The 113,108-nt window shown below is 70.3% G+C and carries 103 protein-coding genes and 1 tRNA gene (2 of these 104 running past the window's edge); 43 read left to right on the forward strand and 61 right to left on the reverse strand.

All coding sequences use genetic code 11. The features are described 5' to 3' along the window. A protein-coding gene (locus AB0N82_RS08140) for a heavy-metal-associated domain-containing protein (protein ID WP_363390219.1) crosses the window boundary here: on the forward strand, window positions 1-17 show its final stretch. 313 nt of this gene lie to the left of the window's left edge; the window shows 17 of its 330 coding nt (coding positions 314-330); its start codon lies off the left edge, out of view; it ends in the stop codon at window positions 15-17. Between the two features lie 28 nt (window positions 18-45). On the opposite strand, the gene AB0N82_RS08145 is transcribed toward AB0N82_RS08140, so the two are convergent. Together AB0N82_RS08145 and AB0N82_RS08150 are read right to left on the reverse strand one after the other, a co-directional pair. Continuing rightward, window positions 46-336, reverse strand: a complete 291-nt coding sequence (locus tag AB0N82_RS08145) for a hypothetical protein (protein ID WP_363390222.1) — start codon at window positions 334-336, stop codon at window positions 46-48. Window positions 337-436: 100 nt separating this feature from the next. Beyond that, window positions 437-988: a helix-turn-helix transcriptional regulator gene (locus AB0N82_RS08150; RefSeq protein ID WP_315994977.1), complete on the reverse strand. Its 552-nt coding sequence runs from the start codon at window positions 986-988 to the stop codon at window positions 437-439. Between the two features lie 157 nt (window positions 989-1,145). On the opposite strand from AB0N82_RS08150, the gene AB0N82_RS08155 reads away from it, so the two are divergent. The 4 genes from AB0N82_RS08155 to cydC are packed head-to-tail and all read left to right on the forward strand — an operon-like array spanning window position 1,146 to window position 7,035. Continuing rightward, window positions 1,146-2,585 (forward strand): cytochrome ubiquinol oxidase subunit I, encoded by a 1,440-nt coding sequence (locus tag AB0N82_RS08155; protein ID WP_315994978.1) that lies wholly within the window; start codon window positions 1,146-1,148, stop codon window positions 2,583-2,585. A 17-nt stretch (window positions 2,586-2,602) separates the two neighbouring features. After that, window positions 2,603-3,628 (forward strand): cytochrome d ubiquinol oxidase subunit II, encoded by a 1,026-nt coding sequence (cydB, locus tag AB0N82_RS08160; RefSeq protein WP_315994979.1) that lies wholly within the window; start codon window positions 2,603-2,605, stop codon window positions 3,626-3,628. A 15-nt stretch (window positions 3,629-3,643) separates the two neighbouring features. Beyond that, window positions 3,644-5,353 (forward strand): thiol reductant ABC exporter subunit CydD, encoded by a 1,710-nt coding sequence (gene cydD, locus AB0N82_RS08165; RefSeq protein WP_363390227.1) that lies wholly within the window; start codon window positions 3,644-3,646, stop codon window positions 5,351-5,353. After that, the gene (cydC, locus tag AB0N82_RS08170) at window positions 5,350-7,035 is read left to right on the forward strand and encodes a thiol reductant ABC exporter subunit CydC (RefSeq protein ID WP_363390230.1); all 1,686 of its coding nucleotides are present in this window, start codon (window positions 5,350-5,352) and stop codon (window positions 7,033-7,035) included. Before cydD ends, cydC begins: the two co-directional genes overlap by 4 nt. Before the next feature lie 113 nt (window positions 7,036-7,148). On the opposite strand, the gene AB0N82_RS08175 is transcribed toward cydC, so the two are convergent. Genes AB0N82_RS08175 through modA form a run of 3 tightly spaced genes read right to left on the reverse strand, consistent with a single transcriptional unit; the run spans window position 7,149 to window position 9,840 of the window. Then, complete coding sequence (locus tag AB0N82_RS08175; RefSeq protein ID WP_363390233.1) at window positions 7,149-8,312, reverse strand: ATP-binding cassette domain-containing protein; 1,164 nt, start codon at window positions 8,310-8,312, stop codon at window positions 7,149-7,151. Then, window positions 8,309-9,085, reverse strand: a complete 777-nt coding sequence (modB, locus tag AB0N82_RS08180) for a molybdate ABC transporter permease subunit (RefSeq protein ID WP_363390236.1) — start codon at window positions 9,083-9,085, stop codon at window positions 8,309-8,311. Before modB ends, AB0N82_RS08175 begins: the two co-directional genes overlap by 4 nt. Then, window positions 9,082-9,840 (reverse strand): molybdate ABC transporter substrate-binding protein, encoded by a 759-nt coding sequence (gene modA / locus AB0N82_RS08185; RefSeq protein WP_315994984.1) that lies wholly within the window; start codon window positions 9,838-9,840, stop codon window positions 9,082-9,084. Before modA ends, modB begins: the two co-directional genes overlap by 4 nt. A 162-nt stretch (window positions 9,841-10,002) precedes the next feature. Between modA and AB0N82_RS08190 the strand changes: the two genes are divergently transcribed. Then, window positions 10,003-10,842: a helix-turn-helix transcriptional regulator gene (locus tag AB0N82_RS08190; protein ID WP_363390240.1), complete on the forward strand. Its 840-nt coding sequence runs from the start codon at window positions 10,003-10,005 to the stop codon at window positions 10,840-10,842. 173 nt (window positions 10,843-11,015) lie between these two features. Further along, window positions 11,016-11,930: an SDR family oxidoreductase gene (locus AB0N82_RS08195; RefSeq protein WP_363390243.1), complete on the forward strand. Its 915-nt coding sequence runs from the start codon at window positions 11,016-11,018 to the stop codon at window positions 11,928-11,930. An 18-nt stretch (window positions 11,931-11,948) separates the two neighbouring features. Here AB0N82_RS08195 and AB0N82_RS08200 read toward each other — a convergent pair whose 3' ends face one another. Continuing rightward, complete coding sequence (locus AB0N82_RS08200) at window positions 11,949-12,344, reverse strand: TOBE domain-containing protein (RefSeq protein WP_315994987.1); 396 nt, start codon at window positions 12,342-12,344, stop codon at window positions 11,949-11,951. A gap of 275 nt (window positions 12,345-12,619) precedes the next feature. Between AB0N82_RS08200 and moaA the strand changes: the two genes are divergently transcribed. The 5 genes from moaA to AB0N82_RS08225 are packed head-to-tail and all read left to right on the forward strand — an operon-like array spanning window position 12,620 to window position 16,581. Then, window positions 12,620-13,840: a GTP 3',8-cyclase MoaA gene (gene moaA, locus AB0N82_RS08205; RefSeq protein WP_315994988.1), complete on the forward strand. Its 1,221-nt coding sequence runs from the start codon at window positions 12,620-12,622 to the stop codon at window positions 13,838-13,840. Next, a complete protein-coding gene (locus AB0N82_RS08210) occupies window positions 13,837-14,619 on the forward strand; it encodes a HesA/MoeB/ThiF family protein (RefSeq protein WP_363390247.1) in 783 nt (260 codons plus the stop codon). Before moaA ends, AB0N82_RS08210 begins: the two co-directional genes overlap by 4 nt. Window positions 14,620-14,633: 14 nt before the next feature. Further along, window positions 14,634-15,857 carry a gephyrin-like molybdotransferase Glp gene (glp, locus tag AB0N82_RS08215; RefSeq protein WP_363390250.1) on the forward strand — a complete coding sequence of 408 codons (1,224 nt, stop codon included), beginning with the start codon at window positions 14,634-14,636 and terminating at the stop codon, window positions 15,855-15,857. Beyond that, complete coding sequence (gene moaC, locus AB0N82_RS08220; RefSeq protein ID WP_315994991.1) at window positions 15,854-16,348, forward strand: cyclic pyranopterin monophosphate synthase MoaC; 495 nt, start codon at window positions 15,854-15,856, stop codon at window positions 16,346-16,348. The genes glp and moaC overlap by 4 nt, the downstream gene beginning before the upstream one ends. Continuing rightward, window positions 16,345-16,581, forward strand: a complete 237-nt coding sequence (locus AB0N82_RS08225) for a MoaD/ThiS family protein (protein ID WP_315994992.1) — start codon at window positions 16,345-16,347, stop codon at window positions 16,579-16,581. Before moaC ends, AB0N82_RS08225 begins: the two co-directional genes overlap by 4 nt. A 58-nt stretch (window positions 16,582-16,639) precedes the next feature. On the opposite strand, the gene AB0N82_RS08230 is transcribed toward AB0N82_RS08225, so the two are convergent. From AB0N82_RS08230 to AB0N82_RS08240, 3 genes are all read right to left on the reverse strand, one after another. Further along, window positions 16,640-17,068, reverse strand: a complete 429-nt coding sequence (locus AB0N82_RS08230) for a molybdenum cofactor biosynthesis protein MoaE (protein WP_315994993.1) — start codon at window positions 17,066-17,068, stop codon at window positions 16,640-16,642. Next, a complete protein-coding gene (locus AB0N82_RS08235) occupies window positions 17,065-17,547 on the reverse strand; it encodes a MogA/MoaB family molybdenum cofactor biosynthesis protein (RefSeq protein WP_363390255.1) in 483 nt (160 codons plus the stop codon). Before AB0N82_RS08235 ends, AB0N82_RS08230 begins: the two co-directional genes overlap by 4 nt. 113 nt (window positions 17,548-17,660) lie before the next feature. Continuing rightward, window positions 17,661-19,274 carry an SDR family oxidoreductase gene (locus AB0N82_RS08240; RefSeq protein WP_363390258.1) on the reverse strand — a complete coding sequence of 538 codons (1,614 nt, stop codon included), beginning with the start codon at window positions 19,272-19,274 and terminating at the stop codon, window positions 17,661-17,663. A 143-nt stretch (window positions 19,275-19,417) separates the two neighbouring features. Here AB0N82_RS08240 and AB0N82_RS08245 point away from each other — a divergent pair, with 143 nt between their 5' ends. After that, entirely contained in the window at window positions 19,418-20,887 is a 1,470-nt protein-coding gene (locus AB0N82_RS08245) for an MFS transporter (protein ID WP_315994996.1), read from the forward strand. A 197-nt stretch (window positions 20,888-21,084) separates the two neighbouring features. On the opposite strand, the gene AB0N82_RS08250 is transcribed toward AB0N82_RS08245, so the two are convergent. From AB0N82_RS08250 to AB0N82_RS08260, 3 genes are all read right to left on the reverse strand, one after another. Next, window positions 21,085-22,995: a helicase HerA-like domain-containing protein gene (locus AB0N82_RS08250; RefSeq protein WP_363390262.1), complete on the reverse strand. Its 1,911-nt coding sequence runs from the start codon at window positions 22,993-22,995 to the stop codon at window positions 21,085-21,087. Window positions 22,996-23,005: 10 nt separating this feature from the next. Further along, window positions 23,006-23,704, reverse strand: coding sequence for a phosphatase PAP2 family protein (locus AB0N82_RS08255; protein WP_315994998.1), 699 nt, complete (start codon window positions 23,702-23,704; stop codon window positions 23,006-23,008). An 88-nt stretch (window positions 23,705-23,792) separates the two neighbouring features. Beyond that, window positions 23,793-25,130: a multidrug effflux MFS transporter gene (locus AB0N82_RS08260; RefSeq protein ID WP_315994999.1), complete on the reverse strand. Its 1,338-nt coding sequence runs from the start codon at window positions 25,128-25,130 to the stop codon at window positions 23,793-23,795. A gap of 232 nt (window positions 25,131-25,362) precedes the next feature. On the opposite strand from AB0N82_RS08260, the gene AB0N82_RS08265 reads away from it, so the two are divergent. Both AB0N82_RS08265 and AB0N82_RS08270 read left to right on the forward strand, forming a co-directional pair. Next, entirely contained in the window at window positions 25,363-26,070 is a 708-nt protein-coding gene (locus tag AB0N82_RS08265; protein WP_363390267.1) for a DUF3105 domain-containing protein, read from the forward strand. Between the two features lie 2 nt (window positions 26,071-26,072). After that, on the forward strand, window positions 26,073-26,744 hold the full coding sequence (locus AB0N82_RS08270) for a DUF305 domain-containing protein (protein WP_315995001.1): 672 nt from the start codon (window positions 26,073-26,075) through the stop codon (window positions 26,742-26,744). 394 nt (window positions 26,745-27,138) lie between these two features. Here the strand turns inward: AB0N82_RS08270 and AB0N82_RS08275 are convergent, their stop codons facing one another. The 3 genes from AB0N82_RS08275 to AB0N82_RS08285 all read right to left on the reverse strand — a co-directional run bounded on the left by AB0N82_RS08275 (window position 27,139) and on the right by AB0N82_RS08285 (window position 30,924). Then, window positions 27,139-28,116, reverse strand: a complete 978-nt coding sequence (locus tag AB0N82_RS08275; protein WP_298873750.1) for a carbohydrate ABC transporter permease — start codon at window positions 28,114-28,116, stop codon at window positions 27,139-27,141. Beyond that, window positions 28,113-29,309 (reverse strand): sugar ABC transporter permease, encoded by a 1,197-nt coding sequence (locus AB0N82_RS08280; RefSeq protein ID WP_315995271.1) that lies wholly within the window; start codon window positions 29,307-29,309, stop codon window positions 28,113-28,115. Before AB0N82_RS08280 ends, AB0N82_RS08275 begins: the two co-directional genes overlap by 4 nt. Before the next feature lie 283 nt (window positions 29,310-29,592). Further along, entirely contained in the window at window positions 29,593-30,924 is a 1,332-nt protein-coding gene (locus AB0N82_RS08285; protein ID WP_363390271.1) for a carbohydrate ABC transporter substrate-binding protein, read from the reverse strand. A 240-nt stretch (window positions 30,925-31,164) separates the two neighbouring features. Here AB0N82_RS08285 and AB0N82_RS08290 point away from each other — a divergent pair, with 240 nt between their 5' ends. After that, complete coding sequence (locus AB0N82_RS08290; RefSeq protein WP_315995003.1) at window positions 31,165-32,175, forward strand: LacI family DNA-binding transcriptional regulator; 1,011 nt, start codon at window positions 31,165-31,167, stop codon at window positions 32,173-32,175. A 58-nt stretch (window positions 32,176-32,233) separates the two neighbouring features. Here the strand turns inward: AB0N82_RS08290 and AB0N82_RS08295 are convergent, their stop codons facing one another. The 5 genes from AB0N82_RS08295 to AB0N82_RS08315 form a co-directional block, all read right to left on the reverse strand. Next, a complete protein-coding gene (locus tag AB0N82_RS08295; RefSeq protein WP_363390275.1) occupies window positions 32,234-36,856 on the reverse strand; it encodes an ExeM/NucH family extracellular endonuclease in 4,623 nt (1,540 codons plus the stop codon). A 310-nt stretch (window positions 36,857-37,166) separates the two neighbouring features. Next, the gene (gene rplL / locus AB0N82_RS08300; RefSeq protein WP_055956082.1) at window positions 37,167-37,553 is read right to left on the reverse strand and encodes a 50S ribosomal protein L7/L12; all 387 of its coding nucleotides are present in this window, start codon (window positions 37,551-37,553) and stop codon (window positions 37,167-37,169) included. Window positions 37,554-37,591: 38 nt separating this feature from the next. Continuing rightward, window positions 37,592-38,107, reverse strand: a complete 516-nt coding sequence (gene rplJ, locus AB0N82_RS08305) for a 50S ribosomal protein L10 (RefSeq protein ID WP_058232707.1) — start codon at window positions 38,105-38,107, stop codon at window positions 37,592-37,594. Between the two features lie 445 nt (window positions 38,108-38,552). After that, window positions 38,553-39,332 carry a hypothetical protein gene (locus AB0N82_RS08310; protein ID WP_363390280.1) on the reverse strand — a complete coding sequence of 260 codons (780 nt, stop codon included), beginning with the start codon at window positions 39,330-39,332 and terminating at the stop codon, window positions 38,553-38,555. A 455-nt stretch (window positions 39,333-39,787) separates the two neighbouring features. After that, window positions 39,788-40,189 carry a hypothetical protein gene (locus AB0N82_RS08315; protein WP_315995006.1) on the reverse strand — a complete coding sequence of 134 codons (402 nt, stop codon included), beginning with the start codon at window positions 40,187-40,189 and terminating at the stop codon, window positions 39,788-39,790. 101 nt (window positions 40,190-40,290) lie between these two features. Here AB0N82_RS08315 and AB0N82_RS08320 point away from each other — a divergent pair, with 101 nt between their 5' ends. From AB0N82_RS08320 to AB0N82_RS08335, 4 genes are all read left to right on the forward strand, one after another. Then, window positions 40,291-40,971, forward strand: coding sequence for a YqaJ viral recombinase family protein (locus AB0N82_RS08320; RefSeq protein ID WP_315995007.1), 681 nt, complete (start codon window positions 40,291-40,293; stop codon window positions 40,969-40,971). Between the two features lie 98 nt (window positions 40,972-41,069). Beyond that, the gene (locus tag AB0N82_RS08325; RefSeq protein ID WP_363390284.1) at window positions 41,070-42,764 is read left to right on the forward strand and encodes an MDR family MFS transporter; all 1,695 of its coding nucleotides are present in this window, start codon (window positions 41,070-41,072) and stop codon (window positions 42,762-42,764) included. 4 nt (window positions 42,765-42,768) lie between these two features. Further along, a complete protein-coding gene (locus AB0N82_RS08330; RefSeq protein ID WP_315995009.1) occupies window positions 42,769-43,230 on the forward strand; it encodes a MarR family transcriptional regulator in 462 nt (153 codons plus the stop codon). Window positions 43,231-43,385: 155 nt separating this feature from the next. After that, a complete protein-coding gene (locus tag AB0N82_RS08335; RefSeq protein WP_363390289.1) occupies window positions 43,386-44,405 on the forward strand; it encodes an NADP-dependent oxidoreductase in 1,020 nt (339 codons plus the stop codon). A 1-nt stretch (window position 44,406) separates the two neighbouring features. On the opposite strand, the gene AB0N82_RS08340 is transcribed toward AB0N82_RS08335, so the two are convergent. Then, on the reverse strand, window positions 44,407-45,294 hold the full coding sequence (locus AB0N82_RS08340; RefSeq protein ID WP_315995010.1) for a LysR family transcriptional regulator ArgP: 888 nt from the start codon (window positions 45,292-45,294) through the stop codon (window positions 44,407-44,409). 69 nt (window positions 45,295-45,363) lie between these two features. Between AB0N82_RS08340 and AB0N82_RS08345 the strand changes: the two genes are divergently transcribed. Together AB0N82_RS08345 and AB0N82_RS08350 are read left to right on the forward strand one after the other, a co-directional pair. Further along, window positions 45,364-46,014, forward strand: a complete 651-nt coding sequence (locus tag AB0N82_RS08345) for a LysE/ArgO family amino acid transporter (RefSeq protein ID WP_363390293.1) — start codon at window positions 45,364-45,366, stop codon at window positions 46,012-46,014. A gap of 169 nt (window positions 46,015-46,183) precedes the next feature. Next, window positions 46,184-46,465 (forward strand): acylphosphatase, encoded by a 282-nt coding sequence (locus AB0N82_RS08350; protein ID WP_315995012.1) that lies wholly within the window; start codon window positions 46,184-46,186, stop codon window positions 46,463-46,465. A 52-nt stretch (window positions 46,466-46,517) separates the two neighbouring features. Here the strand turns inward: AB0N82_RS08350 and AB0N82_RS08355 are convergent, their stop codons facing one another. The 6 genes from AB0N82_RS08355 to rplK all read right to left on the reverse strand — a co-directional run bounded on the left by AB0N82_RS08355 (window position 46,518) and on the right by rplK (window position 51,303). Then, the gene (locus AB0N82_RS08355; protein ID WP_363390297.1) at window positions 46,518-47,561 is read right to left on the reverse strand and encodes a nitronate monooxygenase; all 1,044 of its coding nucleotides are present in this window, start codon (window positions 47,559-47,561) and stop codon (window positions 46,518-46,520) included. A 53-nt stretch (window positions 47,562-47,614) separates the two neighbouring features. Continuing rightward, window positions 47,615-48,400, reverse strand: coding sequence for an amino acid ABC transporter ATP-binding protein (locus AB0N82_RS08360; RefSeq protein WP_363390300.1), 786 nt, complete (start codon window positions 48,398-48,400; stop codon window positions 47,615-47,617). Next, window positions 48,387-49,052, reverse strand: a complete 666-nt coding sequence (locus AB0N82_RS08365; RefSeq protein ID WP_363390303.1) for an amino acid ABC transporter permease — start codon at window positions 49,050-49,052, stop codon at window positions 48,387-48,389. The genes AB0N82_RS08360 and AB0N82_RS08365 overlap by 14 nt, the downstream gene beginning before the upstream one ends. 118 nt (window positions 49,053-49,170) lie before the next feature. Then, complete coding sequence (locus AB0N82_RS08370; RefSeq protein WP_315995016.1) at window positions 49,171-49,977, reverse strand: amino acid ABC transporter substrate-binding protein; 807 nt, start codon at window positions 49,975-49,977, stop codon at window positions 49,171-49,173. A 190-nt stretch (window positions 49,978-50,167) separates the two neighbouring features. Beyond that, the gene (rplA, locus tag AB0N82_RS08375; RefSeq protein WP_315995017.1) at window positions 50,168-50,860 is read right to left on the reverse strand and encodes a 50S ribosomal protein L1; all 693 of its coding nucleotides are present in this window, start codon (window positions 50,858-50,860) and stop codon (window positions 50,168-50,170) included. An 11-nt stretch (window positions 50,861-50,871) separates the two neighbouring features. Then, window positions 50,872-51,303, reverse strand: coding sequence for a 50S ribosomal protein L11 (gene rplK / locus AB0N82_RS08380; protein WP_013585556.1), 432 nt, complete (start codon window positions 51,301-51,303; stop codon window positions 50,872-50,874). Window positions 51,304-51,596: 293 nt separating this feature from the next. On the opposite strand from rplK, the gene AB0N82_RS08385 reads away from it, so the two are divergent. After that, complete coding sequence (locus AB0N82_RS08385; RefSeq protein ID WP_363390308.1) at window positions 51,597-52,556, forward strand: hypothetical protein; 960 nt, start codon at window positions 51,597-51,599, stop codon at window positions 52,554-52,556. Between the two features lie 334 nt (window positions 52,557-52,890). Here the strand turns inward: AB0N82_RS08385 and nusG are convergent, their stop codons facing one another. The 8 genes from nusG to gabT form a co-directional block, all read right to left on the reverse strand. Beyond that, window positions 52,891-54,021 carry a transcription termination/antitermination protein NusG gene (nusG, locus tag AB0N82_RS08390; protein WP_315995019.1) on the reverse strand — a complete coding sequence of 377 codons (1,131 nt, stop codon included), beginning with the start codon at window positions 54,019-54,021 and terminating at the stop codon, window positions 52,891-52,893. A gap of 60 nt (window positions 54,022-54,081) precedes the next feature. After that, window positions 54,082-54,357 carry a preprotein translocase subunit SecE gene (gene secE, locus AB0N82_RS08395; RefSeq protein WP_363390328.1) on the reverse strand — a complete coding sequence of 92 codons (276 nt, stop codon included), beginning with the start codon at window positions 54,355-54,357 and terminating at the stop codon, window positions 54,082-54,084. Window positions 54,358-54,399: 42 nt separating this feature from the next. Then, window positions 54,400-54,472 (reverse strand) — tRNA-Trp (locus tag AB0N82_RS08400). 307 nt (window positions 54,473-54,779) lie between these two features. Continuing rightward, a complete protein-coding gene (locus AB0N82_RS08405; RefSeq protein ID WP_363390337.1) occupies window positions 54,780-56,141 on the reverse strand; it encodes an NAD-dependent succinate-semialdehyde dehydrogenase in 1,362 nt (453 codons plus the stop codon). 51 nt (window positions 56,142-56,192) lie between these two features. Next, on the reverse strand, window positions 56,193-57,752 hold the full coding sequence (locus AB0N82_RS08410; RefSeq protein WP_315995021.1) for an APC family permease: 1,560 nt from the start codon (window positions 57,750-57,752) through the stop codon (window positions 56,193-56,195). After that, the gene (locus tag AB0N82_RS08415; protein WP_363390341.1) at window positions 57,752-58,630 is read right to left on the reverse strand and encodes a universal stress protein; all 879 of its coding nucleotides are present in this window, start codon (window positions 58,628-58,630) and stop codon (window positions 57,752-57,754) included. The genes AB0N82_RS08410 and AB0N82_RS08415 overlap by 1 nt, the downstream gene beginning before the upstream one ends. Then, a complete protein-coding gene (locus AB0N82_RS08420; protein ID WP_363390344.1) occupies window positions 58,627-60,087 on the reverse strand; it encodes an NAD(P)/FAD-dependent oxidoreductase in 1,461 nt (486 codons plus the stop codon). The genes AB0N82_RS08415 and AB0N82_RS08420 overlap by 4 nt, the downstream gene beginning before the upstream one ends. 90 nt (window positions 60,088-60,177) lie before the next feature. After that, window positions 60,178-61,527, reverse strand: coding sequence for a 4-aminobutyrate--2-oxoglutarate transaminase (gabT, locus tag AB0N82_RS08425; protein WP_363390347.1), 1,350 nt, complete (start codon window positions 61,525-61,527; stop codon window positions 60,178-60,180). Between the two features lie 92 nt (window positions 61,528-61,619). On the opposite strand from gabT, the gene AB0N82_RS08430 reads away from it, so the two are divergent. Continuing rightward, window positions 61,620-63,152, forward strand: coding sequence for a PucR family transcriptional regulator (locus tag AB0N82_RS08430; protein ID WP_363390350.1), 1,533 nt, complete (start codon window positions 61,620-61,622; stop codon window positions 63,150-63,152). Window positions 63,153-63,239: 87 nt separating this feature from the next. Here the strand turns inward: AB0N82_RS08430 and AB0N82_RS08435 are convergent, their stop codons facing one another. Continuing rightward, window positions 63,240-64,718, reverse strand: a complete 1,479-nt coding sequence (locus AB0N82_RS08435; protein WP_363390353.1) for a helix-turn-helix domain-containing protein — start codon at window positions 64,716-64,718, stop codon at window positions 63,240-63,242. 129 nt (window positions 64,719-64,847) lie between these two features. Between AB0N82_RS08435 and aceA the strand changes: the two genes are divergently transcribed. Together aceA and aceB are read left to right on the forward strand one after the other, a co-directional pair. Further along, window positions 64,848-66,164 (forward strand): isocitrate lyase, encoded by a 1,317-nt coding sequence (gene aceA, locus AB0N82_RS08440; protein WP_363390356.1) that lies wholly within the window; start codon window positions 64,848-64,850, stop codon window positions 66,162-66,164. Window positions 66,165-66,386: 222 nt separating this feature from the next. Continuing rightward, window positions 66,387-68,090, forward strand: a complete 1,704-nt coding sequence (gene aceB, locus AB0N82_RS08445) for a malate synthase A (RefSeq protein ID WP_363390359.1) — start codon at window positions 66,387-66,389, stop codon at window positions 68,088-68,090. Window positions 68,091-68,169: 79 nt separating this feature from the next. On the opposite strand, the gene AB0N82_RS08450 is transcribed toward aceB, so the two are convergent. Next, the gene (locus AB0N82_RS08450; protein ID WP_363390362.1) at window positions 68,170-69,465 is read right to left on the reverse strand and encodes a chloride channel protein; all 1,296 of its coding nucleotides are present in this window, start codon (window positions 69,463-69,465) and stop codon (window positions 68,170-68,172) included. Window positions 69,466-69,520: 55 nt separating this feature from the next. On the opposite strand from AB0N82_RS08450, the gene AB0N82_RS08455 reads away from it, so the two are divergent. From AB0N82_RS08455 to AB0N82_RS08465, 3 genes are all read left to right on the forward strand, one after another. Next, window positions 69,521-69,844 carry a hypothetical protein gene (locus tag AB0N82_RS08455; RefSeq protein ID WP_363390365.1) on the forward strand — a complete coding sequence of 108 codons (324 nt, stop codon included), beginning with the start codon at window positions 69,521-69,523 and terminating at the stop codon, window positions 69,842-69,844. A 39-nt stretch (window positions 69,845-69,883) separates the two neighbouring features. Further along, window positions 69,884-71,083 carry a pyridoxal phosphate-dependent aminotransferase gene (locus AB0N82_RS08460; protein ID WP_363390368.1) on the forward strand — a complete coding sequence of 400 codons (1,200 nt, stop codon included), beginning with the start codon at window positions 69,884-69,886 and terminating at the stop codon, window positions 71,081-71,083. 485 nt (window positions 71,084-71,568) lie between these two features. Continuing rightward, window positions 71,569-72,144: a DUF559 domain-containing protein gene (locus AB0N82_RS08465; protein WP_363390371.1), complete on the forward strand. Its 576-nt coding sequence runs from the start codon at window positions 71,569-71,571 to the stop codon at window positions 72,142-72,144. A gap of 97 nt (window positions 72,145-72,241) precedes the next feature. On the opposite strand, the gene AB0N82_RS08470 is transcribed toward AB0N82_RS08465, so the two are convergent. The 4 genes from AB0N82_RS08470 to AB0N82_RS08485 form a co-directional block, all read right to left on the reverse strand. Beyond that, window positions 72,242-73,378 (reverse strand): UDP-N-acetylmuramate dehydrogenase, encoded by a 1,137-nt coding sequence (locus AB0N82_RS08470; RefSeq protein ID WP_315995032.1) that lies wholly within the window; start codon window positions 73,376-73,378, stop codon window positions 72,242-72,244. Continuing rightward, a complete protein-coding gene (locus tag AB0N82_RS08475; protein WP_363390374.1) occupies window positions 73,378-73,782 on the reverse strand; it encodes a MaoC/PaaZ C-terminal domain-containing protein in 405 nt (134 codons plus the stop codon). The genes AB0N82_RS08470 and AB0N82_RS08475 overlap by 1 nt, the downstream gene beginning before the upstream one ends. Beyond that, window positions 73,779-74,228 (reverse strand): MaoC family dehydratase N-terminal domain-containing protein, encoded by a 450-nt coding sequence (locus tag AB0N82_RS08480; RefSeq protein ID WP_363390377.1) that lies wholly within the window; start codon window positions 74,226-74,228, stop codon window positions 73,779-73,781. The genes AB0N82_RS08475 and AB0N82_RS08480 overlap by 4 nt, the downstream gene beginning before the upstream one ends. Window positions 74,229-74,331: 103 nt before the next feature. Continuing rightward, window positions 74,332-75,129: a sulfite exporter TauE/SafE family protein gene (locus tag AB0N82_RS08485; RefSeq protein WP_363390380.1), complete on the reverse strand. Its 798-nt coding sequence runs from the start codon at window positions 75,127-75,129 to the stop codon at window positions 74,332-74,334. Window positions 75,130-75,495: 366 nt separating this feature from the next. Between AB0N82_RS08485 and AB0N82_RS08490 the strand changes: the two genes are divergently transcribed. Next, window positions 75,496-76,131 (forward strand): NAD(P)-binding domain-containing protein, encoded by a 636-nt coding sequence (locus AB0N82_RS08490; RefSeq protein WP_363390383.1) that lies wholly within the window; start codon window positions 75,496-75,498, stop codon window positions 76,129-76,131. A 136-nt stretch (window positions 76,132-76,267) separates the two neighbouring features. Here AB0N82_RS08490 and AB0N82_RS08495 read toward each other — a convergent pair whose 3' ends face one another. The 6 genes from AB0N82_RS08495 to AB0N82_RS08520 form a co-directional block, all read right to left on the reverse strand. Next, window positions 76,268-77,428 carry a cystathionine gamma-synthase gene (locus AB0N82_RS08495; protein ID WP_363390386.1) on the reverse strand — a complete coding sequence of 387 codons (1,161 nt, stop codon included), beginning with the start codon at window positions 77,426-77,428 and terminating at the stop codon, window positions 76,268-76,270. Next, entirely contained in the window at window positions 77,425-78,429 is a 1,005-nt protein-coding gene (locus AB0N82_RS08500; protein ID WP_315995038.1) for a pyridoxal-phosphate dependent enzyme, read from the reverse strand. Before AB0N82_RS08500 ends, AB0N82_RS08495 begins: the two co-directional genes overlap by 4 nt. Window positions 78,430-78,609: 180 nt before the next feature. Further along, window positions 78,610-79,458: an SDR family oxidoreductase gene (locus AB0N82_RS08505; RefSeq protein WP_363390389.1), complete on the reverse strand. Its 849-nt coding sequence runs from the start codon at window positions 79,456-79,458 to the stop codon at window positions 78,610-78,612. A 102-nt stretch (window positions 79,459-79,560) separates the two neighbouring features. Further along, window positions 79,561-79,881, reverse strand: a complete 321-nt coding sequence (locus AB0N82_RS08510; protein ID WP_315995040.1) for a hypothetical protein — start codon at window positions 79,879-79,881, stop codon at window positions 79,561-79,563. After that, window positions 79,878-80,450, reverse strand: a complete 573-nt coding sequence (locus AB0N82_RS08515; RefSeq protein WP_315995041.1) for a hypothetical protein — start codon at window positions 80,448-80,450, stop codon at window positions 79,878-79,880. Before AB0N82_RS08515 ends, AB0N82_RS08510 begins: the two co-directional genes overlap by 4 nt. Window positions 80,451-80,455: 5 nt before the next feature. Then, entirely contained in the window at window positions 80,456-80,998 is a 543-nt protein-coding gene (locus AB0N82_RS08520) for a sigma-70 family RNA polymerase sigma factor (RefSeq protein ID WP_136586844.1), read from the reverse strand. A gap of 121 nt (window positions 80,999-81,119) precedes the next feature. Here AB0N82_RS08520 and AB0N82_RS08525 point away from each other — a divergent pair, with 121 nt between their 5' ends. From AB0N82_RS08525 to AB0N82_RS08545, 5 genes are all read left to right on the forward strand, one after another. Further along, entirely contained in the window at window positions 81,120-81,533 is a 414-nt protein-coding gene (locus AB0N82_RS08525; protein ID WP_315995042.1) for an Asp23/Gls24 family envelope stress response protein, read from the forward strand. A gap of 150 nt (window positions 81,534-81,683) precedes the next feature. Next, the gene (locus tag AB0N82_RS08530) at window positions 81,684-82,523 is read left to right on the forward strand and encodes an NAD(P)-dependent oxidoreductase (protein ID WP_363390394.1); all 840 of its coding nucleotides are present in this window, start codon (window positions 81,684-81,686) and stop codon (window positions 82,521-82,523) included. Between the two features lie 34 nt (window positions 82,524-82,557). Beyond that, complete coding sequence (locus AB0N82_RS08535) at window positions 82,558-82,860, forward strand: hypothetical protein (protein WP_363390397.1); 303 nt, start codon at window positions 82,558-82,560, stop codon at window positions 82,858-82,860. Between the two features lie 74 nt (window positions 82,861-82,934). Next, entirely contained in the window at window positions 82,935-84,383 is a 1,449-nt protein-coding gene (locus AB0N82_RS08540) for an NAD(P)/FAD-dependent oxidoreductase (protein ID WP_363390400.1), read from the forward strand. 12 nt (window positions 84,384-84,395) lie between these two features. Further along, complete coding sequence (locus tag AB0N82_RS08545; protein WP_315995046.1) at window positions 84,396-85,019, forward strand: TetR/AcrR family transcriptional regulator; 624 nt, start codon at window positions 84,396-84,398, stop codon at window positions 85,017-85,019. Between the two features lie 87 nt (window positions 85,020-85,106). On the opposite strand, the gene AB0N82_RS08550 is transcribed toward AB0N82_RS08545, so the two are convergent. Continuing rightward, window positions 85,107-86,429, reverse strand: a complete 1,323-nt coding sequence (locus AB0N82_RS08550; protein ID WP_315995047.1) for an MFS transporter — start codon at window positions 86,427-86,429, stop codon at window positions 85,107-85,109. A 115-nt stretch (window positions 86,430-86,544) separates the two neighbouring features. On the opposite strand from AB0N82_RS08550, the gene AB0N82_RS08555 reads away from it, so the two are divergent. From AB0N82_RS08555 to AB0N82_RS08570, 4 genes are all read left to right on the forward strand, one after another. Further along, window positions 86,545-86,937: a PaaI family thioesterase gene (locus AB0N82_RS08555; protein ID WP_363390404.1), complete on the forward strand. Its 393-nt coding sequence runs from the start codon at window positions 86,545-86,547 to the stop codon at window positions 86,935-86,937. Window positions 86,938-87,343: 406 nt separating this feature from the next. After that, window positions 87,344-87,859: a sigma-70 family RNA polymerase sigma factor gene (locus AB0N82_RS08560; protein WP_363390407.1), complete on the forward strand. Its 516-nt coding sequence runs from the start codon at window positions 87,344-87,346 to the stop codon at window positions 87,857-87,859. Continuing rightward, window positions 87,846-88,844: a hypothetical protein gene (locus AB0N82_RS08565; protein ID WP_363390410.1), complete on the forward strand. Its 999-nt coding sequence runs from the start codon at window positions 87,846-87,848 to the stop codon at window positions 88,842-88,844. The genes AB0N82_RS08560 and AB0N82_RS08565 overlap by 14 nt, the downstream gene beginning before the upstream one ends. Beyond that, the gene (locus AB0N82_RS08570; RefSeq protein WP_363390413.1) at window positions 88,841-89,236 is read left to right on the forward strand and encodes a hypothetical protein; all 396 of its coding nucleotides are present in this window, start codon (window positions 88,841-88,843) and stop codon (window positions 89,234-89,236) included. The genes AB0N82_RS08565 and AB0N82_RS08570 overlap by 4 nt, the downstream gene beginning before the upstream one ends. A 10-nt stretch (window positions 89,237-89,246) precedes the next feature. Here the strand turns inward: AB0N82_RS08570 and AB0N82_RS08575 are convergent, their stop codons facing one another. Continuing rightward, window positions 89,247-90,176, reverse strand: coding sequence for an aldo/keto reductase (locus tag AB0N82_RS08575; protein ID WP_315995052.1), 930 nt, complete (start codon window positions 90,174-90,176; stop codon window positions 89,247-89,249). Window positions 90,177-90,286: 110 nt separating this feature from the next. On the opposite strand from AB0N82_RS08575, the gene AB0N82_RS08580 reads away from it, so the two are divergent. Beyond that, window positions 90,287-90,490 (forward strand): hypothetical protein, encoded by a 204-nt coding sequence (locus tag AB0N82_RS08580; RefSeq protein ID WP_315995053.1) that lies wholly within the window; start codon window positions 90,287-90,289, stop codon window positions 90,488-90,490. 3 nt (window positions 90,491-90,493) lie between these two features. Here AB0N82_RS08580 and AB0N82_RS08585 read toward each other — a convergent pair whose 3' ends face one another. From AB0N82_RS08585 to AB0N82_RS08610, 6 genes are all read right to left on the reverse strand, one after another. Next, window positions 90,494-91,954, reverse strand: coding sequence for an MFS transporter (locus tag AB0N82_RS08585; RefSeq protein ID WP_363390417.1), 1,461 nt, complete (start codon window positions 91,952-91,954; stop codon window positions 90,494-90,496). A 221-nt stretch (window positions 91,955-92,175) separates the two neighbouring features. After that, window positions 92,176-93,312 (reverse strand): hypothetical protein, encoded by a 1,137-nt coding sequence (locus AB0N82_RS08590; RefSeq protein ID WP_363390420.1) that lies wholly within the window; start codon window positions 93,310-93,312, stop codon window positions 92,176-92,178. 108 nt (window positions 93,313-93,420) lie between these two features. Further along, complete coding sequence (locus AB0N82_RS08595; RefSeq protein ID WP_363390423.1) at window positions 93,421-94,491, reverse strand: extracellular solute-binding protein; 1,071 nt, start codon at window positions 94,489-94,491, stop codon at window positions 93,421-93,423. 93 nt (window positions 94,492-94,584) lie between these two features. Continuing rightward, window positions 94,585-95,577 carry an ABC transporter ATP-binding protein gene (locus tag AB0N82_RS08600; RefSeq protein ID WP_315995057.1) on the reverse strand — a complete coding sequence of 331 codons (993 nt, stop codon included), beginning with the start codon at window positions 95,575-95,577 and terminating at the stop codon, window positions 94,585-94,587. Further along, entirely contained in the window at window positions 95,574-96,371 is a 798-nt protein-coding gene (locus AB0N82_RS08605) for an ABC transporter permease (protein WP_315995058.1), read from the reverse strand. Before AB0N82_RS08605 ends, AB0N82_RS08600 begins: the two co-directional genes overlap by 4 nt. Further along, on the reverse strand, window positions 96,368-97,189 hold the full coding sequence (locus AB0N82_RS08610) for an ABC transporter permease (protein WP_315995059.1): 822 nt from the start codon (window positions 97,187-97,189) through the stop codon (window positions 96,368-96,370). The genes AB0N82_RS08605 and AB0N82_RS08610 overlap by 4 nt, the downstream gene beginning before the upstream one ends. A gap of 187 nt (window positions 97,190-97,376) precedes the next feature. Here AB0N82_RS08610 and AB0N82_RS08615 point away from each other — a divergent pair, with 187 nt between their 5' ends. Beyond that, window positions 97,377-98,342: a LacI family DNA-binding transcriptional regulator gene (locus tag AB0N82_RS08615; protein ID WP_363390428.1), complete on the forward strand. Its 966-nt coding sequence runs from the start codon at window positions 97,377-97,379 to the stop codon at window positions 98,340-98,342. 55 nt (window positions 98,343-98,397) lie between these two features. Here the strand turns inward: AB0N82_RS08615 and AB0N82_RS08620 are convergent, their stop codons facing one another. Together AB0N82_RS08620 and AB0N82_RS08625 are read right to left on the reverse strand one after the other, a co-directional pair. Then, the gene (locus AB0N82_RS08620) at window positions 98,398-99,504 is read right to left on the reverse strand and encodes an acyl-CoA desaturase (protein WP_363390431.1); all 1,107 of its coding nucleotides are present in this window, start codon (window positions 99,502-99,504) and stop codon (window positions 98,398-98,400) included. Between the two features lie 195 nt (window positions 99,505-99,699). Next, window positions 99,700-100,788, reverse strand: coding sequence for a serine/threonine-protein kinase (locus tag AB0N82_RS08625; protein WP_363390434.1), 1,089 nt, complete (start codon window positions 100,786-100,788; stop codon window positions 99,700-99,702). A 195-nt stretch (window positions 100,789-100,983) separates the two neighbouring features. Between AB0N82_RS08625 and AB0N82_RS08630 the strand changes: the two genes are divergently transcribed. Next, window positions 100,984-101,646 (forward strand): ArsR family transcriptional regulator, encoded by a 663-nt coding sequence (locus AB0N82_RS08630; RefSeq protein ID WP_363390437.1) that lies wholly within the window; start codon window positions 100,984-100,986, stop codon window positions 101,644-101,646. 233 nt (window positions 101,647-101,879) lie between these two features. Further along, window positions 101,880-103,262: an aminotransferase class V-fold PLP-dependent enzyme gene (locus AB0N82_RS08635; protein WP_363390440.1), complete on the forward strand. Its 1,383-nt coding sequence runs from the start codon at window positions 101,880-101,882 to the stop codon at window positions 103,260-103,262. A 1,097-nt stretch (window positions 103,263-104,359) separates the two neighbouring features. Here AB0N82_RS08635 and AB0N82_RS08640 read toward each other — a convergent pair. From AB0N82_RS08640 to AB0N82_RS08655, 4 genes are all read right to left on the reverse strand, one after another. Then, window positions 104,360-108,535, reverse strand: coding sequence for a family 78 glycoside hydrolase catalytic domain (locus AB0N82_RS08640; RefSeq protein WP_363390443.1), 4,176 nt, complete (start codon window positions 108,533-108,535; stop codon window positions 104,360-104,362). Between the two features lie 317 nt (window positions 108,536-108,852). Beyond that, window positions 108,853-110,352 (reverse strand): ATP-binding protein, encoded by a 1,500-nt coding sequence (locus AB0N82_RS08645; protein ID WP_363390446.1) that lies wholly within the window; start codon window positions 110,350-110,352, stop codon window positions 108,853-108,855. 928 nt (window positions 110,353-111,280) lie between these two features. After that, entirely contained in the window at window positions 111,281-112,108 is an 828-nt protein-coding gene (locus AB0N82_RS08650) for an SDR family oxidoreductase (RefSeq protein WP_307213469.1), read from the reverse strand. Then, window positions 112,105-113,108, reverse strand: partial view of a family 1 glycosylhydrolase gene (locus AB0N82_RS08655; RefSeq protein ID WP_363390449.1) — the 3' portion only. 232 nt of this gene lie beyond the right edge of the window; the window shows 1,004 of its 1,236 coding nt (coding positions 233-1,236); its start codon lies off the right edge, out of view; it ends in the stop codon at window positions 112,105-112,107. The genes AB0N82_RS08650 and AB0N82_RS08655 overlap by 4 nt, the downstream gene beginning before the upstream one ends.

The following is a 113,108-nucleotide window of genomic DNA, read 5'->3' on the forward strand; positions in this document are numbered from 1 at the left end:
ACTCGCTAGCCCCCTGACGCCGCGAGCGCGAGAGACCGCCGAGGCTCAGAGCACGCGACGCACGAGGGCGTCGACGGCGGAGTGGAACGTGAGGTGCTGCGACACCTCGACCGCGCGGTCGTACCGTGCGCCGCCGAGGGCCACGAACACCGCACCGACGACCTCGACGTATCCGACGATGTAGCCGCCACGGGCGACCTCGTAGAGGTCGAGGTCGATTCGCGTCCAGGGGATCTCGGTAGGCGCCGGTGGGGCGACGACGGTGTCGATGGGGGCCGCCGCGCGCGCCGCGCCGATGAGCGGACCCCGGCGGCTGAGCGGTGCTTCCATGACCATGTGAGAACTCCTTGGCTCATCTGGGGTGCTCTCAGCGTGCACGCTCTCCCGATGCCTCGTGCCTCCCTTGACGAAACCCTCCGCCGGGGCTACGCGAGCCTTACACCGTAGAGCGGGCGGGCCGACCGCGACGCGGGCGCTCCTCGGACAGACCGAAGGGCACGGCTGCGGCGGTGAGGCGGGCGACCTCGTCGAGCCATCGCAGGTCGGCCTCGAGCCGCGCCTTCCGGGCCGCTCGAACGATCGCCGCGGGAACGGCATCCGCGTCGGCGACCTCTGCGTCGCTCGCGTCCAACGCCGCTCGGACCGCGGCACGCTGCACCGAGAGGATGGCATCGACGTCGGCACCCGGGAGGGTCACGGCGAGCGCGATCTTGAGGGCGACGTCGTCGCGGCCCTCTGCGAGGGAGGCGGTGGTCAGCCAGGCGCGCGCCTCGGCGCGGCCCGCGGCGGTGGGCCGCCACAGCACCCGCGCCTCGTCGTCGACGCCCGCCCCCTCGACGAGCCCGTCGCGCTCGAGTCGCTCGAGGGTCGTGTACACCTGGCCGACGTTCACGCTCGCCCCGGTGCGCCTCTCGTACTCGGCGCGCAGCTGGGAGCCGTAGCAGACGCCGCGATCGAGGATCGCGAGCAGGCTCTGACGCACCGACATGCGGCCTCCGGACCGGTTCGCAGGGAAAAGACTTTCCCGGTAAGTCTCAGCGTAGACCGACGAGGTGGTTCGACGCCGAATCATCGCCGGGCGGCGCGGGAGGGCCCGGCGTAGCATGTGGTCTGACCACATAATCCGGTTTGATCGGAGGCTCCCGATGGAGTGGCTCGACCCCCTGGCTCTCGCCCGCTGGCAGTTCGGGTTGACGACCCTGTACCACTTCCTCTTCGTTCCGCTTACGCTGGGGATGTCGCTGATCGTGGCGGTCTTCCAGACCGTCTGGTACCGCACCGGTGACGTGCGATGGCTGCACCTCACCCGCTTCTTCGGGAAGATCTTCCTCATCAACTTCGCCATGGGCGTGGTGACCGGCATCGTGCAGGAATTCCAGTTCGGCATGAACTGGTCGGCCTACTCCCGCTTCGTCGGCGACGTCTTCGGCGCCCCGCTCGCGTTCGAGGGCCTTCTCGCCTTCTTCCTCGAGGCGACGTTCATCGGCCTGTGGATCTTCGGGTGGGACAAGCTCCCCCGTCTCGCCCACCTCGCGAGCATCTGGATGGCCTCCATCGGCGCGACACTGTCGGCCTACTTCATCATCGCGGCGAATGCGTTCATGCAGAATCCCGTCGGGTATCAGATGTCGGCCGAGGGTCACCGCGCCGAGCTCGTCGACTTCTGGGCGCTGCTGACCAACCCCGTCGCCCTCGCCGCCTTCCCGCACACGATCTTCGCCGGCTGGATGTTCGCCGCCATGGTCGTGGTCGCGGTGTCGGCCTGGCACATGGCCCGCGGCCGCAACACCGACATGATGCGCAAGACCCTGCGGTTCGGCCTGTGGGCGACCGTGGTGTCGTTCGTGCTCGTCGCGATCGTCGGCGACCAGCTGAGCCTGGTCATGGTCGCGACCCAGCCGATGAAGATGGCCGCCGCCGAGGCGACGTTCAACACGGTCTGCGGACAGGACGCGTCGTTCTCGATCTTCACCCTCGGCACCCCCGACGGGACGAGCGAACTGTTCTCGATCCGCGTTCCGTTCCTGCTCAGCATCCTGTCGACGCACTCGCTCGACGGCTGCGTCGAGGGGATCAACGATCTGAACACGCTGTACAGCCAGGAGATGTTCCCGCAGTTCGCCGACCAGGTCGACGGCAACTTCGCCCCCGTGCTGTGGGTCACGTACTGGGCCTTCCGCTGGATGATCGCGCTCGGCGGCATCGCGGCGCTCGTCAGCGTCGTCGGCCTGTGGGTCACGCGCAAGAACGCGAAGCGCCCCGTCGCCGGCTGGATGTGGCGGATCGCGATCTGGACGGCTCCGCTGCCCATGCTCGCGAGCCTCGTGGGCTGGGTGTTCACCGAGATGGGCCGCCAGCCGTGGATCGTCTTCGGTCTCATGCTCACGCAGGACGGCGTCTCGCCCAGCGTCCCGGGGTGGAGCGTGCTCGTCTCGCTCGTCGCCTTCACGCTCGTCTACCTGAGCCTTGCGATCGTCGAGTTCGGTCTCATCGTGAAGTTCGCGCAGAAGGGCCCCGACCCCCTGCCCGACCCGGATGCCGAGCGCGACGACTCCGTCGAGAACACGCCGACCACGGTCTACTGAGAACGCAGGAGAACATCATGGACCTCGCACACCTCTGGTTCTGGATCGTCGCCTTCCTCTTCGTCGGCTACTTCGTGCTCGACGGGTTCGATTTCGGCGTCGGCATGTCGATCCCCTTCCTCGGCAAGGACGACATCGCCCGCCGCCAGATCATCAACACCATCGGGCCCGTGTGGGACCTCAACGAGACGTGGGTGATCGTCGCCGGCGCGGCGCTGTTCGCCTCGTTCCCCGAGTGGTACGCCACGCTCTTCAGCGGGTTCTACCTCCCGCTGCTGGTGATCCTGCTCGCGCTCATCGCTCGCGGGGTGTCGTTCGAGTACCGCCATCAGCGCGACTCGCTGCGGTGGAAGCGCTCGTTCGACCGCATGATCGTGGCAGGGTCCGCCCTCCCCGCGTTCCTGTGGGGCGTCGCCTTCGCGAACATCGTGCAGGGCGTGCCACTGGATGCCGACCACGAATACGCCGGCACCGTGCTGACGCTGCTGAACCCCTACGGCATCCTGGGCGGGCTCACGACCCTGCTGCTGTTCTTCACGCACGGCGTGTACTTCGTCGCTCTCAAGACCGACGGCCAGGTGCGCGCCGACGCCCGGCGCCTGGCGGGTCGGGCCGGTCTGGTCACGATCGCCCTCGCGGCCGTCTTCCTGGGGTGGACCGTCGCCCGGTCCACGCAGGCGCCCCTGTTCCTCGGCGTCGTGGCGCTGTCGGGTGTCGCCGCACTCGCCCTCATCGGCTCGTGGGTCGCCAACTCCCGCGACCGCGAGGGAACCGCGTTCGCCCTCGGGGCCGTGACGATCGTGTCGGCCGTGGCCGCGCTGTTCTTCGCGCTGTTCCCCAACGTGATGCCCTCGACCCTCGACGGGGGCGCGAGCCTCACGATCGACAACGCCTCGAGCACCGACTACACGCTCACCATCATGAGCTGGGCGGCGCTCATCTTCTTGCCGCTGATCCTGGCCTACCAGGGCTGGACGTACTGGGTGTTCCGCAAGCGCGTCACCCGCGCCCGGATCGAGAAGGCCGCGCTCGTCGCGCACTGATCCCCGGACCCACCCATGAAACCCGTCGACCCCCGCCTCCTGCGGTACGCGAGCGCCTCGCGCGGCTACTTCGTCGTCACCGCGGCGATCGTGCTCGCGCAGGCGGGCGTGATCGTCGGCTTCGCCGGGGCGCTCACGCACGCGCTGGTGGGGGCGATCGAGGGGCGGCCGCTCGCCGAGCTCTGGGGATACGTGGGCATCGCGGCATCCCTCGCCGCGCTCCGGGGGCTGCTGATCGCCGCCTCCGAGCGCACCTCGGCCCGCGGGGCGGCGGCGGCGTCGGCGCAGCTGCGCGAGGCGCTCATCGCCGCGGTGACGCGGCTCGGACCGCGCTGGCTCGGTGCGCGCAACACCGCCGCCCTCGCGGTGACGGCCGGACACGGTCTCGAGGCGCTCGACGCGTACTTCGGCCGCTACCTGCCTCAGCTGGTCGCCACCGCGATCACGATGCCGATCCTGATCGGTGCGATGACCCTCGCCGACCCGCTCTCCGGTCTGACCGTGGTGCTGACGATCCCGCTCATCCCGCTGTTCATGGTGCTGATCGGCCTGGCCACGCGCGGGGTGCAGCAGAAGCAGTACCGCACGCTGGGCCGGCTCGCGGCGCGCTTCGCCGACACCGTCGACGGACTCGGGACTCTGAAGGCCTTCGGTCGCCAGCACCGTGCCGCCGACTCCATCGAAGCGATGACGCGCGACTACAAGCGCGAGACGATGACCGTCCTGCGTGTGTCGTTCCTCTCGGGCTTCGCGCTGGAGTTCCTGGCATCCATCTCGGTCGCCATCATCGCCGTGACGATCGGGTTCCGCCTGCTCGCCGGCGACCTCTCGCTGCTGGTGGGGCTGTTCGTTCTCCTGCTCGCGCCGGAGGCGTACCTGCCGCTGCGGCAGGTGGGGGTGCAGTTCCACGCCGCGAGCGAGGGAGTCGCCGCGACGGAGGAGATCTTCGACGCCCTGGACGCTGCCCGCACGACCCCCGACGCGGATGCCGAGACCCCGGCGCGCGGATCCGTCCTCACGCTCGACCGCGTGCGCGTGCGGCGGGAGGGGCACGTGCTGCCGGAGGTGTCGCTGTCGGTCGAGCCGGGCGAGATCGTGCTGGTGACCGGCCCGAGCGGTGTCGGCAAGTCGTCGCTGATCGCGGCGGTGCTGGGTTTCGCGGAGTACGACGGCTCGGTGCGCATCGACGGCGCCCCAGTTTCGCACGCGCGCGGCGCGGTCGCCTGGGCGGGCCAGCGACCGGGGCTCGTGACCGGCTCGGTCGCCGACAACGTCGCTCTCGGCTGCGCGCCCGATCCCCGGCGCGTCACCGCGGCGCTGGCCGACGCGGGGGCGGCGGATCTCGACCCCGGAACGGTGCTCGGGGCCGCTGGCGCCGGGCTCTCGGGCGGCGAGGCCCAGCGCGTCGCCGTCGCCCGCGCCCTGTACCGGGTCCGCGTCACGGGGGCGCCGCTCCTCCTGCTCGACGAGCCGTCGAGCGCCCTGGATGCCACGACCGAGGCGCACCTGTGGACGACCCTCCGCCGCGAGGCCGACGCCGGCCGCGGCGTGCTGCTGGTGTCGCACCGTCTTTCCGCGCGGGCGATCGCGGACCGCGTGGTCGAGCTGCGGCGCGGGTCCGGAGGCTTCGACAGGCTCAGCCTCCTCCGTCCCGACCCCGCAACCGAGGTCCCTGAGCCTGTCGAAGGGACCGGGAGCTTCGTTCCCGAGAGGAGTCACCCGTGAACGGGCGCGTGCGCGGCATCCTGCGCTCGGCGATGCCGTCGCGGCGGCGGTTCGCCCCGGCGCTGCTCGCCGGCTTCGGTACGGCGGCCAGTGCCGTGGCTCTGCTCGCGGCGAGCGCGTGGCTCATCGCCCGCGCGGCGGAGCAGCCGCTGGTGATGTACCTGTCGGTCGCCGTGGTCGGGGTGCGAGCGTTCGCGCTGTCGCGCGGGGTGTTCCGTTACCTCGAACGTCTCAGCGGCCACGATGCGGCGCTGCATCAGCTCGCGGGGGTCCGCGCCGACCTGGTGCGCGACCTCGTGCCGCTGGCCCCCGACGGCCTCGCGCGCTCTCGCCGCGGCGGGCTGCTCTCAAGCGTCGTCGACGACGTCGAGGAGCTTCAGAACCTCCCGCTGCGCGTGGTGCTCCCGCTCGTGACGGCGGCGACCACCGCGCTGGCCGCCGTCGTGTTCACGGCGTTCGTCTCGTGGCCCGCCGCGCTCGCGATGCTGGTCTGCATGCTCGCGGCGTTCGCCGTATCGGTGGCGGTCGGCTGGGCCGCGGGCGCTCGCGCGGAGCGTTCGATCGCGCCGCTGCGCACCGCCGTCGCCGACGCCGTGCACGACCTGCTCACGAATCTCGACGTGCTGACCGCGTACGCAGCGGTGGATGCCGCCCGCGCTCGCGTCCGCTCCGCCGATGCCGCCCTGCGCCGGGCGCTGGTGCGCCGCGGAGGCGCCCAGGGACTGACCTCGGGCGCCGTCTCGGTGCTCGCCGGCGTCGCCTCTCTCGCGGCGCTGCTGGGCGCCGCCCCGGCCGTGACCGGGAACGACCTGACGGGTCCGGGGCTCGCCGTCGTCGTGCTGCTGCCGATGGCCGTGTTCGAGGTGTTCGGACCTGTCCCCCTCGCGCTCGCGTCCTGGCGGCAGGTGCGCGCCGCCGCAGAGCGGATCGCGGATGCCGTGCCCGAGCGCATTCCCGACGGCCTCCCCCGCGACGAGCCCGCACCGACGGGCCGGGCGCCCGCGCTCGGCGAGGGGATCGAGCTCCACGGTGTCGGGGCGCGGTGGCCGGCACGATCGGACTCCGACGCAGACGCCGGACGGCTGGAAGACGTCGACCTGCGGGTCGGCCCCGGCGAGCGCGTGCTCGTCACCGGCCCGAGCGGAGCGGGCAAGACGACGCTGGCGCACGTGCTGGTGCGCTTCCTCGACTACGAGGGATCGTTCCGCATCGGCGGCGTCGACGCGCGCGGACTCTCGGGAGACGACCTGCGCCGCACGATCGGTCTGATCGAGCAGTCGCCGTACCTGTTCGACGAATCGATCCGGCAGAACCTCCTCTTCGCCCGCGACACCGCCACCGACGCCGACCTGTGGGTGGTGCTGTCGCGCGTGGGCCTGGCCGATTGGGCCCGGGAGCGCGGTGGTCTCGACGCCCGCGTGGGCGATCGCGGCGGGCTCGTCTCCGGCGGGCAGGCCCAGCGCCTCGCCCTCGCCCGGGCGTTGCTGCGCGGCTTCCCCGTGCTCGTGCTCGACGAGCCCACGGCGGGCGTCGACCCCGCGGCATCCGATGCCCTGCTCGCCGATCTGCTGGGGGCCGTCCATCGCGATCAGGCGGTGGTGCTCGTGTCGCACGTCGACGTCCCCGCGGGGCTGGTCGATCGCGAGGTGCGGCTGGAGGGCGGGCGCGTCGTCGCGGACTGAGCCACCGCAGGCCCCCGCCTCGCGCCGCGATCGACCCGGCCGAGTGTCCCGGACACGCCGGGAAACGCGAAGTCCAGCGGCGCGTCCTGGACACTCGACGGAGAGAAACCCGCTCAGGATGCCGCGACGAAGCGCACGCGGTCCGGAGGAACGCTCCATCGCACCGTGTCGCCGGGGCGGAGCGCCGCGGCCTCGGCCGCCGGCACCTCGGCGACGCCGGAGTCCATCACGACGCGCACCCCCGTCGGCGTGGGCTCGAGGTGCGACACCGTCGCCGTGGCCCCCTCGCCGAGCCGCGCGTCGGCTGCGCGGAAGACCGCGGCCAGCGCACGCCCCTCGGTCGACGCGAGGGCGAGGGAGGCGGCATCCGTCGAGGTCAGCCGCAGCCCCTCCCGCACGAAGTCCCCGCGCTGCGCCGCGCCCACGAGCCGCTCCACACCCGCGATCTTCGCCGCGACCTCGGTCGCCGGGGCCGCGAGCACCTCGGGCACCGGCCCGTCCTGCGTCACCCGGCCCCGCTCGACGATGAGCAGCCGGTCGGCGAGGGCCGCGGCATCCACCGCGTCGTGCGTCACGGCGATCGTGGTCACCCCGGCCAGCCGATCGCGCAGCATCGAGCGGATCTCGGACGCCGTCACGGCGTCGAGCGCGACGAGCGGCTCGTCGAGCAGCACCACCCGCGGTTGCGCGGCGAGAGCCCGCGCCACGGCGACGCGCTGCTGCTCCCCGCCCGACAGCTGGGCGGGCCGACGCTCCCCCGTGTCGGGCAGCCCCACGCGGCGGAGCCAGTCGTCGGCATCCGCACGGGCCATGGATGCCGGCACCCCGGCGGAGCGCGGACCGAAGGCGACGTTCTCGCGCGCCGTGAGGTGCGGGAACAGTCGCGCGTCCTGACTCAGGAGCACGATGCCGCGGTGCATGGGGGCGGTGCGCAGACGCGGCGCACGATCGAGCACGCGCGCGTCGACGGCGATCTCACCCTCGTCCAGAGGAGTGAGTCCCGCGAGGGCGGTGAGCAGCGTCGACTTGCCCGCGCCGCTGCGGCCCATCACGGCGATGGTCTCCCCCGGGGTCGCATCGAGGGCGACGTCGACGGTGAAGTCGCGACGGCGCACGACGACGCGGGCGCGCAGGGCGGCGGCATCCGGCAGCGGCATGCGGCCGTCGCGCGACGCGGTGGTGCCGGCATCGCGCGGTCCGGGGCTCCCTCGGCGCCCACCCGCTTCGTCGGCGTCGCGCCGATCACGTCCGGGCTTGCCGGCATCCGGAGTCGTCATCGCCCCACCCCCGGGCGCCAGCCCCGCACCAGCAGCAGCACCGCGACGGCGGTCACCAGCAGCAGCAGCGACAGCGCGACAGCGGTGCCCTGCGAGACGCCCGCCCCGTTGAAGGCGGTGTAGATCGCGAGCGGCATGGTCTGCGTGACGCCGGGGCGGTTGCCCGCGAAGAGCGCCGTCGCTCCGAACTCCCCGATCGCGCGCGCGAAGCACAGCACGACTCCCGCGACGATGCCCGGCGCCGCCAGCGGCAGCGTGACGCGCCGCAGGATCGTCGCGCGCGACGCGCCCAGCGAGGCGGCCGTGCGCTCGAACTCCACGCCGGTGCTGCGCAGGGCGCCCTCGACCGCGAGCACGAGGAACGGCAGCGCCACGAACACCTGCGCCAGCACGACCGCCGCGGTGGTGAACGGCAGACCGAGGACGCCGAGCGCCCCGTTGCGCCCGAACAGGTAGAGCAGGGCCACGCCCCCCACCATCGGCGGGAGCACGAGGGGAACGGTCACGAGCGCGCGCAGCACCGCCGCGAGCCGCGCGGGGCTGCGGGCGATCACGAGGGCGAGGGGGATACCGACGACCGCGCACACCACGGTCGCCAGAGCGCCGGTGCTCAGCGACAGGCCGAGAGCCGACAGGGCCGCGGGAGACGTGACATCGCTCCAGAGCGTCCCCCACTCCACCCGGGCGACGAGCGCCGTCAGCGGAACGAGGAGGAAGAGGAGCCCCGCGACGGCCGGCACGACGAGCCAACGCGGGACGAAACCGCCCGTCACGGCGCTCGGAAACCCGCGTCGCCGAGGATCCTCTGCCCCTCGTCCGAGAGCACGAACGCGACGAAAGCGGCGGCGGCGTCAGGGTTCGGGGCCTCGGACAGTGCGGCGATCGGGTAGCGGTTGACCACGGCATCCGCCCCCGCGGGCACGATCGCCTCGACGTCGTCGCGACCGACCACGTCGGTGGCGTAGACCAGGCCCGCGTCGGCCTCGCCGGCGGCGACCTTCGTGAGCACGGCGGTGACGTTCTGCTCGGCGCTCGCGGGGGTCACGGCGACCCCGGCGTTCGACAGCAGCGTCTGCGAAGCAGCTCCGCACGGCACCTCGGGGGCGCAGAGCACCGTCGTGACCCGCGCGAGGTCGGCGAGGCCCTGCACGCTCCCGGGGTTGCCCGTCGGCACGGCGATGACGAGGGTGTTGCCCGCGAAGATCCGCGGATCGGGCGCCTGCGCGGCGACCTTCGCCATGTTCTTCTCGTCCGCCGAGGCGAAGACGTCGGCGGGCGCCCCCTCGCCGATCTGCGTGGCGAGCGTGCTCGAGCCGTCGTAGACCGGGGTGACCGTGATGCCGGGGTTCTGCTCCTCGAACGCCCGCGCGATCTCGTCGAATGACCGCTGCAGCGAGGCCGCGGCGTAGACCTCCACGGTTCCGGACGGGCCGTCGGCGGATGCCGCGGGGGCGGGCGACGTGCCCGCGCACCCGGCCAGGAGGGCGGCGACGGCGACGACGGTGAGCAGACGGAGGGGGCGGGACATGGCATCCTTTCGGCGACGCCGGCGGGCCGCCGCTCCAGTATTCCGTATAAGCGGACTCATGGCCGCGTGAATACCGAATGTGCGGATAAAGCGAGGGGTGGATCAGCGGGTCCTGGCATGGCGACCGCCCACCGGGTAGGAACGGGGGGTGCGAGGAACGACGTGAGCGACCTGACCAGCCTGGGCGATTTCCTGCAGCGCCGACGCGAAGCCCTTCAGCCGGAGGACGTGGGGCTCGCACGAGGCGTGCGCCGTCGTACGGCGGGGCTGCGCCGGGAGGAAGTCGCGCTGCTGAGCCACATGTCGACCGACTACTACGCGCGCCTCGAACGGGGCACCGGCCCCACCCCGTCGGAGCAGATGCTGACCGCTCTCGCCCAGGGGCTGCACCTGAGCCTCGCCGAACGCGATCACCTGTTCCACCTCGCGGGCCACCGGCCTCCCCTGCGCCACGCGGGCACCGAGCACATCAGTCCCGGCATGCTGCGCGTCCTCGACCGCCTCGACGACACCCCCGCCGAGATCGTCACGGAGCTGGGCGAGACCCTTCGCCAGAGCCGCCTGGGTGTCGCGCTGCTGGGGGATGCCACGCTGCGATCGGGGCCCGCCCGCAGCATCGGATACCGCTGGTTCACCGATTCGTCGGCGCGTGCCGCCTACCCGCCCGAGGAACAGGCGACGCTGTCGCGCGTCTACGCGGCGGGTCTCCGCGAGCTCGTCGCCGCTCGCGGACCCGACTCGCAGGTCGCCGCCCTGGCCGACGACCTGCGCGTGCGCAGCGACGAGTTCGCCGCTCTCTGGCTCGCTCACGAAGTCGGCGCGCGACCGCCCGCGATCAAGCGCTTCCTCCACCCCGAGGTCGGCCGCCTCGAGCTGTCATGCCAGACCCTGGTCGACCCCGACCATGCGCACCGCCTGCTCGTGTACACGGCGCAGCCGGGGAGCGAGAGCGCCGAGAAACTGCGGCTGCTCGCGGTGATCGGAGCCCCCGGCGGCCGCTGAGGGGTGGATCCCCGGCGGGCGAGCACCGCGGGCGGGCCGCGCAGACGGTGAGCCCGCTGCGCCCGGGCACCGCCGGTCGCCGAGGGGTGGATCGTCGATCAGCGGCTGAGCGGGCACTGGCCGCCCGGCACCCGGGGGCGCGAGCATCGAGGCACTCCACGAAAGGACCGCCCATGTCTCCCGATTCCCCCCGCCCCCTCCGCGGTCGGCTGGCCGTCGTCACCGGCGCCAGCGACGGCATCGGCACCGTCATCGCGACGCGGCTCGCCTCGCTCGGCGCCGAGGTGGTGCTGCCCGTCCGCTCCCCCGACAAGGGCCGCCGTGCGCTCGACGCCCTGCGCAGGGAGGTCCCGGATGCCGTCGCCTCGACGCGCGCGCTGGACCTCGCCAGCCTCGACTCGGTGGACGCTCTGGCCGCAGGCCTCCGCGAGGAAGGTCGCCCGATCCACCTGCTCGTCAACAATGCTGGCGTCATGACCCCTCCCCGCAGGCGGGAGACCGCCGAGGGGTTCGAGCTGCAGTGGGGCACGAACCACCTGGGTCACGCGGCGCTCACCCTCGCCCTGCTCCCGGTGCTGCGCGCGGGCACAGCGCGCGTGGTGCACCAGACGAGCATCGCCGCACGGCGCGGACGCTTCGACCCCGACGTCATCTCCGCCACCCCCTACGACGCCATGGCGTCGTACGTGCAGTCGAAGATCGCGATCGGACTCTTCGCCCGCGAGCTCCACGCGCGCAGCCGGGCCGAGGGCTGGGGGCTCACCAGCACGCTCGCTCACCCGGGCGTCTCGCCGACCAACCTCCTCGCGGCGCAGCCCGGCGTGGGCCGCGAGCGCGAACTCGGAGCGCGCCGTGTCATCCGGCTGTTGACCCACCTGCGCATCACCGGCACCGTGGCATCCGCCGCCGAACCCGCCGTGCTCGCGGCGACGGCGCCGCTTTCGGACGGCACGTTCTTCGGCCCGTCGCGCCTCATCGGCGGCCCCGCGCGGGCGAGCGAACCGTGGGAGCCCTTCCGCTCCGCCGACGACGCCCGGCGGGTGTGGGCACTGACGCACGAGGCCATCGGGCCGCGCTTCACACCGTGATGACCGGGGCGCCCGGTCTCAGCCCCGGGGCGCCTCCACCGTCACGACCGTCGCCTTGACCGAGGCGACCGCGAGCGAGCCGGGCTCCACCGCGAGGTCGCGCGCGGCCTCGGCCGACATGAGCGAGACCACCCGGTGCGGGCCGCACTGCAGATCGACCTGCGCCATGAGGCCGTCGATCTGCACGCGCGTGACGATGCCGGTGAAACGGTTCCGTGCGCTCGAGGAGACCCCCGTGGGGTCGTCCGGCTCGTCGGCGAGCGCGACCGCGCGTTCGGCGAGGGCGGCGCCGGGGATCTCGACCGGCGACGCCCCCGTCGTGGGCAGCGTCCCCTGATCGATCCAGCGCCGCACCGTGTCGTCGCTGACCCCGAGCAGACGGGCGGCGGTGGCGATACGGAAGGTGTTCGGCATGCGACGACCGTACCCGTCGGCGCCGAGCGCCGAGACAGCATCCTGCTGACAAGTCGGCGACACCCTGCAACCGAGTCGTCAGCAGCATGCCGTCTCACGGCGGCAGGCGTCACCGGCTCCGCACCGCCGGTGACGCCGGAACAGCGCTACGCGCCACCCGCGCCCGCGGCGGCACCCCGATGCAGGTCGCGGTCCCGGCGGCGTCCGCCCGCGGTGAGATCCGCACCCACGCGCCGGACCGCCCTCACCCCTCCGCGCTCGCCTAGGCTCGACCCATGGATGCCGAGGACGCGAGCACGACGCGACGACCGGTCGCCGTGCCCCTCGGCGCGACCGTGACCGCCTCGGGCGCGACGGCGCTGCCCGCCACCGGCGCCCCCGCAGGCCCGAGCGCGGGGCGCACGTCTCACGCGACCGCGCTCCCCGCCACCGGCACCCCGCGCGGAAAAGCCTCGCACGAAGGCGCCCCGCGCGAGGGCGGCCTGCTCGACCGCTTCGGCCGCGTCGCGACCGACCTGCGCGTCTCGGTCATCGACAAGTGCAACCTGCGCTGCACGTACTGCATGCCGGCCGACGGGATGCCGTGGCTCCCTCAGACGCAGCTCATGAGCGCCGACGAGATCCGCCGCATCGTGCGGGTCGCCGTCCGCTCGCTCGGCGCCGAGGAGCTGCGCATCACCGGCGGCGAGCCCCTCGTGCGCAAGGATCTCGAGCACATCATCGCCGGCATCCGCGCCGACGCCCCCGATCTGCCCATCTCGATGACCACGAACGCCGTCGGCCTCGACCGGCGCGCCCAGGCGCTCAAGGATGCGGGCCTGACCCGCCTGAACGTCTCGCTCGACACCCTCCACCCCGAGACGTTCGCCGAGCTCACCCGGCGCCCGCACCTCGACAAGGTGCTCGCGGGTCTGCAGGCCGCTCGCGCAGCAGGCCTCGGGCCGATCAAGATCAACGCGGTCCTGCTCGCGGGCGTCAACGACACCGAGATCGTGCCCCTCGTCGACTGGGCCGTGTCGAACGGCTTCGAGATGCGCTTCATCGAAGACATGCCCCTCGACGGCGACCGCTCGTGGAGCGCCACGAACGTCATCCCCGCTCGCGACATCCGCGCCGCCATCGAAGAGGCCTTCACGCTCACCGCCGACCCGCGCGGCCGCGGAGCCGCTCCCGCCGAGCGCTGGGAGGTCCGCCGCCCCGGCGAGACCGCCGTGGCCGGGCACGTCGGCATCATCTCCTCGGTCACCGAACCCTTCTGCGCCGCCTGCACGCGCACGCGCGTGACAGCCGACGGCAAGGTGCGCTCGTGCCTGTTCTCGCACGAGGAGACAGATCTGCTCACGGCCGTCCGCGACGGCGCCGACGACGAGGGCATCGCCCAGATCTGGCGGGATGCCATGTGGGCCAAGCCCCGTGCGCACGGCTCCGACCGCGTCGGTCTCGCGCGTGCCGACTTCGTCCAGCCCGAGCGCACCATGAGCGCGATCGGCGGATGAGGCCGCTCGTCGAGCCGGTGGCATCCCTCGCCCCGGAAGAGCTGATCCGCACCGCTCGCCATGCCGTCCTCGCGGCCATCGGCGAAGAGGGACAGCGGAGGATCGCGGCCGCCCGCATCGCCGTGATCGGCGCCGGCGGGCTCGGGTCCCCCGTGCTGCTCGCCCTCGCCGCCGCCGGGGTGGGCGAACTCGTGATCATCGACGACGACACGGTCGAGCGCACCAACCTGCAGCGGCAGCTCGCGCACCGCGTCGACGACATCGGCACCGCGAAGACCGCCTCCGCCGCGCGCGCCGTGCGTGATCTCTCGCCGCTGACCGTCGTCCATGAGCGAACGGTACGGCTGACCTCCGACAACGCCGTCGCGCTGCTCGACGGCGCTCACCTCGTGATCGACGGCAGCGACACCTTCGAAACGCGCGAGGCCGTCGCCGCCGCCGCCGAGCACCTCGGCATCCCCCTCGTCTGGGGTGCGGTACAGGAGTGGGCCGCGCAGGTGACGGTGTTCTGGTCGGCCCCGCCCGAGGGGCACTCCCCCGTCGTGCTCGGCGATCTGTTCCCGACGGGGTCCGCCGGCGAACCGCCGACGTGCGCCCAGGTGGGCGTGCTGGGATCGCTGTGCGTGCAGGTCGGCGGCCTGCTCGCCACCGAGGCGATCAAGCTCGTGACCGGCGCCGGAGAACCGCTGCTGGGCCGCCTCGTCGTGATCGACGCGCTGCGCGCCCGCCACGACGTGATCCCGCTCACCCCGGCCGCCCGCCCCGCGGCCGGATCCTGACCACGGAGGCCCCGATGACCGAGCTGCGCACCGTCGAACAGCACCGCGACCGCGTGCTCGCCGCCGTGTCGCTCCTGCCCGCCGAGAGGGTCGCCCTCGCCGACGCGGCCGGACGCACGCTCGCCGAACCCGTTCTCGCGGCGCACGATCTGCCCGGCTTCGACAACTCGTCGATGGACGGTTTCGCCGTGCGTTTCTCCGACGTCGCGGGAGCGGATGCCGACAACCCGGCGACCCTTCGAGTGGTCGCCGATCTGCCCGCCGGCACGACCGACGACCCCGCGCTCGCGCCCGGTGAGGCCGCCCGCATCATGACGGGAGCGCCGGTCCCCGCCATGTCCGACGCGATCGTGCCGTTCGAAGACACCGCGGGCGGCCTCGCCGACTCGCTGGGCACCGTGACCGTGCGTCGCTCCCCCGCCGGAGAGGGGGCGTTCATCCGCCGCCGGGGCGGCGACAGGCGCGCCGGTGACACGGTGCTCTCAGCCGGGGAGCGTCTCGGCCCCTTCGCCCTCGCCGCCGCGGCCGCCGCCGGGGTGGATGCCGTGAGCGTCACCCGCCGCCCGCGCGTCGCCGTGGTGTCGACCGGCAGCGAGCTCGTGGCGCCGGGCACCGCGCCCGGCAGAGGGCAGACCCCCGACTCCAACGCCACTCTGCTCGCGGCGCTCGTCGACGGCGCCGACGCCGACCTCGAATTCGTCGACCGCGTCGGCGACGATCCCGCCGGCATCGAGACCGTGCTCGACCGAGCGTCGCGCGCCGACGTCGTCGTGTTCACCGGCGGGGTCAGCGCCGGCGCCTACGAACCGGTACGCCTCGCCCTCAGCGACCGCATCGCGTTCGAGAAGGTGTCGATGCAGCCCGGCAAGCCGCAGGCGTTCGGGGCACTCCCCGACGGACGGCTGGTGTTCGGGCTGCCCGGCAACCCCGTGAGCGTCGCCGTCTCGTTCGAGGTCTTCGTCCGCCCGGCGCTGCTGGCGCTGCAGGGCCGCGCGGTCATCGATCGACGCCTCGCCCGGCTCACGGCATCCGAGACCTGGACGACACCGCCCGGCCGACGGCAGTACCTCCCCGCGGCGGTCGACCTCGTCGCGGGCACCGTCCGCCCGGCCACCGCCGGCGGCTCCGGCTCGCACCTCGCGGCCTCTCTCGCCCGTGCCGAGGCGTTCGCGATCGTCCCGGCCGAGGTGTCCACCGTGTCGGTGGGCGACGTCGTCGATGTCATGCTGATCCCATGACCTTCACCCACCTGGATGCCGCGGGCCACGCCCGCATGGTCGATGTCACGCAGAAACAGCCCACCGTCCGCACCGCCACCGCACGCGGGTTCGTGCGCTGCGCGCCCGAGGTCGTCGCGGCGCTCCGCGACGGCACCACCCCCAAGGGCGACGTGCTCGCCGTGGCGCGGATCTCCGGCATCCAGGCCGCCAAATCCACCCCCGCACTGCTCCCCCTCGCTCACGTCATCGGGGTGCACCGCGCCTCGGTCGACCTCCGGATCACCGACGCCGGCGTCGAGATCGAGGCCACCGTCGGCACGGCCGACCGCACCGGCGTCGAGATGGAGGCGCTCACGAGCGTCTCGGTGGCAGCCCTCGCGGTGGTCGACATGGTGAAGGGTCTGGACAAGGGCACCTCGATCGAGAACGTGCGCATCGTGTCGAAGACCGGCGGCAAATCGGGCGACTGGCATCGTCCCGGCGAGCCCGGCACGGCGGTGACCGCATGAGCGTGCGGGTGCGCTACTTCGCCGCGGCCGCCGACGCCGCGGGGACCGACGCCGAGGACCGCGCCGAGCCGACCCTCGCGGCACTGCGCTCCGGGGTCGTCGCGGATCACCCCGCTCTCGGCGGGATCCTCGACCGCTGCGCCGTGCTCGTCGACGGCACCCGTCATGACGACGACGCCGCGCTCGACGGCGTCACGCACGTCGACGTTCTGCCGCCCTTCGCCGGGGGCTGAGCCCGCCTCGCCTCACCTCGGCTCGAGGCGCGCAACCGGCCCCGGCGCCCGGCCGTCTCTAGCCGCCCAGGCCCTTCCACTCCGTCGTGCCGTCGGCCTCGACCTGCCGCTTCCACACGGGCAAGTCGGTCTTGATCGTCTCGATGACCGTGCGGCACACCTCGAACGCGGCAGCCCGGTGACCGGATGCCACGGCGATGACGACCGCGGCCTCGCCCACCTCGAGTCGCCCGACACGGTGACTGACGGCGACGATGGCGTCGGTGCCGGCGGCGGCGTCGGCGGCGATGCGGTGCAGGGTCTGCTCGGCGTCGGGGTGCGCGCTGTACTCCAGGGCGACGACGGCATCGGAGGCGTCGGGATCGGTGTCGCGCACGCGACCGACGAAGGTGGTCACGGCCCCCGACGAGGAGTCCTCGACGGCGTCGAGGTGCAGGTCGAGGTCGAGGGGCTGCTCCGACAGGCGGGCGATGCGGACGGCGCTCATGAGTGGTCTCCTCCGGCGAGCTGGTCGAGGATGTGCGGGGCGAGCTCCGAGACGACGGCTATCCCGGATGCCACGGCACGCGTCGATCCGGGGAGATTGACGACGAGGACACCGGGGTCGACGATCCCGGCCAGCCCGCGCGAGATCACCGACAGAGGGGTGTCGGCGAGTCCTCGACGGCGCAGCTCCTCGGCGATCCCGGGAAGCTCGCGGTCCAGGACGCGGCCGGTGCCCTCGGGCGTGCGGTCGGTCGGGGCGATCCCGGTGCCGCCGGTGGTGACGATGAGCCCCGGCCCCTGGTCGACGAGGTCGCGAAGAGCGGACTCGACGCTGTCGGCCCCGTCGGGCACGACGAGGGGCTCGTCGCAGGAGAAGCCGGCCTCCTGCAGCAACGACACCGCGAGCGGACCCCCGCGGTCTTCGCGCAGTCCCGCGGCGGAGCGATCGGAGACGGTCAGGACGCGGGCGTGATGAGGCACGTGGTTCAGCCTAGGCCGCCGTCGTGGGGATGGGCTCTCCGGCCGCGCCGCCCCGGCGGCTGCATCGCGCCCCCGTCGCGGCCTGACCGTCGTCCGCGCTCACGGGCCCCGCCTCACGCCGAGGGGGCCGCGGTGGTCTCGACCTCGGCGATCTCCGGGGCGATGCGTCCCGCTTTCGCCTTCGGCGCGAGGTCCTCCCGCTGCACGTGCTCGGCGGCCGCGGTGATGCGCCGCGCCATGCCGCTGAAGATCAGGCCGTGGAACGGCAGCACCGAGAGCCAGTAGAGGCGACCGGCGAGGCCCGTGGGGAAGAACAGTGCGCGCTGGTCGAAGCGAGCCCCCTCACCCTCCGGCGTGGCGCGCAGTTCGAGCCACGCTCCCCCGGGCACCTTCATCTCCGCCCGCAGACGCAGCAGGTGGCCCGGCTCGATGGCCTCGACCCGCCAGAAATCGAGCGCATCGCCGACGGTGACGACCGAGCGACTGCGCCGACCGCGGGCGAGGCCGACCCCGCCGACCAGCCGGTCCATCCAGCCGCGGATCGCCCACAGCAGTGGCGACGAGTACCACCCGTTCTCGCCGCCGATGCCCTCGATCACCGACCAGAGCTGCGCGGCGCTGGCCTTCGTGGTCATCGTGCGGACATCGGTGTAGACGAGCCGCCCCGCCCACTCGGGGTCGCTCGGCAGCGGGTCGCTCGGAGCGCCCGACACCTCGGCATCCTGCCAGCTGGTCTCGATGGCGTCGTCGTTCACGCGGCCGAGCGCCCGACGCACGGCCTCGCGATACGGCAGCAGGCCGCCCTCGGGGCGCGGGACGAGATCGTCGATCGCGCGGTCCTTCACGACGCAGTCGTTCTGCAGCGACTCCACCAGCGGGCGCGCGATCGACTTCGGAATCGGGGTGACGAGGTTGACCCAGTGCGAGGCCAGGCGCGGGGTGAGCACGGGAAGAGAGGCGATGGCCCGCTGCGGGAGACCGGCCTCCATGGCGTAGCCGTTCATCATCTGCCCGTACCGCAGAACGTCGGGCCCGCCGATGTCGACGGCGCGGTTGACGTTCGGCGCGACGCGGGCGGCTCCGAGCAGGTAGTGCAGCACGTCGCGCACCGCGATCGGCTGGATATGGTTGCGCACCCATTTGGGCGCCGGCATGTACGGCAGCACGTCGGTGAGGTGGCGCACCATCTCGAACGACGCCGAGCCCGACCCGATCACCACGCCGGCCTGCAGCACGAGGGTCGGCACCCCGCTGTGCAGCAGGATGTCGCCCACCTCCACCCGCGAACGCAGGTGCGCCGACAGGGTGGCGTCGTCGGGGTGCAGGCCGCCCAGGTAGATGATGCGCGACACGGATGCCGCGGCGGCGGCGGCGGCGACGGTCTGCGCGGCGACGCGGTCGGTCGCCTCGAAGTCGCGCGCGCTGCCCATCGAGTGGATGAGGTAGTAGAGCACATCGACGCCCTCTACGGCGGCGCGCACGGCCTCGCGGTCGGTGGCGTCACCGGCCGCGATCTCGACCTCATCGCCCCACGGGAACGCTTCGACACGGCGCGGATCCCGCGCGAGGACGCGCACGCGGTAGCCCGCCGACAGCAGTCGGGGAACGAGCCGTCCGCCCAAGTAGCCGGTCGCCCCCAGGACGAGGGCGCGGGGGGCCGACCCGTCGGGTCGGGGCTGCGCGACGAGGGCGGGTTCGCGGCCGGTGGGGGCGGAGAGCTCGGTCATGCCCGACACGGTACGCCGGGCCTCCGACATCTCCGGGGGCTTGACGAGAGGCACCGTGCGGTCGGCGGCCACGGCCGGTAGCACCACCCCTCGCGCAGCGCGCGGACTGGAAACGCGGACGCGATGGGGGTAACGGTAGAGGGATGAACGAGAAATCCCCCTCGGCATCCGGAGCACCCCGGCTCGAGGTCGACGACGTCATCGTCGTCGACAAGAAGCGTGTGCGCACCGCGATCGGCGGCACCGTCGTCGGCAACTTCATGGAGTGGTTCGACTTCGGCATCTACGGCTACCTGGCCGTGACGCTCACCGCTGTCTTCGCCTCCGACGTCCCCGCCCCGTGGGGTCTGCTGGTCACGCTCCTCGGCTTCGCGATCTCCTTCCTCGTCCGCCCCTTCGGCGGCTTCGTGCTCGGGCCCCTGGGCGACCGCATCGGCCGGCAGAAGGTGCTGTTCCTCACGATGGCGATGATGGCCACGGCCACCGCGCTCATCGGCATCCTGCCCACCTCCGCGCAGATCGGGCTGTGGGCGATCATCCCGCTGTACCTGTTGAAGATGGTGCAGGGCTTCTCCACCGGCGGAGAGTACGCCGGCGCCACGACGTACGTGTCGGAGTTCTCCCCCGACAAGCGCCGCGGCTTCTGGTCGTCGTGGCTCGACGTCGGCTCGTACGTCGGCTTCGCCGCGGGCGCGTCGGCGGTGGCGATCACGACCGCGATCACCACCTCCGTCTCGGGCGAGAACGCCATGACCGAGTACGGATGGCGCATCCCGTTCCTCCTCGCCGTCCCGCTCGGCATCGTCGCCATCTACTTCCGCCTCCGCATCCCCGAGACGCCCGCTTTCGAGCAGGCCGGGGCGGTCGAGGCCGACGCCGACGACCCGATGGCCCGGCAGGGGCTCGTGGGCATCGTGCGCCACCATTGGAAGGCGCTGCTCATCGGCATCGCCCTGGTGGCCGCGACGAACACCGCCGGCTACGCCCTCACGAGCTACATGCCGACCTACCTCGAGAAGGAGGTGGGCGTCTCCAACCTCTCCGCCGCGATCGCGACCGTGCCGGTCCTGCTGATCATGTCGGCCACACTCCCGCTCATCGGTCGCCTCAGCGACCGCATCGGCCGCAAGCCCGTGTACGCGATCGCCGCGGGGTCGGCCCTGGTCCTGCTCGTCCCGGCCTTCCTCATCATGCAGATCGGCGAGCTGTGGGCGGTCATCATCGCGCTGTTCATGGCGGCGGTCCCGGTGGCGTTCTACGTCGCCATCTCGGCATCCGCCCTGCCCGCCCTGTTCCCCACGGCGTCGCGCTTCGGCGCCATGGCCGTCGCCTACAACGTCGCCGTGTCGCTCTTCGGCGGGACCACCCCGCTGTTCAGCCAGGCGCTCATCGATCTCACCGGCAACACACTCATGCCCGCGTTCTACATCATGTTCTTCGCCGCTCTCGGACTCGTCGCGCTGCTGTCGATGCGCGAGACGGCGAAGCGCCCGCTCCTGGGTTCCGTGCCCACGGTCGAGACCCCCGCCGAGGCCGAGGCCCTGGTGGAGCGCCAGGACGACGACCCGCTCATCGACACCTCGACGATGCCGCTGGCGATCCGCCGCTCGTGACGTGACGCGGAGGGGGCGGATGCCGGGACCACCGGCCTCCGCCCCCTCCGCGTATCCCCTCGCCGTACTCCTCGCGCGCTTCTGCGCTCGGCGATCCGCCCACCCTCGGCCCGAGAGCCGCGAACCCCCCGGCCCTGCGCACCTCACCAGCTGAGCGTGCGCCGCAGCCACCGGGCCGACAGCCGACCCCGTCCCGCTCAGCGCCGACGGCTGTTGCCGAACAATCCGCGGATGACACCGTTCACGATGCTCTTCGTGGCCCCGCGCCCGAGCAGCCCGTCGAGGCCCGGGGTCGGCGCGCTCGAGCGGCTGCGAGGGGCGGCGGTGCTCTTGAGGATCCGCTCGTACTCGCGCTGCGCCTTCTTCTGCGCCTCGGCGTTGGCCTTGTCGATCGCCGCCTTCTGCTTCGCGTACTCGGCCTGGTCGGCCGCGGCCTTCTTCGCCCGCTCCTCGGCCTCGCGGGCGTCGGCGGCCGCCTGCATGCGGGCACCGAGGATCTCGCGCGCCGACTCCCGGTCGATCGGCGTCGCGTACATCGGGAACAGGGCGGATGCCGACACGGCCGAGGCCATGGCGTCCGCGGTGATCGGCGACATCGACGCCCGCGGCGCGAACAGGCGCGTCCACGCGACCGGGGTGGGGGCGCCGCGCTCACTCATCACGGTGATAACCGCCTCACCCGTGCCGAGCTCCTGCAGCACGCGCTCGAGGTCGTAGCCCGAGTCGGGGTAGGTGCGCACCGACGCGCGCAATGCCGTGGCGTCGTCGGGGGTGAAGGCCCGCAGGGCGTGCTGCACGCGCGAGCCGAGCTGGGCGAGCACGTCGCCGGGCACGTCCTTCGGCGTCTGAGTCACGAAGAACACCCCGACGCCCTTCGACCGGATGAGGCGCACGGTCTGCGTGATCGCCTCGAGGAAGGCCTTCGAGGCATCGCGGAAGAGCAGGTGCGCCTCGTCGAAGAAGAACACGAGCTTGGGCTTGTCGAGGTCACCCACCTCCGGGAGCACCTCGTACAGCTCGGCGAGCAGGTACATGAGGAACGTGGAGTACAGCTCCGGGCGCGCGGCGACGTTCGGCACCTCGAGCAGGCTCACGATGCCGGCGCCCTCCGCGCCCGTTCGCAGGAAGACCGACACGTCGAGCTCGGGCTCGCCGAAGAAGGTGTCGGCACCCGCGGCCGAGAACGCCACGAGTTCGCGCAGGATCACCCCCGCCGTCGCCGCAGACAGCCCGCCGATGCCCTTCAGCTCGGCCTTGCTCTCGTCCCCCGTGAGGTACGTCAGCACCGCTCGCAGGTCGGCAAGGTCGACCAGCGCCAGGCCCTTCTCGTCGGCGTAGTGGAACACCAGTCCCAGGCTCGACTCCTGCGTGGCGTTCAAGCCCAGCACGCGGCTGAGCAGGAGCGGCCCGAAGCCCGACACGGTGGCCCGCACCGGGATGCCGGAACCCACGTCGTCGCCGAGCGCGTAGAACTCGGTCGGGAAGGCCCGCGCCGACCACTGCTGTCCGAGCGCGGCGGTGCGGGCAGAGAGCTTGTCGCTCGGCGTGCCCGCGGCCGCCAGCCCGGAGAGGTCGCCCTTGATGTCGGCGGCGAACACCGGGACGCCGTTCTGCGAGAGCTGCTCGGCCAGCAGTTGCAGCGTGCGCGTCTTGCCCGTACCCGTCGCGCCCGCCACGAGCCCGTGCCGGTTCATCATCGCGAGGGGGATGCGCACCGGAACGGATGCCACCGGCCCGCCGTTCATGAGCACGCCCAGGTCCAGCGCCGCGCCGTCGGCCGCGTAGCCGGCGGCGATCTTCGCGACCTGCGCGTCGGTCAGCGGCGCGTCGGGTGTCGACGGTGCGGGCCCCGCCGGTGCGGGGACGGATGCCGACGCCCCGGGCGTCTCCGCAGCCGGTTCCGACGGCGCACCTCCCGCGGCCGTCGTCTCACCGCCTCCCGCGGCGCGGACCCGTGCCGCCGCGGCAGCGGCCTCCGCCGCGGCGAGGTCGGCGCGGGCACGGGCGAGTCGGAGCTCCGCTTCGGCCGCCTCGGCCTCCGCTCTGAGCCGCGCGACCTCGGCCTCGGCCGCGGCGGGGACGGAGGGCGCGTCGTCGGGCTCGCTCATGCGCGTCAGCCTACGACGACACCGCCGGTCCGGCATCCGTCTTGCGCAGGCGTCGGATCGTCAAGCGGTCCTCGTCGCGGGCACGCAGACGCGAGAACGCGGCGGCGAGGACGAAGGCGGCCCCCGCGCCCACGAGGGCCCCGCCGGCGGTGTCGGAGAGCCAATGGGCGTGGAGGTAGGTGCGGCTGAACGCCATCAGCACGACCCACGCCACACCGACGATGCGCACCCAGGCGCGCGGGAACAGCACGGCGGCCACGACGGCGATCGTCGCGGCGTTGGCGGTGTGACCGGAGGGGAAGGAGCCGTAGTCGCTCAGGATGAGGATGTCCTCGGGGCGCGCCCGCCCGAACGTGTGCTTGAGCACCTGCACGAGCAGCGCGCTGCCGACGGAGGCGCTCAGGAAGTACAGCGCCGACCACCGCCGTCGCGACAGGAACAAGGCGAGAGCGCCCAGCACCGGCACGATCAGCACCGCCGTCAGGTGTCCCCCGACGGTGTCCATGACCAGGGCGAAGACGTATACCGGCTGCGAGGGCGCGGCGGCGAACAGCTGGTTCCACCACACGTCGATCGCGAAGGGACTCGGCCCCCGGAAGAACACCCACGCCCCCAGCCCGCAGGCCAGGGCGATCAGCACCACCCCGACGACGGCGCGGAAACGCTGCGGACGCGTGTCGAGCACGTCCTCGATCGCGGTGGCATCCATCGACTCATGATGCCGCGTCGCGGGCGCGGGCGGAACGGTCGATGCGCAGACCGTCCGCCCTGCTACTGTTCGCGACTGCGCGCGGGTGTCACGGCGCGAGGCGCTCCACCGTCTTCGGGCGCACCAGCAGCCACAGAGCCAGCACCCCGATCACCGCGCACCCGACCATGACCGCGGCCATCGTCGTGGCGGTGATGCCCGAGCCCGTCGCGAGCAGGCCCACGACGGGGGAGATGATCCCCGCGACACCGAAGTTCGCCGCGCCGATGATCGACTGCGCGGTCCCGGCGGCCTTGCCGTGCCGGTCGAGCGCGAGCACCTGCGCGCAGGGGAAGGTGAACCCGCACGCGGTCATGAAGAAGAACAGCGGGATGACGGTCCCCCACAGCCCCAGGCCCAACTGATCGGTGAGCACGATGGCGCCGCCCGCGATCACCAGCACCGCCGTCGACACCGCCAGGACCCACTGCGGGCCGAAGCGCGCGGCGAGACGCGAGGCGATCTGCACGCCCACGACGACGCCCACGGAGTTGACCGCGAAGAGGACGCCGTACTGCTGCGGGTTGAAGCCGTAGGTCACCTGGAAGAGGAAGGAGGATGCCGACAGGTAGGAGAACAGTCCGCTGAACGCCATCGCGCCGATGATGAGCACGCCGATGAAGACGCGGTCGCGGAAGACGCTGCCGTAGCGCTGCCACACCGTGCTCGAGCCCGGTCCCCCGCGACGTGCCGGGGGCAGCGTCTCGGGGACGAAGAGAATCGCCGAGACGAGCATGACCGCGCCGTAGACGGCCAGCACGACGAAGATGCCGCGCCAGTTCATCACCAGCAGAAGGGCGGATCCGGCGAGAGGGGCGAGCACGGGCGCGACCCCCGAGACCATCGCCATGCGCGAGAGCATCACGACGAGCCGCTTGCCGCCGAACAGGTCGCGGATGATCGCGGCCGCCACCACGCCGCCCGCGGCCGCGCCGGCCCCCATGAGCACGCGCGCGATCGAGAGGGTGCCGAGGGTCGGGGCCAGGGCGGCGAAGATGCTCGCCGCCACGTGCAGCGCCGTCACCGACAGCAGCGGGATACGACGACCGACCTTGTCGCTGAGCGGTCCGACGATCAACTGCCCCAGGGCGAATCCGATCATCGTGCCGGTGAGGGTGAGCTGGATCGCAGCGGCGGTGGTCTGGAAGTCGGCCTCGAGCACCGGGAAGGCGGGCAGGTAGAGGTCGATCGTGAACGGGCCGAGAGCGGTCAGCGCGCCGAGGACGATGATGTACAGCACCCGGCGCGAGGCCGGGATCGAGTCGCCGGGGTGCAGCACGATGGGCGCGGTCGCGGGGTTCTTGCCCAGCGAGCGGATCGCGCCGGTGGTCGTCGGCACCGGGTGGGACGACGTCGGGATGACGGGGTGGGAGGCAGTATCGAGCACGCGTCTGGTTTCGTTTCGCAACACGGACAGCCCGGCGCGAGCCGGGCTGAGAAAAAGGGGGGATCGTCGAACCTCGAATCGATTCGACATCGTCATACTACCGTGACTCCCCCGTCGGCCACCATCCCGGCTCGGGGTTTCCTCCCAGGCCAACGGCCCATTCATCCGAATAGTCTGGACAGGTCGGCGGATGCCGATGTGTCCCGCCCCGAAGAGAGACTGAACACAGCGCATGACCTCCCCCTCCGACAAGCGAGCGAGCGGCAACCCCGCGAAGCAGGCCCAGATCGACCTCACCGTCAAGCAGCAGCGCGAGCAGAAGCGCCAGGAGAAGCTCGCCGAATACCAGAAGCAGGTCGCGAAGCGTAAGCGCGGCAAGCTCGTGTGGTGGGTCGTGGGCTCCACGGCGGCTCTCGCGGTGATCGGTCTGGTCGTGGCATCCTTCGCCTTCGCCCCGGCACCCCCCACCAGCTACCAGGCGGGCAACAGCACCGGGCGCGAGATCGACGGCGTGCAGACGTTCGAGAACCGCTCCGACCACGTGCAGGGCGCGGTCACCTACGAGCAGACGCCCCCCGCGGGCGGGCCCCACAACCCGTACTGGCTGAACTGCGGCGTCTACACCGAGCCTCAGCAGAACGAGAACGCCGTGCACTCCCTCGAGCACGGCGCCATCTGGATCACCTACAACCCGGACGAGATCGACGAGGCCGGCATCGACGCGCTGAAGGCCGTCATGCCCTCCAGCTACGCGCTGCTCTCGCCCTACCCCGGCCTCGACACGCCCGTCGCCGTGAGCGCGTGGAACCACCAGCTCAAGGTCGACGACCCCAGCGACCCGCGCATCTCCGAGTTCTTCACCGAGTACTGGCGCAGCCAGAACGCCCCCGAGCCGAACGCGTCGTGCTCCGGCGCGATCGACGGACCGGGCAAGGCCTGAACGTGAGCGACGACACCCCGGTCGCGCGTCCCGCGGTCCGGTGGGCCGTCGTCGCGCTGGTCGCCGTCGCCGTCATGGCCGTCGCCTTCGCGATCGGACGCTTCACGGCGTTCGGCGCGACGGCGGCGCCGGCCCACCCCTCCGACACCTCGGCCGAGGCCGGCTTCGCGCGCGACATGCAGGTGCATCACACGCAGGCGGTCCTCATGGCGATGGAGATCTACCGCAAGACCGCGGATGACGAGCTGCGCACCCTCTCGTACGACATCGCCACGACGCAGTCGGGCCAGCGCGGCGAGATGTTCGGCTGGCTCGTGGAGTGGGGACTCCCCCAGGCGTCGAGCCAGCCGCTCATGACGTGGATGGAGAAGTCCGACGCGCACAGCCACGGCGACACCGCCGCCAAGACGCAGGAGGAGCTGCTGTCCGAGATGGGAATGGCCACCGATGCCCAGCTCGACGAGCTGCGCAGCGCCCAGGGCCAGCCCGCGGACTGCCTCTTCCTCGAGCTGATGACCCGCCATCACGAGGGCGCGATCCCGATGGCCCAGGCCGTCATCGAGCTCGGCGACGATGCGCGCGTGAAAGAGGTCGCGGGCGCGATCGTCACCGGGCAGTCGGCCGAGCTCGACGCCATGCGCGACATCCAGTCCCGTCTGTCCTGCGCCGGCTGACCCGCGCCCGACCCGGTCCGCGCCCGCCCGCCTCCGCGCCTGTCCGGCCCTCGCCCGCCCGGTCCGCGCCCGCCCGGTCCGCGCCCGCCCGGTCCGCACTCGGCCCGCTCAGCCTCGCTCCGCGCCCGCCCGCCTCCCGCGTTGCGCCTTGCCGGTCCCTCCCCACGCATAAACGCCGTTCGTGCGCGAAAACGCGCCCTCGCACCGTTTCTCCGCAGGAATGCCGTTTACGCGCGTCCCGCCCCGCGCGCCCCGCCCGCGCCGCCGCGCGTCCCGCCCCGCGCCGCCGCGCGTCCCCGCCCGCGCCGCCCGCGTCGAGCAGCCGACGGCGTGCCGCGGACACGCAGAAGGGCACGGCATCCCGGATGCCGTGCCCTTCGCGTCGGGGCGGATCTCAGCCCTTCGTGGCACCTGCCAGCAGGCCGCGCACGAAGAAGCGCTGCAGCAGGAAGAACACGATCAGCGGCACGAGGATCGAGATGAACGTTCCCGCAGACTGCAGGAACCACTGGTCGCCCCACGTGCCCGACAGGGAGTTCAACGATTGCGTCAACGGCAACGATGACGACGGCGCGAAGATCGTCGCCACCAGCAGGTCGTTCCACACCCAGATGAACTCCAGCACCGCGAAGGATGCCAGGGCGGGAGCGGCGAGCGGAAGGATCAGGCGGAAGAAGATCTGCCCGTGTCCCGCGCCGTCGACGCGCGCCGCCTCGATGACCTCGGCGGGGATCTCGGCGATGAAGTTGTGCAGCAGGAAGATCGCCAGCGGCATCGCGAAGATCACGTGCGCGATCCACACGGTGGCGAAGCTGTGCTCCACCCCGCGCAGGTCGAAGCCCGGGAAGATCGTCACCTCGTTGATCGTCAGTCCGCGCGAGAACAGGCTCAGCAGGGGCACCAGGGCCATCTGCAGCGGCACGATCTGCAGCGCGAAGATGAAGATGAAGAAGAAGTTGCGACCCTTGAAGTCGATCCACGCGAACGCGTAGGCGATGAGCGAGGCGATCGCCAGCGCGAACAGCACCACCGGGATGGTGATGGCGAGCGAGTTGAGGAACGACTGCGCGAGCGTCAGGGCGGTGCCGCCCGACGTCAGGGCCAGACGGTAGTTCTCCAGCGTGAACGACGGGTCGGTGAAGACGGTCCACCACCCGGTCGACTGGGTGTCCGACCCCGGTCGGAACGAGGTGATGAACAGACCGAAGGTCGGGATCGTCCAGAAGAACGCGATGACGATCGCCGCGATCGTCGCCCCCTTCGAGGTCAGGCGCTTGCGCGCCATCGCCTCGTGCTTGCGGGTGTCGCGGGCGACCTGACGGGCCGAGCGGGTGTCGGTGGTGGGCTCGAGCACCACGGTGGAGGTGGTCATCGCACTTCCCTCTGCTTCCGGATCTGGCGCACGTTGAAGATGATCAGCGGCAGCACGAAGAGGAACAGCACCACGGCCAGCGCGGCGGAGTGGCCGTAGCTCTGGAAGCGCTGCTGCTGGTTGACCATCTCGAAGGCGAGGACGGTCGAGTCGTTCCGGCCACCGGTCATGACGGCGACGATGTCGTAGATCTTCAGGGCGCCGATCGCGATCGTGGTCAGCACCACGATGAGCGAGGAGCGGATGCCGGGCACGGTCACGTTGATGAACCGCTCCCACGCGCTCGCCCCGTCGAGCTCCGCCGCCTCGTTCTGCTCCGGCGGGACCGCCTTGATCGCGGCCGAGAGGATGACCATGGCCAGACCGGTCTGGCTCCAGATGAACACGACGACGAGCAGGAGGGTGTTGATCAGCGGAGAGGCCGACAGCCACGAGATCGGCTGACCGCCGAAAGCGGTCACGATCGCATTCAGGATGCCGAGCTGGTCGCCCTGGCGGAAGTCGTAGACGAACTTCCAGATGATGCCCGCACCCACGAACGAGATGGCGAACGGCATGAAGATGAGCACCTTGAGGTACTTCTCCCCCGCCGCGCGGTCGATGAAGACGGCGTAGGCGAGACCGATCGCGGTCGCGATCGTCGGGGCGAGCAGCACCCAGATGAGGGTGTTGATGACCGACCAGAAGCCCTCGGGGTTCGTGAAGGTCCAGATGTAGTTCTCGAACCCGACGAAGTTGTCGCCGGTCTTGTCGAAGAACGACTGGAAGAAGGTCGTGATGGCCGGGTAGACGAGGCCGATCAGCAGCAGGATCGCGGCGGGCGCGGCGAAGAGGATGAGCTGAAACAGGTACCCCGCGCCCTGGCGGGAGCGGTAATCGGCGTAGAAGAGGATCGCGCCGAGGAGCACCGCGATGCCGAGCACGTAGATGACCGCGTTCTGGTACGGACGCAGCAGCATGAAGGCGAGGATCGGCACGGCGAAGCACGCCGCGAGCCGCAGCCAGAAGTAGCCCTTGCCCGAGCGGGGCGCGTATTCGATGAGGAGCAGGAGCAGGCCCACGACCGCTCCGAAGACCACGAGGACGAGCGGGATCTGCACGATCGGGCTGAGCCCGCCGAGCCAGATGAAGAAGCTGTTGAGGGAGAAGCCGAGTGTGGTCGGCTTGGTGTCGGCGGGGGCGCGCGTCACCATGAAAAGGAAGAGCGCCACCACGAGGATGAGCCCCACGACGACCACGAGCAGCGTGGTGCGATTCGCGGCCGCGGAGCCGCGTGACGCGGCCTTGCCCCGGCCGGTCGGCGGGGGCGACGCCGCCGGCGTCGTCTCCGCGTTCTTGATATCGGTCATGACGTCCCTCCCGAACACGCCTTCGTGCTCATCGATGAGTGCCCGTGTGGTGCTTGGGGCGGAATATGAGTATGGACCGGATGGGCCGCCCGCGTCGCGGGCGGCCCATCCTTTTCGATCGGTTCGATCAGTTGTCGTAACCGGCCTGGATGTTGCTGAGCACCTCGTCGGTCGGGGTGCCGTCGATCCAGCTGACCATGCCCTTCCAGAACGACCCGGCGCCGACGGTGGCCGGCATGAGGTCGGAGGCGTCGAAGCGCAGGGTGGTGTTCGGGTCCTGCAGCGTCTTCATCGCCTCGGTGAGGAACTCGCTGGACGCGAGCGAGGGGTCGGCGCCCTTGTTGGCGGAGATCACACCGCCGAGCTTGACGCGGGCGTCGGCGAACTCGGGCGTCGACATGAACTCGACGACCTTCTGCACGCTCTCGTCCTCGGAGAAGGCGGCGACGAATTCGCCGCCACCCTCGACCGCCAGCTCGCCTTCCTTGACGCCCGGGAGCAGGAACGCGTACACGTCGCCGTCGGGGGCGATCGTGGGCGTCTGGCCCGCTGCGTTCGTCACGGTGAGGAAGTTCGCCGAGAGGAACGACGCCTGGTGCGTCATCGGGCAGCTGCCGTCGGCGACCTTGGCCGCGACATCGGCGAAGGCGGTGGAGTTGATGCTCTTGACGTCACCGAAGCCGGCGTTGACGTACGAGGGGTTGAGGAGGATCTCCCCCACGGAGTCGAAGGCCTGCTTGATCTGCGGGTCGGTGAACTTGACCTCGTTGGCGACCCACTGGTCGTACACGTCGGGGCCCGACTGGCGGAGGACCATGTCCTCGATCCAGTCCGTTCCCGGCCACCCGGATGCCGCGTCGGAGGCGAAGCCGGCGCACCACGGGGCCGCGCCGGTCTTCTGCTGGATGGTCTGGGTGAGCGTCATCAGCTCGTCGAAGGTCTTGGGGACCTCGACGCCCCACTCCTTGAACTTCGCCGGCGAGTACCAGACGTAGCCCTTGAGGTTGGCCAGCATCGGGGCGGCGTAGAAGGTGCCGTCGTCGGTGCCGTAGGACTTCCAGTCCTCGCCCCAGTACTCGTCGACGTTCGACGAGACGGCGTCGGACGCCTTCTGCACCTCGCCGGTGCCGATGAGCGTCTTGAGCAGACCCGGCTGCGGCACGATCGCGATGTCGGGGGCGTCGCCACCGGACACCTTCGTCACGATGTTGCCCTCGAAGCTCTTGTCGCCGGTGTACACGACCTTGATGCCGGTGTCCTGAGTGAACTGATCGAAGCTCTGGTTCAGCGCGTCGGCCTCGGTACCGGTGATGCCGCCGGCGATGCGCACGGTGGTCTCTCCGCTGCCCGATCCGCCCGATCCGCTGCTGTCACCCTCGGCGCAGCCCGCGAGAGCGATCGCTCCGACCGCCAGCAGCCCGACGGGAGCCAGCAGGCGATACCGCTGTGACATACCCATGTGGTCTCTCCTCTTTGAGTTCGGTGGTGCATCGGACCCTGTCGGGAACCGATTCCAGGCAACCGTAGAGGCAATCCACAAGACTTGCAACACGAGTCAGGTTACGAACCGATAACACGCGAAATGACGCGGAAGGATGGCATTTCACCCTGCCGGAACCGGTTCCAGATTCGTCGAATATCGGATACTCTTCTTCGACGTCGACACAGACGTCGACACGTCACGAGGAAGACCCTGCGCATGAGCGGAATCGCCGATGTGGCACGCCTGGCCGGCGTGTCGAAGTCGACGGCGAGCCGCGCTCTCACGGGCGGCGGCTACGTCTCCGACGGCACACGGCGGCGCGTCGCCGACGCCGCGGCATCCCTGGGGTACGTCCCCTCCACGAGCGCCGTGAGCCTGGCCACCGGGCGCACGCGGACCATCGCGCTCATCGTCCCGAAGGTCAACCGCTGGTACTTCGGCTCGATCGTCGAGGGCGTCGAGCGCACGCTCATCCCGCTCGGCTACGACGTCACGCTCTACGTCGCCGAGCCCGGCTCGCGCGACCGCGAGAGCCTGTACTCCACGTACCTCGCGCGAAAGCGCTTCGACGGCATCATCGCGGTCGCGCTCGAGCCCGACGACGCCGATCTCGAACGCCTCGCCAACATCGGCAAGCCCGTCGTCAGCATCGGCAACGCCCTCTCCGGCGTCCCGACCCTGGGCCTCGACAACATCGCCATCACCCGCATCATCACGCAGCACCTGATCGCCCTCGGGCACACCGACATCGCCTTCGTCGGCAGTACTCCCCCCACCGACGCCCCGGCCAAAGACGTCGACGAGCGCTCGATCGGCTACCGCAACGCGATGAACGACAACGGTCTCGCCGTGCGCATCCGCAACGTGCCGTCGACCCTCACCATCACCGATGCCTACGCTGCCGCCGCGTCGTTCCTCGCCGACGCCGCCTCGCGCCCCACCGGCGTCGTGGCCGCCTGCGACGAGGTCGCCATCGGCGTCATCATCGCCGCGCGGCGCATGGGCATCTCGGTACCGACCGAGCTCAGCGTCGTCGGCATCGACGGTCACGATTACGCCGAGATGTTCTCGCTCACCACGATCGAGCAGTTCCCCCAGGCCCAGGGCATCGAGGCCACCCGCATGCTCGTGCGCATGATCGAGGGCGCCGGCGAGGTGCCGCGGCGCACCGAGGCCGACACCCGTCTGGTCGTGCGCTCCACGACCGCTCCCCCGCGCTCCGCGTGAATGACGCGGACCCCGGATGCCAGGCGGTGGCATCCGGGGTCCGCGTCGTCGGTGCGGGTCAGTCGCTCTGGCGGGCCGCCCGTCGACGCGCGACGACACCGAGTCCGAGCAGCGCGAGAGCCGCGAGCACTCCGGCACCCATCCACCCCGTGTCGGCTCCCGTGACGGGGAGCGCCCCGCCCCGGCCGTCGCCCTCGCCCTGGTCGGTGCCACCGCCCGAACCAGAACCCGAACCGTCGTCGCCCGCGGCGGCACCGACCTGGAACGGAACCGTGACGTCGGTCCCGCTCGGCTCCGCGACCAGCTGCAGAGCGATCGCGCCCGTCGCGTCGGCCGGGACCGCGAGGCTCACCGCGGCTGAACCGTCCGCGACCGGGAACGCGGTCGGCTGAGCTCCGGCCTGCGCGCTCCACGACGCCGACACCGAGGTGTTCGCCGGAGCGCCGAGCGAGGTGAGGTCGAGGTCCGAGACGATCACGGTGATGTCGTCTCCGGCGGCGACGTCCGCGGGTGCCCCGACGAGCTGGACCGCACGGGCGGTGAAGTCCGGCACGAGACCCGGGTGCGCCTGCAGGTAGGCGATCCACCCGTCTCGGTCGATCAGGCCCGAGTCGCGCGTGTCCGCCCCCTCGCCGAGAGCGTCGAAGGCGTCGCCGCCCTGGAGGAGGAAGCTGAACGAGCCGACACGGTACGACGCCGCGGGGTCGACGGCGGCACCGTCGATCCAGATGCCGGTGATGCGCTGCCCCGGTCCCCGAGACGCGTCATAGGTGACGCGCACGTTGTCCGAGAGACCCAGCGCCAGATCCCGGTCGCGGCCGGCCGTGTCGCCCCACTGCTGCTCGAGAGCGACCCGCAGCTGCTCACCGGTCAGCGTGGTGGTCCAGAGATTGTTCACGAACGGCAGCACCGCGTTGGCCTCGGCCAGCGTGATGACGCCGTCGTCGCCGAAGAGCAGGTCGGCGCGCAGACCACCGGCGTTCACCACCGCGATCTCGGCTCCCCCGCGAGCGGGGTCGGCGAGGGTCTCGCGCAGCGCGTCGGCGACGAGGCCACCCAGGGCGGACTGCTTCGACCGGTCGTCGCGCTGACCCCCGGTGTAGACGCCGTCGACGTACGACCCGCCCCGGAAGGCGGTGGTGATGTCGGCCGTCACCGATCCGACCGGCTGGGCGCCGACGCGATCGGCTTCGGCGCGCGCGAGCGTCACGATCCGGTCGACCTCGGCGACGCGCGGGTAGGTCGCGATCAGCTCGGCATCCAACGCGGCACTGTTCTCCGCGGTCTCGTCCGGCTTGTCCGGAACCGTCTCCGCCGCGAGGCGGGCGACGTTGCGCGCGGAGGAGGCGAGCACATCCCCGCTCTCACGATCGACCGTCAGCACGATCTCGCCGATGTTCTCGCCGTAGCTCCCGGTCTGGACGATCGGGCGCGTACCCTCCTCGCCGGGGATCGGTGCATTCCACGCGTACTTCTGGTGGGTGTGACCGGTGAAGATCGCGTCCACCGCGGCATCCGTCTCGTTCACGATCTTCGCGAACGCACCGCCCGCCGCGACGGCCTCCTCGAGGGTCTCGCCCGTCGCATCCCCCTCCGCCGCGCCCTCGTGGTACTGGGCGACGATCACGTCGACCTGGTCCTCGATCTCGCCGACGACCCGGTTCACCTCGGCGACGGGCTCGCGGAACTCGATGCCCTCGATTCCGCCGGGCGAGACGAGCTGCGCCGTCTCCTGCGTCACGGCGCCGATGACACCCACGCGCAGCCCGTCGACCTCGAAGACCGCGTATTCGTCGAGCAGCGGCTGCCCGTCCTTGTACACGTTGGCCGCCAGGTACGGGAAGTCGGCCGCATCCGACACGCGGCCGGTCAGGTCGTCCGCGCCCTTGTCGAACTCGTGGTTGCCCGTGGCGGATGCCGCGAGCTCGAGCGCGTTCAGGACCTCGATGGTCGGCTCGTCGTCGAAGTACGCCGACGCGAACAACGAGGCGCCGATGTTGTCGCCGTTGGAGAGGAAGAGCGTGCCGTCCTCGCCGGCTTCCGCCCGCAGCTGCTCGATGGTGCCCGCGAACTTCACCGTGTTCGCGTCGATACGACCATGGAAGTCGTTGATGCCGAGCAGGGTGAGATCGGTCGTCTGCGCGCCGAGGGCGAGTCCGACGACCACCGGGTCGTGATCACTCGAACGGTAGGGAGACTCGTCGTAGAAGTTCAGCGCGTTGTAGTTGTAGCGGCTGTACTCGAGGGCGAGGGCCTCGACGGCGTTGATGTTCCAGATGTCGACGCCCGTCACCAGCTCTCGCGCCGAGGGGGAGGCGAGCACGTGGTCGAGTGAACCCGACTGCCCGCTGAACGAGTACGAGTATTTGCCCGTGCCCCCCTCGAGCGGCTCGAAGCCGAAGGAGCGCAGCGTCTGGATCGGGTCCTCCTGCGTGTAGGCGTTGAAGTCGCCGAGCAGGAAGACGTCATCCGTTCCCACCGCGGCCGACCGCTCCTCCGCGAAGGCACCGAGGGCCTGCGCCTGACGCACGCGGTCGCCGTTGAAGGCGCCCTGGATGCCGTTGGCGTTGTCGCCCGTCGCCGCGGGGCGGCTGTCGCCCTTGGACTTGAAGTGGTTCACGATCGCGAGGATCTTGGCATCCGCGTCGTCGACGGGGGCGAACGCCTGAGCGAGAGGCTGCCGGGCGTTCGCGAACGCCGGGTCGTCCAGGATGACGCTGTCGCCGACCGGGGCCACGACGGCCTTCTTGTAGATGAACGCGGTGCGGATGACGTCTTCCGACGCCGGAAGGTCCGCCGGCGAGGGCACGAAGGTCCAGGCGTCCGACCCGAGCGCGTCGTTCAGGGCGTCGACGAGGGTCGAGAGGGCGTCGTCGCGGTCCTTGCCGAAGACGGCCGAGTTCTCGATCTCCTCGAGCGAGACGACGTCGGCGCCGAGGCCGTTCACGGCGGCGACGATCTTGGCCTGCTGACGTTCGAGGTTCGCCGCGTCGGCCGCGCCGCGGGGGCCGGGGGCGGGGCAGGTGTCCGCCGTGATCGGGTTGCCGTCGCGGTCGTCGTAGGTCGAGGTGCACCCGACGCTCTCCGCCGTGGTGGTGAAGTAGTTGAGCACGTTGAAGCTCGAGATTTTCACCGAGCCGCCGACCGCCTCCGGGGCGGTCGTGCGGGTGTTCGCGAAGGTCGCGGGCTGCACGGTGTCGGCGTTGTCGACGGTCAGCTGCTGCGTCGGCTGGAATTTCCAGGCGTTGTTGCGGTAGTCCAGGATCACCGGTCGCGTGAAGGTGACGGGGGCGCCGACGCGGACCGGGTCGGTGAGCGAGACGTACGGAAGCGGCACGTCCTGCGCCGTCCGGAGGAAGTCCAGCGATGCCCCGTCGTCGAGCACGACCGCCCGGGCCTTGTTGTCGGCGACGGCCGCGACGTACTCCGGGGTGTCGGGACGCGCGACGTCGGTGGGCGTGCGCAGCGGCGTCGTACCGGCGGCGAGCCCGACCTCGGCGTACTGGTTGGTGGAGTAGGTGTTCGTGACGGTGAAGTCGCCCTGCGGTGCGAGGAGCATGCCCTCGAAACGCTCGCGCTCCTCGTCGGTCTTGGGCCACGCGATCTCCGCGGGCGCGACGTCGTCGGCGGGCTCGGTGAGGATGCGCACGCTCGCCGCGTCCGTGGTGAGCTGCGTCTGTCCGTAGTACTCGTCCGCGGTCCCGGTCACCTCGACGTGGTCGCCGAGGGAGACGGATGCCGCGGCGGCGGTGCCGTAGACGAAGATCGCGTCCGAGGCGGTGTGGGAGGCCTGGTCGATGGCGCCCCCGGTTCCCTCCGTCTGCAGGAAGAAGCCGTTGTATCCGCCGGTGGGGTAGGCGGCGGTCACGACGCCGCGGGTGGTAACGACGGTGCCGGCGAGGGGCGTGGTCGCTCCGGTCCCCTGGATGTCGCGGATGGGCGTGACCTCACCGGGGACGGGCGTGCTCGGCTCGGGCGACGGCTCCTCGGTCGGCTGCGGCTCGGGGGCTGCTCCCCCGGATCCCTGCGGCGTCACCGTGGCGGTGTTGGCGAAGTCGGCGGAGTTGTCGTCGGTGTCGACGAAGTCGGTGCGCACGAGCGCATTCGGCGTGCCGTTCGGGCCGTCGACGACGGCGGGGGCCGTTTCGAAGCTGACGCCGGCGCCGTACCCGAGGAAGTCGACCACGCGGTCGTCGTCGACCGACCCGGCGGGCAGGGCGAGCGGCTCCGCGACGTTCGCGAGGAAGAGCTGGCCGGTCGTCCCCGACGGGTTCAGCCCCGTACTGGTGGCGTCGGCGGCCGGCAGCGGTGCTCCGACGTCGCCGTTGCCGTTGCCGGGGAGCGCGATGAGGTAGTAGCCGCCCGCGGAGATGGATCCGCTCAGGGCCTGCGTGTTCGCACCGGTGGGGGCGTCGATGCTGGCGGCGGAACGGTACTGCAGTGACCAGCCGCTCAGGTCCTGCGCGGTGTCGCCGGCGTTGTACAGCTCGACGAACTTCTGCGCATAAGGGGCGCCGGCGCTCCCGCCCTTGAGATAGGCCTCGTTGATCACCACCCTCGCACCGTCGGCCGCGAAGGCGGGCAGGGGGACGAGGGCGGAACCGAGCAGAGCGGCACCGAGGGCGGCGCTGAGAGCGGTCGTGAAGCGGCGTGCGGGCACGCCGGATGCAGCGATGGGCATGGGTCTCCAGGTACCGACGCACGAACGAACGTGTGAACGAGAACGACGTCGGATGGGGGGATCGACGGGGGGTGTTCTCAACGACCGTAAACGATGCCCATACGGTTTTCCCAGACTCCTTTCGTTTCGATCCGGTGAACTCCGGTTCCCCGACCACCGGAACCCCGTCTCATCCCGTGCACGGTGGAGCCTGTCACGCCGCTCGTGCACGGAAGGTGCGCACCCGATCAGGACGCGGAAACGACAGGACCCCGGATGCCGATCGGCATCCGGGGTCCTGTCTGTCGCGAAAGCGACGGTGTGTCTGAAATTACTTCAGGGTCACCGTGGCGCCGGCGCCCTCGAGGGCCTCCTTGGCCTTCTCGGCGGTCTCCTTGTTCGCGCCCTCGAGCACGGCCTTGGGAGCACCGTCGACGACGGCCTTGGCCTCGCCGAGGCCGAGCGAGGTGAGCTCGCGGACGACCTTGATGACCTGGATCTTCTTGTCGCCGGCGGCCTCGAGGACGACGTCGAACGAGTCCTTCTCCTCGACCTCTTCGGCGGGGGCGGCGCCACCGGCGGCGGGGCCGGCCACGGCCACGGGGGCGGCGGCGGTGACGTCGAAGGTCTCCTCGAACGCCTTGACGAACTCGGACAGCTCGATGAGCGTGAGCTCCTTGAACGCGTCGAGCAGCTCTTCGGTGCTGAGCTTAGCCATGTTGTATCTCCTTGATCGGGTTAATCAGCCGGGCCGGGTCAGGCCGCGGTGTCCTGCTTCTCGCGCAGCGCGTCGACCGTGCGAACGGCCTTCGACGGAAGCGCCTGGAAGACGTATGCCGCCTTGGTCATCGTCGCCTTCATCGCGCCGGCGAGCTTCGCCAGCAGGACTTCACGGCTTTCGAGATCGGCGAGCTTGTTGACCTCAGCAGCGGTCAGGGGGGCGCCATCGAAGTAGCCGCCCTTCACCACGAGCTGAGGGTTAGCCTTGGCGAAGGCACGCAGGCTCTTCGCGACGGCGACGGGGTCGCCGTGCACGAACGCGATGGCAGACGGGCCCTTGAGCTCGTCGTCCAGTCCCGTGACCCCCGCGTTGGACGCGGCGATCTTGGTCAGCGTGTTCTTCACCACGGCGTAATCCGCGTCCTGACGGATGTCGTTGCGCAGCTGCTTGAGCTGGGCAACCGTCAGACCGCGGTACTCGGTCAGCAGAACGGCGGTCGAGTTCTCGAAGTTCTTCGTGAGCTCGGCGACCGATGCATCCTTCTGCGCCATGGCCACTCCTTGTGTGTACGAGGCGCTCCGCGGAGGCGGGGCGCCGGCCGAAGACACCGGGGTCCAGACAAAAAAGAAGAGCTCCGGCGCAGGCGCACGGAGCTCGAGGAGAGTTTCGTTTACCTGCGTAGGTCCTCTGCTTCTCAGCAGACGCTTCGATCGGAATGCGAGCACTCCGATGACCGACGGTCTTTGGCTTGACCCCTACTGTACCCGATCCCTCCCCGCCCCGCGAATCCGCCCGCCCCGCCCCCCACGCGCCCCGCGCCTCACCCCCACGCCCCGCGCTTCGCCCCCGCGCCCCTCTGCCCGGCCGCCTGCCGACCCACCGAAACACTCCGCTTTCCCCGAGATGACCCGCGATTCGCGCGAAAGTCGCGTCATCTCGCGTTGTCGCGTCATTTCGCGGCTTCGCTCACGCCCGCCCAGCGAGCCGGGGTGGAACTCAGCGGGGAGGGTGCACACCGAACGCGGCGAGGCGCGCGGCGAGCACCTCGGGGGTGCGGATGTCGCCGAATCCGCTCCGGCACAGTCGCCACTGCGTCGTCCCGCGGATCCAGTCCTCGCGGCGCTTCTCGTCGAGCACCACCGACTCGGCGGAGCGACCGCCGCGCAGAGCGGCATCTCGGTACTTCACCTCGCCATCGAACTCGAAGAAGGTCTTCACCTCGGCCAGCGCGATGTCGACGAAGAAGTCCGTACCGCGCGGTCCGGCGACGGGGACCTGAAGACTGATGTCGCGGAACCCGATGCGGTGCAACTGCAGCCGACTCACGCTCTCGCCGGGGAGTTCCGCGCGACCGTCGGCGAATTCGACGACCCACCGCGCCTGACGGATGCCGCGCCGACCGGCAGCGCGATCGATGCGCTCTCGCAGGCGCTGACGCCACCGCTCCTGCGCTCCGGCGTCGAAGCGTCGAGAAGACATCACCTCCCGTCGCAAAGCCGCATCGGCGCACGCAACAGCCATCTCCAGGGGCGCGGTTCGCGCGACGTCGAAGACGGTGCGATCGAGACTCGTGCACGAGATGCCGTCGACCACCACGACGTCCGTCGCCGGCAGCGCGTCGAGGTGACGGCGAAGGCCGGGGCGGCTGGATCCTCCACTCTCGCCTGCCAGCGTCACCTCGACCTCGCGGTCGCGGAAGCGGTACTGCGGGAGTCCGTGGACCACCGCCGCCGACAGGTGCGAGACGACCGCAGACCCTCCGCGTGCGGACCACATGGCCGCATCGACGGCGACCCGATGCCGCTCAGCGGGACGCCGCCCGAGATACGCCACGCGATCGACGTAGACACCCGACTGAAGACGCAGCCAGCGACCTTCTCGTGATGCCGACGCAAGCTCGCGGGCGGTGACCCCGCGTAAGAGAAGATGCTCGCGGGTGTACATCGCGACTCCGTTGCTCCACCTCAGTTGCCCCGACCGCACGCAGCGATCCTCGGCCACTCGTTTGCGGCCCCGCTCCCCCGCCGCTCCCGTCCGTGGACAGCTCCCCTCGCATGCCGCCTGTGGAGGACGCGTCACCTCCCCCGCTTCTCACCGATCGACATGACCCCCGTCCGCCGAGATGACCCTGGATTGCGGCAAAATCCGCGTCATCTCGCGCGATGCCGGTCGTCTCGCCGCCCGCTGCGCCGCGTCGCCGCCCGGCCGCCCGGCCACCGCGACCGCCCGCCCTACGACACCCGCGGCTCGGGCAGCAGTGCCTGCGTCATCCGCACGATGCGCGACGGGGTGCGCGCGCCGAGCCAGACCGTGCACACCGCATCGTCGCCGCACGCCCACTCGGCGCACCAGGCGTGGATGGCCTGCGCCAGACGCTCGCCGCGCGGGCGCAGCTCCCCCTCGAGCGAGCGGTCGAGCCAGCTCACGCGCCCCTCCCCCGCGTCGATGACGCCGACCTGCTCCGAGCCGCACACCTCGACCACCACGGTGACGTGAGCGGCGGGCGAGAGGGCGGCGGCGATCCGGCGCATCTCGGGGATGTTCTGCGCGTCTCCGCCGAGCAGCACCGCACCCCCGAGGTCGCTCCAGAGGCCGCCGTCGGGACGTCGCAGCGTCTCGGGCTTCGCGTTCATGCGATCAACTTAGGTCACCCTTACCTTGCAGGCAAGACCCGGATGCCGACGCGCCGGGGCTCGCATGCACTCCACGGCCGCGCGGGGTTAGGGTCGAACGCATGTCCCCCGAGCTCGTCGCCTCCCGGAGCGCCGACCTCGACGCCCGGATCGTCGCCGACTCGCGCGATCGGGTCTCGTGGATCCGAGCCCGCTCCCGCGGCATCACCGCCACCGACGTCGCGGCCCTCACGAGCGCCAACGCGATCTCGCGAGCGGCGGATGCCAAGCTCATGGGCTCGAGCTTCTCGGGCAACGCCTTCACGGCGCACGGCCGCCGCCGCGAACCCGAGATCGCCGCCTGGGTGGCCGCGACGCACGGCATCCGCCCCTCCTCGGCGCTCTATCACGCGGTCGTCGAGAAGCGGCATCTCGCGACCCCCGACGGCGTGGTCGTCGACGGTGAAGGACGCGTGATCCTCGCCGAGATCAAGACCACGAACAAGGCGTGGCGCTCGATCCCCAAGACCTACATGCGCCAGATCTGGTGGCAGCAGCACGTACTCGGCGCCGAGCGCACGCTCGTGGCTTGGGAGCAGCACGACGGCTTCGTACCCCTGCACGATGAGCCGCGCTGCCAGTGGATCGAGCGCGATGAGCGCGAGATCGCCAAGCTCGTGGGGCTGGCCACCTCGCTCATCGACGAGCTGTACCGCCGCACCATGCAGGCGCGCCAACCGCGCCCCGAGCCCGTGCGACCGGAACCCACGGACAGGTACCGCGCCCTCGCGCTCCTCGATTAATAGTTGACGCAAGTCAAGCAATAGGCGTATCGTTGACATCAGTCAACTAATCGCGCCATCGTCGTCGCGGCATCCGTCCCCTTTCCGTGGAGCTCCGCATGACAGCCACTTCCTCGGACGCGCCCGCACAGCGGCGCGTCCTGCCGGCCCTGATCGGCCTGCTGCTCGGCACCTTCGTGTCGATGCTCGCCTCGACCGTCGTCTCGACGTCGCTGCCCGTCATCGTGCACGACCTGTCGGGCGACCAGAACGCCTACACCTGGGTCATCACCGCAACCCTGCTCACCACCGCGATCTCGACCCCCGTCTGGGGCAAGCTCGCCGACCTGTTCAACCGCAAGGTGCTGATCCAGGTCGCCATCGCGATCTTCGTGCTCGCCACCGCGGCCGCCGGCTTCTCGCAGAACACCGAGATGCTCATCGCCTTCCGCGCGGTCCAGGGCCTCGGCGCCGGCGGTCTCGCCGCCCTCAGCCAGGTGATCATGGCCGACATCATCAGCCCGCGCGAACGCGGCCGGTACATGGGCCTCTTCGGCGCCGTGATGGCCGTCGCCACCGTCGGCGGTCCGCTTCTCGGCGGCGTCATCACCGACGCCTTCGGATGGCGCTGGAACTTCTTCGTCGCCCTCCCCTTCGCCGTCGCCGCTCTGCTCATCCAGCAGCGCACGCTGCACCTCCCGGCGCGCGCCAAGCGGAAGGTGAAGATCGACTACGTCGGCATCGTGCTGCTGTCGACCGCCGTCTCCCTGCTGCTGATCTGGGTCACCAATGCGGGGAACTCCTTCGAGTGGGCCAGCACCGAGACGATGCTCATGGTCGGCGGCGCCGTCGTCGCCGCGATCCTCTTCGTGGTCGTCGAGCTGCGCTCCTCCGAGCCCCTCGTGCCGCTCACCCTCTTCCGTGACGCCACCTTCACCCTGGCCACCATCGCCTCCATCGCGACGGGCCTGGCGATGTTCGGCACCTCGGTCTTCCTCAGCCAGTACATGCAGATGGCCCGCGGCGCCACCCCGACCGAGGCCGGCGTCATGACGATCCCCATGATCGGCGGGTTGCTGGTGTCCTCCATCGTGGTCGGTGCCCTCATCTCCCGCTTCGGGCACTGGAAGCCGTTCCTCATCGCCGGTGGCGTGCTGCTCATCGCGGGTTCGTTCCTGCTGTCGACCATCCACTACGACACCAACTTCGCCCTCGTCTCGCTGTACATGGCGCTGCTCGGGGCCGGCGTCGGCATGACGATGCAGAACCTCGTGCTGGTCGTACAGAACACCGCCAACCCCACCCAGATGGGCGCTGCGAGTTCGGGCGTGACGTTCTTCCGCAGCCTCGGCGGCACGATCGGCGTCTCGGTGATGGGTGCGGCGCTGGCGAGCATGGCCACGAGCCTGTTCACCGACCGCGCCGACGACCTGAAGGCCGCGATCATGGGACTGGGCGCGAACGGCGCGTCGGTCGCCCAGTCGCTGCAGTCGGGGACGATCCCCCAGGTGTCCACCCTGCCCGAGAGCGTGCGCGTGATCGTCGAGGACATCTACGCCCAGTCGATCGCCCACTCGTTCCTCATCGCGGTGCCCGTCGCCGTGGTCAGCCTCATCGCCATCCTGTTCCTGCCGAACCGTCCGCTCACCCGCATGACGACCACGGAGCGGGTCGCCGCAAGCGAAGCCGACTTCGCCACCGTGTCGGTCCCCGAGGGCATGGCGACCCTCGCCGCGACCGGAACCGTGCCGACCCAGGATGCCGCGTCCTCGCGCCGCGCGCGGCGAGACGCCGGGATGGGAGAGGATGTCTGACGTGATGAGCGACGTGGACGATGACCGCCGAGAGGCCGTGCAGGCCCTGGAATCGTCGTTCTCGGAGCTCATGACCGTGTTCCGCCGCTTCGTCTCCGAGGCGGCGGAACGGGTCAGCCCCGGGATGCTGCCGGCCACGTTCAAGGCGCTGTCGGTGGTGAGCCGCTTCGGCCCACTGACGCTGTCTGCCCTGGCGGAGCGCCTCGCGGCCGACAAGGGCTTCCTCAGCCGCTCGATCACCGAGCTCGAGGAGCTCGGGCTCGTCACCCGCACGCCCGACCCGAACGACCGTCGCTCGCGCCTCATCGCGGTGACCGAGCTCGGGCACAGCCGTCTCGCCGACGCGCGGGCTCCCCATGAGAGCCGTCTGTTCGAGGCCATCGCGGACTGGTCGATCGGCGACATCCGCCACCTCTCGACGCTGCTGCACGCCCTCGCCGTCGGCGAGGTCCCCGCGCGGGACTGATCGCCCCGCGACCGGCCAGGTGCGCGACCGCGGGAGACCCGCGGCTTCGCGACACGGTGACCGAGGTGTAACACCGTCGAGACAATGGCGCGCTTGACTGTGGTGACCGCGGCGGAGCCGCTGCGGACACCGCCGCACGCGAGAGAGAGCGCCCGATGAGATTCAGATCGACGCGTCCCGAGGCCGCCCTCCAGCCCGTTCCCGCGGTGCCCGAGACGATGGATGCCGTCGTCCTCGACGAACCGGGATCGGCGCAGACCCTGCGCGTCGATCAGGTCGCCGTACCCACGCCCGTGTTGAGCGAGGTGCTGATCCGTGTGGTCGCGGCCGGGGTGAACCCGATCGATGCGAAGACCCGAGCCGGGCGAGGGATGTCGTCGGCGATCTCGTCGTGGCCGGCCGTGCTCGGTTTCGACGTGAGCGGGGTCGTCGTGCGCACGCCCTTCGATGCCCACCCGTTCCCCGTCGGGACCGAGGTCTACGGGATGGCGGCGGTGCCGCGCACCCCGGGCACCTATGCGGAGTACGTCGTCGTCCCCACGCTCTCGCTCGCCCGCAAGCCCGTGTCCCTCTCCCACGTCGAGGCCGCGGGCGTGCCGCTCGCCGCCCTCACCGCCTGGGGGCTGGTCGTCGAGACCGCGCTCGCGCATCAGGGCCAGCGCATCCTCATCCATGCCGGCAGCGGGGGCGTGGGGCACTTCGCCGTGCAGTTCGCCGCCTACTTCGGCGCCCATGTCATCGCCACCGGGTCGCCGCGCAACCTCCCCTGGCTGCGGGAGCTGGGGGCGGCGGAGGTGGTCGACTACACCTCGACCCGTTTCGAAGACGTCGTCGACACCGTCGACGTGGTCATCGACCTGATCGGGAACGTGTCGGACGACACCGGAACCCGATCGCTCGAGGTGCTGCGTCCCGGCGGGCTGCTGATCGAGGTGCCGACCGGCGCGTGGCCCGAGTTCCGTGAAGCGGCGGCGGCGCGCGGCATCCGTTCCACCGACTTCAAGACCATCCCCGACGGGGGTGCTCTCGCCACGATCGGCCGACTGCTCGATTCCGGAGCCGTCCGCGTCTACATCGAGCGCGTGTTCGACCTCGCCGAGGCGGGCGAAGCGCACGAGACGGTCGAGCGCGGCCACACGCGGGGCAAGGTCGTGCTGCGCGTCAGCGACGACTGAGTCAGGGGCTCGCGAGACGGCGGCGGCCCTCCGCCACGATCTCGTCGGCGACGAGGTCGAGCAGCGACGAGGTCAGGTTCCACTGCTGCCAGAACAGCGGCACGTCGATCGCGTCGGCGGCGAGGCGCACGAGGGAGCCGTCCTCCAGCCCTGCGGCGGACTGGAACCCCGGCAGCAGTCCCCACCCCAGCCCGAGCTCGATGGCGGTCGCGAAGTCCTGCGACGCCGGAACGCGGTGCCGCGGCGGGTCTGCGGCGGCCACGCCCCGCCGCGCGAGCCACTGCGTCTGCAGATCGTCGCGGCGGTCGAAGTCGACCAGCGGTGCCTGCGCCAGGGCGTCGGCGTCCGCACCTCGCGGGAACCAGCGCGCGGCGAACGCGGTCGTCGCCACGGGTTCGTAGCGCAGGATGCCGAGGGGGCGCACGCGGCAGCCCGCCACCGGCGCCTCGCGCGACGTCACGGCCGCCATGACCGTGCCCGATTCGAGCAGCCCCGCGGTGAAGTCCTGATCGTCGCGATGCAGGTCGAACACGACCGCGTGCTGCGCCGCGACGCGGGCCAGGGGCGGGAGGAACCACGTCGCGAGCGAGTCCGCGTTGACCGCGAGCGGCAGGGAGGCGGTGGCTCCGTCGTCGGCCCCGATCGCGGCGAGGGCGTCGTGTTCGAGCAGGGCCAGCTGGCGCGCCAGCCGCACGATCGCGTCGCCCGCTTCCGTCGTGCGGACGGGCTTGGAGCGCACGAGCACGACCCGTCCCACGCGGTCTTCGAGCGCCCGCACGCGCTGACTCACGGCGGACGGGGTGATGTGCAGACGACGGGCGGCGGCATCCAAGGTGCCCTCCTCGACGACGACGGCCAGCGTCCGGGCGAGATCGAGCGGAATCGACATGAAGAGATGCTAATGCTCCTCCAGAATCCTGAGCTGGTCTTGTCAGTTCACCGGGCCTAGCGTCGGAACGTGCTCACCTCCCTCCTCGCCGGCCTCGGTCTCGGCTTCTCGCTCATCGTCGCCATTGGAGCGCAGAACCTCTTCGTGCTGCGCCAGGGCGTGCGGCGGGAGCACCTGCCGGCGGTGGTCGCCGTGTGCGCCGCTTCCGACGCCGTGCTGATCCTGCTGGGCGTGTCGGGCATCGGCCTCGTGCTGCAGGCGGCGCCCTGGCTGCTCGCCGTCGTGCGATGGGCGGGCGCGGCCTTCCTACTCGGATACGCCGCGCTCGCCGCGCGCCGAGCGCTGAGCCCGAGCGGCGAGACGCTGCGCGTCGACACCGCGGCATCCCCGGCGATCCCGGATGCCGGCGGCACAGCGCTGCGGACGCGGACGACCCTCACAGCGACGCTGCTGACGTGCCTCGCGCTCACATGGCTCAACCCCCACGTCTACCTGGACACCGTGTTCCTGCTCGGCTCGGTCGCGTCCACGCACGGGGACGGCCGCTGGGCGTTCGCCGCCGGCGCGTGCCTGGCGAGCCTCGCGTGGTTCACCGCGCTGGGATTCGGTGCGCGCTACCTCGGCCGCTGGCTCGACACACCGCGGGCCTGGCGCATCCTCGACGCGCTGATCGCGGTGGTCATGATCGCCATCGCGATCTCGCTCGTGCTGACGCACTGACCGGTGGCGGCGCCGCCGCGGGGTCGATGCGCGGCATCCCGGGCTTCACGACCGGGCGATCCTCGGTCTCGGAGCGCGTACGCGCGTTCGGGGCGGGTACGCGCCCTGAAGCCGGAGCGGCGCCTCGGACCTCCCGCATCCCCACCTCCGACGCGAGGACAATGGGTGGATGCGAACAGTGACCATCACCGTGACCGGCCTCGTCCAGGGTGTCGGCTTCCGCTACGCCCTGCGCGCCGAGGCGGAGCGGCTCGGGACGCGCGGATGGGTGCGCAATCGCCGTGACGGCGCGGTCGAGGCGCTCGTCGCGGGCGACCCCGACGCGGTCGAGGGTGTCATCGCGTGGGCGCACGACGGCCCGCCCTCCGCCCGGGTCGCCGATGTCGACGTGCTCGAGACCGGCGGCGCGGATGAGATCCCCGCCGCGTTCGAGATCCGCGACACCGTCTAGGCGGGGAGCCCTGCCCGCAGCTCGGCGAGCACGTCACGGGCGTCCCCGCCGCTCAGTCGGGGAGCCCTGCCCGCAGCTCAGCGAGCACGTCACGGGCGTCGTCGAAGCGGCTGAGGGCCGCGGCCTGACCGGCCCACAACGACACCAGTTCCGCATCACCGGACGCGGTCGCCGCCGCCCGGAAGACCCCCGTGAGCCAGTTCTGCGCCGGGAAGGGGGCGATCATCCCCGCCGTCTCGATCTCGCGCATCGCACGGTTCGGGATCCCACGCGCCAGGCGTCCGCTCATCGCCCGGGTCAGTCGCGTGTCGGTGTCGGCCGCCGTGGAGATCGCGGCGCGGTGACCGGCGGTCGCGGCGGATTGCCGCGTGCGCAGGAAGCTCGTCCCGACCTGCACGCCCTCGGCGCCGAGCGCGAACGCGGCCGCGACGCCGCGGCGATCGGCGATCCCGCCGGCCGCGACGACCGGGACCGACACGGCATCGACGACCTGGGGCACGAGGGCGAAGGTCCCCACGAGGGACTCCGACGGGTCGGCGAGGAACGAGACCCGGTGCCCTCCCGCCTCGGCGCCCGTCGCCACGATCGCCGCGACCCCCGCCTCCTCGAGCGCGCGGGCCTCGGCGACGGAGGTGGCCGTGCCGATCACGACGATGCCCCGCTCGCGGGCACGGTCGAGGGTGTTCGCATCCGGCACCCCGAAGACGACGCTCACGACATCCGGCCGCGCGTCGAGGACCGCGTCGATCTGCGCGTCGATCGGCGGGAGGAAGGAGTCGGGCGGGGTGGGCACGGCTACTCCCGCCGCGTCGAACAGGGGCCGGGCGGCATCCAGGAAGGGCTGCACGTCCACGTCGAGCGGAGTCACCTCGTCGCCCCGTGGCATCCACAGGTTCACCGCGACGGGTCGCGCGGTCGCTGCGCGCAGTGCCGAGACCGTCTCCCGGATGCGGGCGGGCGGGTAGCCGTAGAGCCCGAACGAACCGAGGCCTCCCCCGTCGCTCACCGCCGCCGTCAGTTCGACCGACGAGAGTCCTCCGAAGGGACCGAGGACGATCGGCACGTCGATGCCGAGCAGGCGCTGCAGGCGGTTCATCCTCTCAGCGTGCCATGCCTCATGATCACGCGCAGCGGACGGATGCCGCCGGCTCAGGCGGGGTCGGGCCCGTCGAGCGGCCGGAGCAGACGGTCGAGGAACCGCCGCGTGCGCTCCTTATCCGGCCGTGTGAAGAGCGTCGCGGGCGCCCCGCGCTCCACGATGACGCCGTCGTCGAAGAACAGCACCTCGTCGGCCACCTCGCGGGCGAAGCCCAGCTCGTGCGTGACGATCACCATCGTCCACCCCTCGTTCGCGAGCTCCCGCAGCACCGTGAGCACCTCGCCGACCAGCTCGGGGTCGAGGGCGCTGGTGGGCTCGTCGAACAGCAGCAGGTCGGGCTGCAGCGCGAGCGCGCGGACGATCCCGACGCGCTGCTGCTGGCCGCCCGACAGCTCCGCGGGGTACGCGTCGCGCTTCTCGGCGAGGCCGACGCGCGCGAGCAGGCGCTCCGCGTTCGCGACGGCCTCCGCCTTCGGCACCCCGTGCGCCTGCACGGGGCCCTCGATGACGTTCTGGACGACGGTCAGGTGAGGGAAGAGGTTGTGGTGCTGGAAGACCATCGCCGAGCGGTCGCGAAGCGCGGCCCGGTCGCTTTTCGCCACCTTCCGGGCGAAGTCGACCGACGGCCCGCCGTCGAACGCCACGACACCGGCATCGGGGGTCTCGAGGCCGTTGAGGCAGCGCAGCACGGTCGTCTTGCCGGAGCCGGACGGGCCGATCAGCACGAGGACGTCGCCGCGGCGCACCTCGAGGTCGACGCCGTCGAGCACGCGGTTCGCGCCGAAGCTCTTCTGCAGTCCCGTCGCACTCAACAGCGGGGTGTCAGTGGGCGACATGGCGGTCCAACCTCTTCTCGAGGGCGTTCTGCCCGAACGACAGCACGAGGCAGAACAGCCAGTAGATGAGCGCCGCCTCGAGGTAGACGGCCATGAATTCGTACGAGAACGCCGCGATGTTCTGCGCCTGACGGAACAGCTCCGTGACGAGGATCAGGGATGCCAGCGAGCTGTCCTTCACGAGCGAGATGAAGGTGTTCGACAGCGGCGGCACCGACACGCGGGCGGCCTGCGGCAGGATGATGCGCGTCAGCGTCTTGCGCGGCGACAGCCCGACGGTGTGAGCAGCCTCCCACTGCCCGCGCGGCACGGAGAGGATCGCGGCGCGGATCACCTCGGCCGCGTAGCCGCCGACGTTCAGCGAGAACGCGATCACGGCGGCCGGGAACGGATCGATCACCACGCCGACCGCGGGCAGACCGTAGAAGATCACGAACAGCTGCACCAGCAACGGCGTGCCGCGGATGATCGAGATGTAGAAGCGGGCCACACCCGACATCACGACGTTCGGCGACAGGCGCAGCAGGGCCATCAGGAGCGCGATCACGAGACCGATCGCGAAGGAGGCCAACGACAGCGGGATCGTGCCCGTGATCCCGGCCAGCAGCATCGGCCAGAACGAGTCGAGCAGCAACGTCCACAGGTCGTTCATGAGCCTCCTTCTTCTCTCGGACCCGCGTCGCACGCGGGAACGGATCATCCGCTTCTCACGCTAGAGGGTGAGAAGCGGATGATCCGCGGGGTTTACAGCGCGCGCACGCGCCGTGCGCTCACTGGGTGACGTCGGCGCCGAAGTACTTCTCGCTGATCTGCGTCAGCGTGCCGTCGGCGCGCAGCTCCTCGAGCGCCGTGTCGACGGCCTCCGCGAGCGCGTCCTGGCCCTTCTTGAAGGCGAACGCGCTCTCCGAGGTGTCCTCGGTCTCGGCCGCGATCTTCAGGCCCGTCGGGCTGTTCGTCTTCTCGTAGTCGAGGTAGGTGAGCTGGTCGTTGACCGTGGCATCCACGCGGCCCTGCTTGAGGAGGGCGACCGCCTGGGCCCAGCCTTCGACGGCCTCGACCTGGGCGCCGCTGGAGGTGGCGAGCTCGTACCAGTTGCTCGTGAGCGACTGCGCGGTGGTCTTCCCCGACAGGTCGGCGAAGCTCGAGATGGCGTTGTCGTCCTCGGTGGTCACCACGACGCCGCGCGAGACGGTGTAGGGCGCGCTGAAGGTGTACTTCTCCTGACGCTCCGGGTTGATCGTCACCTGGTTCGCGATGACGTCGAAACGTCCGGCATCCAGGCCCGCGAAAATGGCATCCCACTGGGTCTCCTGGAACTTCACCTGGAGGCCGAGCTTGTCGGCGACGGCCGTGGCGATCTCGACGTCGAAGCCGGTGAGCTCCCCCGCCCCCTCGTGGTACGAGAAGGGACGGTAGGTGCCCTCGGTGGCGACGGTCAGCGTGCCGCCCGAGACGAGGTCGTACTCGGAGCCCGCGTCGGACGACGCGCTCGAGGTGGCTCCCCCGCTGCAGGCGGTCAGCGCGAGGGCGCTCAGGCCCAGGGTGGCGGCGAGGACGGTCAGACGACGACGGGGCATAGCTGTTCCAGACATGTGTGGTGTGGGAATGACGTTCGTGTGGCGCGGTGCAGGACGGCCGCGACCCTCCAGCACAACACGTCGAGGCGCGAACCTCTTCCCGGATGACGCCGTGTTGCACGTCCGTGCACGGCTCGCACGCAGAAGCCCCGCCGGCACGGGGCGCGGCGGGGCTTCTGTGAGACGAACGTCAGACGATGGCGTTGACGTCCAGCGGGATGCCGGGACCGAAGGTGGTCGAGACGGCGCCCTTCTGGATGTAACGGCCCTTCGAGCTGGACGGCTTGAGGCGGACGATCTCCTCGAGCGCGGCCTTCAGGTTCTCGTCGAGCTGCTCGGCCGAGAACGACGCCTTGCCCACCACGAAGTGGATGTTGGCGTGCTTGTCGACGCGGAACTCGATCTTTCCGCCCTTGATCTCCTCGACGGCCTTGGCCGGGTTGGGGGTCACGGTGCCGGTCTTGGGGTTCGGCATGAGGCCGCGGGGTCCGAGGACCTTACCGAGGCGACCGACCTGGCCCATGAGCTCGGGCGTGGCGACGGCCGCGTCGAACGCGGTGTAACCGCCGGCGACCTTCTCGATGAGCTCGGTGCCACCGACCTCGTCGGCGCCGGCGGCGAGGGCCGCCTCGGCCGCGGGGCCGTTGGCGAAGACGATGACGCGCGCGGTCTTACCCGTGCCGTGGGGCAGGATGACCGTGCCGCGGACCATCTGGTCGGCCTTACGGGGGTCGACCGAGAGCTTCAGCGCGACCTCGACGGTCGAGTCGAACTTCTTCGAGCCGGTCTCCTTCGCGAGGGCGACGGCCTCGGTCGGGGTGTAGAACGTGTCGGCCGCGATCTTCTCAGCAGCGGCGCGGAATGCCTTGGACTTGGTAGCCATTGTTATCTCCCTCAGTCCTCGACCGTGATGCCCATGGAACGGGCGGTGCCGGCGATGATCTTCGAGGCGGCCTCGATGTCGTTCGCGTTCAGGTCGGGCTGCTTCGTGGTGGCGATCTCGCGGACCTGGTCCTTGGTGAGCTTGCCCACCTTGACCGTGTGGGGCGTCGACGAGCCCTTCGCGAGGCCGGCGGCCTTCTTGATGAGCTCTGCTGCCGGGGGCGTCTTCAGGATGAACGTGAAGCTGCGGTCCTCGTAGACGGTGATCTCAACGGGGATGACGTTGCCGCGCTGGGCCTCGGTCGCCGCGTTGTACGCCTTGCAGAACTCCATGATGTTGACGCCGTGCTGACCGAGCGCCGGACCGATCGGCGGCGCGGGGTTGGCCGCGCCCGCCTTGATCTGGAGCTTGATCAGGCCGGTCACCTTTTTCTTGGGTGCCATATCCTTTTCCTCTCTCGAGCGGGACCCTCGCGGTTCCCTCTCTCCCGCCCGCCCGGCGGTTCCGGGCAGCGGTCGTCGCACGCTGACGCACGCAACCTTGCCATTGTACGCGACGCCCGGCGTTTCGGCATCCCGCGCCCTGCTCCCCGCCGCCCCTCCTCGATAAACGCCGTTCGTGTCGAGACACGGTGTGGCGACGCGTGTCTCGACATGGACGGCGTTTATCGGCGAAGGGCGCCCGGGTTATGCACACCCGGTCACCGCGGGCGGCCCGTTTGCGCCACCCTCGGCGAATGGATGCCGATCCTCCCGCCTTCCGTGGCGCGCCCCTCCCTCTGTTCGCCGCGGCCGCGACGCCCTCCCCCGGGTCGCACCCGTCGCGCGACCCCCACATGCACCGCATCCGGCCGGGGGTGTACACGGAACGGGCCGGATGGGGGGAGCTGCCGCCGTGGAACAGATATCTCCTGCGCGTGCACGCTTTCCGCCTCGTCAACCCCGAGGCGGTGTTCTCGCACGAGTCGGCGGCCGCTCTGCACGGCCTGCCCACCTTCGGTCACCCCCGGCACATCCACCTCTTCGACGGGCGGCGCGAACGCTCGCTGGCCTACGGCGACGTGCGCGTGCACACGAGCGCCGACCGTCGCCGCACCGTCGAGCAAGACGGCCTCCGATGCTCTCTCCTCGCCGACGTCGTGGTGGACCTCGCGCGCGTCCTGCCGCCCGCGTTCGCACTGGCGGTCGCGGATGCCGCCCTCCGGACCGGGACGGTCACCTCGAGCGAGCTGCTCGACCTCGCCGCAGCCCAGCGCAACCCGCGCGGTCGAAGGAGGCTCGATTGGGTCCTGGCCCGCGGCGATCAACGGTCGGAGTCCGTGGGTGAGTCGCTGAGCCGAGCGGTCATCGAGTGGTGCGGGTTCCCCGCCGCCGACCTGCAAACCGAGCATCGTGTCGGGGGCCGCGCCTACCGGTCGGATTTCTGCTGGCCGGAGCACCGCGTCATCGGCGAGTTCGACGGCTGGGTGAAGTACGACCGTCACGACCCGGATGCCGCCGCCACAGCCGTCCGGGCTGAGAAGACCCGCGAGGACGCACTGCGGCGGGCGGGGTGGCGGATCGCGCGCTGGGACTACGGCGGTGCGCTGAGGGTCGACGGCCTTCGCGAGGCGTTGAAGGCGACGGGCTTGCCCGTGGTCGCGCGGGTCGACGGGCGCAACGTGCGCGGCGTCGGACTGAACCCGCGCTCCGAGTGACCATGCTCGGGCGATAAACGGCGAGCGTGCCGATACACGGTGGGGCGCCGCGTCTCTGAGCACGGACGGCGTTTATCGAGCCGTCTCGTCCCGGATGCGGCGACCGGGCACGCCGTGCGACGGCGCGGGCGTGCGGAGATGCGGGCGTGCGGAGGCGCGGGCGTGCGACGGCGCGCGGTGATAAACGCCGTTCATGCTGAGACACGGTGCGACGCAGCGTGTCTCGGCACCGACGGCGTTTATCGGGAAGGAAGCGGCGGCGCGGGCGCCGGAACGGCGAACGCCCCGCCGGACGGAACCGGGCGGGGCGTTCGCGAGACGCGCAGGGCGCGCGTCAGACCATCTTGGTGACCTGGTCGAACGACAGCTCGACGGGGGTCTCGCGCTCGAAGAGGGAGACGAGCACGGTGAGCTTGCCGCTCTCGGGCTTGATCTCGCTGATCGTTCCGGGCAGACCCGCGAACGAGCCCTCCTTGATCGTGATCGTCTCTCCGGCCTCGAAGTCGACCTCGGCGGGGATGACGCGCTGGGCGGTCGGGGCGCCCTTGGCGGCACCGGCCTTGGCCGGAGCGGACTCCTTGACCTCGACGAGGCTCTTCAGCATGTTGAAGGCCTCCTCGAAGCGCAGCGGCGTCGGGTTGTGGGCGTTGCCCACGAAGCCGGTGACACCGGGGGTGTGACGCACGACCGACCAGGTGTCTTCGTTGAGGTCCATGCGCACCAGCACGTAGCCGGGGATGCGCACGCGGTTGACCATCTTGCGCTGGCCGTTCTTGATCTCGACGACGTCCTCCATCGGGACCTCGACCTGGTAGATGTCGTCCTCGACCTCGAGCGTCGACTTGCGCTGCTCGATGTTGGCCTTCACCTTGCGCTCGAAGCCCGCGTACGAGTGGATGACGTACCACTTGCCCGGGAGCATGCGCAGCTCGGTGCGGAACGCCTCGTACGGGTCGACGTCCTCGTCATCGGCGGCGTCCAGGTCTTCCGGCGCCTCGGCGGCGTCGGCCGGCGACTCCTCCGCCTCGACCTCGTCGACGACGGATGCCGCGGCGGAGACCTCGTCGACGAAGTCCTCGTCGAGGACGGGAGCGTCGGGCTCGCCATTGACGTCGGGGCCGTCGTACGGCGCGACCTCGTCGGCGGCTTCGGCGGCCTCTTCGGCCTGCTCTTCCGCGAGGGAGTCGGTCAGCACCTCGGCGGCGGCCTCGGCCTCGCTGGTCTCGTCGATCTCGAGAGCGTCGTTCACGATCGCGTCCGCCTCCGGGTCGGTGATGTCGATGTCGCCCAGGTCGGCATCGTCGGTGTCGGTCTCGTCGTCGACGATGTGGACGGCGGTGTGCTCGGCGGAGTCGGAGGCGCGCTCCTGGGACGCGAGCACGTTGCCCTCCTGGGCTTCGTCGTCCTCGCTCGACTGCTCGGCGGCCGTCGCCCAATCGGCGTCGTCGACATATCTTTCAGACACTGTGATCTCTTCCGTTCAGTGGCGGCCGCTCTCGGCGCCGCGCGTCCGCCCAGACGCCGGTCAGGCGCCGGCGCTACCGGGGACGCCGAAGACGGCGGTGGTGATCCACACGAACAACACGTCGAGGCCGTAGACGATCGCCATCATGACGACGACGAACCCGAGGACGACGGCGGTGAACTTGAACAGTTCCTGCCGCGTCGGAGTGACGACCTTGCGGAGTTCCGCGAAGACCTGACGAATGAAGAGAGCGATCCGCGCGAAGAAGTTGAGCTTCTTCTCGCGGGGCGCGCCGCGGTCTGCGACGACCTCGCCCTTCGCCTCGTCTTGCGTCATCGAACCACCCAGGTCTCTGTCTGTGCCAGCGTGCGCTGTGCGCAGGGCGGACAGGAATCGAACCTGCAACCTGCGGTTTTGGAGACCGCTGCTCTGCCAATTGAGCTACCGCCCTAAGATCCCGAAGGATCCAGGATGCGAAACCGGCGCGCTTCCGCCTGGTATCTCTCGGGGAGGGATGCCGCGTACCCGAGGGCACGGCGAAAGATTGCAGATTTCGACTGCACTCCCCAGTCTATGTCATGTCCCCCGGTGAGGCGAACCGGGCCGGTGCCGGCGGGGCGGAGTCGTCCTGCGGTCCGCCCTGGCCCGCGACGCCCGTCGCCCCGGTTCCCCGACTCCGCCCCCGCTGTCGAACGCCCGGAAACGCGGAATCCCCCGGACCCCGTCGAGCGGGTCCGGGGGATTCGCGAGCGGCCGGATCAGACCGTGCGGATCAGCTTCTTGTTCACGAACTCGTCGGCCGCGAGCAGGCCCATCTCGCGCGAGGTGCCGCTGCGCTTGACACCGCCGAACGGCAGCTCGGGAGAGTCGGCCAGCACGACGTTGATGTAGACCATCCCGGCCTCGATCTTGTCGGCGATGCGCTCGGCCTGCGCGGCATCCGTCGTGAAGACGTAGGAGCCGAGACCGTACCCGGTGTCGTTGGCCAGGGTGACCGCCTCGTCCTCGCTCGAGACGCGGTAGACGACACCGACGGGGCCGAAGAACTCCTCGCCGTACGCGTCCATGTCCTTCGTGACGCCCGTGAGGACGGTGCCGGGGTAGAAGGCGCCGTCGCGCGTGCCGCCCACCTCGACGGTGGCACCCTGCGCCACGGCGCGCTGCACCTGCTCGTCGAGGCGTTCGGCCGCGGTGAGCGATGACAGCGGACCCAGCACCGTGTCGTCGGCGAACGGGTCGCCGACCTTGGCCTCACCCAGGGCGGCGGTGAACTTCGACACGAACCCGTCGTAGAGGTCGTCGGCGACGATGAAGCGCTTCGCGGCGTTGCACGACTGCCCGTTGTTGTCGAGGCGGGCGTCGACGGCGGCCTGGACGGCGGCATCGAGGTCATCGGTGGAGAGCAGGATGAAGGGGTCGGACCCGCCCAGCTCGAGTGCGACCTTCTTGAGGTTGCGGCCGGCGATCTCGGCGACGGCGGCGCCGGCGCGCTCCGATCCGGTCACCGAGACGCCCTGCACGCGGCGGTCGGCGATGATGGTCGCCGCCTGGTCGTTGGTCGCGCGGATGTTGACGTAGGCACCCTCGGGCAGACCCGCGTCGCGGTAGATCGCCTGCAGCGCCTCGGCGGACTCGGGGCACTGGGGAGCGTGCTTGAGCAGGATGGTGTTGCCCACCGCGAGGTTGGGCGCCGCGAACCGGGCCACCTGGTAGTACGGGAAGTTCCAGGGCATGATGCCCAGCAGCACGCCCAGCGGCGAGCGGCGGATGACCGCGGTGCCCTCGCCCAGGATGTCGAGCGGGGTGTCGCCGGTGATCTTGTCGATGTTGTCGGCGTAGTACTCGGTGATGTCGGCGGCGAAGTCGACCTCACCCTCGGCGGCGGCCAGGGGCTTGCCCATCTCGCGCACGATGATCGCGGCGAGCTCGTCGCGGCGCTCGCGGTGGAGCTCCGCCACGCGGCGGATCGCAGCGGCGCGTTCGGACGGAGCGGTGCGCGACCACACGCCGTACCCGTCGTGGGCGGAGGCGATGGCGGCCTCCACCGCGTCGTCGGTCAGGATGTCGTACTCGGCGAGGGTCTCGCCGGTGGCGGGATTGACGACGGCGTAGTCGCTCATCGGGCTGCTCCTTTTCGTTTCGTTGTCAGATGGTGCGGTCGGATGCCGGGGTCAGATCGCGCGCCGGCGGCGGGCGCTGGCGGGCGCTTCCCGTCCCAGGGTCTCACCGCGGAAGAAGGCGGGGCTCGCGATGCGCTGGGCGATCATCAGCACCACCCCCACGACGATGATCACGACGGTGATGACGAACACGAGGCCGACGCCGCCGATCTGCGAGCCCGAGCCGTAATCGGGGCTCGCGCTGTCGATGAGGGTCGTGACGAACAGCACGGCCAGGATGACGCCGCCCACGAGCGGCGCGAGGAGGGTGAGGAAGACGTTGCGCACCGAGTCGAACCACTGCTTGCGGAAGTACCAGACGCACGCGAACGCGGTCAGGCCGTAATAGAAGCAGATCATCGCGCCGAGGGCGGTGATGGTGTCGGTCAACACGTTCTCGCTCAGCACGCGCATGATCGCGTAGAACGCCGAGGCGACGATCGCCGACACGATCGTGGCGTAGCCCGGGGTGAAGAACCGCGGGCTGACCTTGGCGAACTTGCGCGGCAGCGCGTCATAGTGCGCCATCGCGAGGAGCGTTCGGGCGGGGCCGACGAAGGTCGCCTGGAGGGAGGATGCCGAGCTGGTCAGCACCGCGAGCGACACGAGGAAGGCGAGGGGGCCGAGGATGGGCCCCGAGAGGTGGAAGAAGACGTTCTCCTGAATGTCCTCGTTGCCCAGGCCCAGCTCGCCCGTGCCGTTGCCGGCGAACATCAGCAGAGCGACCGCGATGAGCAGGTACAGCGCCACGATGAGGAACACCGTCACGGTGGCCGCGCGGCCCGGCGTCTTGTCGGGGTCCTTGGTCTCCTCGTTCATGGTGAGGATGACGTCCCACCCCCAGAAGATGAAGATCGACAGCGAGAGCCCGGCGGCGAACGCGCTGAACGAGTCGACCTCGAACGGATTGAACCACGACGCCTGAACGGGGCTGGCGTCGAAGGCGTTGCCGTTCATCATCTCGACCACGGCCGCTCCGGCGAAGACGAGCAGCACGAGGATCTGGAACCCCACCAGGCCGTACTGCAGGCGCTGGGTGGTCTGCAGATCGCGGTACGACACGATCGTGGCGAGCAGCATGAACAGCAGGCACACCGCCACGTTGACGGGCACGATGCGCGTGATCTCGGCGATCTCCGGATTGCCGCTGATCTGCGCGATGAGCAGGAAGAGGAAGTCGACCGCGATACCCGCGAGGTTCGACAGCACGATGACCGTGGCCGCGACCAGCCCCCACCCGGCCATCCAGCCGACCCAGGGTCCGAAGGCGCGGGCCGCCCAGGTGAACGAGGTGCCGGCATCCGGCATCCGGGAATTCAGCTCCCGATAGCCGAGCGCCACCAGGAGCATCGGGATGAAGCCGACGAGGATGATCGCGGGAACCTGGAAGCCCACGGCCGAGACCGTCGGGCCGAGGGCGCCGGTGAGGGTGTAGGCGGGGGCGATGGTCGAGATGCCGATGACGACGGCGCCGATCATGCCGATGGATCCGACGCGCAGGCCCTTGTTCGAGATGCCGGTGGTGACGGCGCTGTCGGGTGCGGGGCTCGCTCCGTTGCGAGAGGTGGTCATCAGGAGGCCTCCGAGGTGCGGGGCACCACGATCATGGGGACGGGCAGGGCGCGGAGGATGCGTCCTGCGGTGGAGCCGAGGAACAGGCGTCGCGGCTGAGCGAGGCGGCTCGAGCCGACGAGCGCGATCTCGCCCGGCTGCCACTCGATGCGCGACACCGCGTCTTCGATGTCGCTGCCGGTGCCGACGACCGCCTCGGCGGCGATCCCGGCGGGCAGATCCGCGCGGACGGCCTCGAGCACGCTCTCGGCGTGGGCGTGTCCCGTCAGACGAGTCAGCGACGCGTCGACGCGATCGGGGAGATCGACACCGGCGAGCGAGAGGAGCCGCACGGGCGCTTTCGCCCGGCGGGAGACGCCCACCGCGGTGTCGAGCAGCAGGTCAGCGCCGGGGCGGGTGCCGATGGCGGCGGTGACGCGCGGCAGACCCACCGACGGGTCGACGTCGCGCGCGCCCTCGGGAGCGAGCGCCACCGGGACGGGCGCCGAGTGCACCAGCTCCTCGGCGGTCGTACCGAGACGGTGCCGTCCGCGCGGACCGCCCCCGCCGGTGCCGACGACGATCAGGCCCGCACCGAACTCCTCCGCGGCCGCGACCAGACCGTCGGAGACGTCGTGCGCGTAGCGCACGTGTCCCCGGATGCCGGCCGGGTCGCCGATGCGCGCGAGGGCGTCGCGCAGCCACCCGCGCGCCGTGTCCTCGACCAGACGGTCGTAGGACGCGGCCGTCGGGATGGAGACGTTGCCCTGCGGGGACGGCAGCACGACGACGACGTGGACGGAGGTGCCGAGGGCTGCGCCGAGGCGGGCGCCCAGCGCGAGGGCGTCGGCACCCGCGTCGGTCGCCGTGTAGCCGACGACGACGCGGTCGCCGCTCATCCGCGCGTCCGCTCGAGGATCTCGTCGGCGGCGCGGTGACCCTGGCGGATCGCCCCGTCGACGTGCTGGTAGCCGGCGCCCGCCATGTCGCTGCACGCGAGGTGGATCGCCCCGACGGGCCGGCGCAGGTCGGCGCCGTAGCGCTGCAGGCCGCCGAGGTCGAAGCTCGCCGCGTACGCGCCGCGGGTCCACTCCTCGGTACCCCAGTCGCTCTCGTAGTAGACCTCGGGGTTCTTGGCCTCGGGGCCGTAATAGCGCGCGAGCGAGTCGAGGATGCGCTCCTTGCGTTCCTCGGGGCTCAGACGGAAGAGGTCGTCGGCGTTCTGGTCCGACACGAACCCGACCAGGGTGCCGCGCTCGTCGCCGTGGTTGGTGTTGTCGTACGCCTCGTGGCACAGCTCGTACGGGCTGAACGCGGTGCCCGACAGGCCCTGCTCGCGCCAGAACGGGCGGTCGTAGACGGCGTGCACCTTGATGACGAAGCCCATCGAGATGTGCTGGTGCATCTGGTGCTGCAGACGCGGCAGGGGCGGCTCGAACGAGATGCGCGAGTACAGCACCGGCGCGAGGGCGAGCACGGCGAAGCGGGCTCGGACGGTGACGCCGTCGGCGATCACCGTGACCCCCGAGGAGGACGAGGCCGCGGCCTCGACGCGCGCGGTGAGGGCGCGCAGATCGTCGACCCGTCGACCCGTGTCCGCGGCGGCGGGGCGGTCGGACGGCGCCGAGTCGTCGCCCCAGATGATGCGGCGGACCGGCTGGTTGAGGAGCACGTCGTCGCCCAGGCGCTCGGCGAGCAGCTCGGGAACCTGCTGGAGACCGCCGGTCACGCGCTTGTCGAGGATGAAGTCGGCGTCGACGAGGTGCGAGTACGAACCGGCGGATGCCGCCATGAGCAGCGACTGCAGCAGGGAGAACGTGTGCGTCGGCTTGGTGAGCATCGCCGATCCCGTCGCGAAGGCGAGGTTGCGCACGGCTTCGTCGTCGTCGGTCTGCTCGCGCAGCCACGCGTCCCACGAGATCTTGTCCCACTCGGCGGCCTGCGGGTGCTCCCACGGCTTGTCGGGATCGATCTCGGCGACCATGGCATCCAGGCGCGCGGTGATCTCGTCGATGACCTTCTCGGTCTCGGGTGCCACGGGGAACATCTCGCCCGTGAAGCGCTTCGCCTCGCCGTCGGCACCGACGTAGACGCTGTCGCCCTCGCGGTAGCGGCTGTATGTCGACAGGCCGAGGTCGGCCACGGTGTCGATCAGCGCGGTCTGGTCGGGCGAGACCCACTGGCCGCCGAGCTCGAGCATCGCGCCGTCGATGACGTCGGTCCACAGGCGTCCGCCCACACGATCGCGCGCCTCGAGCACGACGACCGACAGGCCGGCCTTGCGCAGGTCGTTGGCCGCGGTGAGACCGGCGGCGCCGGCCCCGATCACGACCACGTCGCGGGTGATGTCATCCATGGGAGCTTCCTTCGTTGTGTCGTTCACGTCTTCGTGGATGGCCCCGACGGCGGCGGGCTCTCGGGTCGACCGCCGCCGCCGGGACGGGTGTCAGCTACGGGCGAGGGCGGCCGCGACCACGTCGAGGCCCTCGTTCAGCAGGTCGTCGCCGATCGACAGCGGCGGGAGGAAACGGATGACGTTGCCGTACGTTCCGCACGTGAGCACGATCACACCCTCGGCGATCGCCGCTTTCGCCACCGCGGACGTCAGCGCGGCGTCGGGTGCGCCGGTGGGGGGATCGACGAACTCGACGGCGATCATCGCGCCGTGTCCGCGGACGTCGCCGATGCGCGGGTCGTTCTGCTGCAGCGCGTGCAGGCGGTCTTTCAGCAGGACGCCGATCTCGCGGGCGCGCTCGACGAAGCCCTCGTTCTCGAAGGCGTCGATGGATGCCAGAGCCGCGGCGCACGCGATCGGGTTGCCTCCGTAGGTTCCGCCGAGCCCGCCCGCGTGGGTGGCATCCATGATCTCGGCACGGCCCGTGACGGCCGCGAGCGGCAGTCCGCCAGCGATGCCCTTGGCGGTGGTGACGAGGTCGGGGACGATGCCGAAGTGCTCGCTCGCGAACATCGCGCCGGTGCGCGCGAAGCCCGACTGCACTTCGTCGGCGATGAAGACGACGCCGTTGTCTCGGCACCAGTCGACGATCGCGTTGAGAAACCCGTCGGCGGGGACGATGAAGCCGCCCTCGCCCTGGATGGGCTCGATGATGACGGCGGCGAGGTTCTCGGCTCCGACCTGCTTCTCGATGACCGAGATCGCCTTCGCCGCGGCCTCGGGGCCGGTCAGTCCGTCGCGGAAGGGGTACGACAGCGGGGCGCGGTAGACCTCCGCGGCGAAGGGTCCGAACCCGCTCTTGTAGGGCATGTTCTTCGCCGTGAGCGCCATGGTCAGGTTGGTGCGACCGTGGTAGCCGTGGTCGAACGCGACGACCGCCTGACGCTTGGTGTACTTGCGGGCGATCTTGACGGCGTTCTCGACGGCCTCGGCACCCGAGTTGAAGAGCGCGCTCTTCTTGGCGTGGTCGCCGGGGGTGAGACGGTTGAGCGCCTCGGCCACCGACACGTACGAGTCGTACGGCGAGATCATGAAGCACGTGTGGGTGAAGGCGGCGACCTGCTCCTGCACGGCCTTCACGACCGCCGGGTGGGCGTTGCCGACGCTCGTGACGGCGATGCCCGAGCCGAGGTCGATGAGCGAGTTGCCGTCGGCGTCGACGACGACTCCGCCGCCGGCGGCGACCGCCTGGATCGGGACGGTGTGGCCGACACCGGATGCCACGGCGGCGGCCTTTCGCTCCAGCAGTTCCTGCGAACGCGGGCCGGGGATGGCGGTGATGATGCGGCGCTCCTGGGCGAGGGACGGACCGCCGACGAGAGGAAGGGTGTCGAGGCTCATGGCGGCGATGCTACGGACGCCGTGCGGCGCCCCGCACTCTCCTGCCTGTACAGTCACAGGCGCCGTCGTATACGAGTCGTACAGGAGTTGTCATGGCCGACACCGCCCCCGCCCCACCCAGCCTGCGGGCGCTCCTGTCCCGCCGCGACCTGCACCTTCGGCTCGTCGCCGACGACGAGCTGTCCCCCGGCATCCTGGATCGCCCCGTGCGATGGGTGCACTCGAGCGACCTCGCCGACCCGACGCCCTTCCTCAGCGAGGGCCTCGTGCTGCTGACCACCGGCACCCAGTTCGCCGACGCGACCGCCGCCGATTACGAGGCGTACATCGGTCGCCTGCTCGCGCGCGGCGTGCAGGGGCTCGGTTTCGGCACGGAGGTCGTGCGCGACGGCATCCCCGCTCCCCTCGTCGACGCGTGCCGGCGGGCGGGGATGCCGCTGTTCGAGGTGCCGTACCGCACCCCCTTCATCGCCGTCGCGCGCGCGGGCGCCGAGGCGATCGCGGCCGACGCCTATGCGCGTCGCAGTTGGTCGCTCGCGGCGCAGCGCGCGGTGTCGCTCGCCGCGCTGCGGCCCGACGGTCTGTCGGCGACGCTCGCCGAACTCTCGCGGCAGCTCGACTGCTGGGTGGGGTTGTACGACGCGGCCGGCGCGCTGCGCACCGCCTTCCCGTCCGGCGCCCTGCCCGCTGCGACCGCCGACGCCCTCACCCTCGAGGTCACGACGATGCTGCGCCGTGGCACACGCGCGGCGGGAACGCTGACCGCCGGCGACCGCGCGGTGAGCGTGCAGACGCTCGGACGCGGAGGGCACCTGCGTGGAGCCCTCGCGATCGCCGCGGACGACCTGGACCACGAGGCCCGCAGCGTCGTGACCGCCGTCGTCGCCATGGCGGCCCTCGCCCTCGAGCAGCAGGACGGACTGGGCCGGGCGATCGGCACCTTCCGCGCGGGCCTGGTGCAGACGCTGGCGACCGACGATCCGACCCTCGCACGGCGCGCCGGCCGCGATCTGTTCGGTCCCCTGCCCGCGGCGCCGGTCATCGTCGCACTCACCCCCGCCGCCGCAGCGAAGTCGACGGCACTGGCGGAGTGGCTCGAGGTGCGTGCGCAGGAGGGACGGGGCGAGCTGTTCTTCGGTCGTGGCGACGACGGCCTCGTGCTCGTGGTCCCCGTGTCCGCCCGAGAGAGCCTGGCCGAGATCGCCGACCGCTTAGAGCTGACGGTGGGGTGCTCGGCCCCCTCGGGATACGACGCGTTCTCGCGCGCCCTGACCCAGGCCCGCACCGCGCGCGACCGTTCGGACGACGCCGGCCTCGCCGACTTCACCGACACGGCGCGAGCCGGGCTGCTCTCGGCGCTGGAGTCGGAGGCCGCGCGCACGGTCGCGGCGGGCGCGCTGGCTCCCCTGCGCCGGCACGACGAGACCGAGGGCTCGGCGCTGGTCGACACCCTCGACGCGTGGCTGGCCAACGACTGCTCGCACGAGGCGACCGCGGCGGCGCTCGGCATCCATCGACACACCGTGCGGGCGCGCATCGCCCTCGCGCAGCGCGTGCTGGGGCGCGACCTGTCGTCGTTCGCCGCGCGTGCGGAGCTGTGGACGGCGCTGCGGCTGGCAGGGTAGGCGCGGTGACGGGGGCGCGGCGACGGCGACGGGGAGTCGGTGGCCCGCATGACGCGCCCGCCCACCGCACGGCGGCCGGGGCGCGTCTCACTCCCCCGGCGCGTGCGCCTCCAGGAACTCGTACATCTCGGTGGTGTCGACCCCGGGGAACGACCCCGTCGGCAGGGTCGCGAGCAAGGTCCGCGGTGTGCGCACGTTCGGCCATGCCTGCCCGCGCCAGGCGTTCTCGAGCGAGGCCGGCGGCCGGCGGCAGCACGTCTCGACCGCGTGCCGCGAGACGCCGCGGTTGGGGGTGTCGCGCCCGCGGAACCACTTCGTGTCATCGAACCGCACCCCCACGCTCACCGAATGCGCCCCCTCGCTCGACTGCTCCACGCGCGCGGTGCACCAGTACGTCCCATTGCCGGTGTCGGTGTACTGGTAATACGGATTGAAGAGGTCGTCCTCCTCGAACACGACGCGGCTCGTCCAGCGACGGCAGCACAACTGCCCCTCGATCGACCCCAGCCGATCGGTGGGGAAGTTCACGTCGTCGTTCTCGTACGCCTTCGTGATCGTCCCCGACTCGTGCACCTTGAGGAAGTGCACCGGGATGCCGAGGTGCACGGTCGCGAGGTTCGTGAAACGGTGCGCGGCCGTCTCGTACGACACCGAGTAGGCGTCGCGGAGGTCTTCGATGCTGATCGTGCGCCGCTGCTTCGCCTCGCGCAGCGCCGGGACGACATGCGCCTCGGGCATGAGCAGCGCGCCCGTCAGGTAGTTGGTCTCGACGCGCTGGCGGAGGAACTCGTCGTAGCTCGTCGGCTCGCCGTGGCTCAGGATCCGGCTCGACAGCGCCTGCAGCACCGCCGCGCGAGGGTCGCCCTTCGCGACCTTCGTCGACAGGTACAGCCGCCCGTTCTTCACGTCGGCGATGCTCCGCGTCGACGAGGGCAGGTCGGGCACGTAGTGCAGCGAGAAGCCCAGGTGGGCGGCGATGTCACTCGCCCCGCGCTGGGTGAGCGGTCCGCCGGGGTGCGCGATCGCGTCGAGCATCTCGGATGCCACACGCTCGAGCTCCGGAAAGTGGTTGTCCTGCGTGCGCATGAGTCGGCGGAGGGCGACATTGGCGCGGCGCGCCTCCTCCGGGGTCGCGGAGCGCTCTTCGCGCAACCGTTCGATCTCGGCCTGGAGAGCGAGCATCGCGGCGAGCGCCTCGTCGGGCACCGCACGCCCCACACGGAAAGGGGCGATCCCGAGCGCCTGGAAGGTCTGCCCGCGCATCGCCCGTTCCACGGACAGCTCGAGGGTGGCGCGGGGATCGAGGGGCTCGGCATCCAGCAGCTGATCGAGCGTGCACTGCAGCGCTCGGGCGATCGCCTGCAGCAGCGTCAGCTTCGCCTCGCGGCGGCCGTTCTCGATCATCGACATCTGGCTGGGCGCACGACCGACCGCTCCAGCGAGGTCGTCGAGGGTCATACCGCGCGCGGTGCGCAGCTGTCGGATGCGCCGACCGATGGTGAGGGTGTCCACCTCTTCATGGTCGGGCGGGAGGGATGCCGCGGGAATCGAGACGCCGGTGTCCATACCGGCAGGTTCTCACAGCAGCGGAAGATCGCGCGATCTTCACACATCGAATCTTCTTGCAGAGGGTTGTTCTTCGCGGACAGTGGTCTCCACGGGGCACCGACGCCCCGGCACCCGAAGGAGGACGACATGACGATCCAGGCCACCCCCGCCCCGCAGCCCCTGCGCCCCGGCGACCAGACCGAGACCGCCGATGAGATCCGCACCTCGTGGGAGGACGACCCCCGCTGGGACGGCATCGAGCGCACGTACACCGCCGAAGACGTCGTCCGTCTCCGTGGCAGCGTCCGCGAGGAGTGCACGCTCGCCCGCCGCGGGGCCGAGAACCTCTGGAACCTCCTCCACACCGAGGACTACGTCCGGGCCCTCGGCGCCTACACCGGCGGCCAGGCCGTGCAGCAGGTGCGCGCGGGGCTCAAGGCCATCTACCTCAGCGGGTGGCAGGTCGCAGCCGACGGCAACCTCGCGGGCCAGACCTACCCCGACCAGAGCCTCTACCCCGCCAACAGCGTGCCCGCGGTCGTCCGCCGCATCAACAACGCGCTGCTGCGTCAGGACCAGATCGAGCGGGCCGAGGGCGAGATCACGCAGGACTGGCTCGCCCCGATCGTCGCCGACGCCGAAGCGGGCTTCGGCGGTCCCCTCAACGCGTACGAGCTCGCGCTGTCGCTGATCGCGGCGGGGGCGGCCGGCCTCCACTGGGAGGACCAGCTCGCGAGCGAGAAGAAGTGCGGCCACCTCGGCGGCAAGGTGCTCGTGCCGATCCAGCAGCACATCCGCACCCTCAACGCCGCGCGTCTCGCGGCCGACGTCGCGGGCGTGCCGACGGTGATCATCGCCCGCACCGATGCCCTCGCCGCCGACCTGCTCACCAGCGACGTCGATCCGCGGGATGCCGAGTTCCTCACCGGCGAGCGAACGACCGAGGGCTTCTACCGCGTGCGGCCGGGACTGGACTCGGTCATCGCGCGCGGCCTCGCCTTCGCCCCCTACGCCGATCTGCTGTGGGTGGAGACCGGCGAGCCCGACATCGAGCTCGCCCGCGCCTTCGCCGAGGCGATCCACGCTCGCTACCCGGGCAAGAAGCTCGCCTACAACTGCTCGCCGAGCTTCAACTGGAAGCGCCACCTCGACGACGAGCAGATCGCCACGTTCCAGGCCGACCTGGCCGCTCTCGGCTACGCCTTCCAGTTCATCACGCTGGCCGGATTCCACGCCGTGAACCACTCGATGTTCGACCTCGCCCGCGGCTACGCCGAGCGCGCCATGAGCGCGTACGTCGAGCTGCAGGAGGCCGAGTTCGCCGCCGAAGCCAACGGGTACACCGCCACGCGCCACCAGCGCGAAGCGGGCACCGGCTACTTCGACGTCGTCTCGACCGCGCTCAACCCCGACAGCGCGACCCTCGCCCTGGCCGGCTCCACCGAGACGGCCCAGTTCCACTGACCCTCCCCCTCCCCGTCCCCGCTCGCCCTCTCTGCTCCTCCCCCTGTCCCGCCCCTGCCCCCAACCCCCACTTGAGTGTCCGAAACACCCGGACCCGGCGAAAATCCGTCCGGGTGTCTTGGACACTCAGCAGGACACACACGTCCCGCATCCTGCGTCGGGCGGCGGACGGCGGGAGGGAGGGAGCGAGCGAGCGAGCGACATAGACAGAAAGCCACGACCATGACCCTCATCGACACCTCACCCCCGCCCACCACCGCGACCTCGCCGACCACGACGACCGGTGCCCGCACGACCACCGAAGGATCCCGGATGCCGAGCCCGCCGGCATCCATCCCTCACCTGCGTCTCGAGCGCTCCCTCGAAGGACGGGACGCCGAGATCCTCACCCCCGCCGCCCTCGCCTTCGTCACCGAGCTGCACGACCGCTTCGCCCGGCGCCGGCACGACCGGCTGGCCGCGCGCCTGCGTCGGCGTTTCGAGATCGGCACGGGTGACGACCCGCACTTCCGCGCCGACACCGCGCACATCCGCGACGACCCGTCGTGGCGCGTGGCGGGCGCGGGACCGGGCCTCGAAGACCGCCGCGTCGAGATCACCGGGCCCACCGACCCGAAGATGACCATCAACGCGCTCAACTCCGGGGCACGCGTATGGCTGGCCGACCAGGAGGATGCCACGAGCCCCACCTGGCGCAACGTCATCGGCGGTCAGCTCTCGCTGTTCGACGCGATCCGGGGGCAGCTCTCGTTCACGAGCCCCGAGGGCAAGCGCTACGAGGTCACCGCCGAGCGCACCCCGACGATCGTGATGCGCCCCCGCGGCTGGCACCTGCCCGAGAAGCACGTGACGTTCATCGATCGTGCCGGCCGCGAGCTGCCGGCATCCGGTTCGCTCGTGGACTACGGACTGTACGTGTTCCACAACGCGCACGCGCTGATCGCCGCGGGCCGCGGGCCCTACTTCTACCTGCCGAAGATCGAGTCGGCCGAAGAGGCGCGGCTGTGGGACGACGTGTTCTCGTTCACCGAGGAGCGTCTGGGCCTCGCGCACGGCACGATCCGGGCGACGGTGCTCATCGAGACGCTGCCCGCGGCGTTCGAGATGGAGGAGATCCTCTTCGCTCTGCGCGACCACTGCGCGGGCCTGAATGCGGGTCGCTGGGACTACATCTTCTCGATCATCAAGACCTACCGGGGCCGCGGAGCGCGTTTCGTGCTCCCCGACCGCAGCGAGGTCACGATGACGGTGCCGTTCATGCGGGCCTACACCGAGCTGCTCGTGCAGACCTGCCATAAGCGGGGCGCGTACGCGATCGGCGGCATGAGCGCCTTCATCCCCAACCGCCGCAAGCCCGAGGTGACCCAGGCGGCGTTCGACAAGGTCACCGCCGACAAGCGCCGCGAGGCCGGAGACGGCTTCGACGGCACGTGGGTGGCCCACCCCGACCTCATCCCGGTGGCGCGGGCCGAGTTCGACGCCGTGCTGGGTGACGCGCCGAACCAGCTCGGGCGCACCCGCGACGAGGTGTCGGTCGCACCGGCCGATCTGCTCGACGTGCGCATCGGACGACCCGTGACCGCCGCGGGCGTGCGGGGCAATGTGTCGGTGACGATCCGGTACATCGAGGCCTGGCTGCGGGGCCTGGGCGCGGTCGCGATCGACGACCTCATGGAGGACGCCGCCACCGCCGAGATCTCGCGCTCGCAGATCTGGCAGTGGATCCACCAGGACCACGCCACCGCCGAGGGCACGCCGATCACCCGCGACTACGTCGAGTCGCTCGTGCGGGACGTGCTCGCCGAGGCGCCGCGCTCGACCGCCGACCGGTTCGACGACGCCGCCGCGGTGTTCCAGGAGGTCGCCCTGCGCGAGGAGTTCCCGGCCTTCCTGACCCTGCCGGCGTACGCGAGATACCTGGACTGACCGGATGCCGAGGGGCCGGGGCCGGAAGCCTCGGCCCCTCGGTCACGCCTCCGGCAGCTTTCGTGCGGTGCGGGGGGCGTCAGGGACGCGCCGGGTCGATCGGAGCGAAGGGCCTCAAACTCTCGCGCGAGGTGAGCTTCGACGCCGCGAGCGACCCGGCGACGGCGAGGAAGATCGGCAGCAGCAGGTCGAAGCCGGTGTTGGTGAACTCGATGATGAGGGCGATCGCGGTGAACGGAGCCCGCATGTTGGATGCCAGGAACGCCGACGCCGCGACGATCGCGAGAGCCGTTCCGTCGGCACCGGGCCAGACGAACGCCCACCCGGCCGCCGCCGCGGCTCCGAGAGCGGCACCGATGGCGACCGAGGGCTGCAGCGTTCCCCCGATCGCGCCCGACCCCAGCGACATCGCGGTCGCGACGTACTTCAGCACGGCGAGCGCGATGAGCAGCAGGGCGGGCTGCGAGAGGTCGAAACCCGCGGTCGCCAGCGCGCGGCCATTGCCGAGGATGAGCGGGAAGGCCGCTCCGACGGCGCCGACGGCCGTGAACGTCAGCGGCAGAGCCACCAGCAGCTTCCACCCCTCGGGACGGAAACGAGCGAGCTTCTTCGTCACCATGGCGAAGCTCGTCGCTCCCCACCCCATGAGCGGGCCGATGAGGACCGCGGCGACGATGAGCGACGCGTTCACCTCGACCGAGCCGATCGAATAGAGCGAACCGTCCCCCACGAGCGGACGCGCGACGAGGGTGGCGATGGTGCTGACGGTCAGCGCCACCACCGCTGCACCCACGCTGAATTGCGCGAGCAGGATCTCCACGGCGAAGAGGGCGCCGGCGAGGGGCACGTTGTAGACGGCGGCGAGACCCGCCCCCGCGGCCGAGGCGATGAGGATGCGACACCACCGCGCGTCGAGGCCGAACCACTTCACGACCTTCGAGCCCGCCATCGCCGACAGCTCGCGCGGAGCGACCTCCTTGCCGATGGACGCGCCCATCGCCACCGACCCCACCTGGATGACGGTGTCGGCGAGCGTCTCCCACCACGGCATCCGGGCTCCGTCGACGCCCTGCTCGACGGTGGCGATCCGGCGACCGAAGCGGCGCAGCAGGTACCAGCCGAGGGCGGCCACGACTCCCGCCCCGCCCACTGTGACGATCGGAAGCCACCAGGTCTCGGGATACGCGAGGCCGTCGAGGAACGGCCCCTCCTCGTGACCCCACACGAGATGCTCGAGGCTGTGCACGATCCACACGAGCAGCAGCACGGCGAGACCGGTGGTCACGCCCACGATGAGAGTCGCGATCCCCAGCCGCATGAGGGAGGCGAATCCCCGTCGACGGGAGCGCAGGGGCGTGGCGGTCTGAGCTGTCACCCCGCCACGCTAATCGACCCATGTTTCGTGTTCCGACCGACGGTAGCCTGACCGCATGACGCCCCCGCCCGTCACGACCCGCCGACCCTTCGACGTGCTCGGACTCGTCGCGGTGATCCTCTCCGCCGTCCTCCTCGTCCCGACGCTCTTCGTCTTCGTCGTGGGCCTCATCCCCGAGATGAACGCGATCTGGTGGATGGGAATCATCCTGCTGCCGCTGCTCTTCGTCGGTGGGATCGTCGTCGTCCTCCTGGCGGTCGTCGGTCTCGTCGTCGCCGCGCGTCGATCCGGTCGCCGGGCGTGGTCCGTCGTGGCGCTGGGGCTCGGCATCCTGATGCTCGTTCCGGCGCTGCTGATCCTCGCGCCCTGGCCGTCATGACCCTCGGCGCGAAAGCGCGGGAACACTAGGCTCGGAACCGTGACTTCCCGCGCCCCGCTCTCCCGCAAGCTGTCCGCCATCGCCGAGTCCGCGACCCTCAAGGTCGACGCCAAGGCCAAGGCCCTCCAGGCCGCCGGTCGCCCCGTCATCTCGTACGCGGCCGGCGAGCCCGACTTCGCCACGCCGTCGTTCATCGTGGATGCCGCGGCGAAGGCGCTGCAGGACCCGAAGAACTACCGCTACACCCCCGCCGCCGGCCTCCCCTTGCTGCGCGAGGCCATCGCCGCGAAGACGCTGCGCGACTCGGGCCTCGAGGTCTCACCGTCGCAGGTCATCGTCACCAACGGCGGCAAGCAGTCGGTGTACCAGGCGTTCCAGACCGTGGTGAACCCCGGCGACGAGGTGCTGCTGCCCGCGCCGTACTGGACGACGTACCCGGAGGCCATCGCGCTCGCCGACGGCACGCCCGTCGAGGTGTTCGCCGGTGCCGACCAGGACTACAAGGTCACCGTCGCCCAGCTCGAGGCCGCGCGCACCGACAAGACCACCGTGCTGGTGTTCGTCTCGCCGTCGAACCCGACCGGCTCGGTCTACACCGCCGAGGAGACGGCCGAGATCGGCCGCTGGGCCCTCGAGCACGGCATCTGGGTCATCACCGACGAGATCTACCAGAACCTCACCTACGAGGGCGTCCGTGCCGTCTCGATCGTCGAGGCCGTGCCCGAGCTCGCCGAGCAGACGATCCTCGTCAACGGTGTCGCGAAGACCTACGCCATGACCGGGTGGCGCGTGGGCTGGATGGTGGGACCCGCGGATGCCATGAAGCTCGCCGGCAACCTGCAGTCGCACCTGTCGAGCAACGTCAACAACATCGCCCAGATCGCCGCCGCCGAGGCCCTCAACGGCCCGCAGGACGAGGCCGAGCAGTTCCGTCTCGCCTTCGACCGTCGCCGTCAGCTGATCGTGTCGGAACTGTCGAAGATCGACGGCGTGCAGGTGCCCAACCCGCTCGGCGCGTTCTACGTGTACCCCGACGTCCAGGGCCTGCTGAACCGCTCGTGGGGCGGCGTGACCCCGACGACCTCGCTCGAGCTCGCCGACCTCATCCTCGAGCAGGCCGAGGTCGCCGTGGTGCCGGGCGAGGCGTTCGGTCCGAGCGGCTACCTGCGCCTGTCGTACGCCCTCGGCGACGACCAGCTTCTCGAGGGCGTCCAGCGCCTCCAGCGCCTGTTCGCCTGAGCCCTCCTCGCGCGACCCGCGCCCCCGCGCCCCACGTGAGGGGTCACTTTTTGTCGCCCAGCGGCCGGCTCGGCGACAGAATTTGACCCCTCACGCGGGAGGGGTGGGGGCTGTGGAGAGGGCTGAGAGAGACGGGGGCGGACGGGAGAGGATGGCGGATGCCGATTCCACGTTCACCGGCCTCGCTTGCTCCCTCGTCGGCGTTCACCGTCGCCGAGGCACGGCAGGCAGGGCTTTCCTCCAGCACCGTGCGATCCCAGGCATGGGATATGCGATATCACGGCGTCCGGCTCCTCCCGGACCACGCTGATCGTCAACGAATCGGGGCGCTCCTGCGTGCGCTTCCCCGCGCGGCATTCTGCTGCGGCGCGACGGCGGCCTTCCTGCACGGTCTTCCTCTGCCCCTCCCTCTCGAACATCAGGCCCGCGAGGTGCCGACGGTCGGGGTTCCGCGCGACCACACCAGAATCCGTCGAGCCGGCGTCGTGGGGCGGCGACTTAACGTCGACGCCGTCGACATCGTGGAGGTGCGTGGCATCCGGTGCACGTCGCCCGTACGCACGTGGGCCGAGCTGGCGGAATCGCTGTCCGTCGCCCAGCTCACCGCGGTGGCAGACGCTCTGCTGGCGCGTCGGAGGCCTCTCGCCACGAAAGCGGAACTCGAGGCCATGCACCTCCGCCTGCTCGGCGGGCGGGGCTCCGTGAACCGACGGCGGGCTCTCGAGCTCGCCAGCGACCGCGCGGAGTCTCCCCGCGAGTCGCTCTTGCGCGTGCTCCTCGTGACGGCGGGCCTGCCGGAGCCCGAGTGCAATGTGGAGATCTTCGACGACGGACGCTTCGTGGCGCGGGTCGACCTGTTCTACCGACAGGCGCGGCTCATCGTCGAGTACGACGGCGATCACCACCGCGATGCGCGGCAGTGGAGCAAAGACCAGCGACGCCGGTCGGAACTCGAATCGCTGGGTTATCGATTCACGGTCGTCACAGCGCGTGATTTCGACGATCCCGCCGCGCTCATCGCGCGCGTCCGCCGCCTCATCTCCACCGGCGCGACCACGTGAGGGGTCAGAAAGTGTCGCCGAGCGCGTTCCTGGGCGACACTTTCTGACCCCTCACCGCAGGGCGCGGGACGGCGCGGAACGAGAGCCGGGCCGGGGGCTACAGCTCGACGTTCACCAGGACGGGTTCGGGCTGCAAGACGAGACCGAACTCGGCGGCGACGCGGCTCTGCACGAAGCGCGCGAGCTGGGCGATCTCGGCCGCGGTCGCCTCGCCGCGGTTGGTGAGGGCCAGCGTGTGCTTCGTCGAGAGGCCGGCGCGCGAGCGCGGGAACCGGAACCCGCGCGAAAGCCCCGCGTTCTCGATCAACCACGCGGCGCTCACCTTCACCTGGCGGTTCTCGACCGGCGGCGGAGGCAGGATGCCGTCGAACGCGGCGAGCGGGATCACCGTCACTGGGTCGAGGGCGGGGCCCATCGGCCACTTCGGGCACGCGTCCGGAAGGGTGCGCGCGAACGCCTCCGAGACGATCGCGTTCTGGAAGAACGAGCCGGCGCTCCAGGTGTCGGGGTCTTCGGCGTCGAGGACCATTCCCTTGCGCGCACGCGTGGCGAGGACGTGGTCGCGGATCCACCGCAACGACACGGCCTGGTCGGCCTCGAGTCCGAGGGCGCCGCGCAGCTGATCGCCCGCGATCGGCCGCTCGTCGGTGCCGACGCGCTCGAGCTCGAGCGTGACCGACAGGATGACGGCGGGCCGCTCGGGCACCGAGCCGTAGTGGTGCTTGAGCACCGAGGTACGGAAGCCCAGACCGAGCTCGGATGCCGGGACCGTCGACACGTCACCCGTGGACTCGTCGATCAGCTCGACCTCGACGAGCGTCTGCACGATCTCCTGCCCGTAGGCGCCGACGTTCTGCACGGGAGCGGCGCCGACGGTGCCCGGGATGCCGGACATCGCCTCGACACCGGCGTACCCGCGCTCGACCGTCTCGGCGACGAGGGCGTCCCAATCGTGTCCGGCCTGCACCCGCAAGCGGACGGTGTCGGGCCGGGAGCCGGGGAGTTCGTCGATACCGGAGGTGCGCACGCGGATCACGGTGCCCTCGAACGGTTCGTCGCCGACGAAGAGGTTGGATCCTCCGCCGAGCACGAACCACGGCTCGCCGGCGGCCCACGCCTCGCGGAGGGCGGCGACGAGTTCGTCGACCGTCGTCGCCTCGATGAGACGAGCGGGTTCACCGCCGGTGCGCAGCGTGGTGAGCTGCGCCAACGGGACCGGAGCGACCTGGGGCATCAGCGCAGCCGCACCCGCACCTGGGCCTTGCCGAGCACGGTCGTCTCGGCGAACGTCACGGTCAGGTCGATGCGGGCGATGTCGTCGTCGACCGCGCCCACCTTCGCGCTCACGTGCAGATCGGCCCCGGTCTCGGGGTCGACGACGACGGGGCGCGTGAAGCGCACGCCGTACTCCGCGATGCGTCCGCTGTCGCCCAGGGCCTCGGCCAGCGTGCCGACGGCGATGCCCATCGTGAGCATCCCGTGCGCGAGGACGCCCGGGAGCCCCACGGCCGCCGCGACGTCGTCGCGGTAGTGGATCGGGTTGAAGTCTCCCGACGCCCCCGCGTAGCGCACGAGCGACTCACGGGTCAGGTGCACGGAGCGTTCGGCGACGACCTCGCCCACGGTGAATGCGCTCATGCGCCGGCCTCCCCCGCGAGCAGGACGCTCGTCGTCGTGACGACGTGGGCGCCGGTGGCATCCACGATCTCCGCTTCGCTCGTGATCATCGCGTTGCCGCCCATCGACCGGATGCCGGTGACCGACAGCGTCGCGACGAGCTCGTCGCCGGCGACGATCGGGCGCGTGTAGCGGAAGCGCTGCTCCGCGTGGACGAGGCGCGAGAGCTCGATGCCGGAATCGGGGTCGCCCAGCAGCTGCTGCAGCGTGAGGTCCTGCACCACCATCGCGAAGGTCGGCGGGGCCACGACGTCGTCGTAGCCGAGGGCGCGCGCGGCGTCCGGGTCGGAATGCTGCGGGGCGTCGGCGAAGACGGCGCGGGCGAACTCGCGCACCTTCTCGCGACCGACGAGGTACGGCACGGTCGGCGGGAAGACTCGGCCGACCAATTCGGGGTTCACGGGCACCGAGTCAGTCTACCGAGAGGGCCCGACGGAGCCGTGCCGCCGGCATCCGCCGGTCCGGCCCGGCCTCGAGGAGTTCCGCGCCGACCGCGACGCCGTGGGCGCTTCAGCGCTGGTGGCGACCGCGCACGGCCTTGACGGCGATCTGCGAGGCGATGAAGACGAGGAAGATCGAGAACAGCACGTTCGCCACGAAGGGATCGACGGCCTTCGCGATCTGCGCACCGACAGCGGTCGTGGCGCACGCGGCGACGCCGACGCAGAGCGCGGCGGGCAGATCCACGTTGGAACGGCGGAGGTTGCCGACCGTGCCCGACACCGCCGTCGGGATCATCATCAGCAGCGAGGTGCCCTTGGCGACGAGGTCGCTCGTCCCGAACAGCAGCAGGAGTGCGGGGACGACGATGATGCCGCCGCCGACGCCGAGCAGTCCCGCCAGGATGCCCGTGATCACGCCGAGCACGGCCAGGCCGGGTCCGGTGACCCACGTGAGCACGAGATCGGCGTCGCGGGAGGGGATGACGAAGTACAGGCTGACGATCACCGCGACGAGGAAGGCGACGAACGCCCACCGCAGCGCCGTCTGCGAGAGCTTGGGCAACAGCCACGTGCCGATCTGCGCCCCGCCGACGGCCCCCGCCGCGAGGATGAGCGCCGGCAGCCACGCGACGTGCCCGTCGACGGCATAGGTGATGACCCCGACGGATGCCGTGGGGACGATCGCCGCGAGCGAGGTACCTGCCGCGAGGCGCTGGTCGAATCCGAGCAGCAGGACGAGCAGCGGGACGATGACGGTGCCGCCGCCGACGCCGAACAGACCCGACATCAACCCGGCGAGCAGACCGACCGCCACGCAGACGACGTAGAGGCGGGCGGTACGGGGCGGGCGGGGAGCGGTCGTCACGGAGATCCTCGGAATCAGGGGGCGAGCGCGTCTCGCCGTTGCCCCAGTCTTCCACTCCTGCGCACGGACGCCGGTGGGACGGATATCGGTCGGCACCATCGAGGGACGCAGGAACGAAAGCGGCCCCCGGTGATCCGAAGCCGCGTCCACCGGGGGCCGTCGCCCTCACAGGTCAGGCAGGACGGTGACCCGAACACCGGACTGCGACCACTCGCGTGAGGGTGCGACAAAGATGACGATAGACACCCCGTTCGTCCGGATCGCACCGGTTGACACTGATATCTAGAGGTGCTAATTATTCAGGCCACTGAATTCTTGGTAGCGCTCCCGGGAATGCCCTCGCCGCTGGTGCCGTTGGAGACGTGCATGACAACCGTAGGAATCATCGGCGCAGGAAACATCGGTTCGGCTCTCGCTCAGGGGTTCGCGGATCACGGCTACGACGTGGTCATCGCCAACTCGCGCGGTCCGGAGACCCTGGGCGACCTGGTCTCCTCCGTCGGAGAGCGCGCTCGCGCCGCCACCGCGCAGGAAGCCGCCGAGGCCGGCGACATCGTCGTGGTGACCGTGCCGCTGAAGGCGATCGACGACATCCCCGTCGCCCCTCTCGCCGGTAAGACCGTGCTCGACACGAACAACTACTACTTCGAGCGCGACGGGCACATCGCCGCCCTCGACGACAAGAAGACCACCACCTCGCAGATGCTGCAGGAGCACCTTCCCGAGTCGGTCGTCGTCAAGGCGTTCAATCACATCCCCGCGGCCGACATCCTCACCGGCGGCGCGCCGGCGGGCACCGACGACCGTCGCGCTCTGGCCACCTCGAGCGACTCCGACGAGGCCGTCGCCCTCGTCACCCGCATCTACGACGAGTTCGGCTTCGACACCGTGAACGTCGGTCCCCTGAGCGAGAGCTGGCGCGTCGAGCGCGACCAGCCCGCCTACGTCGTGCGTCAGAACCGGGGCGAGCTCGAGCAGAACCTGGCCCGCGCCGAGCGCTGAGCCGCTCCCCGCGTGAGTCGCCAATTCTCGTCGCTTCGGGAGACACGCAAGCGACGGAGATCGGCCACTCACGCGAAAAGACGAACCCGGCGCCCGCACGTGCGGGCGCCGGGTTCGTCGTATCGGCGGCGCAGCCTCAGAGCGACGCGAGCGCCTGGTCGACGTCGGCGATGAGGTCGTCGACCGACTCGATGCCCACCGACAGGCGCACGATCGTCTCGGGCACCGCGAGCTCGGTGCCGCGGACGGAGGCGTGGGTCATGGCATCCGGGTAGTTGACCAGCGACTCGACGCCGCCGAGGGACTCGGCGAGGGTGAACAGGCGGGTCGACTCCGCGAAGCGGCGCGCGGCTGCCCCGTCGGCGAGCTCGAGCGAGACGATGCCGCCGAAGCTGCTCATCTGCCGGGCCGCCAACTCGTGGCCGGGGTGGGAGGGGAGGCCGGGGTAGTAGACCTTCGCCACGCGGTCGTGCGCGAGCAGATGCTCGGCGACGGCCTGGGCGTTGGAGCTGTGGCGCTGCATGCGCACGGCCAGGGTCTTGATGCCGCGCGTCGTCAGGTAGGCGTCGAAGGGGCCCGACACGGCCCCCGCGGCGAACTGCAGGAACTGCACCTTCTCGGCCAACGCGGCGTCGGCGAACGCGAGGGCGCCGCCCACCACGTCGCTGTGTCCGCCGAGGTACTTCGTCGCGGAGTGCACGACGACGTCGGCGCCGAGCGAGAGCGGGCGCTGCAGGGCGGGCGAGGCGAAGGTGTTGTCGACGACGACCAGTGCGCCGGCGTCGTGCCCGAGACGCGAGAGACCCGCGATGTCGGTGATGCGGAGCATGGGGTTGCTGGGCGTCTCGACCCAGACCATCTTCGGCGCGCGCTCCGCGATGGCGGCGTCCACGGCATCCAGGTCGCTCATGTCGACGACGCGGAGCTTCACGCCCCAGGGGCCGAGCACGCGCGCCAGCAGGCGGTACGTGCCGCCGTAGACGTCGTTGCCGAGCAGCACCTCGTCGCCGGGTGCCAGGGCGGCCCGCAGAAGAGCGTCTTCGCCGGCGAGACCCGAGGCGAACGACAGCGCGCGGGCGCCGCCCTCGAGCGCGGCGATCTGCGTCTCGAGCGCGGTGCGGGTGGGGTTGCCGCTGCGGCCGTACTCGTAGCCTCCGCGCAGACCGCCGATGCCGTCCTGCGCGTAGGTCGTCGAGACGTGGATGGGCGGGATGACCGCGCCGGTGGTCTCATCGGGCGCCTGACCGGCGTGGACGGCGAGGCTGTCGAAACCGAGGGCGGCGTCGTGGGTGCTCATGCGGAGTGCTCCTGAGTGCTCGGGGGGATGACGGATGCCACGGGTGCAACGTCGTAGCCCCGCTGCGTCATCCAGTCGTCGTCGAAGATCTTGCTCAAGTAGCCGCGACCGTGGTCGGGCAGCACCACGACGACGACCGCGTCGGCGGGGAGCTCCCGGGCCACGCGCAACGCGCCCACGACGGCCATGCCGCTGGAGCCGCCGACGAGGAGGCCCTCCTCGCGGGCGAGGCGACGGGTCATCGCGAACGACTCGGCGTCGGAGACGCGCTCATAGGCGTCGACGAGGGTGGGGTCGAACGCCGGCGGCCAGAAGTCCTCGCCGACACCCTCGACGTCGTAGCCGTGGATGTCGTCTCCCGAGTAGATCGAGCCCTCGGGATCGACGCCGACGATGCGCACCGCAGAGCCGGCGACCTCGCGGAGGTACCGGCCGGTGCCGGTGATCGTGCCGCCCGTGCCGACACCCGCGACGAGGTGCGTCAGCTGCCCGTCGGTGTCGCGCCAGATCTCGGGGCCGGTGGTCTCGTAGTGGCTGCGCGGACCGTTCGGGTTGGCGTACTGGTTGGGCTTGAAGGCACCCGGGATCTCGCGGACGAGCCGGTCGGACACGCTGTAGTAGGAGTTCGGGTCGTCGGGTTCGACGTTCGTGGGGGTGACCACGACCTCGGCCCCGTAGGCGCGCAGCACCGCGCGCTTGTCCTCCGCGACCTTGTCGGGCACGACGAAGACGCAGCGGTATCCGCGCTGCTGCGCCACCAGGGCGAGACCGACGCCGGTGTTGCCGCTGGTGGGCTCGACGATGACTCCACCGGGTCGCAGCAGGCCGTCGCGCTCGGCGGCATCCACGATGTTCGCGGCGATGCGGTCCTTGGCCGATCCGCCGGGGTTGAAGTACTCGATCTTCGCGAGCACCGTGGCGGCGATGCCGTCGGTGACGCGGGTGAGACGGACGAGGGGGGTGTTGCCGACGAGGTCGGCGACGCTCTGGGCGTAACGCACGATGGCATCCTGGAAGGTTGGGTGCACCCGGCTGGGCGCGGCTGACGGGGTCGTCGAAAGGAACGCGGGGGCGTTCAGCGACAACAGCGACAGGTCAGCACGCGGTCAGCATACCCGAGTCGGGAGGGCGACGTCACGCGAGACCGATCCGTCTCCGGCTCGGCGTCTGTGGCTCCGGCCTCAGGACACCGCGCCCAGGAACTCCTCGAAGCTCTGCGCGGGACGACCCGTGACGCGCTCGACATCGGCGGACACCGCGGCGAGGTCACCGCTGGCGATGGAGGTGTACGTGCTCACCCACGCATCGACCTGCCAGCGCGGGGCGCCGAATGCGGCCCGCGACGCGTACGCCTCGTCCACCGTCTCATCGAGGAAGCGCACGGGGTGACCCCGCACCGCCGAGATCTTCTCGGCGACCTCGGTCATCGTCAACGCCTCGGGACCGGTGAGGTCGTAGGAGACGTCGGCGTGGGCGGACGGATCACGCAGCACCGCGACAGCCGTGGCGGCGACATCGGAGCGCGACACGAGCGAGCAACGCCCCTCGCCCGCGGGGCCGCGGATCACCCCGTCGTCGCCGGCGAAGAGCTCCATCATGTCCATGTAGAAGTTGTCGCGCAGGAAGGTGTAGCTCATCCCCGAGGCCCGGATGATGTCCTCGGTCGCCGCGTGGTCGCGACCGAGGGTGAACACCGCGTCGGGCGCGGCGGCGAGGAACGACGTGTAGACGATCGAGCGCACCCCGGCCCGGGCAGCGGCCTCGACGAACGTGCGGTGGTGCTCCACGCGGTCGGCGGTCTCCGACGCGGAGACCATCAGCAGCGTCTCGACTCCCTGCAGCGCCGCGTGAGCGGCATCCGCGTCGGAGTACCGGGCCACGTGGACCTCGGCACCGTCGAGACGCGGAGCGCGTGACGCATCGCGCACGAGAAGACGCTGCGGGATGCCGCGGGCGGCGAGGTCGCGCGCGACGCGGCCTCCCACGGCACCGGTGGATCCGGTGACGGCGATGACGGGCGGCGTGGACATACGGCCTCCGGGGGTGAGCGGTGCATCCAGCGTATTGCCCCGGGCACGGCACCGGCCGGGAATTGCCTCAGCGATGGAGCTTCGGCGCGCGAGAGCTCGGCCTCAGGTCGCGGGGGCGACCAGGCGGGCCACGCGCACGCGGACCGTCGCTGGCTCGTCGTCCCCGCCCGCACCCCGAGCCGCCGTCGCGACCGCCGCGGCGACGGCGGCGCTGTCGTCCTGCGTCGAGACCCCGATGCACACCGTGATGGCCCGGGCGCCCGGAACGTCGTCGACGGCGGACAGCGAGCCCTCGACGTCGGCGACGTGCTCGAACGCCCGTGCGACGACGGGCCGAGCGGAATAGCACTCCCGCACGCCCTCGACCGCGGTGACGGCCAGGTCGATGCGCGGAGCCAGTTCGGCTGCGGTGATGCGGGTCATGCGTCTTCCCCCTCGTCCAGATGCACGTCGCCGACGGTCACGTCGACGCGGCCCACCTTCAGATCGCCGTGCCTTTCGATCGCCAGACGGATGCCGTCGCGCATCTCGTCGACGGCGGCGGTGATCGCGCGCCCGAAGCGCACGCTGACCGTCACGCGCACGTCGAGCGGCGCATCGGGCTCGAGCTGGTTCAGCCGCACCCGGCCGACGAGCAGACCCTCGATCCCGTCGCCCACCGTACGGATCAGCTCGTACAGCGCGCCCTCGGTGACGACGATCTCGGTCCCGTCCTCGGTGCGCGCCAGAGGGATGTCACGGCCGGAGCGGAACTCCCGCATCACCTCCCGCATGATGCTGTCGTACCAGGAGTCGGCGAGGGGCTCGGCCGCCTGCTCCTCCACGATCTCGCGCGACAGCCGGCCCATGCGCTCCATCGAGGCGAGGATCGCCTGGCACTCGGCGTTGCGTTCGATCGCGGAGATGCGGGGGGTGCGCCCACGATCGAGGTAGGCGGAGAGGTCCTCCAGCGAATAGCCGGAGCCGCCGACGTCGTCGTTGAACTCGCTCATTCCGGTCACCTCCACTCCTGCATGCGTTCCAACACGGTCTTGCGAGCCCGGGCGAGGCGGCCTCGCACGGTGGCGGCCGACTCCCCCACCTCGACGGCGATCTCGTCGTAGCTGTGGCCGCCGACCTCGCGCAGCACCCACACCACGCGCAGTTCCTCGGGCAGCTCCGCCAACACCTTCTTCAGGGCGTCCATCTGCGACGACGCCACGGCTGAGCGCTCCGGGTCATCGGCCGCCGAGACCATCTCCTCGTCGATCTGATCGGAGATCTTGCGGGAACGGAGGCGATCCGTCGCCTTCCGCGACACGATGGTCGTGAGCCAGCTTCGCACCTTCTCGGGATCGGTGAGATCAGGCAGGCGACGCCACGCCGTGATGAGCGCCTCCTGGACGCAGTCGTCGGCGTCCGCCCGCGAACCGGTGAGGCGCGTGGCGAACGCGACGAGGAACGGCGCGTGTCGACGCACCAGGACCCCGAACGCCAGCTGGTCGCCGTCGGCCGCGCGCGACGCGAGGAAGGCGTCGGTGGCGGTGGACAAAGAGGGCATCGTGGTTCCTGTCAGCGAATTTCCAGCCTCGAGTCGTGACGTTTCACGAACCGGGTCCGTCCACATAGCGAAACACCCCGCACCCTTCGGGGACGGGGATCTTGACGAAAGGACGCTCCTCATGGCACAGAACTCCTCCCTCTCCGCCGACGCCCGCACCAGCGGCGGCAAGACCGTCATCGTCGACCCCGTGGTCGCCAAGGTCGCCGGCATCGCCGCGGCCGAGGTTCCCGGGGTTCACGCCCTCGGCGGCGGAGCCGCTCGCGTGATCGGCAACATCCGCCAGGCCGTCGGCGCCAAGGACTACGCGCAGGGCGTGAGTGTCGAGGTCGGCGAGACCGAGGTCGCCGCCGACATCGCGATCCAGGTCGACTACCCCGAGCGCATCCAGCGCGTGGCGGACGACGTCCGGTCGTCCGTGCGCCAGGCGATCACCGAGATCGTCGGCATGAAGGCGGTCGAGATCAACGTCACCGTGGTCGACGTCTTCATCCCCGGCGACGACGACGAGCAGGAGGAGGCGCGCGTCCACTGACGTGTCGTCCGGGCCCGCGAGCACGCCGCTCGCGGGCCTTTCCTCTGCCCGGCGCGGCGGACCGATCGGCGGGTCGCGTCAATGGACGCACCGGTGTCGGAGCCGACCGCTATCGTCGGCGACACCCCTCCCCCACACCCCAGGAGTCCTATGCGCATCGCCCTCACCGGCTCGTCCGGCAAACTCGGCACCGTCGTCGCCCGCGAACTGCGCGCGGCCGGCCATGACGTGATCGGCCTCGACGTCCGCGGCGAGCGCGGCCCCGGGTTCGTCCAGGTCGACCTCACCGACTACGGCCAGGTCATCGACGCCCTCGCCGGCGTGAACGACCAGCACAGCGGCGTCGACGCCCTGGTGCACCTCGGCGCGATCCCGGCCCCCGGCATCCGTTCCGACGTCGCGACCTTCCACAACAACATGACCAGCACGTTCAACGTGTTCTGGGCCGCGGTGCGGCTCGGCATCGAGAAGATCGTCTACGCCTCCAGCGAGACCGTGCTGGGGCTCCCCTTCGATGTTCCGCCGCCCTACATCCCCGTCGACGAGGAGTACGCGCCGCGGCCGGAGTCGGTCTACTCGCTCGTCAAGACGCTCGAAGAACGCATGGCGACCGAGCTGGTGCGGTGGAACCCCGACCTGTCGGTCACGGCGCTGCGCTTCTCGAACGTGATGGTCCCGGAGGACTACGCGGAGTTCCCCTTCGACGCCGACGCCCGCACCCGCAAGTGGAACCTCTGGGGCTACATCGACGCACGCGACGGCGCCCAGGCGATCGAGCGCGCCCTCGAGGTGGCCCCGGCGGGCTTCGAAACGTTCATCATCGCCGCGGCCGACACGGTCATGACCCGGCCGAATGACGAGCTCGTGGCCGAGGTGTTCCCGGGCGTCGAGACGCGCGAACTGGGCGAGAACACGACCCTGCTGTCCATCGACAAGGCGCGGCGCCTGCTGGGTTACGACCCGCAGCACTCCTGGCGCGACGGGCGCTGACCCGCGGCCCGTGGGGGCGTGACAGACTCGCCGGATGGATGCCGATGAGTCGCCGAACACGCCCCCACCGGCGCCGCCCACGCCCGCGTCGGACGAGCCGGTGATCCCGCTGCCCACGGCGCACGAGAAGGAGACGAAGTTCCTCGCGCGCAGCGGAGCGGTGGTGACCCTGCGTCTCATCGACACCGGGCGGTTCGAGGTCAAGCTCGACACCCGCGGCGACTACACCGCAACCCTCCTGCACGAGAGAGACACGTTCGCCCTGCACCCGGCTCCGGGCGTGCACGCGATCGGAGGAACGGACCTGACCGCGACCGACCTGTACGAGCGGTTCTGACCGCGAGCACAAGCCCCGGCGCCGAGGTGCGGGCGGCGGATTGACTGGTCTCCTCGACCTCCGGGAGGACCACCGTGAACGCCACCGCTCAGCCCGCCACCACGCCCGGCGACGCCGGTGACGCGACCGACCGCTACGACGTCGCCGTCATCGGCGCAGGGCCCGCCGGCACCGCCGCAGCCCTCCGCGCCGCGGAGCTGGGTGCGCGCGTCGTCGTGCTCGAGGCCGGTCGCGTCGGGGGGACATGCGTGAACACGGGGTGCGTCCCCACCCGTGTCCTCGCGAAGGCCGCGCGCCTCATGCGCGAGACCCGCTCGGCCGACGACTACGGCATCGTCGTCGATGAGCCGCGCGTGGACTGGTCGGCGGTCGTCTCGCGCGTGCACGAGCGGGTGGATGCCGTGCGGTCGATCAAGCGGGAGGCCGAACGGTTCGCGGAGGCCGGCGTCGACCTCGTGCACGAGGGCCGCGCCCGCTTCGCCGACGAGCACACCCTCGTGCTCGACAGCGGCCGACGCATCCGGGCGGAGTCGATCCTCGTGTGCGTGGGCGGGCACTCGCGCCGTCTTCCCATCCCCGGCGCGGAACTCGCCACCGTCCCCGAGGACGTCCTGTCGCTGCCCGATCTGCCGGGTCGGGTCGCCGTGATCGGCGCGGGCAACACCGGCGCGCAACTGGTGACGGTGTTCCGCTCCTTCGGATCGGAGGTGACGCTGCTCGACGTCGCGCCGCGCGTGCTCATGGCGTCGGACGCCGCGATCTCGCGGGTGATCGCCGACTCGCTCACCCGGAACGGCGTCGACGTGCGCACCGGAATCGACACCGTCGAACGACTCGATCGTCGCGACGATGGGGCGATCAACCTGACCTGGCGGGAGGACGACGACAGCCGGAGCATCGACGTCGACGTCGTCGTGATGGCCACCGGGTGGCCCGCCGACGTCGAGGACCTCGGTCTGTCGAAGGCGGGGGTGGAGGTGGAGCGTTCGGCGATCCCCGTCGACCGCTACTTCCGCACGATCGTTCCGCACATCCTCGCGGTCGGCGACGCGAACGGTCGCGACATGCTCGTACAGGCGGCGCAGTTCGAGGGTGAGGCCGCGGCCGAGAACGCCGTCCTGGGGGCGAACCGCCGCACGCCGCACCACCTGCTGCCCGCGGGCGGATTCACCGACCCCGACTACGCCGGCGTCGGCCTGACCGAGGAGCAGGCGCGCGATCGCGACCCGTCGTGCGTCGTGGCCACCGTGCGTTTCGCCGACCTCGATCGGGCCGTCATCGACGACCGGGAGAACGGGTTCCTGATGCTCATCGCGGACCGTCGCCGCGAACTCGTGCTGGGCGCTCACGCGGTCGGCGAGAACGCGGTCGAGGTCATCCAATCGGTCACCACCGCCATGGCGGCCGGCATCGACGTCGCGACGCTGGCGGGGGTGCGCTTCGCCTACCCCACCTACAGCGCGGTGATCGGTAATGCGGCGCGCGCTCTTCTGCACGCCGACGCCCCGGCGCTGCTGGAGTGACACACTGACAACGTGACCGCCGCGAACTCCGCCCCGACCGCTGCCGACGTGCCCGCCCGGCGGGGCCGGCCCGGGTACGACCGCGACGGCATCCTGGCCGTCGCGGTGCAGCTGTTCAACGAGCAGGGCTACGACGCCACGAGCGTGTCCGACCTCGCGCGCCGCCTGGGGCTGGCCAAATCCGCGCTGTACCACCACTTCTCCTCGAAGGAGGAGCTGCTCTCGGTCGCCCTCGAGGCGGCCCTCGGCGGGCTCGAAGCGGTGCTCGACGACCCGCGCGCCGTCGAGGGCGCGGCATCCGACCGCCTGCGGCACGTGCTCACCGGGGCGACCGACGTACTCGTGGCGCAGCTGCCCGCGGTGACGTTGCTACTGCGCGTACGCGGCAACAGCCCCGTCGAGCAGGCGGCCCTCGAACGCCGGCGCGTCTTCGACCACCGCGTGACCGCGCTCGTCGCCGACGCCCAGGCCGAGGGCGACGTGCGCGACGACGTCGACGCCGCCGTGGCGGCGCGCCTGCTGTTCGGCATGATCAACTCCGTCGTGGAGTGGTACCGCCCTGGGGGCGGCGTCGACGGCGATCGCCTCGGGGCCGACATCGTGCGCATCGCACTGGAGGGCCTGCGCACGTCCTGACCGGCGCGGGCGTTCCGGCCCGGGGGCGCGCGATGACCGAAACGGGGCCCCGCGCCGTCGCGCAGGGCCCCGTCGTGGCATCCGGGATCAGGCCCTCAGGTCGATGCCCTTGGGCTCCTTGATGAACGAGACCGCGACCAGCGACACCAGGGCGGCGACGGCGATGTACGCGCCGATCGTCCAGGACGCACCGGTCGAGCGCAGCAGCGCCTCGGCGATCATGGGGGCGAAGGCGCCGCCCAGGATCGCGCCGAGGGCGTAGCCGATCGAGACGCCGGAGTAGCGCACGTTCGCCGGGAACATCTCCGCGTACAGCGCCGCCTGGGGACCGTATGACAGGCCGAGGCCGAGGGTCATGACGAACAGGGCGACGAAGTACCAGACGATGTTCCCCGTGTCGATGAGGAACCACATCGGCACGGCCCAGATCGCCAGCAGGAGATACCCGAGCTGGAAGGTGCGCACGCGACCCAGCGTGTCGGAGAGTCGACCGCCCCAGAGGGTGAATCCGAGCCACCCGAAGGATGCCAGGGTCGTGGCCAGCAGCACGGTGGGGCGCTCGAGCCCGAGGACGGTGACCGTGTAGGTGGCGAAGAAGGCGATGAGCAGATAGCCCGCGGCGTTGTTGCCGATGAACACCAGCGCGGTCAGCACGACCTGCCGCCAATTCTTGCGGAACAGCTGACCGAGCGGCGCGGAGGACTCCTTGCGCCGACGCAGGAGGTCCTCGAAGACGGGGCTCTCCTCCACCGCGCGGCGGATGACGTAGCCGACGACGATGAGCACGATCGAGAAGAGGAAGGGCACGCGCCAGCCCCACGCGAGGAAGGCTTCGGCCGACATCGACGAGGTGAGGATCCACAGCGTCGCGGTGGCGAGGATCATGCCGACCGGCACGCCGATCTGCGGGTACGCCCCGAAGTACCCGCGACGGTTCGCGGGAGCGTGCTCGACCGAGAGCAGCGCCGCCCCTCCCCACTCGCCGCCGGCCGAGAAGCCCTGCAGCACGCGCAGCAGGATGAGCAGGACGGGGGCCGCCACACCGATCGCCGCGTAGGTCGGCAGCACGCCGATCAGGGCCGTCGAGACCCCCATCATGATCAGCGTGAGGACGAGCATCTTCTTGCGGCCGAGGCGGTCGCCGAGGTAGCCGGCCACGATCGCGCCGAGCGGGCGGAAGAGGAACGAGATGCCGATCGTCGCGAACGACAGCACCTGGGCGATGGCCGGGTCGGTCTGGGCGAGTGGGGCGAGGAACAGCGGCGCGAGCACGAGGCCGGCCGCCTGGGCGTAGATGAAGAAGTCGTACCACTCGATCGAGGTGCCCACGAGCGTGCCCGCGAGGACGCGCCGCTCCTCTCGGGTCACGCCGGTGGTGGCGGGGGCGGATGCCGCTGTCTGCGAGGCCATGAGAACTCCGTCGTTCTGTGGGCGGGGAATCTCGGGGGCACTGTTACCGACCGAGCGTTCAGTAATAGTGTCAGAGGCGCGACCGTCCGACAAGAGGACGGCGGAAGGAGCCGCCATGACACCGTGGACCATCGTTCCCGGCGCCCTCGACGAGCGTCTCGGCATCGTCGTCACGGCGCAGTCGACCGACGGCGTCAGCGCGTCGATGCCCGTCGACGGCAACACGCAGTCGCTCGGTCGGCTGCACGGCGGCGCCACCGCCGCCCTCGCCGAAGCGGTGGGGTCGTGGGCGGCGATGATCCACGCCTCGACCCTCGGGAAGGTCTGCGTCGGCGTCGACCTCAACATCACGCACCACCGCGGTGCCCGCGACGGGCGCATCCACGCCGTCGCGACCCCGGCCCACCGCGGGCGCCGTGTCGCGACCTACGACGTGCGCGTGACCGACGACGACGACCGGCTCATCGCGACGGCGCGCATCACGAATCTGCTCGTCGAGCCGGACTGAGAGCGTCCGTCTCACCGCGCGCAGACCGGGTTCGATGACGCACGCCCCGGGGAAGCACAGCGATGGCATCCGGAGGCGGTCACCGCCGTGTTCGACGGCCGCCCCGGCGAGCGCGCAAGGGATGCCGTGCGCCGCGCTCTGGCATCCTGGGTGACATGACGAGGATCCGAGGGAGTGCACCGCCCCCATGCAGTGCACTCCCTCGCCCGTCGACCTCAGTCCCGAACATCTGTCGACGGGCGTATGGGCGTCGTCTCGAAGCCGGAGACGACACCCACCCCCATCTGTGTGGTGTCAGTGGGGGCGCATTCCTTACAAGGGGACGAAATCTTTTTCCTGCGCGTCGCCGCGTAAGGATTCCCGGCATTCCGACACAGCCCTCTCGAACGCACGGAGACGCGCGCCGGTGATCGACGAGACGGAATTCGTGGCGCTCTTCCGCGAGCACCACAACGCCGTTCGGCGGTTCATCGAACGGCGCGTGTCGGATCGCGAGGCCGCCGCCGACCTCACGATGGATTGCTTCGAGATCGCGTGGCGCAAACGCGATCCGCGTGATCCGTTCGGATTGCCGTGGTTGTACCGCACCGCGCGCAACCTCATCGCGAATGAATATCGGCGACGCGACAGGGAGGGGGCATTGTGGACGCACATCGAAGACCACGTGCGCGCTCTGGCGAGCGAGGCCGAACCCGCGATGGCGCAACGCCTCGTCGATGCCATCCGCGGTCTTCCCGAGCGCGAACGCGAGATCCTCTGGCTCACGTATTGGGAGGAGCTCTCGGCCGCCGAGGTGGCCCTTGTCATGGAGATGAACGCCGGCGCGGTGTGGACGCGACTGAATCGAGCGAGGGCACGGTTGCGACCTCTCCTGGACGGCGCCGTCGTCCCCGCGAAGGGGGTGGGCGATGACCGACGATGACCTCGCGCGCGCGCTGCGCCGCCTCGACCCCGCCGAGACCCCGCTCGACGCCCCCCTCCCCCTCGACGCCGAGCGGCGTCTGCGGCAGATCCTCGACCGCCCGCCCGTGCGTCGCCGTCGCCCCGCACTGGCGTGGACGTCGGCGGCCGCCGCCGTCGTGCTGATCCTGACCATCGTGACGGGGGTGCTGTGGATGCCGGGGTCCTCGGCATCCGCTCTCACCCCCAAGCCCCTCGTCTACACGGCCGTGCCCAGCGGAACCGGCGCCGCGGAGGTGGTCGCGGACGCGCAGGCCCGGCTGGCCGCCGGGGACGACGGCGCCGCCGCGGAGCGCCGCTCCCTGTCGCTCGGCTGGTACTTCAGCGCCTCCCCCGACGGGGCCGAGGCGACGGTGTTCCGACGCGAGTGGGTGGATCTGCGGTGGAACGAGGACTTCTCCGGGTCGGTGGTGACCACGGCGGCCGAGGCCACGAACGCCGACGGCGACACCGTGCCGAACGTCGACCCCGCTCCCGGGACCGTCGTCGGTGACGTGCGTTACGTGCGCAACCAGTTCCGCCCCCTGTCGCCGACGCCGCCGGAGGCGTCGCCCGAGGCGATGCGCACGCTGCTGACGACGGCGACGGGGGCCACCGACACCTTGGACGCTGGCGATGCCATCGTGGGGGTGCGGAGCATCCAGGGCGAGTGGACCCTGGACGACGCCCAGCAGTCCGCGCTGCTGGACGTCGTCGCCGCGTCGCCCGGTCTTCGGGCGCTCGGGACGACCCAGGACCGCCTCGGGCGCGAGGTCGTGGGCCTGGCCGGCATCCCCTCATCGACCGCGAACACCGAGGTGACGCTGCTGCTGTCGACCGAGACCGGACGCATCGTCGGATTCGAGTCGGCGCTGACCGCCGCGAACACCGACCTCGACCTGCCCGCCGGGTCGCTCACCGAATACGCCCTGTGGGACGCGCAGGACAGAGAGGACGCTCCCCGATGAGCCGCACCGACGATCAGCCCGCCGACCTCCACCCCGACATCGCCGCGGCCCTCGCCGGGATCCCCGGCGGGGTCGTGGTCGACGCCCGCCACGCGGTGTGGCCGGAGCTCGGCATGAGGGTCGACGTGCCCGCCGACGACGACAAGGCGGTCGGCAGCTGCGCCACCGGCAACGTGTGCGCCTTCAGCGGCACCGGCCTGTCGGGCACGCGCGTGTCCTGGTCGACGTGCGGCACGTACGCGCCGGGCATCACCGTGCGCTCGATCGCCAACGCCCGGTCGGCGGGCTACGCTCAGGCGCGCACCTCGGCGGGATCGGTGCTGGCCACGGCGATCGCGGGCTCGTCGGCGAACGTCTCGGGCTCGGTCGCCGACGTGCGCTGCGTGTCCTGAATCCGCGGCGTCAGCGCCACGGACGTTCCGAGCGTTCCCGCCAGTAGACCACCGGGTCCACAGCGAGGGCGTCGAGCTCGGACCGCTCGATCGACCGTGCCGGAGCGACCGCGCCACGGCGCAGGTGCGCGCGCGTGGTCGCGCCGAGAAGCACGACGTCGGCGAAGGACTGCGCCCGCGCGACGCCGATCGCGAAGACGTCGGGATCGGTCCCGGATGCCGTCCGGGCGAGGGTGTCGCCCGGTTCGGCCTCGGCCAGCGCGCCGTTGGCGAGCACCTCCTTGAGCACCACCGTCCAGCCGGCGTCGTGCGCCGCGGCGAGCGCCTCACCGGCAGACGCCTCGCGCAGGTTCCACGTCGACTGCACCGCGCGGAACGGCGTGTCGGCGAGGGCCAGGGCCGCGCGCAGCACCTCGCCCTGGCGCGGCCCGCTCGTCGACAGCCCCACGCGCACCCCCTCGTCCCGCAACCGACGCATCCGCTCGAGCACCGCGGCATCCATGAGGACCGGACTCTCGGGGGTGACGGAATGGATCAGGTAGAGATCGGGGGCCGTCCCGAGCGCCTCGAGCGTCTCGGGCCACTGCCGGTCGAACATCGCGGCCGAGTGCTCCTTGCGCTCGTGGACCGCGGCATCCATCTTCCAGTCGCCGACGTACGCATAGCCCCACTTCGAGCCGATCGTGAGCGAGGCGCGGCGCTCGGGATGGACAGCCAGCCACGACCCGAGGAACTCCTCGGCGAACCCGTACGACCGTGCCGCATCCACATACCGGATGCCGAGTGCCCACGCTTCGTCTAGCAGCTCGTGCGCCCGCGCGCGCAGGGCGTCGATCGACCGTTCGGCGGGGTCGCCCAGGTCGGCGTCGCGTGCCGTGGTGATGTAGGCCGGGCGGCCGACGGCGGCGAGACCGAGGCCGAGGGGGACGGGGACGCTCATGCTCCGACGCTATCGGGCGCGCGCGGCATCGGACGGGCGGGAACACGACGGGTGCCGGCGCGGTTCTTCCTGCTGTCCGCCGTCGGCGGTGCCTCCAGGAGCCCTCTGCCATGACCTACCCCGACATGCCCGTCGATGACCGGCAGCCTATCTGCCCGGCGTGCGGCATCACGATGCACCCTCTCGTGGACGAGGGGGAGGATGCCGACGAGTGCCGCGAGTGCGGGTTCCAGCTGGAGTGGCCGGCCGCACGCGGCGCCGCGCGCGACGAGGACGACGACCGCCCGCTCTCGCGCTGGGACGACGAAGGCTGAGCGCTACCGCGCCCGCGACCGCCGCACCTCGACGCCGCTGAGGACGGCGGCGGCCGCCGAGAAGACGACCGACACGGCGAGGGCGACCGTGAGGGCGTCGGCGAAGACGCTCGGATCGGGCGCCGGGGAGCCCGGCCCCGACGCGCGCGTCGCCCCTGCCAGCACGAGGACGAAACTCGTACCGAGCACCGTCTGGCCGATCGAGGCGCCCACGCGCTGAGCGGTCTGCACCACCCCTCCGGCGACGCCGCCGCGCGCGGGGTCGACCTCGGCCAGGGTGAGCGTCTGGTTCGGCGTCACGATCGCCCCGCCTGCGACGCCGAGGACGAAGAGCGGCACGCACAGGCGCAGGATGACGCCGGTCGCATCGGTCGCCTCGGGCGCGGCTCGGACGACGAGGCCGAGCACGACCGTCACGAGCGTGAAGAGCGACACGGCCCCGAGCAGGAGGGGTCTGCCGACGCGTGACACGAAGCGGCCGGCGACGGGCGCCCCGAAGACCGTGCCGACGGCGTAGGCCGTGACACCCAGGGCCGACTGCAGGGCGGTGAAACCCAGACCGTCCTGGTAGTACAACGCGAGTACGAGCGGGATCCCGGTGTTGCTGCAGAAGAACACCACCGCGAACACGACCCCGATCACGAACGACCGCGTGCGGAACAGGCGGAGATCCACCAGAGGGGCGGCGTCCGTCCGCGTCAGACGAGCCTCGTGGCGGACGAAGGCGACGAGCAGTCCGGCCGCCGGGACGAGCAGGAGGAGCGAGATGGTCCCCCCCGCCTGGCCCGTCTCGACGATCGGGAAGAGCAGGCAGAGAAGTCCCGCCCCCAGCAGCACGACGCCGAGCAGGTCGAGCCGTCGTCCCGCGTCCGGCGCCACCGGCGCGTCCGCGGCCACCCAGCGCCGCGCGAGCAGCACCGCCGCGACGCCGATCGGCACGTTGATGAAGAACACGAGACGCCAGCCGTCGGCTTCGCCGCCCACGGCGATCAGCAGGCCCGCCACCACCGGCCCCAGCGCGGTACCCGCGCCCACTGTGAGGCCGAGCCGCCCGAAGGCCCTGCCCCTCTCGAGCGGGGGGAACGCGTTCTGGATGTAGCCCGACACCTGCGGCCCGATCATGCCGCCGAAGATCCCCTGCACCACACGCGCGGCGATGAGCACCTCGGGCGTCGGGGCGAGCCCCACCAGGGCGCTCGCGACCACGAAGCCCAGCATGGACGCCACGAACATGCGCCGGCGCCCGCGACCGTCGCCGAGCCGGCCGCCGATCACCGGGACGAGACCGAAGGCCAGGACGTAGCCCGTGATGACCCACTGCAGCTCGCTCGCCCCGGCGCCCGTCGACCGCCCGATCGAGGGGAGCGCGACGTTGGTGACGCTGAGGTCGAGGAGCGACGCGAACTGCCCCATCAGCAGCACGGCCAGCGCGCGCCACCGCCGCGGGTCTGCGGATGCCGTCATCGCTCGAGGACGCGACGGACCGACGTCGTCGACCCGCTGGTCGCACCCTGCGTCATCCGCGCCTCCCCGGTTCCCAGGTCCAGGCTACGTCCGACCAGGGTGGCCGAGCCTCTGCGACGTCGGCAAAGCGACCGGAGTGAGCACGATGAGCGCGACACGGGCGGGGACTGATGTGCCGCCGCCCGGCGACGGCTCAGCAACGCGCCGACCACGGCGACGGCTCAACGCTGGGCCGCACCGGGGACGAGCCCGAACTCCTCGTCGAGGGAGGCGATCTCGGCGGTGAACGACTCCACGAGCCGCGCGTGCTCCTCGCCCGGCAACCACGACGCCTCTGCAGAGGCGAGCGCCATGCGCCGCACCTCGGCATGCGAGGCGCCGATCTGCTCGGACACGATCGCGTACTCCTGAGCGAGGGTGGTCGGGAACATCCCGGGGTCGTCGGAGCACGGGATGACGTTGAGCCCCGCGTCGATCATCGCCGCGATGGACGCGCGGCGCCACGGCCGCCACGATCGTCGCGACGTCGTGGAGGCGACGGTGAACGCCACCTGCTGCTCGCGCAGGCGGGCGACGACCGCGTCGTCCTCGAGCACGTAGTACCCGTGGTCGATGCGGTCGCAGCCCAGCACGTCGAGGCACGTGAGGGTGTTGACGGCGGTGGGCGCGTGCTCCGAGGAGTGCGCCGTCCGGCGCAGCCCCGCCTCGCCGGCCAGCCGGTAGGCATCGACGAAACGCTCGGGGGGACCGGCCGTCTCGAGGTTGTCGAGTCCGATGCCCGCGACGTACTCGTGCGGGTTGTCGACGACGCGGCGGACGACCTCGAGGGCCTCCGCACCGCTGCGACTGCGGTCGATGCCCTGGATCATCCGTCCCGACATTCCGAAGTCGCGCTCGGCGCGGCGGATCCCCTCGGCGTAGGCCTCGACCGCCCCGGTGTACCCGAGTGACGACAGGTGCGGCGGGAGGGCGTCGAAGAACAACTCGAGGTGGCGCGTACCGCTTCGCCGGTGGGCGTCTTCGAACGCCTCGTAGACGATGCGCGTGAGGTCGTCGGCGTCGCGCAGCACCTCGACCACCCAGTTGGACACCTGGAAGAGCGAGTACGACACCTCGGGCTCGTCGACCCCGCGTCCCTGCGGTACCGGGATGCGGGTGTTCTCGTACAGCGCCGGGTCGGGCGGGAGGGAGTTGATGTCGGCGAAGATGCGCTCCGGGTCGTCCGGCAGCGCCAGCCGCTCCCGCCGCGCGAGTTCCGCGAAGGTCGCGGGACGCACGGTGCCGATGAGGTGGCAGTGCAGATCGGCCTTGGGCAGGCGGCGGAGGTAGTCGGCGGGGAGGGGCGATGCGGAGGTCATGGAGCCGTTCGAGCGTCGAGGAGCAAAGGGGTCCCGCCCATCGCGGTGGGGCCGCGATGGGCGGGCGGCCGCCGGGGTGGGGGGAACTCCGGCGGCCGGTCGGGGGGGTCAGCGCGAGGAGACCTCGCGGGCGAAGCGCTCCACCCACTGGGCGCGGTTGGGCAGCACCTCGGCGGGGTCCAGGGTGGCGTAGCCGGCGGCCACCGGGTCGGCTGCGATGTCGCCCACGACCGCGGTGATCTCCTCGGGGATCTCCGCGTCGAGGGCGACCGGCAGGTCGCCGACGATCTTCGCCGAGGCGCTCTGCGCCTCGACCGAGAGCAGGTAGTCGATGAAAGCGTGGGCGCCGTCGAGGTTGGGGGCGCCGGAGGGGATCATGGCGCGGTTGGTCGCCATGTAGCGCCCCTCGGTCGGCGCCGTCCAGGCGACCGGCTCGCCCGAGGCGATCAGGGTGGTCGCGAACCCGCTCAGCGAGTCGGCGGCGACGATCTCGCCCTGGGTCAGCAGGTTCGTCACCTCGGTCGACGAGGTGTAGAACTGCAGGATGCCGGGGGCCCAGCCGCCGAGCGTGGTGTACGCCGAGTCGACGTCGTACGGTCCGGAGCCGTACACCGAGGCGACGCCCGAGACCGCGAGCTGTCCTGCGGTGACCGAGATGTCGGGGAAGGCCAGACGACCGGCGAGAGCGGGGTCGGCGTAGAGGGACCAGTCCGCGGCCTGCGCGGCGGTGACCTGATCGGTGTTGTAGATCGTTCCGTTCAGCTGGTAGCTGTAGGCCGGGCCGTCGAAGCCCTCCTCGGTGGCGAAGTCGGCGATGTTCGCCAGGTTCGGCACATCGGACTCGTCGAAGCTCTGGAAGAGGTCCTGTTCCTGGCCCTGCGCGGCGAAGGTGTCGGAGATCAGCATCACGTCGATGCCGGGATCACCGGCGGCGAGCTGCAGCTGCGAGAGACGGTCGGCGTTGCTGCCGGTCTCGACCTCGACGGCGATGCCGGTCTTCTCCGTGAAGGGGTCGATGATCGCCTGCTGGAACTGCTCGACACCGAAGGGGAACGTGCTGACGACGATGGTGTCGCTCGAGGCGGCGTCGTCGCTCGAGCCGGAGCAACCGGTGGCGACGAGAGCGGTGGCGACGAAGACGGACGAGGCCGCGAGCAGGCGGCGGGTGGGGCGGGTCATGCGGGTTCCTCTCGTGCGGCGGCGGAGCCGCGGCTGCGGTGCAGGTGTGTACGGGTGGGGCAGGACGGGGTGGTGCTGTTGCGGGTGGTGCTGTCAGGCGGCGAGGCGGATCAGGCGCGATGCGGCCGCCGAGACGGTCACACGGTCGCCCGGGCGGGCTGTGACCGCTTCGTCGCGGACGTCGGCCATCAGACGGACGGCTTCACCCTGCGCGTCGACGGTGTCGACCGTCACGAGCCGGTCCACGCCGCGGTAGGCGACATCGACGACGGTGCCGTCGAGGGTGAGAGCCCCGGCGGTCGCGAGACCGTCGATCTCGAGGTGCTCGGGACGGATCGTCGCGGTCGCGCCGTCGGACAGGACGAGGAAGTTCTCGTACCCGAGGAACTCGGCCACGAAGCGGTTCGCCGGGGCGGTGAACACCTCGGTCGGTGCCCCTTCCTGCATGATGCGTCCCTCGCGCATGAGGACCATGCGGTCCGACATCTCCAGCGCCTCGTCCTGGTCATGCGTGACCAGCACGACCGTGAGGCCGGTCTCCGCCTGGATGCGACGGATCTCGGCGCGCATCTGCACACGAAGCCGCGCGTCGAGGTTCGACAGCGGCTCGTCGAGGAGGAGGAGCGTCGGGCGGATGGCGATCGCGCGGGCGAGGGCGACGCGCTGCTGCTGCCCGCCCGAGAGCTTCTTGGGCCGGCTGGCGGCGAGATGCCCCAGCCCGACCAGATCGAGGGCTTCAGCGACGCGGCGCGTCCGCTCCGGCCCGGCGACCTTGCGCAGCTTCAGGCCGTAGCCGACGTTCTCCGCGACGCTCATGTGGGGGAAGAGCGCGTACGACTGGAACACCATGCCCAGGCCCCGTCGCTCGGGCGGGGTGCGCGTGGCATCCGTCCCCGCGATCATGATGCGCCCCGAGGTGGGCTGCGTGTACCCCGCGAGCATGCGCAGCGATGTGGTCTTGCCGCAGCCGCTCGGCCCGAGCAGAGTCGTGAGCTGACCGGTCGGGATGGAGAGGTCGATCGCATCGACGGCCGTGAAGTCGCCGAAGCGCTGGGTGACCCCGACGAATTCTGCTGCAGTGGTCATCGGTTGATCCCTCCGAAGATGCGGGCGAAGCCGACGGTGCGTTCGGCGATGACGGCCACGACGACGGTGCCCGCCAGGATGATGGTGCTGGTCGCCGCGACCATGGGGTCGTAGCTCTGCTGCACGTAGTCGAGCATCGTGACGGGCAGTGTGCGGAAGTCCCGGCTCTGAAGCAGCAGCGACAGCGGAACGTTGTTGAACGACGTGACGAAACTCAGCAGCCCCGCCGAGAAGATGCCGGGCCGAAGGAGGGGCAGTGTCACCGTGAAGAACGCCCGCAGGGGCGACGCCCCGAGACCGCGAGCGGCCTCTTCGACGCTGGGATCGGCCAGCGCGAGAGAGGCTCCGGTCACCCGCACGGCGTACGGGAGCATCAGCACGGTGTGGCCGATCAGGAGCACCGGGAAGTTGTCGAGGCGCAGCCCGATGATGAGCTGCTGGTAGAGCGCCAGCCCGACGACGAGCTCGGGGACGATGAGCGGCGAGAGGAAGAGACCCTCGACGATGCCCTTGCCGGGCAGGCGCCCGCGGTGGATCGCCAGGGTGACCGGCACGCCGATCGCGAGGGCGAGGATCGTCGCCAGCAGTGCGAGCTCGAGGCTGGACACCAGCGCCGAGGTGAACGGCTTGTAGGCGAAGGCCGCGCCGAACCAGCGCAACGAGAAGCCCTCGGGAGGGAAGCGCAGCGTTCGCCCGCCGGTGAAGGCGGTCGCCACGACGAACAGGATCGGCACGATCATGACGATGTAGCCGGCGACGGCGAGGGATGCCGCGACGGGACGCGAGGTCTTCACGAGGTCGCCCCCCGTCGTCCGGCGATGGCCGACAGGCCCGACACGGCGAAGACGAGGACCGTCATGATGATGGCCGTAGCGCTGGCCGCGGCCCAGTCGATCGTGACGCTGGAGTACGAGTAGAGCTGTGTCGACAGCATCCGCTGGCTGGATCCTCCGAGCAGGTACGGCGTCGTGTACGCGGTGACGCTGCCGGCGAAGACGAGCGTGGCCGCGACCACCATGCCGGGGGCCGACAGGGGCACCACGATCCCCCAGAAGGTGCGGGTACGCCCGGCGCCCAGACCGCGCGCCGCGTCATCGAGACCGGGGTCGACCTGCGCGACGGCCGAGTAGCAGGAGATGATCGCCAGAGGCAGGAACAGCTGAGTGAGACCGAGCACGATCGCGAGTTCCGTGTACAGCAGCTGCGGCGCCCTCTCGACGAGGCCGAGGCCCACGAGGAGCTGCCCGATGGCCCCGTTCGAGCCGAGCAGGACCAGCCAACCGAAGGTGCGGACGACGTTGCTGAGCAGCAGGGGGAAGATCGCGAGGGCGAGCAGGACGCCGGCCCACCGCGAGGTGGACCGCGCCAACAGGTAGGCGATCGGGAAGCCGAGCACGATGCAGACCACGGTGACGATGAGGCCGAGACCGACCGTGCGACCGATGATCGCGAGGTCGTAGGGGTCAGTCAGCATGCGGCTGAGCCGGTCGAGGATGTCGAGCGGGCTGACCCCCGGCGGGGCGAAGAGCATCGCCACCGAGGGGATCAGGAAGCCCACCAGCAGCAGCGCCAGCCCGGGGAGGGCGAGCAGTCCGGTGCGGCGTGAGAGCACGGGCCGACTCCGATCATGAGGGGTTGCAACCGGTTGCGCAACCGGTTGTTACCACCGTAGGGGGCGGCGAGTCGCTCACGCGACCTCCCGTGTAAACAGCGTGTAAAACGCGGACGCAACCGGTTGTGGCCGCTCAGTAGGATGAACGGACTGCGCGCGGTGCTCGCGTCTGTCGGAAGGGGGCGCAGTGACCACGCTGGCCGATGTCGCCGCTCTTGCCGGGGTGGCCAAGTCGACCGCTTCGCGTGCGCTCGGCCGCCCCGACCTCGTCGCCCCCGACACCGTGGCACGGGTGCGTGCCGCCGCCCTACAGCTGGGCTTCGTCCCCAATCGCACCGCGAGCCACCTCGCCCGCGGCAGCAGCGGGATCGTCGCCCTCGTCGTCCCGACGCTCGACAACGCGTTCTTCACCCCCATCGTCGCGGGGGCGCAGTCTCGCGCGCGTGAATCCGACCTTCAGCTCACCGTGGCGGTGCACCGCCTCGACGACGCCGACGACCTCGTCGAGTTCGAGCGCCTCGCGCGACAGGTCGACGGCTGCGTCCTCGTCGCGCCGCGCGGGCCTGACGAGATCGTGCAGGCGGCCGCCGTCTTCGGCCCCACCGTGCTCGTGGACCGCGAGATCCAGGGCATGACCTCCATCGTCGCCGACACGGCGAGCGCCTTCGCCGATCTCGCCGCCCGCTTCGCCGACACCGGTCATCGCGCCATCGCCTACCTCGGCGGCCCGGAGGGCTCGTGGCAGGACGCGCAGCGCAGCGCCGCGATCGCTCGCGCCGTCGCGGACCGCGCGCAACTGACGACGCTCGGTCCCTTCCCCGCGACCTTCGCCGCGGGGGTCGCCGCCACCGATGCGGTCGTGGCCTCCGGTGCGACCGCGGTGGTCCCCTACGCGACCTCGATCGGGCTCGGCCTCGTCTTCGCCCTGCGCGCCCGGGGTGTGTCCTCACCCGGGGAGATCGTGGTGAGCGCGGAACGCCTGGTGGCCGAGGCGATCGGCGCCGACGAGGTGCCCGCGATCGACGTCGACGGCGAGCAGCTCGGCCGCGAGGCCATGACCGCCCTCGTCGATCTCCTCACCTCGGGAGTGGATGCCGGCGAAACGCTCCGACTGCCCGTGTCGGTGCACTGGCCGGAGTCGTCCCCGGTCTGAGCCGACGGCCGCAGCCCACCCCCGACGGCCACCTCGATGGTCCGCGCGGGGCGCGTCAGGCGCGCGCGGCCGCCGAGGTCATCGGGCACTCGAAGGGATCGCGCGCGGCCAGGCCCACGCGGTTGAGGTACCGGATGACGATTCCGTACGACTGCAGCAGCGTGGTCTCCACGTAGGGCACGTCGAGCGTCTTGCTGTGCTCCTTGACGATCGCCCGGGCGCGGCTGAGGTGCGGGCGCGGCATGTTCGGGAACAGGTGGTGCTCGATCTGGTAGTTGAGTCCGCCCATCAGCCACGTCGCCCACCAGCCGCCGGTGATGTTGCGCGAGGTGCGCACCTGCTTGCTGAAGAAGTCGAGTTTGGCGTTCGGCGCGATCACGGCCATGCCCTTGTGGTTCGGAGCGAAAGACGCCCCCATGTAGACCCCGAAGACGGCGAGCTGCACGCCGAGGAACGCGAACGCCATGCCGATCGGGAGGAAGACGAAGACGGGCGCGACGAACACGGCGAAGCGCAGCGCAATGATGCCCAGCTCGCTCCACCGCCCCTTCACCTCTCCGCGCGAGAAGAGGTGGCGGAAGGCGTGCGCGTGCAGGTTCGCGCCCTCGAGCGTGAGCAGCGGGAAGAACAGCCACCCCTGGCGACGCGTGATCCAGCGGCGCAGGCCGCGCGCGGTCGCGGCATCCTCGTCGACGAAGGAGATCGTGTCGACCTCGATGTCGGGGTCCTTGCCCACGCGGTTCGGGTTGGCGTGGTGGCGGGTGTGCTTCGACGTCCACCACGACAGGCTGATGCCCACGACGCCGGCAGCGAGCCACAGGGCCAGGCGGTCGTTGGCGCGTCCCGACGCGAAGATCTGCTTGTGCGCCGCCTCGTGGGCGAGGAAGGCGACCTGGGTGAAGAGGATGCCGAGAGCGGCGGCGATCAGCAGCTGGAACCAGCTGTCCCCGAGAAGGACGAAACCGGTGATCGCCCCGCCGAAGCCGAGGGCGAGCACCGTGCCGACCAGCGCATAGAAGCGGCGGGCACGCGTGAGCAGTCCCGTCTCGCGGACGACCTGCGACAATTCCGTGTACGCCTTGGCCATCGGGGGGAAGTCGGCCGTTCCCTTGTAGGTCTGGCGGATCGGTCCCATCCGGGATTCGATGACGGGTGCAGCCATGGCATGCTCCTCGGTTCTGGGTGACCGCTAAGGCCGGAAGCCATGGGCGGATGCCGAGGACTGAGGTCGACGCTACGTCGTGCATATGCGCATGGCTGCATACACGCTCCTCGCGAGTCCCGGAAAGACGCGGTTCGGCGACCGGGCGCACCGGAGAAGGTCAGACGATTGCCAGCTACGGCCGGCGAGGCGTGGTCAGCGCGCGTGCGTGACCCAGGCCCAGATGGGCGGGCGCCGCCGCCGCGTGTTCGCCTCGCGCGATTGCGTCACGGCGCGCAAGGCCGGCACCGGCTCCGACTCCGGCACCGGCTTCGACTCTGGGTCGACTTCGGACGAGGAGACATCGGGGACGGGGATCGCTCCGCCGCCATCGGCGCCCTGCCGGAGCTCGACCGCGACGGCGACGACGTCTGCCGCCGACGGACGTCGAGCCGGATCGGGGTCCGTCATCGCGGTGAGGAGCACCTCCCACCCGTAGCCGAACCGCGAGGGGATGACGGGATCGAAATCGAGAGGCGCGAGAAGGACGTGCTGCGCCGCTCCCCCGAGCACCGGGCTCTCACCGGTCAACGCCTCCACGGCCAGGAGGCCGAGGGCGTAGATGTCGGCGGCGGCGCCGGGCGCCTCCCCGCGCAGTTGCTCCGGCGGCAGGTAGTCCTCGTCGTCGGTGGAAGCGTCGTCGACCGCGGCGCCGGCACCACCGGACAGGAGGTGGGCGACGCCGAAGTCGGCGAGCACCGCGACGAACGGCCGGTGGGCGTTTCGGACGGGACGCAGCAGGATGTGCGATGACGTGAGGTGGTGGTGGACGATGCCCACCTCGTGAACGGCGTCGAGTCCGCGTGCGAGATCCTCGATCAGCCCGGCGACCAGGAGCGGCGCGAGCGGTCCGCCGTCGTCGAGGCGTTCGCGCAGGGATGGACCGTTGATGAACTCGGTCACGAGATAGCCGCGGCCGTCGCGTCCGAGATGGGCGTCGTAGAGCGTGATGAGCGCCGGGTGATCGAGGGCGGCCAGGACGCGGGCCCCCTCCAGCCGACGCGGGGCCTCGGTCGCGGTCGCGGGGTCGAGGGGGAAGACCTTCACGACGACGTCGCGCGCGAGGATGTCGTCGCGCGCGCGGAAGACGTGGCCGTCGACCCCCCGGCGGCCGAGGGGCCCCGCGACCCGATAGCGCCCCGCGAAGACCGTGGCGAGGCCCGCAGGCAGTGACGCCGCGGCATCCTGTTCGCGTTGCGCCCGGAGCGCTCGCCGACCGCCGTCGCCCTGCGCAGCCATGGTCATCGGCTTCTTTCGACACGCGGCGTGATCCGCCGCCCGACGCGCCGCTGCCGCATGAGAAACTCCTCTTGCCCCGAGGGTGTGAGAGACCGCAACGGGCGCACTATTGGGGGGCGCCCGCCCGTTGCGGTCGCTCAAAGGCTACTGAGTAAAAGTGATTTCCGCTGACGGATGACAGACCGGGCGGACGGGGGCATAATGGACGATCTTCGACGGCGCGCTGAGGCCTTCGCCGCTCTCGGAGACCCGGGACGTCTGCGCATCGTCGATCTGCTCGCGATGGGCGACATGTCGTCGAGCGAGATCGCGTCCGTGCTGGGGATGAAGTCGAACCTCGTCGCCTTCCACGCCAACGTGCTCGAAGACCGCGGGATCGCGCGGCGCGTGCCATCCGAGTCGGACGGGCGTCGCAGCTATCTGCAGCTCGTTCCCGAAGCGTTCTCCGACCTCACCCTCGCCCCACGGAAGGTCCAGGGCCGGGTGCTCTTCGTCTGCACGGCGAATTCCGCCCGTTCTCAACTGGCCCGCGCCATCTGGGAGGCCCACAGCGCGATTCCGGCGGAGTCGGCGGGGACGAACCCCGGCGAACGCGTGCACGCCGGCGCCGTCGCCGCGGCGGTCCGGCACGATCTGCGCCTCGACGACCGCGTCCGCCCCCGGTCCCTCAGCGACGTCGCCCGGCCCGGAGACTTCGTCATCAGCGTCTGCGACCACGCGCACGAGGCCCTCGGCGGTCGCGACGACGTGCACTGGTCGATCCGCGACCCCGCCCGGACCGGCAGCGACGAGGATTTCGACCGGACGGTCGGCGAGTTGCGCTCGCGCATCGCGCGGGTCGCCCCGCAGCTCACCGCGGCGTGAGGCCTCTTCGCGAGGCCCGTCCCGCACGCGCCGTCGGGAAGCCCGCCTCACCGGCGTCCGGCATCCCGATCCCCGCCCACCACTCGTGCGGCTCCTCGTTCCTGCGATGACGACGGCGAATTAAGCTGACTCCCACGAGCCGATCGCCACCCGCCCCGCGCTCTCACACCCCTGTCGACGCCGACGCCGCCTCCCGTCGCGGCCGCGATCGGCATCCTGATCCGGGGGTTTCGATGACCCACTCCCCCGCCGCGCGCATGCACGAGGTCAGCGACGAGACTCGCGCCATCGTCGACATGGTGCTCGAGTACTCCCGGGGTCGGCTCACGTCCGAGGACACGCCGCTCGACAAGCCGCTGCCGGCCGCCGAACTGCGGCGCCTCGCGGGCCGCACCATCGATGAGAAGGGCATCGGTGCGCGCAAGGCGCTCGGGATCTTCGAGCACGTCCTCGCCCCCGCGTGCATCACGACCGACGACCCGCGCTACCTCTCGTTCATCCCGAGCGCGCCCACCAAGGCCGCGGCCGCATTCGACCTCGTCGTCTCGGCCAGCGCGCTCTACGGCGGCTCGTGGCTCGAAGGAGCCGGCGCCGTGCACGCCGAGAACGAGGTGCTGCGGTGGCTCGCCGCCGAGTTCGGACTCCCCGAGGGCGCGGGAGGCGTCTTCGTCCAGGGCGGGACGCTGGGCAACCTGTCCGCCCTCGTCGCCGCTCGCGAGGCGGCGCGTGATCGGCTCGCGGATGCCGGCAGCCCCCGCCCCGACGCCTGGCGCGTGGTCTGCAGCGTCGAGGCGCACTCCTCGATCGCCTCCGCGGCGCGCGTGATGGACGTCGAGGTCGTCGGCGTGCCCGTGGGTGCCGACGGCGTGCTGCGCGGAGACGCCGTGCGCGCCGCCCTCGACGAGCACGGAGACAGCGTCTTCGCCGTGGTCGCGACCGCCGGCTCCACCAACTTCGGCATCGTCGATGACATCGCCGACATCGCCCGCGCGGTCGAGGGCACCGACGTGTGGCTGCACGTCGACGGTGCGTACGGACTCACCGGCATGCTCTCCCCGCGGGCTCGGCACCGGTTCGCCGGCGTCGAGCACGCCGACTCCCTCGTGGTCGACCCGCACAAGTGGCTGTTCGCCCCCTTCGACGCGTGCGCGCTCATCTACCGCGACCCCGAGCTCGGCCGCCGTGCCCACACGCAGCACGCCGAGTACCTCGACACCCTCACCGAGACGAGCGACTGGAGCCCGTCGGACTTCGCCGCCCACCTCACGCGCCGCGCCCGCGGGCTGCCCCTGTGGTTCTCGCTCGCCACTTACGGCGCGGCGGTCTACCGCGAGGCCATCACCACCGCGATCGACCTCGCCGAGCGCATCGCCGACGAGATCGACGGACGCGCCGAGCTCACGCTGGTCCGCCGCCCCCAGCTCGGGGTCGTGGTCTTCGAGCGCGTCGGGTGGGCGAAGGCCGACTACGACCGCTGGTCGGCGCAGCTGCTCGATGGGCAGCACGCCTTCGTGACCCCCTCGAGCCACGCCGGACGCGTCAACGCGCGCTTCGCGATCCTGAATCCGCGGACGACGTTCGACGATCTGGTGGGGATCCTCGACACGATGATGTGACGATGCCGCGGCTCGACCCGTGCACGACGGCGGGGATCACGCTCGACACGCCGATGCGCCCGGCCGCCCCTGCGGCGTGTCCGGGGCGGATCCCGCCGCTGTGCTTGCCGTGCATGCGCGGCTCCGCGTCGGCGTCGACGCCCAGCGACGGTCGCGCGGACCGGGAATGAGAAAAGCCCCGGCGAACCGGGGCTTTCTCGACATCTGTAGGCCCAGTACACCGCAACTCGAATAAATCGGCTCTTCTGCCGCCACCCCTGGCGGAACTACAGAAACTGGCTGGTCTATCGCCAGATTCGATAGCCGAACACTCGCCCTCAGAGCATCCGCCTCGGCTCCTGCGCCGTCGGCTCAATCCTGCACTCGTCGCTGAGATCGTGGAGAAGTATCAGTCCGGCGCGACGACACCAGCTCTCTGTACCGAGTACAGCCTCTCGAAGGGCGGAGTACTAGAACTACTCCGCGACGAAGGTGCTCAGCTTCGCTGCCAGCCACTCACCGACGAGCAGGTCCGCGAAGCCACTGCACTTTATGGCGACGGCAAGTCGCTCGCAGCAATCGCCAAGCACTTCGACGTCAGCTACAACGGCGTACGCCAAGCCTTCGTTCGGGCAGGTATTCAGCGCCGGCCTCGCGGAGGGAGTCGAACCTAGGCAACTCGAATAAATCAGACCTGCTTCCGCCAGCTCTCCGCGACCTCGAGAAGTTGGCCGCACTGGCCGTCTTGGCGCCCGCCACGCTGGCGGCAGATGGCGCGCCAGCGTGGCGTCTGGGTTGAAGACTCGGCGCGGATACTCGCTCGGAGACTGCTGCCAAATACTGCGGGGACGCCACGACTCCAGCCCTGTGCTCGGAGTACAGCTTGTCGAAGTCTGGCGTTCTGAAACTCCTCCGGGATGAAGGGGTCGAGCTTCGACGTCGGCCTTGACGGACAGTCAAGTCCGACGTGCCATCCAGCCCGAAGCGGCTTCCAGCGATTGTAGGCGTCTTACGCCGGGGGGGCTTACCCGGATGGGGGACCGGAGCTCCGCCGTCCGCTCACCTCGGCGAGTCGGTTCGCGTGATACGAATCGCCGAGGTGAGCTGGCCGTGAGCTGTTATTTCACCTTTACCACCATGGTCTCGGATGAAGTCTCCCCCACAGCATTCACCAAGATCAGCGTATAGCGATAACTTCCTGCTGCCCGACCGGTGACGAATGTGGTCGTCTTCTGGGCGGCCGGCGTAGCGGATGTGAGTGACTTCTCGTCGATGAGGACATCATTCTCAAGAAGACGATACGAGGTAGCGTTCGTCCCCCACCACATATCACCCGTGACAGTGTAGGCACCGTCTCCATCCCAGTTGTCGTTACTCAGGACGGCTTTGCCTGGGGCGGCATTAGTCACCTGGACGACCAAAGACTTCGTTGCCGTTGAGCCTCTGGCATTAATCAGCTCACCAGTGTACGTGTAGGTACCGTTTGCTTTACCTTCGACCAATACACTCACCTTCTGCGCCTTCGGCGTCTCTGGGCTGGGGTAATCGGTCGCGATAAGTTTGCCGTTCTCATACAGCCGGAACATGCCGCCATTTGAGCCCCACCACATATCCATCACGACGCTATAGGTACCGCCACGCAGACCTGTTGTGTGGCCTTGGTCGGTCGAAAGCACGCCGACTCCGGGTGCGGATTTGCTGCCTTCTTCAGGGAAGACGGTCACAGTGGTGGTGACCTCGGTGCTGAGCCCAGCATTGTCGACGGCGCGCGCGGTGATGACAACATCCCCTCGACGACCCTTGAGATCGATCGATTGGGTGGCGTCGACCACTTGGTCGTCGACGGTCGCGGTGAACGAGCGCACACCATACCCGTCATCCGTGGCGAGTATCTTCAGCGGCTGGTTGTCCGGGATCAGAGATCCGGTGTCGGGCAGGCCGGTGACGATCGGAGCAGTCTCGTCCATTGGTGAGGTCGGGCCTCCGTCCGGGCACGCATCAAGCAGACGCTCGTCGGTCCGCGGGCCGGTGCCGGGCTCAAGGCTCAGCACGTGGCAACCGGCGGGCACATCGTCCACCCGCAGATACCCGCGTTCCCATGTCGCCGGGGTCGCACGACCGTCCAGGTAGACAATCGGTTCGCGATCTTCGGCTGCTCCAGGAACGAAGGCGCGCGCAACGGTGTTTCCAGGGACGTGGACAGCGATGTCGGTTCGCCCGTCGTGAGTGTGGTGGGCGACGCCAATCGAACCCTTCAGGGTGGGTAGTCGAACTGATGCCCATTCGACAGCGGCTGGTTGGGGACGGACGTCGAAGGCCGCATAGCCCGGAACTGTGGGGCGAATTCCAAACATGCCTTGCGGAATGTTGTACGCCGGCGATGCAGCCCAAGGGTGAGAGTACGTCAGATTACCTTTGAGAGTAGAGTCCCAGGCTTCAGCGGTCGCCCCCGCGCCTTTGTTTATCATGTTCATCCAGCTTCGCAGTCCGGTACTCGTAAGCATCGCGTGCGCAACATCGGCTCGGTCCCCGTCGTAGAGCGCCTCAAGGACGAAGGCCGCGCAGTACACGCTGCATGCCATTCCCCGCGACTCGATGTATGACGCAGCCTGCGCCGCGCGCTGTTCGTCGGCAAGACCAAAGGCCGTTGCGAATACCGTTGCCTGGATCGCGAAATGATCGATCGATGAGCCGTCGGCATTGAGCCCGTCGCGCCATGCCCCCTTCGTTGTGTCGAAAAGACGCTCATTGGCCGCCGAACGCAGACGTTGGGCAATCGCGGTGAACTCTGCGGCATCGTCATTTTTACCCAGCGCGGTCGCGATAGCAGCCATGTCGACGTAGCTCTGATGGCCTATGGCGTTGATGACCGTGTTGTACGGCCGGAAGACGTAGCCGTCCCGCTCGCTGCCGGGCCAGTCGACGATGTCACAATCCGTGCAGCTGTTGGCTCCGTTCGATCCGGAGTTCTTGCGAATCAGACCTGTACTTGGTTCAACCCAGCGAGTAGGAAGCTTTGCCTTGAGACTGTTGTAATTCCGGGCCAACGCAGTGGTATCACCAGTTTGCGTGTAACTGTCGTGGAACGCGAGGATGGTATACATGGGCCATTCCGTGGGCCACGTTCGACCGGTCAGAAGGTACTCCAACGAGTAGTTGCCGAGTGTGGGATCGTCTGAAACGTAGAAGTTCGCCATCATTTGCAGATACGAGTCGGCTTCGTAGGCGTCGCGTTCTCGCGTCCAGGAGTCGACATATAGGTTGTGGTTCGTCGCGTCTACCGTGTGACGTGACAGCTCCCACACCTTGACCAAGTTGTCATCGGACGAGGAGAACGCTGCACCCTCGGGGTCAAACGGATAAACTTGTGCCAGCGCAGGGAAGTCGTTTGCGGTCAGACCTGTCGGGGCCCCTTGGACCTCCGCGTAGCGAAATACTCGCATTCCCCACGTCTCGAGCTGCTGACGTCCGTCGCGAAGAGTCCACTTGTCCTGGTAGGTGTTGCCGGTGTTCATCGCAAATCGCACGGTTTCCGGAGCGGACAGCACTTCACCGAAACGCAGGTCAAGGATCTGACCATTGACTCCTTCGAGGTCGAGGCTCAGCCCGCCGATCCAGGTACGTCCGTAATCGAGGAAGTAGTTGCCCGGCGATTTCTCGACGATCCGCTCGGGCAGCTGCAACTGTTGCGTCACTTTGGCGGTCGGAGTTGCTTCGAGATCGGAGAAAACGTTCTTGGCTTCAGCCCGCGTCCACCGCGAGTCGTCGAAGCCAGGCTCCGAGAACCCAGTGGGGTATGACGCGGCATTGATGTTTTCTTTCGGAGCTGTGAAGTATTGGGTGCCGATACTGCCGGCCGCGGGGAATACCCGACTGCCATTGAGCGTTTTCCAATCCGTCGTCGTACCGAACGTTTCGCGGGAACCATCGGAATACTCGACCACAAGGTGAGACTGAAAGCGCTTGTCAGTCGTCGTGTAGGCGAGAGCACCGAGGCTGTTGGTTGTCCCGCGTCGCAGGAGGCCGGTCACGTCGAAGCCGTCGTACCTCGTCTCACGCGCAATCGGCTGCGTCGGCCCCAGGCCGACGAACTCCCCGTTCAACCACATCTTGTACACGAACTGACGGGTGGGTGCAGTAGAAGCTGCGGTGGCGTAAACAGTAGCCCAAGCAATATCTTTATCGGCGATGTCTACATCACCGCGGAAGAAAGCCCAGTCGGTGGACCCCGCCGAGTAAATGCAGTTCTGACCGGACCCTACGGCAAGGCGGCCGTCCACCGTCAACGCACACGGAAAATCCGCGGACGCAGCGTCGAAGTTGTCTGAGTACAGAGAGCCACCATCCGCTGAAGTCACCCGAAGATTATCCCAGGAATTTCTTTCTGAGCCTCCGGTGCGGAATCCTAAGTAACCTGTCGCGTAAGAGTCAGGCACGGCCGTTTCGTCGATCTTTCGGTCGTTGAGGAACGTGCTGATGCGGTTTCCGGACGCAATGATCTTGAACCTGTAAGTGGTGCCATTGATCAAAGACTCGCCCAACGGGACAGACTTCAGCTGCGTGAACGAGTTTCCCGCGCGGGTGTGTGGCGCAAGAGTATTGGCTCCGTTCCCACGAAACTGCCACATTAGATAGTTGCTTGAATCCCGAGCTCGCAGAACGATCGTTGCGTTCTGCGCTTCCACCCGGAAATCGCCCTCCACGGTGTAATCCGACCATGTGGCTGCGTTCGGGGCCCAAATAGGTGTCGTTCCCGTCCATTCATCCGTTGCCGTCCCGAAGCGAGACGGAGCGGACCACGGGGACACAACATCGCCATCCCAGGTGCGGACCCGCCATACGTATCCTTCCGCAGGCGTGAGAGCGGGACCGGCGTAGGCGACGTTGGTACTGGCTGAAGATTCGACTCGCGCGGAATCCCAAACTGGGGCGCGAGACAGATCAGACTCGTTCAACGCGAGCTGTACCTGGTAGGCGCTCTGACGTGCAGAGCCCACGCGCCATCCGAGTAGGGGTGCCGACAGATCGGCGACATCGCGGGGTGAGGGCAATTGATTGACAGTCAGCGATTCTGGCGCCTCCGAGGACTCCATCGCCACAGCCACATCGCCACCCGACAGCGGGGACACGCCAGGAACGGTCACTGACGCGAGCAGGACGGCCATAGTCAACACACCGATTCGGCGCAGGCTTAGTTTCATCAACGGGCTCCTTCGTCCGGTGAAACGTTTCAGGTTGCGTCGAATGTACACTGGACTGCGCATGAGGGCAACGAACCTGAAGAACATCGCCATCGTTCAGGAATTTTCGCGTCGAACTCAAGCAAGCCGACTACTGGTGCGGGCGTCCGCTGCCGGGATCACCGATGATCAAGACGGAAGCTTGAGAGACACGTGGCAGCCACCAACGACGCACTTCACGACGCCGACGACCGGCGGCATTCGATGAGCATGAGGACGGTCTACGGTTGTGGCGCGTCACCGCATCGGTAGCACCGCGAGGCGCGGCTCCTCACCTTGGCCCAGCACCAGACCGCGGCCGTGCGGCAGCATCTTCCCGACCGATTCCTGCGACTTCGACCCGGGTTTTACACTTGACCGCACCGCTTGAGTCACCCCAGCTGCTCAGCCATTCCGTCGCTGGCGCGAATGCGCAACGTGAAGGCGACGCCCGACGGCGTGTTTGCGACGGTGATGGCACCGCCGCTCGCCTTCATTATCGACCGACTGACCGCGAGTCCAATCCCCGTACCCGGAGTACTGTTCTTGACATTCGTTCCGCGGTAGAAGCGGTCGAAGATCCGTTCCATGTCGAGTGGCTCGATGGACGGCCCATCATTTCCCACCGAGACCTCGACGAAAGAGTGCGCAACCACGGCGGAAACTCTGATGGTACTGCCCCCAGGTGAATACTTCACGGCATTACCTAGCACATTCCCTAGCGCCTCGACAAACCCGTCTCTATCCATGAGACCTGTAAGGCTTGCGGGCACGTCGACGATCCACTTTCGTGCGACACCGTCTTGCGTTCCTCGGGCGACGTCGACGCCAGACTCGATCAAGTCACTCAAATCCAACCGCTCTATCCGCGCCTCCGTGAGGTCCCGCATGCCGTTCAGCATCGATGAGCTGAGCGCTATCAAGTGTTCGGCGTTGCGCGCGATAACTCGGAGGGGACCGCGCACTTCCGGGGCAGCCTCGCGGTCGACAATCATGTCGACATAGCCGACGATCGAGGTCAACGGCGTGCGCAGCTGATGAGACAGCGTCGCCATCGCATCTTCTCGTTCGCGCGCCGCTCTCACAATCTCCGTCACATCCTGAGCGATGAGTGCTGAACCCATGTCGGAAGCGTCTTCGCGACGCAACTGACGGCCAGATACGAGAATCGCAGACTGATCCCCCGGCGGACCTACCCAGATGAGTTCCGAGTCGATCTCGCGTCCATCGAGGAAGCGATTTAGAGGTTGCGCGTCCTCGGGCAATAACGTGGATTGGTCCTTGCCATATATCTGACTGTCCGTACGCTCTGATGCGCCTCCCGAGTAGCCACCCAGAACGCTGAGGCGCTGATTCTTGAGGAGTGGCTTTCTGTCGACGTCGAGGATGAGTATCCCTGCATTGACTGTGTCAGCAAATGAACGAAGGATGAGCGAAAGCCGTTCGACATCATCCAAAGCGGCGCTCCGTTTAGCAATAGCGCTGTCACGTTCAGCGCTAGCGCGAAGATAGCGACGAGCGATTACATAGCCAAGGACGGCGGAGAGCGGTATGACGACCGCAAAGGCCATCGCTGAGGCCAATTCTCCTTCATTCCCTCCGACGAGAACGAGAGGGGCGAACGCAATTGCGTATGACCCCAAGATCGCTACCACGAGACCCAGTCGCCCGCCAACCATTGCCAGCCAAACGGCCGGCACGCTTGCCAGCGCGGCAGAGGCCTGCAGCTCCGGGTAAAGCGCCGCCGATAGATAGCCAACCCCAGTCAGATTCAACGTTGCCATGACTGACTGCCAACGAACATGGATTCGTTCCCACGGCATCGAAACACTAGCGACGGTCGCCAAGAGAATGAGGCCAGCCCCCGCACAAAGCGGCAGTCGGTCGATCACTAAACCGCAACTCAAGGCGACCGCCACAATGAGCGCAGAACAGACGGTGACCGGTAACTGAGTCCTGACCAGAAGACCGAGACGCGGCCATCGGTCGGATGAAATGGCTAGCGTGTGCGGCACCCCAATGTGTCCCCTCTAGCGTGTACGGCCTGCGTGCGCACACGCAGTTGGAGAACTATATAGGAGTCGCCCCCTATGGTGGGGCCCCGCACGCGCGGCCGCTGCTGGCCTAGACGGAACCTCGGTCACGCGCCAGCGGTGAGATGACACCAGAGCCCTCCCCCAGAAGTAGGTCCAGCCCACCGCAACTCGAACGGATCGGTACTTCTGCCGCCACCCCCGGTCGAACTGCTCAAATTAGCTTGCCTAGTACCGCATAAGGCTCTCTCAATCTCACCCCCAGAGCGGTCGCCTGCGCTCCTGCCGCGGCGACTCGATCCTGCGCTCGTCGCTGAGATCGTCAAGAAGGATCAGTCCGACGCGACGACCCCGTCACTCTGCTTACCGAGTACACCCTCTCTAACGGCGGCCTGCTGAAACTGCTCCGAGACGAAGACGCCCAGCTGCGCTGTCAGCCGCTCGCAGACGACCAGGTCCGTCAAGTCACCGCGCTATAGACCAACAGCGCGTACCTCGCAGCTTTCGCCACCTAGTTCGACGTCAGCTGCAACGGCGTCCGCCAAAGTGGGATCCGAGCCGGTATCGAGCAGCATTCGCGTGACGGCAGATCCCGCTAAGAGGCCCGCGACCTTCTGCGCAAGAAACCGGTTAAGCACCAGTTGATGGTGCGACGGATGTCAGGAGCAAACCGGGAAACTTAGCGGTCACCCAGCAGGCCCGATTTGGGAGGTCACCGCTCAACGCACCGCTTCGCCGCAGGCGAACGTCCGAGCTGTGTCCTGGTCGATGGGTGGTGTGATAGCCATCAGATGGTCTCGCCGGCGTCGGCGAGCAGAGTGCTTCCCGTCATGATCAACGAGAGGTCGCTCACGCAGAAGAGGACCACGCGGGCGATGTCGTCCGGTGTTCCGAGTCGCCCGATCAGACTCTGCGTCATCGCTTGAGGCACGGTGGACGGGTCGCCGGCCTCCCCCGCGCGATCGGCCATCGCGGCCGCCGCCGCCGCGATGTTCCCCTCCGTCGGCACGTACGAGGGGGCAACGCCGAGCACGCGGATTCCCCGCGGGGCCAATTCCAGTGCGAGCTGCTTGGTGAGACCCCGGACGGCGTGCTTGGAAGAGACATATGCCGACATCCCCGCCGCCACGCCGCGGAAGCCCGCTGTCGAGACGATGTTCACGACGACCCCTCCGTCGGCCATCGTCCGCACTGCCGCTCGAGCCCCGTTGCGCACCCCTCGGGTGTTCACGGCGAACACCTGGTCCCAGTGTTCGTCGCTCATCTCGCCGAGGGCTGCGCTCGGGAAGACGCCCGCGTTGTTGACCCACACGTCGATGCCTCCGAGGCGTTCGACGACGGCGGCGGCGGAGGAGTCGACGGATGCCGAGGACGCGACGTCCATCGCGACCCCGATGGCGTCGATGCCGAAGTCGGCGGTTAGCTGCGTCGCCGCTGCGCGCGCCCGATCCTCTTGCAGGTCGGCGACGGCGACGGCGGCCCCTGCCTCCGCGAGCCGGCGAGCGATCGCGAAGCCCAGTCCTTGCGCACCGCCGGTCACCACGACGCGACGCCCGGTCAACGACAGGAGAGCCGTGAGAGGAGAGGCCGAGACATCGGCGAACGGGAACGTCACGCTGTCACCGCCTGGGCGAGCGCGTTGCGCTGGGCGACGGATCCCAGCCAGGCGAGGCTCGGCTTGGGGTGACGCGTGAAGTCATCGCGATCGACGGCGATCAGACCGAATGTCGGTTCCCAATGGCCCCATTCGAAGTTGTCGAGCAACGACCAGTGCAGGTACCCGCGCACGTCGATCCCCTCGTCGATCACCTGCGCGAGGCCCCGCAGCGCCTCGTAGGTGTATCGGATCCGCTCCGTGTCGTCGGCCGTCGCGATGCCGTTCTCCGTGACCATGATCGGGGTGTGCTCGCTGACCTTCCAGGCATGCCGCACCGCCATTGCGAGGGCATCCGGGCGGAAGGCGGTGCCGACGAGGGTGTTGTCGGGCGCGGAGGGGTGCGGAACGAGGCCGTTCGCGTCGACCTGCTGCGACGAGTAGGCCTGGACGCCCACGAAGTCGTCTCCACGACTCCCCTCCCAGTAGACGTCCTCCTTGCCGTACCGGATCTCCTCGAGCTTCCGCTCGCCGCCCGGTGCCGCCGTGAGGGCTCCCGCTGCGATCGTCCATCCGACCTTCGCCGACGTGCGCCGACGGACGATATCGCGCGCCGCGTGATGGATGCGCGTGAACGTGCGGCCGATCTCCGGGTCGGCGTACGTCAAGAAGTCGCTGTGCGTCTGCTTCTCTTCCCGGTCGCCCTCGGCCTCCACGGTGGGACTCGTCCACGATCCACCGCCGCTCTGCAAGCGCCGCATCGCGGTCATGATGGCGGCCTGCATGTTGGGCTCGTTGATGGTCACGACCCATTCGACGCCATCGAGGATGTCGCACGCCCGTTCGACGAAGGCGCTGAAGAGGTCGAGGGCTTCCGGGGCGTCCCAGCCGCCGGCCTGCGCGAACCAGTTGGGTGTCGTGAAGTGCTGCAGGGTGACGACCGGCGTCACACCGTTCTCGAAGCAGAACTCGATGACCCGCCGGTAGTGGGCCAGCTCGGCTCGCGAGAACGAACCGCGCA

The organism is Microbacterium sp. NPDC089186 (assembly GCF_040685115.1).
Classification (GTDB): Bacteria; Actinomycetota; Actinomycetes; order Actinomycetales; family Microbacteriaceae; genus Microbacterium; species Microbacterium galbum.

Bases quoted from the DNA above. Each gene is read 5' to 3' on its own strand.
- AB0N82_RS08145 (WP_363390222.1), bottom strand. From the start codon at position 336: ATGGTCATGGAAGCACCGCTCAGCCGCCGGGGTCCGCTCATCGGCGCG.
- AB0N82_RS08150 (WP_315994977.1), bottom strand. From the start codon at position 988: ATGTCGGTGCGTCAGAGCCTGCTCGCGATCCTCGATCGCGGCGTCTGC.
- AB0N82_RS08155 (WP_315994978.1), top strand. From the start codon at position 1,146: ATGGAGTGGCTCGACCCCCTGGCTCTCGCCCGCTGGCAGTTCGGGTTG.
- cydB (WP_315994979.1), top strand. From the start codon at position 2,603: ATGGACCTCGCACACCTCTGGTTCTGGATCGTCGCCTTCCTCTTCGTC.
- cydD (WP_363390227.1), top strand. From the start codon at position 3,644: ATGAAACCCGTCGACCCCCGCCTCCTGCGGTACGCGAGCGCCTCGCGC.
- AB0N82_RS08175 (WP_363390233.1), bottom strand. From the start codon at position 8,312: ATGACGACTCCGGATGCCGGCAAGCCCGGACGTGATCGGCGCGACGCC.
- modA (WP_315994984.1), bottom strand. From the start codon at position 9,840: ATGTCCCGCCCCCTCCGTCTGCTCACCGTCGTCGCCGTCGCCGCCCTC.
- AB0N82_RS08195 (WP_363390243.1), top strand. From the start codon at position 11,016: ATGTCTCCCGATTCCCCCCGCCCCCTCCGCGGTCGGCTGGCCGTCGTC.
- AB0N82_RS08200 (WP_315994987.1), bottom strand. From the start codon at position 12,344: ATGCCGAACACCTTCCGTATCGCCACCGCCGCCCGTCTGCTCGGGGTC.
- moaA (WP_315994988.1), top strand. From the start codon at position 12,620: ATGGATGCCGAGGACGCGAGCACGACGCGACGACCGGTCGCCGTGCCC.
- AB0N82_RS08210 (WP_363390247.1), top strand. From the start codon at position 13,837: ATGAGGCCGCTCGTCGAGCCGGTGGCATCCCTCGCCCCGGAAGAGCTG.
- glp (WP_363390250.1), top strand. From the start codon at position 14,634: ATGACCGAGCTGCGCACCGTCGAACAGCACCGCGACCGCGTGCTCGCC.
- moaC (WP_315994991.1), top strand. From the start codon at position 15,854: ATGACCTTCACCCACCTGGATGCCGCGGGCCACGCCCGCATGGTCGAT.
- AB0N82_RS08225 (WP_315994992.1), top strand. From the start codon at position 16,345: ATGAGCGTGCGGGTGCGCTACTTCGCCGCGGCCGCCGACGCCGCGGGG.
- AB0N82_RS08230 (WP_315994993.1), bottom strand. From the start codon at position 17,068: ATGAGCGCCGTCCGCATCGCCCGCCTGTCGGAGCAGCCCCTCGACCTC.
- AB0N82_RS08240 (WP_363390258.1), bottom strand. From the start codon at position 19,274: ATGACCGAGCTCTCCGCCCCCACCGGCCGCGAACCCGCCCTCGTCGCG.
- AB0N82_RS08245 (WP_315994996.1), top strand. From the start codon at position 19,418: ATGAACGAGAAATCCCCCTCGGCATCCGGAGCACCCCGGCTCGAGGTC.
- AB0N82_RS08250 (WP_363390262.1), bottom strand. From the start codon at position 22,995: ATGAGCGAGCCCGACGACGCGCCCTCCGTCCCCGCCGCGGCCGAGGCC.
- AB0N82_RS08255 (WP_315994998.1), bottom strand. From the start codon at position 23,704: ATGGATGCCACCGCGATCGAGGACGTGCTCGACACGCGTCCGCAGCGT.
- AB0N82_RS08265 (WP_363390267.1), top strand. From the start codon at position 25,363: ATGACCTCCCCCTCCGACAAGCGAGCGAGCGGCAACCCCGCGAAGCAG.
- AB0N82_RS08275 (WP_298873750.1), bottom strand. From the start codon at position 28,116: ATGACCACCTCCACCGTGGTGCTCGAGCCCACCACCGACACCCGCTCG.
- AB0N82_RS08280 (WP_315995271.1), bottom strand. From the start codon at position 29,309: ATGGTGACGCGCGCCCCCGCCGACACCAAGCCGACCACACTCGGCTTC.
- AB0N82_RS08285 (WP_363390271.1), bottom strand. From the start codon at position 30,924: ATGGGTATGTCACAGCGGTATCGCCTGCTGGCTCCCGTCGGGCTGCTG.
- AB0N82_RS08290 (WP_315995003.1), top strand. From the start codon at position 31,165: ATGAGCGGAATCGCCGATGTGGCACGCCTGGCCGGCGTGTCGAAGTCG.
- AB0N82_RS08295 (WP_363390275.1), bottom strand. From the start codon at position 36,856: ATGCCCATCGCTGCATCCGGCGTGCCCGCACGCCGCTTCACGACCGCT.
- rplL (WP_055956082.1), bottom strand. From the start codon at position 37,553: ATGGCTAAGCTCAGCACCGAAGAGCTGCTCGACGCGTTCAAGGAGCTC.
- rplJ (WP_058232707.1), bottom strand. From the start codon at position 38,107: ATGGCGCAGAAGGATGCATCGGTCGCCGAGCTCACGAAGAACTTCGAG.
- AB0N82_RS08310 (WP_363390280.1), bottom strand. From the start codon at position 39,332: ATGTGGTCCGCACGCGGAGGGTCTGCGGTCGTCTCGCACCTGTCGGCG.
- AB0N82_RS08315 (WP_315995006.1), bottom strand. From the start codon at position 40,189: ATGAACGCGAAGCCCGAGACGCTGCGACGTCCCGACGGCGGCCTCTGG.
- AB0N82_RS08320 (WP_315995007.1), top strand. From the start codon at position 40,291: ATGTCCCCCGAGCTCGTCGCCTCCCGGAGCGCCGACCTCGACGCCCGG.
- AB0N82_RS08325 (WP_363390284.1), top strand. From the start codon at position 41,070: ATGACAGCCACTTCCTCGGACGCGCCCGCACAGCGGCGCGTCCTGCCG.
- AB0N82_RS08330 (WP_315995009.1), top strand. From the start codon at position 42,769: ATGAGCGACGTGGACGATGACCGCCGAGAGGCCGTGCAGGCCCTGGAA.
- AB0N82_RS08335 (WP_363390289.1), top strand. From the start codon at position 43,386: ATGAGATTCAGATCGACGCGTCCCGAGGCCGCCCTCCAGCCCGTTCCC.
- AB0N82_RS08340 (WP_315995010.1), bottom strand. From the start codon at position 45,294: ATGTCGATTCCGCTCGATCTCGCCCGGACGCTGGCCGTCGTCGTCGAG.
- AB0N82_RS08350 (WP_315995012.1), top strand. From the start codon at position 46,184: ATGCGAACAGTGACCATCACCGTGACCGGCCTCGTCCAGGGTGTCGGC.
- AB0N82_RS08355 (WP_363390297.1), bottom strand. From the start codon at position 47,561: ATGAACCGCCTGCAGCGCCTGCTCGGCATCGACGTGCCGATCGTCCTC.
- AB0N82_RS08360 (WP_363390300.1), bottom strand. From the start codon at position 48,400: ATGTCGCCCACTGACACCCCGCTGTTGAGTGCGACGGGACTGCAGAAG.
- AB0N82_RS08365 (WP_363390303.1), bottom strand. From the start codon at position 49,052: ATGAACGACCTGTGGACGTTGCTGCTCGACTCGTTCTGGCCGATGCTG.
- AB0N82_RS08370 (WP_315995016.1), bottom strand. From the start codon at position 49,977: ATGCCCCGTCGTCGTCTGACCGTCCTCGCCGCCACCCTGGGCCTGAGC.
- rplA (WP_315995017.1), bottom strand. From the start codon at position 50,860: ATGGCTACCAAGTCCAAGGCATTCCGCGCCGCTGCTGAGAAGATCGCG.
- rplK (WP_013585556.1), bottom strand. From the start codon at position 51,303: ATGGCACCCAAGAAAAAGGTGACCGGCCTGATCAAGCTCCAGATCAAG.
- AB0N82_RS08385 (WP_363390308.1), top strand. From the start codon at position 51,597: ATGGATGCCGATCCTCCCGCCTTCCGTGGCGCGCCCCTCCCTCTGTTC.
- secE (WP_363390328.1), bottom strand. From the start codon at position 54,357: ATGACGCAAGACGAGGCGAAGGGCGAGGTCGTCGCAGACCGCGGCGCG.
- AB0N82_RS08405 (WP_363390337.1), bottom strand. From the start codon at position 56,141: ATGAGCGACTACGCCGTCGTCAATCCCGCCACCGGCGAGACCCTCGCC.
- AB0N82_RS08410 (WP_315995021.1), bottom strand. From the start codon at position 57,752: ATGACCACCTCTCGCAACGGAGCGAGCCCCGCACCCGACAGCGCCGTC.
- AB0N82_RS08415 (WP_363390341.1), bottom strand. From the start codon at position 58,630: ATGAGCGGCGACCGCGTCGTCGTCGGCTACACGGCGACCGACGCGGGT.
- AB0N82_RS08420 (WP_363390344.1), bottom strand. From the start codon at position 60,087: ATGGATGACATCACCCGCGACGTGGTCGTGATCGGGGCCGGCGCCGCC.
- gabT (WP_363390347.1), bottom strand. From the start codon at position 61,527: ATGAGCCTCGACACCCTTCCTCTCGTCGGCGGTCCGTCCCTCGCCCAG.
- AB0N82_RS08430 (WP_363390350.1), top strand. From the start codon at position 61,620: ATGGCCGACACCGCCCCCGCCCCACCCAGCCTGCGGGCGCTCCTGTCC.
- AB0N82_RS08435 (WP_363390353.1), bottom strand. From the start codon at position 64,718: ATGGACACCGGCGTCTCGATTCCCGCGGCATCCCTCCCGCCCGACCAT.
- aceA (WP_363390356.1), top strand. From the start codon at position 64,848: ATGACGATCCAGGCCACCCCCGCCCCGCAGCCCCTGCGCCCCGGCGAC.
- aceB (WP_363390359.1), top strand. From the start codon at position 66,387: ATGACCCTCATCGACACCTCACCCCCGCCCACCACCGCGACCTCGCCG.
- AB0N82_RS08455 (WP_363390365.1), top strand. From the start codon at position 69,521: ATGACGCCCCCGCCCGTCACGACCCGCCGACCCTTCGACGTGCTCGGA.
- AB0N82_RS08470 (WP_315995032.1), bottom strand. From the start codon at position 73,378: ATGCCCCAGGTCGCTCCGGTCCCGTTGGCGCAGCTCACCACGCTGCGC.
- AB0N82_RS08475 (WP_363390374.1), bottom strand. From the start codon at position 73,782: ATGAGCGCATTCACCGTGGGCGAGGTCGTCGCCGAACGCTCCGTGCAC.
- AB0N82_RS08490 (WP_363390383.1), top strand. From the start codon at position 75,496: ATGACAACCGTAGGAATCATCGGCGCAGGAAACATCGGTTCGGCTCTC.
- AB0N82_RS08495 (WP_363390386.1), bottom strand. From the start codon at position 77,428: ATGAGCACCCACGACGCCGCCCTCGGTTTCGACAGCCTCGCCGTCCAC.
- AB0N82_RS08505 (WP_363390389.1), bottom strand. From the start codon at position 79,458: ATGTCCACGCCGCCCGTCATCGCCGTCACCGGATCCACCGGTGCCGTG.
- AB0N82_RS08510 (WP_315995040.1), bottom strand. From the start codon at position 79,881: ATGACCCGCATCACCGCAGCCGAACTGGCTCCGCGCATCGACCTGGCC.
- AB0N82_RS08515 (WP_315995041.1), bottom strand. From the start codon at position 80,450: ATGAGCGAGTTCAACGACGACGTCGGCGGCTCCGGCTATTCGCTGGAG.
- AB0N82_RS08520 (WP_136586844.1), bottom strand. From the start codon at position 80,998: ATGCCCTCTTTGTCCACCGCCACCGACGCCTTCCTCGCGTCGCGCGCG.
- AB0N82_RS08525 (WP_315995042.1), top strand. From the start codon at position 81,120: ATGGCACAGAACTCCTCCCTCTCCGCCGACGCCCGCACCAGCGGCGGC.
- AB0N82_RS08530 (WP_363390394.1), top strand. From the start codon at position 81,684: ATGCGCATCGCCCTCACCGGCTCGTCCGGCAAACTCGGCACCGTCGTC.
- AB0N82_RS08535 (WP_363390397.1), top strand. From the start codon at position 82,558: ATGGATGCCGATGAGTCGCCGAACACGCCCCCACCGGCGCCGCCCACG.
- AB0N82_RS08550 (WP_315995047.1), bottom strand. From the start codon at position 86,429: ATGGCCTCGCAGACAGCGGCATCCGCCCCCGCCACCACCGGCGTGACC.
- AB0N82_RS08555 (WP_363390404.1), top strand. From the start codon at position 86,545: ATGACACCGTGGACCATCGTTCCCGGCGCCCTCGACGAGCGTCTCGGC.
- AB0N82_RS08565 (WP_363390410.1), top strand. From the start codon at position 87,846: ATGACCGACGATGACCTCGCGCGCGCGCTGCGCCGCCTCGACCCCGCC.
- AB0N82_RS08570 (WP_363390413.1), top strand. From the start codon at position 88,841: ATGAGCCGCACCGACGATCAGCCCGCCGACCTCCACCCCGACATCGCC.
- AB0N82_RS08575 (WP_315995052.1), bottom strand. From the start codon at position 90,176: ATGAGCGTCCCCGTCCCCCTCGGCCTCGGTCTCGCCGCCGTCGGCCGC.
- AB0N82_RS08580 (WP_315995053.1), top strand. From the start codon at position 90,287: ATGACCTACCCCGACATGCCCGTCGATGACCGGCAGCCTATCTGCCCG.
- AB0N82_RS08585 (WP_363390417.1), bottom strand. From the start codon at position 91,954: ATGACGGCATCCGCAGACCCGCGGCGGTGGCGCGCGCTGGCCGTGCTG.
- AB0N82_RS08590 (WP_363390420.1), bottom strand. From the start codon at position 93,312: ATGACCTCCGCATCGCCCCTCCCCGCCGACTACCTCCGCCGCCTGCCC.
- AB0N82_RS08595 (WP_363390423.1), bottom strand. From the start codon at position 94,491: ATGACCCGCCCCACCCGCCGCCTGCTCGCGGCCTCGTCCGTCTTCGTC.
- AB0N82_RS08600 (WP_315995057.1), bottom strand. From the start codon at position 95,577: ATGACCACTGCAGCAGAATTCGTCGGGGTCACCCAGCGCTTCGGCGAC.
- AB0N82_RS08620 (WP_363390431.1), bottom strand. From the start codon at position 99,504: ATGGCTGCACCCGTCATCGAATCCCGGATGGGACCGATCCGCCAGACC.
- AB0N82_RS08625 (WP_363390434.1), bottom strand. From the start codon at position 100,788: ATGACCATGGCTGCGCAGGGCGACGGCGGTCGGCGAGCGCTCCGGGCG.
- AB0N82_RS08630 (WP_363390437.1), top strand. From the start codon at position 100,984: ATGGACGATCTTCGACGGCGCGCTGAGGCCTTCGCCGCTCTCGGAGAC.
- AB0N82_RS08635 (WP_363390440.1), top strand. From the start codon at position 101,880: ATGACCCACTCCCCCGCCGCGCGCATGCACGAGGTCAGCGACGAGACT.
- AB0N82_RS08640 (WP_363390443.1), bottom strand. From the start codon at position 108,535: ATGGCGATGTTCTTCAGGTTCGTTGCCCTCATGCGCAGTCCAGTGTAC.